104 protein-coding genes and 1 pseudogene (1 of these 105 running past the window's edge) are annotated in these 115076 nt (G+C 59.1%); 62 read left to right on the top strand and 43 right to left on the bottom strand.

Annotated features, from left to right (window positions below; translation table 11 throughout):
* A protein-coding gene (locus ACTIE1_RS09050; protein WP_439561539.1) for an HAD-IIA family hydrolase crosses the window boundary here: on the bottom strand, window positions 1-618 show its 5' portion. It extends 267 nt beyond the left edge of the window; 618 of the gene's 885 nt are visible here — the first part of the coding sequence; the start codon lies at window positions 616-618; its stop codon lies off the left edge, out of view.
* A gap of 250 nt (window positions 619-868) precedes the next feature.
* Here ACTIE1_RS09050 and ACTIE1_RS09045 point away from each other — a divergent pair, with 250 nt between their 5' ends.
* The 8 genes from ACTIE1_RS09045 (at window position 869) to ACTIE1_RS09010 (ending at window position 9751) form a co-directional block, all read left to right on the top strand.
* Window positions 869-1651, top strand: a complete 783-nt coding sequence (locus tag ACTIE1_RS09045; protein WP_439561538.1) for a DeoR/GlpR family DNA-binding transcription regulator — start codon at window positions 869-871, stop codon at window positions 1649-1651.
* On the top strand, window positions 1648-2679 hold the full coding sequence (locus ACTIE1_RS09040) for an ABC transporter ATP-binding protein (protein ID WP_439561537.1): 1032 nt from the start codon (window positions 1648-1650) through the stop codon (window positions 2677-2679). The genes ACTIE1_RS09045 and ACTIE1_RS09040 overlap by 4 nt, the downstream gene beginning before the upstream one ends.
* Window positions 2680-2739: 60 nt before the next feature.
* On the top strand, window positions 2740-4005 hold the full coding sequence (locus ACTIE1_RS09035; protein ID WP_439561536.1) for an ABC transporter substrate-binding protein: 1266 nt from the start codon (window positions 2740-2742) through the stop codon (window positions 4003-4005).
* A gap of 89 nt (window positions 4006-4094) precedes the next feature.
* Entirely contained in the window at window positions 4095-4988 is an 894-nt protein-coding gene (locus tag ACTIE1_RS09030; protein WP_439561535.1) for a carbohydrate ABC transporter permease, read from the top strand.
* Window positions 4989-5026: 38 nt separating this feature from the next.
* Window positions 5027-5857 (top strand): carbohydrate ABC transporter permease, encoded by an 831-nt coding sequence (locus tag ACTIE1_RS09025; RefSeq protein WP_439561564.1) that lies wholly within the window; start codon window positions 5027-5029, stop codon window positions 5855-5857.
* A 3-nt stretch (window positions 5858-5860) separates the two neighbouring features.
* Complete coding sequence (locus ACTIE1_RS09020) at window positions 5861-6658, top strand: phosphodiesterase (protein WP_439561534.1); 798 nt, start codon at window positions 5861-5863, stop codon at window positions 6656-6658.
* Between the two features lie 45 nt (window positions 6659-6703).
* Complete coding sequence (locus ACTIE1_RS09015; RefSeq protein ID WP_439561533.1) at window positions 6704-8362, top strand: Na/Pi cotransporter family protein; 1659 nt, start codon at window positions 6704-6706, stop codon at window positions 8360-8362.
* Between the two features lie 111 nt (window positions 8363-8473).
* The gene (locus ACTIE1_RS09010; RefSeq protein ID WP_439561532.1) at window positions 8474-9751 is read left to right on the top strand and encodes an NAD(P)/FAD-dependent oxidoreductase; all 1278 of its coding nucleotides are present in this window, start codon (window positions 8474-8476) and stop codon (window positions 9749-9751) included.
* A 153-nt stretch (window positions 9752-9904) separates the two neighbouring features.
* Here ACTIE1_RS09010 and ACTIE1_RS09005 read toward each other — a convergent pair whose 3' ends face one another.
* Complete coding sequence (locus ACTIE1_RS09005; RefSeq protein WP_439561531.1) at window positions 9905-10783, bottom strand: LysR family transcriptional regulator; 879 nt, start codon at window positions 10781-10783, stop codon at window positions 9905-9907.
* A gap of 173 nt (window positions 10784-10956) precedes the next feature.
* On the opposite strand from ACTIE1_RS09005, the gene amaB reads away from it, so the two are divergent.
* Together amaB and ACTIE1_RS08995 are read left to right on the top strand one after the other, a co-directional pair.
* Window positions 10957-12471 (top strand): L-piperidine-6-carboxylate dehydrogenase, encoded by a 1515-nt coding sequence (amaB, locus tag ACTIE1_RS09000; protein WP_439561530.1) that lies wholly within the window; start codon window positions 10957-10959, stop codon window positions 12469-12471.
* 263 nt (window positions 12472-12734) lie between these two features.
* A complete protein-coding gene (locus ACTIE1_RS08995) occupies window positions 12735-14342 on the top strand; it encodes a BCCT family transporter (RefSeq protein ID WP_439561529.1) in 1608 nt (535 codons plus the stop codon).
* Between the two features lie 38 nt (window positions 14343-14380).
* Here ACTIE1_RS08995 and ACTIE1_RS08990 read toward each other — a convergent pair whose 3' ends face one another.
* A complete protein-coding gene (locus tag ACTIE1_RS08990) occupies window positions 14381-15259 on the bottom strand; it encodes an NAD(P)-dependent oxidoreductase (protein ID WP_439561528.1) in 879 nt (292 codons plus the stop codon).
* Window positions 15256-16239 carry a D-erythronate dehydrogenase gene (gene denD / locus ACTIE1_RS08985; protein WP_439561527.1) on the bottom strand — a complete coding sequence of 328 codons (984 nt, stop codon included), beginning with the start codon at window positions 16237-16239 and terminating at the stop codon, window positions 15256-15258. The genes ACTIE1_RS08990 and denD overlap by 4 nt, the downstream gene beginning before the upstream one ends.
* Window positions 16240-16356: 117 nt before the next feature.
* Between denD and ACTIE1_RS08980 the strand changes: the two genes are divergently transcribed.
* From ACTIE1_RS08980 to ACTIE1_RS08970, 3 genes are read left to right on the top strand one after another with little or no spacing between them, the layout of a single operon-like run.
* Complete coding sequence (locus tag ACTIE1_RS08980; protein ID WP_439561526.1) at window positions 16357-17793, top strand: FAD-binding oxidoreductase; 1437 nt, start codon at window positions 16357-16359, stop codon at window positions 17791-17793.
* Complete coding sequence (locus tag ACTIE1_RS08975) at window positions 17790-18506, top strand: FadR/GntR family transcriptional regulator (protein ID WP_439561525.1); 717 nt, start codon at window positions 17790-17792, stop codon at window positions 18504-18506. Before ACTIE1_RS08980 ends, ACTIE1_RS08975 begins: the two co-directional genes overlap by 4 nt.
* Window positions 18507-18552: 46 nt before the next feature.
* Complete coding sequence (locus ACTIE1_RS08970) at window positions 18553-19758, top strand: mandelate racemase/muconate lactonizing enzyme family protein (RefSeq protein WP_439561524.1); 1206 nt, start codon at window positions 18553-18555, stop codon at window positions 19756-19758.
* A gap of 77 nt (window positions 19759-19835) precedes the next feature.
* On the opposite strand, the gene ACTIE1_RS08965 is transcribed toward ACTIE1_RS08970, so the two are convergent.
* A complete protein-coding gene (locus ACTIE1_RS08965) occupies window positions 19836-21698 on the bottom strand; it encodes a polysaccharide biosynthesis protein (RefSeq protein ID WP_439563343.1) in 1863 nt (620 codons plus the stop codon).
* A 538-nt stretch (window positions 21699-22236) separates the two neighbouring features.
* On the opposite strand from ACTIE1_RS08965, the gene ACTIE1_RS08960 reads away from it, so the two are divergent.
* Window positions 22237-23727, top strand: a complete 1491-nt coding sequence (locus tag ACTIE1_RS08960) for an O-antigen ligase family protein (protein ID WP_439561563.1) — start codon at window positions 22237-22239, stop codon at window positions 23725-23727.
* 48 nt (window positions 23728-23775) lie between these two features.
* Window positions 23776-24288, top strand: coding sequence for a transcription termination/antitermination protein NusG (gene nusG, locus ACTIE1_RS08955; protein ID WP_439561522.1), 513 nt, complete (start codon window positions 23776-23778; stop codon window positions 24286-24288).
* A 168-nt stretch (window positions 24289-24456) separates the two neighbouring features.
* Here nusG and ACTIE1_RS08950 read toward each other — a convergent pair whose 3' ends face one another.
* Window positions 24457-25533, bottom strand: coding sequence for a polysaccharide biosynthesis/export family protein (locus tag ACTIE1_RS08950; protein ID WP_439561521.1), 1077 nt, complete (start codon window positions 25531-25533; stop codon window positions 24457-24459).
* A 522-nt stretch (window positions 25534-26055) separates the two neighbouring features.
* Between ACTIE1_RS08950 and ACTIE1_RS08945 the strand changes: the two genes are divergently transcribed.
* The 4 genes from ACTIE1_RS08945 (at window position 26056) to ACTIE1_RS08930 (ending at window position 30863) form a co-directional block, all read left to right on the top strand.
* Window positions 26056-26826: a metallophosphoesterase family protein gene (locus tag ACTIE1_RS08945; protein WP_439561520.1), complete on the top strand. Its 771-nt coding sequence runs from the start codon at window positions 26056-26058 to the stop codon at window positions 26824-26826.
* A gap of 143 nt (window positions 26827-26969) precedes the next feature.
* Window positions 26970-27941: a hypothetical protein gene (locus ACTIE1_RS08940; protein WP_439561519.1), complete on the top strand. Its 972-nt coding sequence runs from the start codon at window positions 26970-26972 to the stop codon at window positions 27939-27941.
* Between the two features lie 113 nt (window positions 27942-28054).
* The gene (locus ACTIE1_RS08935) at window positions 28055-30373 is read left to right on the top strand and encodes an AAA family ATPase (RefSeq protein ID WP_439561518.1); all 2319 of its coding nucleotides are present in this window, start codon (window positions 28055-28057) and stop codon (window positions 30371-30373) included.
* Entirely contained in the window at window positions 30366-30863 is a 498-nt protein-coding gene (locus tag ACTIE1_RS08930; protein ID WP_439561517.1) for a hypothetical protein, read from the top strand. Before ACTIE1_RS08935 ends, ACTIE1_RS08930 begins: the two co-directional genes overlap by 8 nt.
* A gap of 19 nt (window positions 30864-30882) precedes the next feature.
* Here ACTIE1_RS08930 and ACTIE1_RS08925 read toward each other — a convergent pair whose 3' ends face one another.
* Window positions 30883-31485 (bottom strand): transglutaminase-like cysteine peptidase, encoded by a 603-nt coding sequence (locus ACTIE1_RS08925; protein WP_439561516.1) that lies wholly within the window; start codon window positions 31483-31485, stop codon window positions 30883-30885.
* Window positions 31486-31918: 433 nt separating this feature from the next.
* Here ACTIE1_RS08925 and ACTIE1_RS08920 point away from each other — a divergent pair, with 433 nt between their 5' ends.
* Window positions 31919-33952 carry an SMI1/KNR4 family protein gene (locus ACTIE1_RS08920; protein ID WP_439561515.1) on the top strand — a complete coding sequence of 678 codons (2034 nt, stop codon included), beginning with the start codon at window positions 31919-31921 and terminating at the stop codon, window positions 33950-33952.
* 12 nt (window positions 33953-33964) lie between these two features.
* Here the strand turns inward: ACTIE1_RS08920 and ACTIE1_RS08915 are convergent, their stop codons facing one another.
* Window positions 33965-34432: a MarR family winged helix-turn-helix transcriptional regulator gene (locus ACTIE1_RS08915; protein ID WP_439561514.1), complete on the bottom strand. Its 468-nt coding sequence runs from the start codon at window positions 34430-34432 to the stop codon at window positions 33965-33967.
* A 400-nt stretch (window positions 34433-34832) separates the two neighbouring features.
* Here ACTIE1_RS08915 and ACTIE1_RS08910 point away from each other — a divergent pair, with 400 nt between their 5' ends.
* Both ACTIE1_RS08910 and ACTIE1_RS08905 read left to right on the top strand, forming a co-directional pair.
* Window positions 34833-35762 carry an ATP-binding cassette domain-containing protein gene (locus tag ACTIE1_RS08910; RefSeq protein ID WP_439561562.1) on the top strand — a complete coding sequence of 310 codons (930 nt, stop codon included), beginning with the start codon at window positions 34833-34835 and terminating at the stop codon, window positions 35760-35762.
* A 113-nt stretch (window positions 35763-35875) separates the two neighbouring features.
* Window positions 35876-36619, top strand: a complete 744-nt coding sequence (locus ACTIE1_RS08905) for an ABC transporter permease (RefSeq protein ID WP_439561561.1) — start codon at window positions 35876-35878, stop codon at window positions 36617-36619.
* A gap of 122 nt (window positions 36620-36741) precedes the next feature.
* Here ACTIE1_RS08905 and ACTIE1_RS08900 read toward each other — a convergent pair whose 3' ends face one another.
* From ACTIE1_RS08900 to ACTIE1_RS08885, 4 genes are all read right to left on the bottom strand, one after another.
* The gene (locus tag ACTIE1_RS08900) at window positions 36742-37455 is read right to left on the bottom strand and encodes a DUF1428 domain-containing protein (RefSeq protein ID WP_439561513.1); all 714 of its coding nucleotides are present in this window, start codon (window positions 37453-37455) and stop codon (window positions 36742-36744) included.
* A 37-nt stretch (window positions 37456-37492) separates the two neighbouring features.
* Window positions 37493-38149, bottom strand: a complete 657-nt coding sequence (locus tag ACTIE1_RS08895) for a glutathione S-transferase family protein (protein WP_439561512.1) — start codon at window positions 38147-38149, stop codon at window positions 37493-37495.
* A gap of 413 nt (window positions 38150-38562) precedes the next feature.
* Window positions 38563-39738 carry a CaiB/BaiF CoA transferase family protein gene (locus ACTIE1_RS08890; protein WP_439561511.1) on the bottom strand — a complete coding sequence of 392 codons (1176 nt, stop codon included), beginning with the start codon at window positions 39736-39738 and terminating at the stop codon, window positions 38563-38565.
* Between the two features lie 72 nt (window positions 39739-39810).
* Window positions 39811-40338, bottom strand: a complete 528-nt coding sequence (locus tag ACTIE1_RS08885) for a MarR family winged helix-turn-helix transcriptional regulator (protein WP_439561510.1) — start codon at window positions 40336-40338, stop codon at window positions 39811-39813.
* Window positions 40339-40464: 126 nt separating this feature from the next.
* Between ACTIE1_RS08885 and ACTIE1_RS08880 the strand changes: the two genes are divergently transcribed.
* The 8 genes from ACTIE1_RS08880 to ACTIE1_RS08845 all read left to right on the top strand — a co-directional run bounded on the left by ACTIE1_RS08880 (window position 40465) and on the right by ACTIE1_RS08845 (window position 49385).
* Window positions 40465-41574 (top strand): 2-hydroxyacyl-CoA dehydratase, encoded by a 1110-nt coding sequence (locus ACTIE1_RS08880; RefSeq protein ID WP_439561509.1) that lies wholly within the window; start codon window positions 40465-40467, stop codon window positions 41572-41574.
* Window positions 41571-42827 carry a 2-hydroxyacyl-CoA dehydratase gene (locus ACTIE1_RS08875; RefSeq protein WP_439561508.1) on the top strand — a complete coding sequence of 419 codons (1257 nt, stop codon included), beginning with the start codon at window positions 41571-41573 and terminating at the stop codon, window positions 42825-42827. Before ACTIE1_RS08880 ends, ACTIE1_RS08875 begins: the two co-directional genes overlap by 4 nt.
* Window positions 42828-42902: 75 nt before the next feature.
* Window positions 42903-44066 (top strand): CaiB/BaiF CoA transferase family protein, encoded by a 1164-nt coding sequence (locus ACTIE1_RS08870; RefSeq protein ID WP_439561507.1) that lies wholly within the window; start codon window positions 42903-42905, stop codon window positions 44064-44066.
* Window positions 44063-45160 (top strand): CoA transferase, encoded by a 1098-nt coding sequence (locus ACTIE1_RS08865; RefSeq protein WP_439563342.1) that lies wholly within the window; start codon window positions 44063-44065, stop codon window positions 45158-45160. Before ACTIE1_RS08870 ends, ACTIE1_RS08865 begins: the two co-directional genes overlap by 4 nt.
* On the top strand, window positions 45157-46341 hold the full coding sequence (locus ACTIE1_RS08860; RefSeq protein WP_439561505.1) for a CaiB/BaiF CoA transferase family protein: 1185 nt from the start codon (window positions 45157-45159) through the stop codon (window positions 46339-46341). The genes ACTIE1_RS08865 and ACTIE1_RS08860 overlap by 4 nt, the downstream gene beginning before the upstream one ends.
* A 26-nt stretch (window positions 46342-46367) precedes the next feature.
* Complete coding sequence (locus tag ACTIE1_RS08855; protein ID WP_439561504.1) at window positions 46368-47375, top strand: TRAP transporter substrate-binding protein; 1008 nt, start codon at window positions 46368-46370, stop codon at window positions 47373-47375.
* Window positions 47376-47571: 196 nt separating this feature from the next.
* Window positions 47572-48093, top strand: coding sequence for a TRAP transporter small permease (locus tag ACTIE1_RS08850; RefSeq protein WP_439561503.1), 522 nt, complete (start codon window positions 47572-47574; stop codon window positions 48091-48093).
* Window positions 48090-49385, top strand: coding sequence for a TRAP transporter large permease (locus ACTIE1_RS08845; protein ID WP_439561502.1), 1296 nt, complete (start codon window positions 48090-48092; stop codon window positions 49383-49385). Before ACTIE1_RS08850 ends, ACTIE1_RS08845 begins: the two co-directional genes overlap by 4 nt.
* A 29-nt stretch (window positions 49386-49414) precedes the next feature.
* On the opposite strand, the gene ACTIE1_RS08840 is transcribed toward ACTIE1_RS08845, so the two are convergent.
* Complete coding sequence (locus ACTIE1_RS08840) at window positions 49415-50164, bottom strand: DNA-binding response regulator (protein ID WP_439561501.1); 750 nt, start codon at window positions 50162-50164, stop codon at window positions 49415-49417.
* Window positions 50161-51366 carry a GAF domain-containing sensor histidine kinase gene (locus tag ACTIE1_RS08835; protein WP_439561500.1) on the bottom strand — a complete coding sequence of 402 codons (1206 nt, stop codon included), beginning with the start codon at window positions 51364-51366 and terminating at the stop codon, window positions 50161-50163. The genes ACTIE1_RS08840 and ACTIE1_RS08835 overlap by 4 nt, the downstream gene beginning before the upstream one ends.
* Window positions 51367-51591: 225 nt before the next feature.
* Here ACTIE1_RS08835 and ACTIE1_RS08830 point away from each other — a divergent pair, with 225 nt between their 5' ends.
* From ACTIE1_RS08830 to hydA, 12 genes are all read left to right on the top strand, one after another.
* Window positions 51592-52605, top strand: a complete 1014-nt coding sequence (locus ACTIE1_RS08830) for an ABC transporter substrate-binding protein (protein WP_439561499.1) — start codon at window positions 51592-51594, stop codon at window positions 52603-52605.
* 6 nt (window positions 52606-52611) lie between these two features.
* Entirely contained in the window at window positions 52612-54042 is a 1431-nt protein-coding gene (locus tag ACTIE1_RS08825; RefSeq protein WP_439561498.1) for a sugar ABC transporter ATP-binding protein, read from the top strand.
* 2 nt (window positions 54043-54044) lie between these two features.
* A complete protein-coding gene (locus ACTIE1_RS08820) occupies window positions 54045-54992 on the top strand; it encodes an ABC transporter permease (protein ID WP_439561497.1) in 948 nt (315 codons plus the stop codon).
* A complete protein-coding gene (locus ACTIE1_RS08815; protein WP_439561496.1) occupies window positions 54989-55927 on the top strand; it encodes an ABC transporter permease in 939 nt (312 codons plus the stop codon). Before ACTIE1_RS08820 ends, ACTIE1_RS08815 begins: the two co-directional genes overlap by 4 nt.
* Entirely contained in the window at window positions 55924-56856 is a 933-nt protein-coding gene (locus ACTIE1_RS08810) for an SMP-30/gluconolactonase/LRE family protein (protein ID WP_439561495.1), read from the top strand. Before ACTIE1_RS08815 ends, ACTIE1_RS08810 begins: the two co-directional genes overlap by 4 nt.
* 427 nt (window positions 56857-57283) lie before the next feature.
* Window positions 57284-58513 carry a cysteine desulfurase-like protein gene (locus ACTIE1_RS08805; RefSeq protein ID WP_439561494.1) on the top strand — a complete coding sequence of 410 codons (1230 nt, stop codon included), beginning with the start codon at window positions 57284-57286 and terminating at the stop codon, window positions 58511-58513.
* Between the two features lie 74 nt (window positions 58514-58587).
* A complete protein-coding gene (locus tag ACTIE1_RS08800; RefSeq protein WP_439561493.1) occupies window positions 58588-59601 on the top strand; it encodes an amino acid ABC transporter substrate-binding protein in 1014 nt (337 codons plus the stop codon).
* A gap of 122 nt (window positions 59602-59723) precedes the next feature.
* Window positions 59724-60929 carry an amino acid ABC transporter permease gene (locus ACTIE1_RS08795; RefSeq protein ID WP_439561492.1) on the top strand — a complete coding sequence of 402 codons (1206 nt, stop codon included), beginning with the start codon at window positions 59724-59726 and terminating at the stop codon, window positions 60927-60929.
* On the top strand, window positions 60919-62067 hold the full coding sequence (locus ACTIE1_RS08790; protein WP_439561491.1) for an amino acid ABC transporter permease: 1149 nt from the start codon (window positions 60919-60921) through the stop codon (window positions 62065-62067). Before ACTIE1_RS08795 ends, ACTIE1_RS08790 begins: the two co-directional genes overlap by 11 nt.
* 57 nt (window positions 62068-62124) lie before the next feature.
* Complete coding sequence (locus ACTIE1_RS08785) at window positions 62125-62868, top strand: amino acid ABC transporter ATP-binding protein (protein WP_439561490.1); 744 nt, start codon at window positions 62125-62127, stop codon at window positions 62866-62868.
* Window positions 62869-62901: 33 nt separating this feature from the next.
* Complete coding sequence (locus tag ACTIE1_RS08780; protein WP_439561489.1) at window positions 62902-63783, top strand: MurR/RpiR family transcriptional regulator; 882 nt, start codon at window positions 62902-62904, stop codon at window positions 63781-63783.
* A gap of 41 nt (window positions 63784-63824) precedes the next feature.
* Entirely contained in the window at window positions 63825-65210 is a 1386-nt protein-coding gene (hydA, locus tag ACTIE1_RS08775) for a dihydropyrimidinase (protein WP_439561488.1), read from the top strand.
* Between the two features lie 268 nt (window positions 65211-65478).
* Here hydA and ACTIE1_RS08770 read toward each other — a convergent pair whose 3' ends face one another.
* The 6 genes from ACTIE1_RS08770 to ACTIE1_RS08745 form a co-directional block, all read right to left on the bottom strand.
* Window positions 65479-67059: an ABC-F family ATP-binding cassette domain-containing protein gene (locus tag ACTIE1_RS08770; RefSeq protein ID WP_439561487.1), complete on the bottom strand. Its 1581-nt coding sequence runs from the start codon at window positions 67057-67059 to the stop codon at window positions 65479-65481.
* A 298-nt stretch (window positions 67060-67357) separates the two neighbouring features.
* Entirely contained in the window at window positions 67358-68380 is a 1023-nt protein-coding gene (locus ACTIE1_RS08765) for a TonB family protein (RefSeq protein ID WP_439563341.1), read from the bottom strand.
* Window positions 68381-68430: 50 nt separating this feature from the next.
* Window positions 68431-68817 (bottom strand): ExbD/TolR family protein, encoded by a 387-nt coding sequence (locus ACTIE1_RS08760; protein ID WP_439561485.1) that lies wholly within the window; start codon window positions 68815-68817, stop codon window positions 68431-68433.
* Window positions 68814-69200 carry a biopolymer transporter ExbD gene (locus ACTIE1_RS08755; RefSeq protein WP_439563340.1) on the bottom strand — a complete coding sequence of 129 codons (387 nt, stop codon included), beginning with the start codon at window positions 69198-69200 and terminating at the stop codon, window positions 68814-68816. The genes ACTIE1_RS08760 and ACTIE1_RS08755 overlap by 4 nt, the downstream gene beginning before the upstream one ends.
* On the bottom strand, window positions 69193-69870 hold the full coding sequence (locus tag ACTIE1_RS08750; protein WP_439561483.1) for a MotA/TolQ/ExbB proton channel family protein: 678 nt from the start codon (window positions 69868-69870) through the stop codon (window positions 69193-69195). The genes ACTIE1_RS08755 and ACTIE1_RS08750 overlap by 8 nt, the downstream gene beginning before the upstream one ends.
* Window positions 69867-70259: a hypothetical protein gene (locus tag ACTIE1_RS08745; protein ID WP_439561482.1), complete on the bottom strand. Its 393-nt coding sequence runs from the start codon at window positions 70257-70259 to the stop codon at window positions 69867-69869. The genes ACTIE1_RS08750 and ACTIE1_RS08745 overlap by 4 nt, the downstream gene beginning before the upstream one ends.
* Window positions 70260-70771: 512 nt before the next feature.
* Between ACTIE1_RS08745 and ACTIE1_RS08740 the strand changes: the two genes are divergently transcribed.
* From ACTIE1_RS08740 to ACTIE1_RS08725, 4 genes are read left to right on the top strand one after another with little or no spacing between them, the layout of a single operon-like run.
* The gene (locus ACTIE1_RS08740) at window positions 70772-72034 is read left to right on the top strand and encodes an ABC transporter substrate-binding protein (protein ID WP_439561481.1); all 1263 of its coding nucleotides are present in this window, start codon (window positions 70772-70774) and stop codon (window positions 72032-72034) included.
* A gap of 57 nt (window positions 72035-72091) precedes the next feature.
* Window positions 72092-73075, top strand: coding sequence for a carbohydrate ABC transporter permease (locus ACTIE1_RS08735; RefSeq protein WP_439561480.1), 984 nt, complete (start codon window positions 72092-72094; stop codon window positions 73073-73075).
* Window positions 73075-74118: a carbohydrate ABC transporter permease gene (locus ACTIE1_RS08730; RefSeq protein WP_439561479.1), complete on the top strand. Its 1044-nt coding sequence runs from the start codon at window positions 73075-73077 to the stop codon at window positions 74116-74118. Before ACTIE1_RS08735 ends, ACTIE1_RS08730 begins: the two co-directional genes overlap by 1 nt.
* Before the next feature lie 48 nt (window positions 74119-74166).
* On the top strand, window positions 74167-75273 hold the full coding sequence (locus ACTIE1_RS08725) for an ABC transporter ATP-binding protein (protein ID WP_439563339.1): 1107 nt from the start codon (window positions 74167-74169) through the stop codon (window positions 75271-75273).
* A gap of 49 nt (window positions 75274-75322) precedes the next feature.
* Here ACTIE1_RS08725 and ACTIE1_RS08720 read toward each other — a convergent pair whose 3' ends face one another.
* The 3 genes from ACTIE1_RS08720 to ACTIE1_RS08710 are packed head-to-tail and all read right to left on the bottom strand — an operon-like array spanning window position 75323 to window position 77894.
* Entirely contained in the window at window positions 75323-75841 is a 519-nt protein-coding gene (locus tag ACTIE1_RS08720; protein ID WP_439563338.1) for a flavin reductase family protein, read from the bottom strand.
* Complete coding sequence (locus tag ACTIE1_RS08715; protein WP_439563345.1) at window positions 75841-76734, bottom strand: aldo/keto reductase; 894 nt, start codon at window positions 76732-76734, stop codon at window positions 75841-75843. Before ACTIE1_RS08715 ends, ACTIE1_RS08720 begins: the two co-directional genes overlap by 1 nt.
* A gap of 2 nt (window positions 76735-76736) precedes the next feature.
* A complete protein-coding gene (locus ACTIE1_RS08710; protein ID WP_439561477.1) occupies window positions 76737-77894 on the bottom strand; it encodes an LLM class flavin-dependent oxidoreductase in 1158 nt (385 codons plus the stop codon).
* 101 nt (window positions 77895-77995) lie between these two features.
* Here ACTIE1_RS08710 and ACTIE1_RS08705 point away from each other — a divergent pair, with 101 nt between their 5' ends.
* Together ACTIE1_RS08705 and ACTIE1_RS08700 are read left to right on the top strand one after the other, a co-directional pair.
* A complete protein-coding gene (locus ACTIE1_RS08705; RefSeq protein ID WP_439561476.1) occupies window positions 77996-78697 on the top strand; it encodes a GntR family transcriptional regulator in 702 nt (233 codons plus the stop codon).
* A gap of 4 nt (window positions 78698-78701) precedes the next feature.
* Window positions 78702-79820, top strand: a complete 1119-nt coding sequence (locus ACTIE1_RS08700; protein ID WP_439561475.1) for a Gfo/Idh/MocA family protein — start codon at window positions 78702-78704, stop codon at window positions 79818-79820.
* Between the two features lie 21 nt (window positions 79821-79841).
* Here ACTIE1_RS08700 and ACTIE1_RS08695 read toward each other — a convergent pair whose 3' ends face one another.
* The 12 genes from ACTIE1_RS08695 to ACTIE1_RS08640 form a co-directional block, all read right to left on the bottom strand.
* The gene (locus ACTIE1_RS08695) at window positions 79842-80846 is read right to left on the bottom strand and encodes a D-2-hydroxyacid dehydrogenase (RefSeq protein WP_439561474.1); all 1005 of its coding nucleotides are present in this window, start codon (window positions 80844-80846) and stop codon (window positions 79842-79844) included.
* 75 nt (window positions 80847-80921) lie between these two features.
* Window positions 80922-81923 carry an ABC transporter ATP-binding protein gene (locus tag ACTIE1_RS08690; protein WP_439561473.1) on the bottom strand — a complete coding sequence of 334 codons (1002 nt, stop codon included), beginning with the start codon at window positions 81921-81923 and terminating at the stop codon, window positions 80922-80924.
* Window positions 81920-82924: an ABC transporter ATP-binding protein gene (locus tag ACTIE1_RS08685; protein ID WP_439561472.1), complete on the bottom strand. Its 1005-nt coding sequence runs from the start codon at window positions 82922-82924 to the stop codon at window positions 81920-81922. Before ACTIE1_RS08685 ends, ACTIE1_RS08690 begins: the two co-directional genes overlap by 4 nt.
* A complete protein-coding gene (locus ACTIE1_RS08680; protein WP_439561471.1) occupies window positions 82924-83796 on the bottom strand; it encodes an ABC transporter permease in 873 nt (290 codons plus the stop codon). Before ACTIE1_RS08680 ends, ACTIE1_RS08685 begins: the two co-directional genes overlap by 1 nt.
* Window positions 83796-84731 carry an ABC transporter permease gene (locus tag ACTIE1_RS08675; RefSeq protein ID WP_439561470.1) on the bottom strand — a complete coding sequence of 312 codons (936 nt, stop codon included), beginning with the start codon at window positions 84729-84731 and terminating at the stop codon, window positions 83796-83798. The genes ACTIE1_RS08680 and ACTIE1_RS08675 overlap by 1 nt, the downstream gene beginning before the upstream one ends.
* Window positions 84732-84745: 14 nt before the next feature.
* Window positions 84746-86317, bottom strand: a complete 1572-nt coding sequence (locus tag ACTIE1_RS08670; RefSeq protein WP_439561469.1) for an ABC transporter substrate-binding protein — start codon at window positions 86315-86317, stop codon at window positions 84746-84748.
* Between the two features lie 52 nt (window positions 86318-86369).
* The gene (locus ACTIE1_RS08665; RefSeq protein ID WP_439563337.1) at window positions 86370-87482 is read right to left on the bottom strand and encodes a mandelate racemase/muconate lactonizing enzyme family protein; all 1113 of its coding nucleotides are present in this window, start codon (window positions 87480-87482) and stop codon (window positions 86370-86372) included.
* Window positions 87470-87979, bottom strand: coding sequence for an acyl-CoA thioesterase (locus tag ACTIE1_RS08660; RefSeq protein ID WP_439561467.1), 510 nt, complete (start codon window positions 87977-87979; stop codon window positions 87470-87472). Before ACTIE1_RS08660 ends, ACTIE1_RS08665 begins: the two co-directional genes overlap by 13 nt.
* A complete protein-coding gene (locus ACTIE1_RS08655; RefSeq protein ID WP_439561466.1) occupies window positions 87925-88272 on the bottom strand; it encodes a hypothetical protein in 348 nt (115 codons plus the stop codon). The genes ACTIE1_RS08660 and ACTIE1_RS08655 overlap by 55 nt, the downstream gene beginning before the upstream one ends.
* 33 nt (window positions 88273-88305) lie before the next feature.
* Window positions 88306-89103 (bottom strand): MaoC family dehydratase, encoded by a 798-nt coding sequence (locus ACTIE1_RS08650; protein WP_439561465.1) that lies wholly within the window; start codon window positions 89101-89103, stop codon window positions 88306-88308.
* A gap of 1 nt (window position 89104) precedes the next feature.
* Window positions 89105-90361 (bottom strand): CaiB/BaiF CoA transferase family protein, encoded by a 1257-nt coding sequence (locus ACTIE1_RS08645; RefSeq protein WP_439561464.1) that lies wholly within the window; start codon window positions 90359-90361, stop codon window positions 89105-89107.
* A gap of 3 nt (window positions 90362-90364) precedes the next feature.
* The gene (locus ACTIE1_RS08640) at window positions 90365-91414 is read right to left on the bottom strand and encodes a CaiB/BaiF CoA transferase family protein (protein WP_439561463.1); all 1050 of its coding nucleotides are present in this window, start codon (window positions 91412-91414) and stop codon (window positions 90365-90367) included.
* A 140-nt stretch (window positions 91415-91554) separates the two neighbouring features.
* Here ACTIE1_RS08640 and ACTIE1_RS08635 point away from each other — a divergent pair.
* A pseudogene (locus ACTIE1_RS08635) lies at window positions 91555-91698 on the top strand (LacI family DNA-binding transcriptional regulator); the annotation flags it as partial.
* A 60-nt stretch (window positions 91699-91758) separates the two neighbouring features.
* Window positions 91759-92628 carry a substrate-binding domain-containing protein gene (locus ACTIE1_RS08630; protein WP_439561559.1) on the top strand — a complete coding sequence of 290 codons (870 nt, stop codon included), beginning with the start codon at window positions 91759-91761 and terminating at the stop codon, window positions 92626-92628.
* 81 nt (window positions 92629-92709) lie between these two features.
* Here ACTIE1_RS08630 and ACTIE1_RS08625 read toward each other — a convergent pair whose 3' ends face one another.
* From ACTIE1_RS08625 to ACTIE1_RS08590, 8 genes are all read right to left on the bottom strand, one after another.
* Window positions 92710-93585, bottom strand: coding sequence for a 2-oxo acid dehydrogenase subunit E2 (locus ACTIE1_RS08625; RefSeq protein WP_439561462.1), 876 nt, complete (start codon window positions 93583-93585; stop codon window positions 92710-92712).
* Window positions 93586-93595: 10 nt separating this feature from the next.
* The gene (locus tag ACTIE1_RS08620) at window positions 93596-95020 is read right to left on the bottom strand and encodes an NAD-dependent succinate-semialdehyde dehydrogenase (RefSeq protein WP_439561461.1); all 1425 of its coding nucleotides are present in this window, start codon (window positions 95018-95020) and stop codon (window positions 93596-93598) included.
* 14 nt (window positions 95021-95034) lie between these two features.
* On the bottom strand, window positions 95035-96321 hold the full coding sequence (locus ACTIE1_RS08615) for a biotin/lipoyl-containing protein (protein WP_439561460.1): 1287 nt from the start codon (window positions 96319-96321) through the stop codon (window positions 95035-95037).
* Complete coding sequence (locus tag ACTIE1_RS08610) at window positions 96311-97306, bottom strand: alpha-ketoacid dehydrogenase subunit beta (protein ID WP_439561459.1); 996 nt, start codon at window positions 97304-97306, stop codon at window positions 96311-96313. Before ACTIE1_RS08610 ends, ACTIE1_RS08615 begins: the two co-directional genes overlap by 11 nt.
* Before the next feature lie 12 nt (window positions 97307-97318).
* Window positions 97319-98296, bottom strand: coding sequence for a thiamine pyrophosphate-dependent dehydrogenase E1 component subunit alpha (locus ACTIE1_RS08605; RefSeq protein ID WP_439561458.1), 978 nt, complete (start codon window positions 98294-98296; stop codon window positions 97319-97321).
* A gap of 81 nt (window positions 98297-98377) precedes the next feature.
* The gene (locus tag ACTIE1_RS08600) at window positions 98378-99676 is read right to left on the bottom strand and encodes a M24 family metallopeptidase (protein ID WP_439561457.1); all 1299 of its coding nucleotides are present in this window, start codon (window positions 99674-99676) and stop codon (window positions 98378-98380) included.
* 76 nt (window positions 99677-99752) lie between these two features.
* Window positions 99753-100559, bottom strand: a complete 807-nt coding sequence (locus ACTIE1_RS08595) for an SDR family NAD(P)-dependent oxidoreductase (RefSeq protein WP_439561456.1) — start codon at window positions 100557-100559, stop codon at window positions 99753-99755.
* A 19-nt stretch (window positions 100560-100578) separates the two neighbouring features.
* The gene (locus ACTIE1_RS08590; protein ID WP_439561455.1) at window positions 100579-102330 is read right to left on the bottom strand and encodes an ABC transporter substrate-binding protein; all 1752 of its coding nucleotides are present in this window, start codon (window positions 102328-102330) and stop codon (window positions 100579-100581) included.
* Window positions 102331-102604: 274 nt separating this feature from the next.
* Between ACTIE1_RS08590 and ACTIE1_RS08585 the strand changes: the two genes are divergently transcribed.
* The 12 genes from ACTIE1_RS08585 to ACTIE1_RS08530 all read left to right on the top strand — a co-directional run.
* A complete protein-coding gene (locus tag ACTIE1_RS08585; RefSeq protein ID WP_439561454.1) occupies window positions 102605-103546 on the top strand; it encodes a sugar ABC transporter substrate-binding protein in 942 nt (313 codons plus the stop codon).
* 130 nt (window positions 103547-103676) lie between these two features.
* Window positions 103677-104651 (top strand): ABC transporter permease, encoded by a 975-nt coding sequence (locus tag ACTIE1_RS08580; protein WP_439561453.1) that lies wholly within the window; start codon window positions 103677-103679, stop codon window positions 104649-104651.
* An 8-nt stretch (window positions 104652-104659) separates the two neighbouring features.
* Complete coding sequence (locus ACTIE1_RS08575; protein WP_439561452.1) at window positions 104660-105649, top strand: ABC transporter permease; 990 nt, start codon at window positions 104660-104662, stop codon at window positions 105647-105649.
* On the top strand, window positions 105646-107160 hold the full coding sequence (locus tag ACTIE1_RS08570) for a sugar ABC transporter ATP-binding protein (RefSeq protein WP_439561451.1): 1515 nt from the start codon (window positions 105646-105648) through the stop codon (window positions 107158-107160). Before ACTIE1_RS08575 ends, ACTIE1_RS08570 begins: the two co-directional genes overlap by 4 nt.
* Window positions 107161-107506: 346 nt before the next feature.
* Window positions 107507-107722, top strand: a complete 216-nt coding sequence (locus tag ACTIE1_RS08565) for a Flp family type IVb pilin (protein ID WP_439561450.1) — start codon at window positions 107507-107509, stop codon at window positions 107720-107722.
* 119 nt (window positions 107723-107841) lie between these two features.
* The gene (locus ACTIE1_RS08560) at window positions 107842-109023 is read left to right on the top strand and encodes an AAA family ATPase (RefSeq protein ID WP_439561449.1); all 1182 of its coding nucleotides are present in this window, start codon (window positions 107842-107844) and stop codon (window positions 109021-109023) included.
* Window positions 109020-110546 (top strand): CpaF family protein, encoded by a 1527-nt coding sequence (locus tag ACTIE1_RS08555; RefSeq protein WP_439561448.1) that lies wholly within the window; start codon window positions 109020-109022, stop codon window positions 110544-110546. The genes ACTIE1_RS08560 and ACTIE1_RS08555 overlap by 4 nt, the downstream gene beginning before the upstream one ends.
* A gap of 9 nt (window positions 110547-110555) precedes the next feature.
* Window positions 110556-111506, top strand: coding sequence for a type II secretion system F family protein (locus ACTIE1_RS08550; RefSeq protein WP_439563336.1), 951 nt, complete (start codon window positions 110556-110558; stop codon window positions 111504-111506).
* Window positions 111499-112461, top strand: coding sequence for a type II secretion system F family protein (locus ACTIE1_RS08545; RefSeq protein ID WP_439561446.1), 963 nt, complete (start codon window positions 111499-111501; stop codon window positions 112459-112461). The genes ACTIE1_RS08550 and ACTIE1_RS08545 overlap by 8 nt, the downstream gene beginning before the upstream one ends.
* A 3-nt stretch (window positions 112462-112464) precedes the next feature.
* Window positions 112465-112905, top strand: a complete 441-nt coding sequence (locus ACTIE1_RS08540) for a TadE/TadG family type IV pilus assembly protein (RefSeq protein ID WP_439561445.1) — start codon at window positions 112465-112467, stop codon at window positions 112903-112905.
* Window positions 112906-112948: 43 nt separating this feature from the next.
* The gene (locus tag ACTIE1_RS08535; protein WP_439561444.1) at window positions 112949-114682 is read left to right on the top strand and encodes a pilus assembly protein TadG-related protein; all 1734 of its coding nucleotides are present in this window, start codon (window positions 112949-112951) and stop codon (window positions 114680-114682) included.
* A 76-nt stretch (window positions 114683-114758) separates the two neighbouring features.
* On the top strand, window positions 114759-115076 hold a 318-nt coding region (locus tag ACTIE1_RS08530; RefSeq protein ID WP_439563335.1), incomplete at its 3' end, for an SAF domain-containing protein.

The following is a 115076-nucleotide window of genomic DNA, read 5'->3' as shown; positions in this document are numbered from 1 at the left end:
AAGATGCGCATAATGTCCCGGCTCCAGCGAAAACCCCCCTTCGCGCGGGGCCACCAGATCGGCATTCGCAACGATGACCGGACGCGGGTTCCGGCGCAGGCTGTGTGTCAGGATGTCCTGATGCGTGTCTGTCCACACCGCCGAGGACAGAAACAGAAAACTGTCCACCCGATCATAATCAAGCGGGCTCTTGTCCAGCCTGCAAACCCTGGCATCAATATCGGCAAGGTCGTCATGCGGGGCGGTGATGCAGCCCCAAAGCCCAGCCCCAAGGCCGGAAATTGCCGCGTCACGACTTGTGACAATCTCGTTCGGGGTGACGTTCATGCCCAATTTGGCAAATTTTTCAACGGCGGCCGGATGGCTGTAACTGGCGGCATTCGACAGAATGCGAATTTCCTTGCCTGCTGCGCGCAACTGGTCCAGCCGCTGCGCCGCGCCTGCAATAGGGGTTTCGCCAATATTCAGAACGCCATAAGCGTCAAAGACGAAGGCATCGGCATCCTGCGCAATGTCCATCAGCGAGTCCAGCTTGCCGGTGGCGGTGCCAAATCGGGCTTGCGGCATGCGATGGCGGATTGTCTCATAACGGTTAAAAATGCCTGATACATCATTCATGCGCGCGACGTGCCTTCTTGGTTCGCTGGTTCCTGCTGTCATAGCGGTTCTGCATCAAGATGAAAAGAAAAAGCAACAAAAAGACAAAATGGGTTGTTCTTCTGCTGCGTTATTCGGCTTGGCGGTCGTAAAATCTTTATGAAACACCCTTTTCCGGACGTGTTTTCGGAAAATTGCGCATTTCGGCATCAAATTTTGTTGCTTTGTTGTTTTGCATATGTATTGTTTGCAACAAAGCAACAGGGTTATCATGGCGTCAAAGAAAATCAGACGGTGCGACCTTATCCAGCAGGTTGTTCAGGAACGCGGCGGCATCAGCGTGGGTGCGCTGGCGGACATGCTGGGCGTTTCCATGCAGACCATCCGCCGCGATCTGGACACGTTATGCGACGATGGCACCATGCGCCGCGTCCACGGGCGCATTGAGCTGGCCGAGGACCGGCTGAACACGCCGTTTGACCAGCGCGCGGGCACCAATCTTGTGGGCAAGCGCGCCATTGCCGAGGTGGCCGCAGGAATGATCCCTGATGGCGCAACGCTGTTTCTGTCTATCGGGTCAACCGCGCTGAGTGTGGCGCGCGCCTTGCATCGTCGCCGCGAATTGACCGTCATTACGAACAACCTGAGCGCGGCCATGACCCTGAGCGAGGAAGTCTCGAACAGGATCATCCTGCCGGGGGGGGAATTGCGGCTGCCCGACCGTGATTTCATCGGTGAAGAAGTGGTGTCTTTCTTTGGTCGTTACCGCGCTGAATATGCGGTGTTCGGTACCGCCGGTGTCGATATTGATGGCGGCCTGTCGGAATTTCATCAGGCCGAGGTGCGCGCATCGGAACGGATGCGCCAGAATGCGCAAACATCGGTTCTGGTGATCGACCGCAGCAAATTCGGGCGCCATGCCCCGTCCATTGGCTGCGCCATCACAGAAGTGGACCATGTGATCTGTGACCGCCCGCCCGCCGCACCCTTCGCACCGCTGATCGAGGCTCTGGGGGACCGGATTGTGTTTTCAGAAGAAAGAGAGATGGAATGACTGACCCTTTCGTTCATGTCGAAAGCGTTGAAAAGCGCTGGAACGGCCAGCTTGGGGTCGAGGATATTTCACTGTCCATTCCGCGCGGGTCCTTTGTGGCGTTGCTGGGTCCGTCTGGGTGCGGCAAGTCGACCACGCTGCGCCTGCTGGCGGGGCTGGAAGTGCCTGACAGTGGCAGAATTATCATCGGCGGGCGCGACGTAACCGCCAGCCCTGCCGCCGAGCGTGGCTTGTCGATGGTTTTCCAGTCCTACGCGCTGTTTCCGCATCTGGACGTGGCGGAAAATGTGCTGTTCGGCCTGAAAGTGCGCCGTGTGCCCCGTGCCGAGCAGCGCAAGAAGCTGGCCGAGGCACTGGAAATGACCGGCCTGACCGGATTGGAAAAGCGCAAACCCGGCCAGATTTCGGGCGGCCAGCGCCAGCGGGTTGCGCTGGCGCGCGCCATTGTTGCGGGCCATCCGCTGTGCCTGATGGATGAACCCCTGTCCAATCTGGACGCGAAACTGCGCCATTCCGTGCGGCGTGACATCAAGAAGTTGCAGCGCGATCTGGGGATGACGGTGATCTATGTCACCCATGACCAGACCGAAGCCATGAGCATGGCCGATATGGTCGTGCTGATGAAGGAAGGCCGGATCGAGCAGGCGGGCAAACCGGTCGAGCTGTATGAAACCCCCGCCAGTACCTTCGTCGCGGGCTTTGTCGGCAGCCCGCCCATGGCCTTCATAGATGCAGAAATTATGCCTGCCGGACTGGCCAGTGCCGGACTGGATGCGGTGTATGGCGTCCGGCCCGAACATCTGGACCTGACACAGGCAGGCGAGGGCCTGTTGCAGGCGGTGATCACCCATTGCGAGTATATGGGGTCCGAGACGTTCCTGAGCTTCGATGTCCCCGGCACAAGCGGATTGACAGTGCGCCTGCCGGGCGAAGTGCGCAGATCGGTCGGGGAGGCGGCCGGCCTGACGTTTGATCTGGCGAACCTTCACGCGTTTGACAAGAACACGGGCTACAGACTGCCGCGTTAGCCCCATTTCGCTGCCACGCCTTGTGGCGGTGATACATTCAACCCAAAGGGAGGAACTACCATGACACGCCATACCCTGACTGCCACGCTGCTGGCCGGTGCGACAGCACTGACTGCGCTGCCTGCCAGCGCACAAACCGAACTGACCATGTATTACCCCATTGCTGTCGGCGGTGCGCTGACGCAGGTGGTCGACGGGCTGATTGCCGAATTCCACGAGGCCCACCCGGAAATACGCGTCAATTCCATCTATGCAGGCAATTATGATGACACCCGCGTGCGGGTTCTGTCGGCGATTTCATCGGGCGACTCGGCCCCGTTGTCGGTGCTGTTTTCCATCGATGCGCTGGATCTGATTGAACAGGAAATGATCATTCCTTTCGATGATGTTCTGGAAACCGATGAAGAACGCGCATGGCTGGACAGCTTCTATCCGGGCCTGATGGCAAACGGCCAGATCGACGGGCAGACATGGGGCGTACCGTTCCAGCGCTCGACCATCGTGGCCTATTACAACAAGGACATGTTCAGCGCAGCGGGCCTTGATCCGGAAGCGCCGCCCGCCAACTGGGACGAGTTGGTCAGCATGGGACTGGCGCTGCGCGAAACCGGCCCTTACGGCATCATGATCCCGTCCACCGGCTATCCTTACTGGATGTTTCAGGCGCTGGCCACGCAGAACGGGATGGAGTTGATGAACGGTGACGGCACCGAGACATATTTCGACGACCCCGCCGTGGTGGAGGCGCTGGAATACTGGGTTTCACTGTCGGCAGAGCATGACATCATGCCATCGGGGACAGTCGAATGGGGCACATTGCGTCAGGCGTTCCTGGAGGGGCAGACCGCGATGATGTGGCACACCACCGGCAACCTGACCGCTGTGCGCGATGAGGCCAGCTTCGATTTCGGCGTTGCCATGCTGCCCGAGAAGGTGCGTCCCGGTTCCCCCACAGGGGGCGGCAACTTCTATCTGTTTGAAGGGGCCAGCGATGACGAATATCGCGCTGCCCTGACGCTGATCCGGTTCCTGACCGATCCGGAGCGCGCCGCGCAATGGTCGATTGCCACAGGCTATGTGGGTGTCAGCCCTGCGGCCTATGAAACGGATGTGCTGCGCGCCTATGCCGAAGATTTCCCGCCCGCGATTGTCGCACGCGACCAGCTGGAGTATTCGGTGGCGGAACTGTCCACCTATGAAGGGGCGCGGGTGCGTGATGCGCTGAACACGGCAATCCAGTCCGCACTGACAGGTTCTGCCGCGCCTGCGGATGCACTGGCACAGGCGCAAGCCATCGCCGACCGGCTTCTGACCCCTTACCGCTAATCCTCCCCTGATGGGGGGCGCAAGTTGCGCCCCCCGTCGCTTTGTCCTGCCAGCGCCCAGCGGGTGCGGTTTTCGTCCGGAGTCATAGCATGAATGATCTTGCAAGATACGAGCGCCGCCGCCGCATCATGTATGGCTGGATGCTGCTGTCGCCTGCGCTGATCCTGCTGTCTTTGTTTGCGTTCATCCCGTCCGCGATGACCTTCTGGTCAAGCCTGTTTTCGCGGGGCACACGGCGCAACCCGTCGGAATTTGTGGGCGCGGGCAATTACGACCTGCTGTTTGCCGACCCCACCTTTTCCAAAGTTGTCGTCAACAACCTGATCTATGCGGGGGTGACAATTCCTGTGTCGATCATCATCGCGCTGGCCATGGCGCTTTGGGCCAATTCCAAGATTCCCGCACGCGGTTTTGTGCGCACCGCCTTTTTCACGCCCACAATCCTGCCGATGATCGCGGCGGCGAATATCTGGCTGTTCTTCTATACGCCGGGCCTTGGGGTGCTGGACCAGATTGGCGCGTTGTTCGGGTTCGGGTCCGTCAACTGGCTGGGGCGTCCGGAAACCGCACTTTGGGCGGTGATCATCGTGACCATCTGGAAAGAGGCCGGTTTCTTCATGATCTTCTATCTGGCGGCGCTGCAAACAATTCCGCCGGACCTGAAGGAAGCTGCCGATATCGAAGGGGCCAGCCGCTGGACCTATACCCGCCGGATTGTGCTGCCACTGCTGATGCCCACCACCATTTTCGTGGCCGTCAATGCCCTGATCAATTCCGTGAAACTGATTGATCATTTGTTCATATTGACCAAGGGCGGGCCGTCGGATGCGTCGAAACTGGTGCTGTACTACATCTGGGAACTGGCATTCTCCTATTTTGACAGGCCGCAGGCGGCTGCGCTGACGGTCATGGTGCTGGCCGTGCTGGGTATTACCGCAGCGATCAAGTTCATCATTCTGGACCGCAGGACACATTACCAATGAGCGATGCAGTTAAATCCGGTCAGACACCCCTATATGTCATGGCCCCCAAGCGCAGCTTCCGGCCCCGCCTGACTTTGGCGCTGGACACGTTCGGGGCGTGGACCCTTGCCATCGTGTGGATTGCACCGCTGCTGTTTGCCGTGTGGGCGGCGTTCCACTCCACATCGGATGCGGTGAATTTCAACCTTGCGGGTGCATGGACGCTGGACAATTTCCGCACTGCCTGGAACGGGGCGCCGTGGTTGCGGTATTTCTTTAATACGTTCCTGCTGGTGACTGTTGTGCTTGCCGGGCAGTTGGTGGTGACCACGCTGGCAGGCTATGCGTTTGCGCAGTTCCAGTTTCCGGGGCGGGATGTGCTGTTCATCATCGTTTTATTGCAGCTTTTCATCCTGCCAGAGGTGCTGATCGTCGAGAATTACGCCATGGTGTCGCGGCTGGGCATGTTTGACACTGTGTTCGGGATCGGCACGCCCTATTGGGCCAGTGCGTTCGGGATTTTCCTGATGCGGCAGGCGTTCAAAAGTGTGCCCAAGGAACTGGACGAGGCCGCGCGCATTGAAGGGTGCAGCTGGTTTGGTGTGTTGTGGCGCGTCTATGTGCCATCGGCCAAGCCCACCTATCTGGCCTATGCGCTGGTGTCGGTGTCCACGCATTGGAACAATTTTCTGTGGCCCCTTATTGTCACCAATTCCGAGACGACACGTCCGCTGACCGTCGGGCTGTCACTGTTTGGTGCGCCCGAAAGCGGGGTGAATATCTCGGTCATCTCGGCCGCGACCATCATGTCGATTGCGCCGCTGTTGATTGCGTTTTTGCTGTTCCAGCGCCAGTTTGTGCAGGCCTTCCTGCGCGCGGGGATCAAGTAGATCATGGCGCGTTTTCTGCAACTGACCGACCTGCATGTCATGGCGCCGGGATCATTGTGTTCCGGTGTGCTGGATACCGGCGCGATCTTGCACGCGGGCGTGGACCGGATACTTGCACAGATGCCCGCCATTGGCCCGCTGGACGGGGTTCTGGTGACAGGTGACATCAGCGACGATGGCAGCGCGGAAAGCTATGAACTGGCGCGGCATGAACTGGCGCGGTTTGGTTTGCCTGTCTATGCCGTGCCGGGCAACCATGACAGCCGTGGCGCGTTTCGCGCAGCATTCGGGGGGCAGGTCGGGATGCCCGCGTCCGGGCTGGTGGATTGGGTCGTGGACCTGCCCGATACCCGCCTGATCGGGCTTGATACGCTGGTCGAAGGGCAGGGCGCGGGGCGGTTGCTGCCGGACAGTCTGGAATTCTTGAACCACGCCTTGCAAGGCGCGGGCGGTCGGGCGCTGGTTGTGGCGCTGCACCACCCGCCCTTGCGCACCGGCATCCGGTTCATGGACAATATCGGGCTGGAAAATACCAACGATCTGGCCGCCGCCATTCCCGCGAATTGCCAGCCGGTCACGTTTGTGTCGGGGCATGTGCATGGGGTTTACCTTGGCCGGATTGGCGCGCACCGCGTTGTGACCGCGCCGTCCTTGTGCAGCGCATTCGCCCTTGATAGACGCACTGACGCGCGTGTGGGGTTCCTGACCGGCCCCACTGGATACGCCCTTTTGGACACCGGACCTGACGACAGCTGGACAGCACAGCCGCTGTTCATGGGGGACGGCCCGTTTGACTTCTAGTGCCTTGCCTATCAAGGTAAGGACTTCTTTTTCCAGCGGGATATCATGGAAACCTCGCCCATTCTTTTTATTCTGAACATGGCCGGCGCGGCAGCGCTGCTGATCTGGGCTGTGCGGTTGGTGCGCACGGGGTTTGAACGCGCCTTTGGCGGACAATTGCGCCTGTGGTTGCGCAGATCCACGTCAAACCGCTTCGCCGCGGCGGCCAGCGGGGCGGGGGCGGCGGTGCTGCTGCAAAGCTCCACCGCGGTGGCCATGCTGATGGCCGGTTTCGTGTCTGCGGGCGCGATTGGCAGTTTGGCAGGGATGGCCATTGTGCTGGGGGCCGATCTGGGCTCGGCGGTGGTTGCGCTGATCCTGAATTCGCGGCTGGTGGGCGTTACGCCCATTCTGTTACTGGGCGGTGTCCTGATATTCCTGCGCAGTTCACGCAGACGGTTGCGCCAGATCGGGCGCATCATGATCGGGCTGGCGCTGGTGTTCCTGTCGCTGGACCTGATCCGCGAGGCCAGCCTGCCGCTGGTCGACAGCGCAGGTGCGCGGGGCGTCATGCTGTATCTGGCCAATGATCCCATAAGCGCCTTTTTGCTGGCGGCGGCCTTCGCGTGGCTGGTGCATTCCAGCGTTGCCGCAGTGCTGTTATTTGCGACATTGGCCGCGCAAGGGGCACTGCCACCAGTTGCGGCCTTTGCCATGGTTCTGGGGGCCAATCTTGGCGGGGCCATGATTGCGTTCTTGCTGACGCTGAAATCGGATGTGGCGGTGCGCAGGGTCATCTGGGCCAATCTTGTGCTGCGCGGCGGGGGCGCGGTTCTGGTGCTTTGGGCCATCGTCGCGGGGCAGATACCCGTTCACCTGCTGGGCGCGGATGCGGGGGCGCAGGCGCTGCATTTGCACCTGTTGTTCAATGCCGTGCTGCTGGCAGTGTGCCTGCCGCTGGTCGGGCCGATTACACGCATGACAGCGCTGCTGGTTCAGGAAGCGCCGAACCCCAATGCGGCTGAACTGCACAGCAGTTCGCTTGATCCGGCAGTGCAGGACCAGCCCGCCCGCGCATATGCCTGCGCCGTGCGCGAACTGGTGGATATGGGCAGCCGGATAGAAACCATGATGCGGCAGGTTCTGCCCTTGTTCGAGAATTTTGACGATGTGTCTGCGCAGAAGCTGCAAGATGCCCTTGATCGTGTGGAACGCCGGTCACTGGAGGTGCGCATGTATCTTGCAAAAGTGCGCAACCGCGAGGGCGAAGAGGATATTGGCACCCGTGCGTTTGAATTATCCGCGACAGCCATCAATCTGGAAGCGGGCGCGGATATGATTGCACGCAAGGCGGTCGAGCTTGCACGCAGGAAGTCGCTGGAAAGCCTGAACTTCTCGGAGGATGGCTGGCGCGAGCTGGCAGATTTTCACGATATTGTCCTGCGCAACGTGCAGCAAGGTATCGCTGTTCTGATGTCCGAGGATGTGGGCCTTGCCCGCGAACTGGTCGAGGAGAAGGAAAAGGTCCGCAATATCGCCCGCGACCTGCAATCGCGCCATCTGGAACGCCTGCGTCAGGGATTGACCGAATCCATTGAAACCAGCGCGATCCATCTGGAACTTCTGCGCGCGTTCAAATCGCTGAACACATCCTTTGCGATGATCGGGTATCCCTTGCTTAGCAAACGCGGCGAGTTGCTGGACAGTCGCCTGACCGGCGCATAGCCCTGTATTCCGTCCAGGAATGATGTCAGACCCACTCAGCGCTGGAATTGTCGCAGGTTCCGCCACAGTATCGGTATGTTTGACACGCAGACCAGAGGGGAAGGCCCAGTCATGCAAGGCGACCCGCGCAGTCATGGACTATGGGACGCAACAGCACCCCCCGCGCCCGCAACGCAGCCCCTGACTGGCGCGGCGCAGGCGGATGTCGTTGTTGTGGGCGGCGGCTATACGGGGCTGTCAACAGCGCTGCATCTTGCCGGGCAGGGCAGTGATGTTGTTGTTCTGGAAGCGGTGGATATCGGGTTTGGGGCATCAGGGCGCAATGTCGGGCTGGTCAATGCGGGCATGTGGGTGATGCCTGATGCGCTGGTCGCGACCTTGGGCGCAGACCGGGGCGAGCGTTTGATCGCGTTTCTTGGCGACGCGCCGTCACTGGTATGGGACATTATCGCGCGCTACGACATCGCATGCGAAGCCACGCAGGCAGGCACATTGCATGCAGCCCCAGACCGCGCAGGGGTGACGGAACTGACCCGGCGCCACGCGCAGTGGGTGCGGCGGGGGGCACCCGTGGAATTGCTGGACCGCCCCGCCACTGCCGCGCGGCTGGGCACAACGCGGTATCAGGCGGCCTTGCTGGACAAACGTGCAGGGACACTTCAGCCGCTGGCGTATGTGCGCGGGCTGGCGGCAGCTGCAATCGGGCAGGGCGCGCGTATTTTTACCGGCGCGCCCGCGATTGGCATGCGCGCCGATGGCGGCGGCTGGCAGGTCACAACACCGCAGGGCGCGGTCACGGCGCAAAAGGTGGTCTTTGCAACCGATGCCTATACGCGCCACCTTATGCCGCAGATCCGGACACAGCAGGTGTTCCTGCCGTATTTCAATCTGGCCACCTCGCCACTGCCCGATGCGCTGGCCCAATCCGTGCTGCCGCAGCGCCAAGGGGCATGGGACACACGGCAAGTGCTGACATCGTTCCGGATGGATCAGCAGAACCGGCTGGTCTTCGGGTCTGTGGGCGCGCTGCGCTATGGTGGTGCGCAGGTTCATCGGGCGTGGGCGCGGCGGGCCATGGCGCGGATATTCCCGCAACTGGGCGCGGTGGATTTCCAGTATGAATGGCACGGCACCATCGGAATGACCAATGACCACCTGCCCCGATTTCACGAACTGGCGGACGGTGTGGTGTGTGTTTGCGGCTATAACGGGCGGGGCATTGCGCCGGGCACGGCATTCGGGCGCGCGCTTGCCATGTGGTTGCTGGGCGGGAATGAAGACTTGCCCTTGCCGCCCACCCAGCCGCAAGATACGCCCCTGCGCCACCTGAAAGGGGCGTTCTATGAATTTGGTGCGCAGGCCTTCCATATGGCCGATGCGCGCCTGTAGATTCGTCGCGCGATGCTGCGAATCCGCCTTGGGGCGGTGTCGGATCAGGAGAAAACACCCCGTTATGCGGGGGGCTGGCAGTTCCGGCTGACAGGTTATTGTTTCTGCATGTTTTTATGCGCAAAACCGGTTCCCACTTTTGCGCAACACGCCCTAGCGAACCTGCCCGTTGATCCAGTCACGAAAGGCCAGTGGAACAGGGTCCGACGCGCTGGCATCGGGTATCACCACCCAATAGGCCGTATCTGTTTGCAGCGACCCGCCCGTCAAGGCGCGCAGATCGCCCGCCTGCAATTCACGCTCGATCAGGTAGCTGGGCAACAAGGCTGCCCCGATCCCTGCCAGAGCAGCCTCTATCAACAGCGAAATCTGGTCAAAACGGTGCCCCTGAAAACCGCGCGCCACCGGCTGGCCCTGCGCGCCCAGCCATTCCGGCCACAGCATTGGACGGGTTTCAAGATGCAGCAATGTCAGGTTATCGGGCAATGTGTTGCCCGTCACGACAGCGGGCGCGGCGACAGCCAGCATTGTTTCGGCGCACAGATAGGTGCAGCTTGCCCCCGGCCATACGGGCTTGCCGTAATGAATGGCCAGATCAATGCCCGCTTCTGTCAGGTCAAACGCACCCTGACGCGCCGTTACACTGACCTGCAACCCCGGATGTGCCGCCAGAAAATCCGGCAGGCGCGGTATCAGCCAGCGGCTGCCGAAGGTGGGCAAGGTCACAATGCTCAGATGTCCGGTGACGTCGCGCCCGCTGGCGGCGCGCAGGGACAGATGCTCCAGCCCCGCCAGCAGGCGCTCGATTTCGGGGCGCAGTCGCTGGCCTGCGGTCGACAAGACGATGCGCTGGCGCACGCGTTCAAACAGCGCGATACCCAGCTGGGTTTCCAGATCCTTGATCTGCCGGCTGACAGCGCTTTGCGTCAGGTTCAATTCCAGTGCGGCGCGCGTAAAGCTGCCATGCCGCGCCGCCGCTTCAAATGCTTGCAGCGCCGCAAGGTCGGGCAGCTGGCTGCGGCTTAACTTCATTCCCGTCTCGCATCAAGTCAGGTGCAAACTGCACGTTTCATACGCAACTTGATGTTCTATAGATATGATGCAAGGATCTGGCAAGCTGATGATATTATGCGGCGACCACAGACGCTGCGGGATGTGATCCGCTGCGCCCCTGCGCCGCCTGCTTTGAGCGAAAAGGACATGACATGATCGATATTTCACAAACCACCAAAGAGATTTTGGCCCGTTTCGGCGTCGACCCCGCCGCGTATACCGGCGGCACATTGGCCAGCTTTTCGCCAGTTACGGGCGAACAGATTGCCCTGTTGCCGCAGCAGGACGCAGATGGCGTCACGGCCGCGATTGACCGCGCAGCCGCCGCATTCCGTGACTGGCGCAATTTCCCGGCCCCGCGCCGCGGCGAGTTGGTGCGCCTGTTTGGCGAGGAATTGCGCGCCGCGAAGGATGATCTGGGCCGCCTTGTTTCCATCGAGGCAGGCAAAAGCCCGTCCGAAGGGGCAGGCGAGGTTCAGGAAATGATCGACATTTGTGATTTTGCCGTGGGCCTGTCGCGCCAGTTATATGGGCTGACCATTGCCACCGAACGCCCCGGCCACCGGATGATGGAAACATGGCACCCGCTGGGCGTAGTGGGCGTGATTTCGGCGTTCAATTTTCCGGTCGCCGTGTGGTCATGGAATACGGCACTGGCGTTGGTTTGCGGCAATCCGGTCGTGTGGAAACCATCGGAAAAATCGCCGCTGACCGCCTTGGCCAGTCAGGCCGTTCTGGACCGCGCGATCGCGCGCTTTGGCGATGCGCCTGCGGGGCTTGCGCAGGTTGTCATCGGCGGGCGCGACACGGGCGAGGCTTTGGTGGATGACCCGCGCGTGGCGCTGGTGTCGGCCACAGGGTCAACCCGTATGGGGCGGCAGGTGGGGCCGCGTGTGGCTGCGCGGTTCGGGCGTTCCATTCTGGAACTGGGCGGCAACAATGCGGGCATTGTCTGCCCGTCTGCGGATATGGACATGGCGCTGCGCGCCATTGCGTTCGGGGCCATGGGCACAGCGGGCCAGCGCTGCACATCCATGCGGCGGCTGTTCGTGCATGACAGTGTTTATGACGCGCTGGTGCCGGGGCTGGTCAAGGCATATGAATCCGTCACCATCGGCAACCCGTTAACCACGCAGGCGCTGGTTGGCCCGTTGGTGGACCGCGCCGCATTCGACGCGATGGCCGCCGCGCTGGATGCGGCGCGCGCGGCGGGTGGCACGGTTCATGGCGGTGAACGGGTTTCCGACGTTGCCCCTGACAGCGCCTATTATGTGCGCCCTGCACTGGTCGAAATGCCCGCGCAGACCGGCCCTGTGCTGGATGAAACATTCGCGCCCATCCTGTATGTCATGCGCTATACCGATCTTGAGGATGCGATTGCGCAGCAAAACGCCGTGGGCGCGGGCCTGTCATCGTCAATCTTCACGACCGATCTGAGAGAGGCGGAAACCTTCCTGTCGGCGGCGGGGTCGGATTGTGGCATTGCCAATGTCAATATCGGCACATCGGGTGCGGAAATTGGCGGTGCCTTCGGCGGCGAGAAGGAAACCGGCGGCGGGCGCGAAAGCGGGTCAGACGCATGGAAAGGCTATATGCGCCGTGCAACCAACACGATCAACTATTCGCGCGAACTGCCACTGGCGCAAGGCGTTGTCTTCGATATCTGATCGTTCGTGCCGGTGTTTTTTGTTGCCCTGCCGCGTTGCCGACGCGGCGGGGTTTTTGCGGTCAGTTTTGCGCCTGTCGCGTGCGGGCCGTCTAATAGCTTGAAAAGATTTTTCCTTGCATGAAGCAGGCAGACCTGCAACGCTTGTCTATCAGACCCATGCACCGCGCGTCACGCGCAGCATTCCCGCCGGCAAACCCTGTGCCGCGTGGGCCAATTTGACACCGCCGCCCCATGGCCGGCACGGATCAGAAAGGAACTTTCATGGAGAGGCTTGCTCATCAATTAGGGTTGCGCACGAATGTCACAATCTTCTTCTGGTCCGCCGGATTGATGATTGTATTCCTGCTGGCGCTGGTGATCGCACCAGAAGCGATTGGCGATTTCTTCGCTGATGCGCGTTCTTGGGTCGTCACCAATCTGGGTTGGTTTTTTATTCTGGGGGTCAATGTCTGGCTGATCTTTCTGATCTGGATTGCCTTCAGCCGCTTCGGCAATATCCGGCTTGGTCCGGCAGACAGCAAGCCTGACTATTCAAACCTGTCATGGTTCACGATGCTGTTTGCAGGCGGTATCGGGACGGTGCTGATGTTCTGGGGCGTGGCGGAACCGATCCTGCATTTCGCATCCCCGCCCTATGCCGAGACCGAACCCCATTCTGTTGAGGCAGCGCGCGAGGCGATGGGCTTTTCGCTGTATCATCTGGGCTTGCATACCTGGACGATCTTCACCCTTCCGGGGCTGGCATTTGCCTATTTCATCTATCGCTATGATCTGCCGGTCAGGGTCAGTTCGGTGTTCTATCCGTTCCTGAAAGACGGAATTTACGGCCCTGTCGGCAAGGCCATCGACATCGCCGCCATTCTGGGCACGCTGTTTGGTGTGGCCGTTTCCATCGGGCTTGGCACAAGCCAGATCAACGCCGGTCTGTCAGAATTGATGGGCGTGCCCGACAGCGTATTCAGCAAGGTTCTTATCATTGTTGTGCTGACGGCAGTTGCCACCACATCTATCGTGGTGGGGCTGGATAAGGGCGTCAAGGTTCTGTCGAATATCAATATCGGCATGGCCACAGGGTTGATGTTGTTCGTGCTGGTCACCGGATCAACAGTGTTCCTGCTGCGCGGCATTATTGAGACAGCGGGCATTTATGCGACCAATATTTTCCCGATGGCCTTCTGGAATGACATGATGGCCAGCTATACCAATGACGACGGTTGGGGCTGGCAAGGGGGCTGGACGGTCTTTTACTGGGCATGGACGGTTACATGGTCCCCGTTCATCGGCATTTTTGTGGCGCGTATTTCCAAAGGGCGCACCATTCGGGAATTCGTGCTGGGTGTGCTGCTTGCGCCGTCCCTGTTCACACTGGTCTGGTTCGCAATCTTCGGCTGGTCCGCGATGGAGATTGACGGCATCGGCGAGGTCGCGCGCGAAGCTTTGGGCGCAAATGCCGGCCAGATTGCCGAAGCTGTGGGCCGTGGCCCCGAATTCGCGATGTTCGCGTTTTTCGAGAATTACCCCGCCACCCAGTTGATTCAGGGTCTGGCGGTGGTGATCGTGGCAATCTTCTTCGCCACATCATCGGATTCGGCGTCTTTGGTCGTCGATATGCTGTGCACCGGTGACACGGAACCCGGCCCTGTGCGCCAAAGGGTGTTCTGGGGTGTGTCGGAAGGCGCGGTTGCCGCAATGCTGATCGTGCTGGCAGGCGAGGCGGGTCTGGTGGCCCTGCAACAGGTGATTACCGTGGTCGGGCTGCCGATCTTCATCCTTGTGTTTGCAATGATGTTTGCCTTGCTAAAGGCGCTTCTGGCCGAAAACATTTCCGGGGTGAAGGTGGGCAGGCCGCCGGATATCAAGAACACCTAGATGGGTTTGTGAACCAGAATATGAACGGCCCCCGCATGTCATGTGCGGGGGTTCATGGATTCCAGATGCAGCAACAGGGCGCTGTGGTCGGCCTCGCCGCCGCCACTTGCCACGAAATCTGCAAACGCCCGCTGCACCGCTTCGGTCTGGGGCAGGGTCAGTCCCTGCGCCTGCGCCAATGCGGCCACGGCGCGCAAATCCTTCAGATGCAACCGCGCAGGCCCACCGGGGGTGAAGTCGCGCGCGACCATGCGCCCGCCATGCAAGTCCAGTATGCGGCTTTCGGCAAAGCCGCCGCGAATGGCCTGCCGGAACTTCGCGCGATCCGCGCCGCCTGCCTCGACCAGAACCATGGCTTCGGCGACGGCGGCAATGGTGATGGCGACAATCTGTTGGTTGGCCAGTTTGCACACCTGCCCTGCGCCTGACGGGCCGACATGTGTGACCCGCCCCAAGGGCGCGAACACGGGCGCAAGCCGGTCAATGACGTCCCCCGCACCGCCCGCCATCAGCGCCAATGTGCCCGCCTCTGCACCGGCCACGCCCCCTGACACCGGACAATCCACATGCGGGGTGCCTTGCGCGGCCAGCCGCGCGGCATGATCGCGCGCCTGATCCGGCGCGATGGAGGATGTGTCCACCACAACAGCCCCCGCCGCCAGATGTGCCGCTGTGCCGCGTGCAAACAGCACATCTTCCACCGCTGGCCCGTCCGACAGCATGGTGAACACTACCCCTGCACCCGCCACGGCCAGCGCGGGGGTATCGGCCAGTTCTGCGCCATCTGCGACAAGGGCCTGCGCCTTGGCGCTGTCGCGGTTCCAGACCCGCACAGCGAATCCCGCGCCCAGCAGGCGCCGCACCATGGGCGCGCCCATCAGCCCCGTTCCCAGAAATGCGATTTGTTGGCGGGTCATAGTTGGCCCCCGAGTTCATCCTCGATATGGGTGCGGATAATCTCGTCAAAGGTTTTCTCGGCGGTGAAACCCAAGGACTGCGCGCGTGTGGCGTCAAACCCGGTGGCCCAGCCTTCGCACATGCGGGTGATCATTTCATCGGGTTCATGCCTGATAAGCGCCACAGCCTTGTCGCCCGCAACACGGCGCAGGGCTTCAATCTGCTCGGCGACGGTGGCACTCAGGCCGGGCATTGACAGGTTGCGTCTGGCGCCAAGGGCCGACAGGTCCATCGTGGCACCATGCAGCATGAACCCCACTGCTGCGCGCGGCGATGCATGCCAGTGGCGGATTGTATCGGGGACGGGCAGAATGGCGGGCTGTCCGATCAGCGGTTCGCGCAGGATGCTGGAAAAGAAACCGGATGCGGCCTTGTTGGGGGCACCGGGGCGAATGCAGATCGTGGGCAACCGGATGCCGATGGCGTCCATAAACCCGCGCCGCGTGTAATCCGCCAGCAGCAATTCGCAAATTGCCTTTTGCGTGCCATAGCTGGTCAGGGGCGTGCAGTGAAAATCATCCGGAATGGGGTGCGGCAGGGGCGCGCCCACCACCGCGATTGACGATGCAAACACCACGCGCGGCATATACCCGTCCGCCATATGCGCCAGCCGTATGGCATCGAACAACCCGCGCGTGGCGTCAAGATTGATGCGGTAGCCCTTGTCGAAATCCTGCTCTGCCTCGCCCGAGACTATGGCGGCCAGATGGAACACGACATCCGGGCTTGTGGCGATCAGCTGCGCGGGGGTGTCGGGGTGTTCCAGATCGGCCGCGATGCAGGCCACCTGTCCGCCGAAATTTGCGGGGGCTGTCGGGGCCACAACATCGGCAAGGGTCAGGCGTGATACCGCCTGCCCGCCCAATGCGCCATCTGCCACCAGCCGTTCTGTCAGCTTGCGCCCGACCATTCCGGCGGCACCCGTTATCAGAATGTGCATGTTCTTGTCCTTCGTCATATGCGCGGTTTGGTGCGCTTGCCTTCATCTTAATTTGTCTGATAACCTGACATATATAGAATGCAAAGAACAAATTGCCCATTGCCGGAAGCACTCCATATGACAAACACGCCTGACACATCCTTGTTGCAGGGGTTGCAAGACACCCTTGGCGCAGAACTCGCTGCGGATCTGGTTTTATCCGGCCCTGACATGGCCCCCTATTGCCGCGACTGGCATGGCGATGTGCAATCGGACGCGCTGGCCGTGCTGCGCCCGCGCGACACGGCACAGGTGTCGGCGTGCATGCGTGCAGCCGCTGCCATGGGATTGGGCGTTGTGCCGCAAGGGGGGCGCACGGGGCTGGTGTTGGGCGCTGTGCCCGATACGCCCGCGCGGCAGGTGGTGCTTAGTCTGGAACGGATGAACCGCATCCGCCGCATCGATGCCGATGATTTCACCGCCGAGGTGGAGGCCGGCGTTGTGCTGCAAGCCGTGAAGGACAATCTGGCCCAAGCGGGGCTGTTTTTCCCGCTGGCGCTGGGTGCGCAGGGCAGTTGCCAGATTGGCGGCAACCTGTCCACCAATGCGGGCGGGCTGAATGTGCTGCGTTATGGCATGACGCGCGATCTGGTGTTGGGTCTGGAAGTGGTGCTGCCGGACGGGCGCGTGCTGGATTTGCGGTCACGCTTGCGCAAGGACAATCGCGGTATTGACCTGAAACAGCTTTTCATCGGGGCCGAGGGCACGCTGGGTGTGATCACGGCGGCCACGCTGAAACTTGGCCCGCTGCCCGAACAAACCGCAACCGCGCTGCTGGCGCTGGACCGGCTGGAAGATGCGATGGCCCTGTTCCGGCTGGCCCGCCGCCAGTGCTGCGACCTGATGTCGGCGTTTGAATTCATGCCGCCGCTGGCGTTCACACTGGCGCAAGAGGCCATGCCGGATTTGACCATACCCATGGCCACAGATGCCCCCGCCTATGTGTTGATGGAACTGTCCGGGTCCGGGCTGGTCGATGTGGCCACCCTGATGGAGCGGTTTTTGGAACTGGCGTTTTCCGAAGGGCTGGTGCGCGACGGGGTGATCGCGCAATCCCAGATGCAGGCGCAGGGCCTGTGGCTGATCCGCGAGGGGATGAATGAAGGGCAGGCGCGGCGCGGGCGGCATTTGCGCACCGATGTGTCGGTGCCCTTGTCGCGCCTGCCGGAATTTGTGCAAGCTGCCGAAGCGGCGGTCACAGCCGCGCTGCCGGGGGCCGTGTGCGTGTCCTACGGGCATGTGGGCGATGGCAATGTGCATCTGAACGTGCTGCCCGCCCCCGAAGGCGATGCAGACCACCAGATCGAGGCTGCGAAGAAGCTGATCTATCAGGTGTTGGCACGCTTTGACGGGTCCATCAGTGCCGAACATGGCATCGGACGCCTGAAGCGCGCGGATTTTCAGGACGCCCTGCCGGACACGCAGCGCGATGTGCTGGTGGCGATCCGGCGTGCGATCGATCCCGCGCAGGTGATGAACCCGAATTGTCAGTTGGCGCTGGGGGCGGGGGAATGAGTGCGGCAATGTCCGGTTTCGCGCGCAACACGCAGCTTTCCACGCGCATTGCAGCCCACCTTCTGGCGCAGATCGAAGCGGATGGTCTGACAACCGGCGCGCGCCTGCCGACCGAAGCGCAACTGGCGCGTGATTTCGGCGTCAGCCGCGCGGTTATCCGCGAAGCGATTGCGCAGTTGCGCAACGAAGGGCTGGTGGAAACCCGTCAGGGCGCTGGCGCGTTTGTGGCCGATATGGCTGCACGCCCGATCCGTCTGGACGCCCCGCAAGATATGGACAGCCGCGCGTTCCAGCACCTGTTCCAGTTGCGCGCCCCCCTGGAGGTGGAGGCCGCAGCCCTGGCCGCGCGTCATCGCAGTGCCGCCGATCTGGTGCGGATCAGGGCCGCATTGGCACGGTTTGACGAACCGGAAGACAGCGCTGACAGTTCGGTTGCGGCAGATCTGGAATTTCACCGCGCGCTGGCGCAGGCAACGGGAAATCCGTATTTCGTGCAGTTTCTGACGGCCATTTCAGACCGGATTGCCCATGTCATATTGGCCGCACGCGCGGAAATTCCGCTGGATGCGCTGCATGCCCAGACCAGACGCGAACATGCCGCAATTTCCGACGCGGTTGCGGCAGGTGATGCGCGGGCCGCACGCGCCGCAATGCGCACCCATCTGGAAGGTGGCGCGCAGCGCGTGGGCTTGCGGTTGGAGATGTTTGACTGACGCCCATCCCTGACAGTTTGCACATATCAACACGAAAAGGTGCTGCATGAAGATTACCGCCATTGAAACCATTCGCATCGCCGAACGCCCCAACCTGTTGTGGCTGGAAGTGCACACCGACGAGGGGATCACCGGACTGGGCGAGACGTTTTTTGGCGCGGCCACGGTTGAAGCGCACGTGCATGAATGGATCGCGCCGCGCGTTCTGGGGCGTGACCCGTTGCAGATTGACGCCTTGGCGGCTGATCTGGTGGGCTATCTGGGGTTCCGGTCTGCGGGCGCGGAAATGCGCGGCAATTCCGCGTTCGACATTGCGCTGTGGGATGTTTTCGGCAAGGCCACGGGCCAGCCGGTTGCGCAGTTGCTGGGCGGGTTCACGCGCCCGTCCATACGCACCTATAACACCTGCGCGGGGCTGGATTATATCAAGAAGGCTGACGGCCAGCAGGTGGGCAACTGGGGGCAGGGCAAGAAGCCCCATGCCTATGACGACCTTGATGCATTCCTGCACCGCGCAGACGAGCTTGCCCTGTCATTGCTGGAAGACGGGATCACGGCCATGAAAATCTGGCCCTTTGATATTGCCGCCGAAAAGTCGCGTGGTCAGTATATCGCGCCCGATGATCTGCAAACCGCCCTGCGCCCGTTTGAGAAAATTCGCGATGCCGTGGGCGACAAGATGGACATCATGGTTGAATTCCATTCCATGTGGCAGCTTTTGCCCGCCATGCAGATTGCCCGCGCACTGGCCCCGTTCAACACATTCTGGCACGAAGACCCGATCCGTATGGACAGCCTTGGCAGTCTGGCGCGCTATGCGCAGGCATCCGTCGCGCCGATCTGCGCATCTGAGACACTGGCCACGCGCTGGGGGTTTCGGGATCTGCTGGAAACCGGCGTTGCGGGCGTTGTGATGCTGGACCTAAGCTGGTGCGGCGGCCTGTCCGAGGCCCGCAAGATCGCGTCCATGGCCGAAGCATGGCACCTGCCTGTCGCGCCGCATGATTGCACCGGGCCTGTGGTGCTGACGGCATCCACCCATCTGTCGCTGAATGCCCCGAATGCACTGGTGCAAGAAAGTGTGCGCGCGTTCTACCGCACATGGTACCGTGATCTGGTCACTGCCCTGCCAGAGGTTAATGACGGCCAGATAACCGTGCCCCCCGGACCGGGGCTAGGGCTTGCCCTGAACCCTGAATTGGACAGGGCGTTTGACACCAGTCGCAAGGTTACCCGCCTGAACGACCTTTGATCATGCACGCATCTGCGGATGTGTCGCCCTGCCATGCAGGCGGCGCTGCACAAATTTCCGCGCCGGATTGATCATGCCTATTCAGCCGCAAACACGGTTTTCCCAGTATGCCGTGGCGCAGGGGGCGTGCGGCGTCCGGCAACCCATATCAGATCATGCAAGTCATCGCCTGTGGGCTGGAAGGACAGCGGCGCGTCAAGGAAAATCTGGCGGATTGCCGCAATATCGGACGCATCACAGGCGCGTTGCAGGCGGTCCAGCAAGGCCGACAATTCCTGCCGGGGCGATGACACTTCTGTCGCTGTCATGATCTGGGGATGTGCTGTGCCTTGCGGGTTATCCCCGATCAGCAATTCTTCATAGAGTTTCTCGCCCGTGTTCAGCCCGACAATCTTGATGGCGATATCGCCTGTTTGTGTGGCGGCAGGGGCGGTGTGATCGATGATATAGGGCTTCAGGCCATGCAGCCGGATCATGCTTTGCGCTAGGTCCAGAATCTTGACCGGTTCGCCCATATCCAGCACAAAGACATCGCCCCCTTTGGCCATCGCCCCGGCCTGAATGACCAGCTTTGACGCTTCCGGAATCGTCATGAAATAGCGCGTGATATCGAGATGGGTGACCGTAACGGGGCCGCCCGCATCGATCTGGGCACGGAACCGCGGAATAACGGACCCCGATGACCCCAGAACATTGCCGAACCGCACCATGGAAAAGACAGTGTCTGTGCCTGCCATTGCCAGTGACTGGCACACCAGTTCGGCCATACGTTTCGACGCCCCCATGAAGTTCGTCGGGCGCACCGCCTTGTCGGTCGAAACAAGAATGAAACTTTCGACGCCATGTTCCGCCGCCGCGTGTGCAATGGTTTGTGTCCCGAACACGTTGTTGCGGATACCTTCGGTTACATTCTCCTCGACAAGGACGACATGTTTATAGGCGGCGGCGTGGTAGACTGTCTGCACATGAAATGTGCGCATGACCGCGCGTATACGCGCCGCATCCCGAACCGAGCCAAGAACGGGTTCAATGCGGACAGGGCGGTTGCCACGCTCCAGACTCTCGCGCAATTCCATTGAAATCGAATACAGGGCGAATTCCGACACCTCGAACAGCACCAGCGCTGCGGGGTCATGCTTGATGATCTGGCGGCATAATTCACTGCCGATGGAACCGCCTGCACCGGATACAAGCACAACCTTGCCGGTTATGTTCCTGCTCATCAGGTTATCCTGTTCGGGCACCGGATCACGCCCCAGCAGATCTTCCGGCTTGACGCTGCGCAGGTCAGTGACTGTCGCGCGCCCCGAAACGATATCCGCCATGCCCGGCATTGTCTTGATGGAAATGCCCAAATGCTGGATCTGTCTTATAATCTCTCGGCGACGGGTGCGGTTTGCACTGGTAATTGCCAGCAGGATAGACTTGATCTGCATGTCCTGAACAAGCTGGGCGGCAGTTTGCGATGAATGGACCCGCAACCCCGCAACCAGCGTATTATGCAGTGCCGGATCATCGTCGATGAAGGCGACGGGGTTGTATTCGCAACCATGCTGCAACGCTGTCTGAAGTTGTCGTCCGGCATGGCCGGCCCCGTAGATGGCTATGGGCTGCGCGTCTTGTTGTGCCGGCCGTCGCAGAATATTGCGCATGGCAAAGCGCACCCCCCCGATCGCAAGCAAAAGCGCCAGCGCATAAATTCCGGGAACCGAGCGCGGGATCGGTCCTGAAACCACAGAGGATGACACGAACAGCAGCACTGCCGAGAAAACCACCCCGATTGCGATGGCGCGCAGGGCTTTTGACGAAATAAACCTGACGATTGATCGATATAGCCCCAGTTTGATAAATGCCAGAATCGTCAGGGGAATAACCGGCAGTATTGTCAGCCAGATTTCGGGTTTGGTCACGAATGACAGGCTTTCAAGCCTGACGAACATCGCACCGGCAAAGCAGGTAATTATGATTAAACTGTCCGCAGCCATTTGTATGGCGCGTTTCAGCGGTCGGTTAAAACTGAGCGCATGCGCAAGTAATCTTGCCATTTGGGAACAAGCTCAAAAATATATTAAAAATGCGTATTAAAAAGTATTAAAAAAAATTACTCGTACCAACAGGTCATTGTTAGCATGTCGTGGGCGCGCTTAATAGCCTGTTAGCCATATAATGGTCCGAAAATTTCCTTTAGCGGGGGCGCATGATGCATTTTGTCCGCTGTGCAGGTGCATGGGCGTCCTTGGGCCGCCTGTTTGCCATGTTTGCGTATAGCAGTGCGAATCATTGTCCTGACTGGTGGTGCGCAAGACTGCGATCTGATGGGCAGCGCCAGATTGTTGGATGGGCGGTCGGCGGGCGACAAATTCATTGCGTAACGCACTTAAATGATCGCAACCTGCGTCGAACGCAGCTATAATGATGCCATTATACTGCGGCTATTGTACCGATGTTTTTTTGCTGACTGGACGATTTATATTGAACGTGATTTCGGGTGCCCGAACGGGCCAAGACATAGGGCATTCCCGCCAGAACGTGTTCCGCAGGTTCGTTTTGCTGTTGCTGGGGGCCAGTCTGGGGCTTGGGCTGTTGATGAACGGGTCCACGGCAGACCCCTATCGGCAGATTTCATTTCTGGCGCTCTCGGTTCCGGTTTTTCTGACGGTTTTCGTGCAAGTGACGCAGTATCGCGCACGGATGTTGCTGCGCTGGGTCATGACAGTGATCTGCGTTTTGCTGTTTTGGGGTGGAATGCAGGTTGTACCGGTGCCCTTTAGCGGGTTGGCCCATCCTGTTTGGGACGATGTAACAGATATGGGGCTGCATACCCGACGGTATATTTCCGTAGCCCCCGCCCAGACGCTTGCATCCCTGCCGTCGCTTGTGTTGCCGTTTCTTGTTTTCGCGGCGGCGCTAAGTCTGTGCAAAACCAAGGAGGACACGATCTTCGCATGGGGCATGCTGGCCGTGATCGGTGTGGCGCTTGCGGCAGTGTCCGCAGCGCTGCATCTGCTGTTTCCACAAGCGCAGTTCTTTTCGGATTACGTTGTTCAGCACGGGCGCAGGTTCACCGGAATATTCGTTAATGCCAATATGACGGCGGCGTTCTTCGCGTTGGTGGCATTTGTGCTGGCGGGGTATATGCTGTCTGCGTCAGGCACGAAAAACCGGCGCGCGGTGCAACGTGACGTGCTGCCCGGTATGGCTGTCAGCTTGCGCGATGTGGTTTTGTGCAGTGTGCTGTTCCTGATTGTGATCGGCATTATTGTCACGCGGTCCAGGGCGGGAACGATGCTGGGCTTTGGGGTGCTGAGCGTTTGTCTGGCGGGCTACATTCTGCTGCGCCCCGTGCCGGACAAAGCCCGTTCGGGCAGTGTGCCCCGGTGGTTAAGGGCGCTGATGGCCGCTGTTCTGGGGCTGGTCATGCTGCTGTTTTTCGGTGAACCGATGGTTGCACGCATGGGGGACACGTCGCAAGATCTGCGCTGGTGCGCCATGCAGTCCACATGGAAAATATTCCTTGATCGACCCGTTACCGGTTCAGGGTTCGGCACGTTTGCCCAGACATTCCCGCAACACCGTGATGGTGCCTGTCTGGGCACAGCCGGTGTCTGGCAGCGTGCGCATAACTCCTATCTGGAATTCCTTGCGGGTTTCGGGGTGGTGGCATTAGCAGTGCTTGCCGCCGCTTTCGGTGTTTTGCTGTATGTGCTGGTCGGCGGGGTTATGCGCAGAAAATCCCTGAAGGCGATTCCGGTCTTTGGTCTGGGTGCCTTGGGTTACATGGCCGGACATTCCTATTTTGACTTCCCGCTTCAGATACCGGGCATAGCGGCCTATTTTGCCGCCCTTCTGGGCGTGGCTTGCGCTGCATCCCTGCTGGACCGGCAATCCGTTGGCAGGCACCGGCCAATTATTCAGCACGATCCGTATTCTACGAACGATTTCAACAAGAACTTCAAATCCAACCCATAGCTGCACTCGGGTACGAGTGGACATTTTGATTTTAGATTTCGAGGTATCATGAGCCATCATGACCATTCCAGCACGTGGTTTCTGGCGCAGGTGAAGCCAAACGGCCACGCACTCGCAACCCGTAATCTTGCACGGCAGGGATTCGGGACCTTCCTTCCACTACAGGAACAGACCCGACGTATACGGGGCAAGTTCGTCAAGCAGACGCGCCCGCTTTTCCCAGGTTATCTTTTTGTGGCGCTGGATATGGCGCTGGGGAAATGGAACGCTGTGAATTCGACCTATGGTGTTTCGCGGCTGGTGTGTTTCGGCAAGGAGCCTGCGCCCGTGCCCCGAAACCTGATCGGTGAATTGATGCGCCGCTGCGATGCGGAAGGAAGGCTGGTGTCGCCCGACATGTTCAAAGCCGGCGACACGGTGTCCGTAACACAAGGCCCGTTTGCCGATTTCGTCGCCAAAGTCGAGGGGGAAACGCCCGACCGCCGCATCTGGGTGCTGATGGAGTTGATGGGCGCCCAAACCCGTGTTGCACTACCCGCAGCGCAGTTGCGCGCCATCTAGGGTACGGTCTTCCTAATCGAAGAAGGCGTTCCACTGCGGCCTTGGTGGACATTCAAGGCGCAGCGCCACTTCGCGACACAGCCATGCGTGAGCGTTTCAAGAAAACGAAAGCCCCCCGACAAAACCTATCGGGGGGCGCAGGCAATCTGAAAAGATGCCAAATGGTGTTTAATACGCTTCGATATTGTTGCGAACCTGCAAGGGTTGGCCGGTAACCGTCGTCACGTTGTTGAAGAATTTCTGCCATTCGACGGCTGCGGCATTTGTTACGAACAGTACATCACCGTCGCGCATTGAAAAGTCATTCGCCAGGAAAAAGATGTCTGGTGAACGGTAGTTCGCGCGGTAGATGGTGGGCACCTCGTCGCCGGATATATGAAGGCCGGTCAGATCGGCCCCCATCCGTTCCAGTGCGTCGCGGTGTTCGGTGCGGTATACCAGAACCTGTCGTGGATCGGCCTGATTGTCAGTCAGGCTGGACGCGCGTGCAACCGCGTCATTCAGCGATACACTGTCGGAACCGAAAGGAAATGCCCCGACCTGTCCGGTTGCGCCGAAGACATAGAACGTTTTGTCTTCCTCTGCGACATCCAGCACGTCACCGGGTGCAAGAAAGATATTCTCGCTCGCGTTGGTGGTAATGTTGCGATAGGCAACTTTCACGCTGGAATTGCCGCGCGTCAGCGTCACAAACGAACTTGACGCCCCGCCACTGATACCGCCTGCCGCAGCAAGCATTTCAAGAACACGCACGCCGCCTTCGCGCAGCGGGAACACACCGGGTGTTCTGACCGCCCCATCTACGGAAACCCGGGAAAAGTTCTGTTCCACAATCTCGACAGCGACTTCCGGTTCAATCGCGCGATCTGCAAGGCGGTCACGGATCACGCGTTCAACCTGTGCGGGGGTCTGGCCAGCGGCTTGCACAGCACCGGCATAGGGAACCGTGATGCGCCCGCTTTGGTCCACGCGCTGCGCGGGAAGCTGCACGAAATTGCCCGGACGTGCGCCAGCTTCTTCGGGCAGGAACAACCCGCCAGACTGGCTTTCAAATACAGTAATCCGCACGACATCGCCCGGCCCAAGCCGAATGGATGGTGCCTGCGAACGTGCCGCCCCGAAAGTCCGGAACGAACTGTCCGGATCGGAACTGACCAACGGCAAAACGGCACGCGTTACATCAACGACAACATAATCATAGCCCACTGTCGCGCCTTCGTTCCTGACCGATGCGGCGGCGTTCATATGGATGGCATTTTCGCGCGGTCCTGAACCCGGAAGCATTGCGCATGCCGACAATGCAAGTGATAAAATCGCAGTGATTGCGACCCTGAAAAGAGTCTTCATAATTCTGCCCCTGAATCTATTTATCTATATTTTTGCGACTGTAATGTAGCGTCAGTGAATCGAATTTCTTGCGGAAGTCCTTAACAGTTGCCTACCAAAGTTGGTATTGAAATCGACTGATCCGCGCCCGAGACATGTTTATTTTGTTCCCGAACGTTGCCCTTGCGACACGCTGGAGGCGCAATAACCAGCACTAGGGCGCGCGGCGCGATACTCATTCTACCTGCCATGTCGTCATGTCAGGCCACAGGGCTGGAGGGGGGCAGTGTTGGTCTCGTGTGTTGCACATGCGATGTTTGCCCTGTGTCGTCGTTTCATGTTAACGGGTGCAATCCGGTTTCGCAGATGACCTGTGCGCGGCATTGGATGGCATTGATTTTACAAACTATTTTCATTCATGCACCTGCTGGTTTCCGTTAAATGCCCTTGTTGTCATACTTGCAAAAAACATTTACCAAGGTATCGCGCAACGATATCGCGCCGCAGCAGGGGTTCGTCGTCATAGGTGATATCCACGGCTGTTCCGACCTGCTGGGGGCGATCGTCGAGTTGATCGCACAAGATGCGGGCGCTTCCATGCCACTGGTTTTTCTGGGCGACTATGTGGACCGTGGTGATAGCAGCGCCGAGGTTCTGGGCTTGTTGCTGGCACTGCAAGACGGCGTGTGGCCCGCCGACGTCACCTGCCTGAAGGGCAATCATGAAGTCATGATGCTCGACTTTCTTGCGGACCCCGAACAATACGGGGAGTTCTGGTTGACGAATGGCGGGATGCATACTCTGGCCAGTTTCAAGATCAGCCCGCCTGCGCCGTCGGCTTCGGCTGGCGACATGCGCGCGGCGCGTGACAAGCTGAACGCCGCCTTGGGCCAGGAGCGGTGTGACTGGTTGCGCAGCCTGCCTGAAAGTTATCAGAACGGGAATGTGCTGGCTGTTCATGCCGGTGCGGACCCGCGCCGCCCTGTTGGCGAACAAACTGCCGACCATCTGGTTTGGGGGCATCCGGAGTTTATGAAAGTGCCCCGCCGTGATGGTATTTGGGTCGCTCATGGACACAGCATCGTGGAACAGGCCCGTGCGCAGCAGGGGCGCATCAGTGTCGATACCGGGGCTTATGCAACAGGGGTGCTGTCAGCCGCGGTTATTGATGAAAATGGCTGCCGTTTCCTGACCGTCAAACGAAAACGATAGCGAACGGCTGGTCCGTTCACGCGCGCCACCCGTTCCATGTGGACAAACTAGCCGCGTTGGTTTAGCATCCATGACAGATTTCAAGGTATTTTATTTCTGGCGGAAGGTTTTCATACTGACCGGCATTTCAGGAGATTGATTTGATGGTGAAGTTCTATGCGCCAGTATTACGCGTTTTGGCTTTTGCAGGTGCTGTTGTCGCGACCAACGCCGGTATAACAGGTGCAGATGCGCAAACACCCACCACGCTGAGTGTTGCCGACCTGATCGAATCCGCACAGAATGAACGACCACAAGATGTTGTTGGCCTGCCCGGTTCCCAGTTGGTGGAAATTCTGGCAGCCGCAACCGAAGCAGACCGCGCAGCGCTTCTGGCCGCGTTGCCAACAGGTGATGTTGCGTCTTTGCTGGCCGTTATGGTTCTGTCCGGCGCAGAGGCTGGCCTTGTCGCTGATGTGCTGGCATCCGCAGTGTCGCTTGATCCGGATGCGGCGCAATCGCTTACGTCGGTCGTGATTGTAAACTCATCGCCGGATGCGTTGCCTGCATTGGCCGCCGCTATGGTCGCGGAAATACAGCAGGCCGCCACAGACGGGCAAGCTGCTGATGCAGGCGCGATTGAGGCGCTTGTGCAAGCGACACTGGCCCTTGATCGCGGGGGCGACACTGTCGCTGCCATCGTGGCGCTTGGTCAGGACGCCACCGGTGATGCGGGCAACCCCGTGGCAAGGGCACTTGCTACAATCGCGGATTCGCCGTCAACCGGTGCGGTGCTGCGCAGCAGGATCGTGGCACAGGTTGCTATCGCTGGCGGGGCTGTTTCCAGCGCATTCGATCAGCAACGTGCAGTATCCGACGTTGGGGATGTCGTGCCCGGACCGCAAACCGATCTTGCAGGGGCAGGGCCTGATGATGCGCCAGTGGTGCCGCCAGCTATTGGCGGGGGGGACGCAACGTCCTCGCAAACGTCGGGATCACAGTCCGGACAACGGGCACCAGGCATTCAGACAGCCTCTTCGCCATCTGGCGGAAGTGGCCTTTCGTCAGGTGGCGGCGGGGCCTCTGGTGGGGGGACATCAACTGGTACGCCAAGCGGGCCGGTCAGCCCGAATTGATATCGGGGCCCCGAAATGACAGCATATGCGCGCCGATGCCCCGGTTTGTCGGGGCATCTTGGTGTTTGCGCCAAAGGCCAGCACCCTAATTCCCCCAACCCGAGGTTATGCCGATGAACCGTCATTCCAGCGATGCCTTTGCACCGCAGGACAACCTGACCCCGACGCAAAGCGATGAGATTGACCTGGGTAAACTTCTGGGGCTGTTCCTGCGCAATTTCCGTATGGTGGCAATAGCGACTTTTCTGGGTGTGGTTCTTGGAATTGGCTTTCTATCGACGACGACGCGCCTGTATACGTCCCAAGTGGACATCAATATCAGTGGTGCCGCAGACAGTGACACGTTTCACGACTTTTCCGGTGTTGCAGGCCCGCGCGCAACGGAAGTCCAGATTGAGACCGAGTTGCAGGTCCTAATGTCCGAAACTGTCGCCGAACGTGTGGTCAGGGCTTTGGACCTGCATCAAAACACGATATTTCTGACCCCTCCGCATAGCGGCCCGGGACGGGCAATAGGTTTCATCAGAATGCAGTTGGGCGGGGCTGTCGGGGCCGTCAGGTCATGGTTGTCACAGGATCTTCCGGATCTGGCGATGTTGGAAATTACCCCCGAAGCAGAGGAAATCGAGCATGCTGTGGCACTGCTGCGCCGCAACATGTCGGTCTCCTCGATACGGGGCAGCCGTGTTTTGCAAATTCGCTACACATCGGCCTCTGCCAGCCTGTCCGCGCGCATTGCGAATGCAATCGCACAAGCCTATATCGAGGACCAGCTTGAAGCGACAGACGCCGCATCGCAACGCGCCATAGACTGGCTGCATGACCGGACGCAGGATTTGCGCCGCCAGTCTGAACAACTTTTTGCAATTGTTGAGGATTTTCGCGCAGAGAACAATCTGCTTGGGGTTGATATTGACCGTCTGGCTGATGCCGAATTTGAACGCCTGACGCGCAATCTGGTTGATGCACGCGCAAACCTTGTCGAATTGGAGGCCCTAAGCCGCCGTCTGGACGAGATTGTCGCCACCGAAGATACCACAGCCGTCGTGCGGGAAACGGCGACCCAGGGCATTACATCGGGTTTGCGGTCGCGCTACCTGGAGGTGTTGCGCGCCTATAACAATCTGACCGCGACACTGGGTGAAGACCACGCCCAGGCGATCCGCCGCCAGCGCGAGTTGCAGGAGATCGAAGCGCTGATGTTCGAAGAAATTCGCCGCAGTTCCGATTTGACGCGCAATGATGTTATTGCAGCGCGGGAACGGGTCCGCGGGCTGGAAGCCGCTCAGGCGGCCGCGTCGGAACGTGTCGGCGCCGACCACAGCGTCATCGCCGAGCTGCGCGAGTTGGAGCAGGATGCAGGCACTGTGCGGGATCTGTATTCAAGCTATCTTCAACGCTATCAGGAAGCGCTTCAGCGCCAGCAAATCCCGACATCTTTTGCGCGTGTTCTGAACCGTGCGCAGCCCGCCGCCATGCCCAGTTCGCCGCGTTCTGCACTTGTCTTGGGGTTAAGTGCCGTTCTTGGGTTTCTGTTTGCTGTCTTTCTTATTGTCTTCCGAGAGTGGCGTGATGACAAGGTCCGCTCGGAGGAGCATATTCGCAGCGGGCTTGGTTTGGAATACATGGGCGGGCTGACAATACTGAAAGGCCGGTCCGAAACCGTGCCTGCGCGTTTGCAAGAACAGCTGCCCCCGAACAAGCGACTTGTTCGCCTGCCCGATATCATGACCTTCTCGGTTGACCAGCCGGTCTCGAATTTTGCCGAAACCCTGCGCACTGGCAAAATGAGTATTACACTGCGGCATGGTCAGGTGCAGCGCGCACCGCGTATCGGGATTGTGTCCTGCTTTCCCGCCGAAGGCAAAACGACGACAGCGGCGAATTTCGCCAATTTGCTGGCGCAGCAAGGTGCCCGTGTCGTCCTTATCGACGGGGACATGCGAAACCCAGGCCTAACGCGCGCGCTGGGCAGGGAATTTGATACGGGTTTGGTGAATGTCCTGCTGGGCGAAGTGGACTGGCGCGAGACTGTCCACCTTGTTCAGGAAACGGGCCTGCATGTTATTCCCAACAGCAAGATGCGTGCGGCCCATACGGCTGAACTGATGGGCAGCAACAATATGGCCGCGCTGCTGGATCAACTGGATCAGGATTATGACTACATCTTCATTGACCTTCCCCCGATTGGTCCCGTGGTTGATGCGCGCGCGATACTGGACAAGCTGGACGGGGTGTTTTTCATCATAAAATGGGGGGGCACTGCGCTGGATGTGGCGCAGATGATCCTGCGGATGGACCAGCGGCTGCGTGATAAATGCTATGGTGCGTTCATGAACATGTTCGACCCGAAGAAAGCCCAGTCCTACGGCGTCTACCAGCACTACAGCTATTACCGGTCTTACTACAAAAGCTACTATCGCGATGGTTAGGCTGGTTCTGGTTATGGGCCTGTTGATGACAGCGTCCGTGACGTGGTTGCAACTGGCGCAGCATGTGGCGTGGAAGGGGCTTGGCACGCTGTCGGCCAAGGTTGCATCAGGACGTTTCGTGCCCGATGACCTTGACGTAATTGCGCCGTTTCTTCTGCGCAATACCCCGCAGCGCTGTGCTGTTTTGCGTACGGGGGTGCCTGTTACGCTGAACCTGTATGCGGGGGATCTGATGGCGCATGCGCTTGATACAAGCACATTCCACCCGTCAGATGATCCCGCGCTGACGTCACAGCGCAAGCAGACGCAACGCCTTTTGCATGATGCGATTGCCTGTGCGCCAATGGACGGTGATTTGTGGCTAAAGCTGGCGATGGTTGCGCGGGCGCTTGATGAACCCGCCCCAGCCATAACGCGTTACCTTGCCATGTCACAGAAATTCGCGCCCTATGAAGGCTGGATTATGGACCGGCGCGCGCAGTTGTTCTGACACGAAATCTGGATAGCGATTAGCCTAACAGGCCGGCAATTATAATATCATGCCATGCCTTCGGGTCGTGTTTGTCCTGAATTATCAGGAATTCATAGGGTGTTTCATGCCAGCGCAGCACGCGCGATGTTAAATTGTCCAGAACGAAATCTGACCCGTTTATATTTACCAGCAACACAGCATGAACCGTGCCCCGTGGCGTGCGCGTTATGGCCAGACGCAGTGCATGGGTTGGCCAGCCAAGGGCAATCAGTTCCTTTCGCTTCTGAAGTGCGAAATCTTCGCAGTCGCCCTGCGGGACGTTTATATCCCAACTGTCAAACCCGCCGTCCTCGACCGGGGTTATTGTCCTGTTTACAGACCAGTTCACCTTTATGGCGGCGTTCAGATCGTCTTGGGGGCTTCGGTTAAGGGGGCGCCTGTCAGTGTAGATGTCGCATTGACCGACATAGATTTCGCAGAACCTGACATGTGCAGGGACCGGACGGCGCGGCACAAAGTCGAAACTTTGGTCAATGCTGGCGCGCTGTTGTGGAACCTGCCCTGCGATTGCCGAGGTGATTGTCATCATCGCTGACAACGCCCCCATGCACAGAATGTAGTGCCATGCAGACATCCCCATTCGTGAAATCCGTGCCCGCCATCCGTGACAAAAAATTCCACCGGATTCCCGAACATAGTTAATTGACCGCATTTTCATGCGTGCACCCCACACTGTAATCACCCAATGCAAGGATCACTTGAAAGCCAACGTTCTCAGGGGCTTAAATCTGACGATTTTCTGGCTTTTACCTAGAAGTTTAGCTATGCGGCGGGGCTTGCATGGCGCAAAAGCACGGGCTGTCCGGCAAGGCCGACGCGATAGAGTGCGCACCAGTTATGCGCGGGCAGGGTCGAAAAAACTTGCGCGCAGGCCGAAGGCAGGCGACCTTGCCGTTGTGCTGAGGGTTGGCTGGCATATGTCGGTTAGCCGGATGGTCGGTCGTGATAGATGATTAGCAGGCGCTGCTGCCGTGTTCGTTGCGCCGGTATTGGAATGTAGTGATAACACTCGCATGACAGATATTCGTTGGAAGCAATGGCAATCAGACTGGCGCAGGATGGAAGCGATTGCCCAAAGGCGCGGATGGCAGTTGGTGCCGCTCGCTGTCTCGCCTCCTGCATCCGAGGCCGCTGTCAACGCAATTGAAACCCGCCATGGAATGACAGTGCCGCCACAGCTTCGCGATGCGCTGACGCGCTATTCCGCGCGTGTTACTTTAGGCTGGCATATTCCGCCACATCTTCGCCCGCTGGAGCGCGAGAACTTTCCCACCATGAGTTTCAACAGAAATGCGATATGGGATATCGATCACATCATTGATTTCGCGATTCCGAACTATCTTGGCTGGAAAGCGCGTCTGGCGGATCAGGACCTTTGTGAAGCCCCGAATAGTCCTGATATGTGGGAACACCAGTTTCCCGTTTACAGTCTGGTGAATGGCGACATGATTACCATCGATATGTCAGCGCCCGAGGCGGCAAATCCTGTGCGCTATTTCAGTCACGAACTGGAAATGCTGCATGGCCTGGCACTCGCGCCGGATTTCAACACGTTCATAACCGAGATGTCGAAACTGGGGGTTGCCGGAACGGAATGGGCATCATGGATGCCGTTCGGCCACCTGAACAAGGCGCGCAACACATACGAGTTGCGGGCGGACAGCGCAGGCGGGCAGGCATGGCGCAACTGGTTGGCAAAGGACCCCGCCGCCCCCGTGTCAGATGTTCCGCCACCTACGATCGTGGCGGAAACACCGGCTGACCGCGCATTGCTGGACGGGGCACGCGCCAATGACATGAAGGCCGTTGAACGGGCGCTGAACTCCGGTGCCAGACCCGACGTCGTTCCGGACAAAGACTGGCACTTGCACAGTGGAAACTGGAACGAGGAGTTTTCGACCGCCCTGACCTATGCCGTGCGCCACAACAACCTTCCGCTTGCGCAGCTATTGCTTGGTGCCGGGGCGACCTTGAACGCGCGCCGCCTTGTGCTTGCTGATGCGGTGCAGATCAGCGCACTGGACACAGTGCAATGGCTGATCGCGCAGGGGGCGCGCGTCAACGGTTGGAAGGATGACCGCCATTGGCCGATTCATCTGCTGGTCACACAACGCAGCAAGCTGACGGCACCGACAAAAAGTGAACTGGAAACGCGCCTGCGCGATGAAAACAAATGCTGGTCCGAAGCGGATGACAATTCGGACCATCAGCGGGTTATGCGGGACATTCTGGAGAAGCGCGTTCAGGATCAACTTCTGGCGTGGATCGACCGGCCCACCTACCTTTCGATGCTTGATGCGGTGTTGCATGCTGGTGCGCAACCGGATGCGCGTTGGGATAACGGGCTTACGATGCTGATGTGGGCAGACGCAGACGATGGCGAGGTGCTGTTGCGCGCGGGTGCGGATGTCAACGCGTGGGATGCGACCGGGAACAGCGCTTTGCATATGGCCAGAAGTCCGGCCAAGCAGCGTTTGCTTGTGGCGCATGGGGCTGATGTAAACGCGTTGCAGACATCGTCGATGGGCGTCGGGGGCGACGACTGGATGAAGACCCCGCTTCAATCTGCACTGCTTCTGTCAAGGCTCGACGGACTAGAGCGCGCGCGCGCACTTCTGGAACTGAATGCGGATCCCCATAAGCGCGACGCCCAAGGTTGCAGTAGTCTTTGCTATTGCATCACAATCGAAAGTTTCAGACTGATCGCCGCTTGCGGCCTCGACCCGCAGGAACGCATTCCTGATGGTGGCACCCTGCTGCATAATCTGTTCAGGCAAACCAGCGTTCGTGCGGGCTGGCCTGCCGAAGTTGAATTCCTTGATTTCCTGCTAGGCCAGGGGCTGCCGATCAACGCAGTGGATGACGCGGGACAGACGATGTTGCATGTCGCCGTTAAACGCACACAGGCGGTCGAGGATGTTGCGCTGCTTTTGGAGCGCGGCGCTGATACATCGGTTCGCGACCGTCAGGGCCAGCGCGCTATCGATCTGGTGCCGCGATCACGCAAGGAATTGCGCCGGCTTCTTGGGGGGGCGGCGCGTCGCTGACATGCTGTGGTTTCATTCGCCCTGTCTGGTATCCGCCATGGCCTGCGCCGTTTCATCAAGGGCCGTGTGCAGGGCCGCAGCAGTGTCAGGCCCAAGTGCGGCCACAACCTCGTTATGTGCTTGTTTCCAGTAGGGCAGCGCGTTGGAAAGCCTGATCGTGCCAGCCTCTGTCAGTTGCGCTACGCGCACGCGCCGGTCTGCTTCGCTGCGGGTGATGGTAACAAGCCCCGCTTTTTCCAGCGCGCGCAGATTGCGGGTAAGGGTGGATATCTCCAACGCCAGCACCTCGGACAGCCGCGCCATGGGCTGCGCGCCATCCGGCCCAAGGGCGATTGCGCTCATCAGGGTGACTTGCGTGGCCTGCAATCCGGTGGGGCGCAAGGCTGCATCGTAGGCGCGCGTGATTGCCCGCGCTGTCCGCCGGGCGCGAAAGCACAGGCAGTCCGTGGCCATGATCTGCGCTGCGTGAAGGTGGTTCATGTTCTGCCCATCGTTTCGGTCACAGATCCTTATCCACATCGTTTCTGACACAAACTTGTATATGCAAGATAGTTCTGCTAAACAAGTCTGGGAAAAATCCAGACAGGCTGTGACCGCGCGTGCTTAACAAGACTTTCCCGAACTTCGCGTCCACGTTCAGCAATACTAAACCTTCCTGTGGTTGCAAGGGCATAGCCCATGATTGCGGACAATGGTCGGTTGCGGTTGTGCTGTCCAGGCGCGTATGTCGCGCACTGCAAGTCGGGGTGGCCAGCAGGAACGCCGCGGGTTACATGCTGTGGCGAAACATACATTTTGAATATACCGGACCCAGACAGTGACCAACGACACCACAAACCTTGCGATTCATGCGCGCGGGCTTGTCCGCCGCTTTGGCGATATGACCGCCGTGGCGGGAATTGATCTTGATGTGCGGCGTGGCATGATCTTTGCCGTGCTGGGGCCGAATGGCGCGGGCAAGACCACGCTTTTGCGAATGCTGGCCACCCTGACCGCGCCTGATGCGGGCAGCGCAACTGTGATGGGACATGACATCATCACGGCACCGCAAAAGGTGCGCGCCTCCATTGCCATGACGGGCCAGTTCGCCTCGCTGGACGAAGATCTGACAGGGCGCGACAATATGGTAATGCTGGCGCGACTTTGGGGGTTTCGTGGCAGTGCCGCGCGGGAACGTGCCGACCAGTTACTGGCCGCGTTCGAATTGTCTGCCGCTGCGCGCAAGCAGGTCAAGAATTATTCGGGCGGCATGCGGCGCAGGCTGGACATTGCCGCGTCCCTTATCGTGACACCGGGGGTGTTGTTTCTGGATGAACCGACCACGGGGCTGGACCCGTCCGCGCGGCAGGGCGTGTGGCAGTTGATCCGGCAGCTGGCTGATTCTGGCGTGACAATTCTGCTGACCACCCAGTATCTGGAAGAAGCCGACCAACTGGCGGAACGGATTGCGGTCATTGACCACGGCCGTAAGATTGCCGAAGGCACCAGCCGCGAATTGAAGGCCGCGCCAGGGTCGGGTGTGCTGCATGTGTCATTGGTGGACCAGGCCCAGTTGGATGCCGCTGCTGACTTGCTGGCCGCGCGTCTGGGGGCCGTGGTGCAGCGCAGCCCCGAAGGTGCTGAATTGTCCATTCTGGCGGGCACGGCCGCAGACGCCAATGCCGCGCTTGCCGCCCTTATATCTGAGGGGTTCACCGTGGCCGATTTCCGCATGGGCGCGCCCAGTCTGGACGAGGTGTTCTTCGCGCTGACCGGCAAGACCGATACAGCCGCCACCACACAAAGCCCGCTTGAGAAGGCAGCGCCATGACCGATATCACTGCACCCCCCGCCGATACCTTGCAAAACGGCCGTGCCCCTGCTGGCGGAGCGCCCGGTATTGCGGCGCTGCGCCACGCCGCCCCACCTGCGCCACCGGGGCCAATGTCAAACGCGCTGGTGTTTGGCTGGCGCGCGATCCTGAAATTCCGGCATGTGCCCGAACAGTTGTTCGATCTGGTCATGACGCCGATCATGTTCACCTTGCTGTTCACTTTTGTGTTCGGGGGCGCGCTGGCGGGGTCGCCGGGGGATTACCTGCAATTCTTTCTGCCGGGTATCCTTGTGCAGACGGTCGTGTTCAATTCGGTCTATTCCGGAATGGGGTTGTCCACGGATTTCCAGAAAGGGTTGTTCGACCGTTTCCGCACCTTGCCAATCTGGTCGCTGGCCCCTTTTGCAGGGCTGATGGTGGGTGATATGCTGCGCCACCTGATTGCGGGCGGCATCATTCTGGGGATCGGGCTGATCCTTGGCTACCGGCCCGAAGCGGGGCTGGTTGGCACTGTGCTGGCATTTGCAATGCTGCTGACAATCGGGTTTGGCATGGGCTGGGTGTTTATTGTTCTGGGGCTGTTGGTGCGCACACCGATGACGGTGATGACGCTTGGCTTTACGATCCTGTTCCCGATCACCTTCGCGTCGAATATCATGGTTGACCCTGCCACCATGCCCGACTGGCTGCGTAGTTTCGTCGAGGTTAACCCGGTGTCATTGATGGCGACCGCGTTGCGCGGGCTTATGTCGGGCACAGCAACCCTGACCCAGATCGGGCTGGCGCTGATTGCGCCTGTGGTGCTGACACTGACGCTGGCGCCGCTGGTCCTGTGGCTTTACCGGCGCAGATGATGCGCCGCGTCATGGTGCTGACGCAGCGCGTCACCGCCAGCAGGCAATTCAGCGTTACAATGATCTTGGGCTTCTTGGGCGAAACGTGACGAACAGGCCGACCTGTCTGCATATTTTCTGGTTCAAACCTCGACCAGTGGGGCAAACCCGCCAAAGATCATGCGTTTGCCATCGAACGGCATTTGCATGCCTGCAAAGCGTGTGTCCTGCATCATGCGCCTTGACCCTTCGTCGCGGGTGGCCTTGTCGGGCCATTGCGTCCATGAAAACATCACATCCTCATCGGGTTTGGCTTGTACGGCGCGGTGGAAATCGGTGGTTGTGCCGGCGGGCACATCGACGCCCCAGTTTTCCATGATCCATGTCGCGCCAAACTCCATGAAGATCGGGTCTATTTGTCTGGCAAAGCTGTGAAATGCCTCGCGCCCGTTTTTGGGTATTGCACAGATGAACCCGTCGAAATACCCGCCCGGCTGGCGCGTCCCCAATTCCAGAACCGGTTCAAACCCGCCATAGATCACGCGCTTGCCGTCAAATGGCATGGGGTTGGTGTCCATGTTCAGGCGCGGGTCATTGATCGCGTCCTTCATGGCTGCGTCGTGGATCGCCTTTGACGGCCATTGATACCACGCGAACACAACGGTTTCATCTGCCTGCGCCTTCACCGCCATAGGGAAGGATGTCAATTCACCATCAGGCACGTCATCACCCCAGCATTCTGCCCCGTGCAGCAGGCCGTAAGCGCAAAACCCGTCCATCGCCTTTTCGGCATGGGTCCGAAACCTGTCCTGATTGGCGGTGGGGACAGCGGCGACAAAGCCTTGGATATAACTCATCTCTCTCTCCTTTTGTATGTGGGCTGTTCGCGTTGTCTCAGTCTGCTGCCGCGAAATGGGCCATCTGGTCGGTATATGCTTTGACGAAGGCAGGGCGCGCGGTGGCGCGCGCGACATAGGCGCGGCAGGCGGGTGCATCGGCCAGCCCGTCAAATCGGTCCACAAGGCGCAGAACGTCCGCCATTGCAATATCCGCGATTGAAAAGGCCCCCGCCAGCCAGTCGCGCGTGACCAGAACCTGCTCGGTATAGCGCACGCGCGCTTGTAAGAACGCATCCAGATGCGCCCGCCCCGCTGTCTGTTCGGTGTCGCCCGCGAACTGGTAAATCGACCATGGCAGGCTGGCGGCCTCGACCGAATTCAACGCGGCAAAAAGCCATGTAATGACGTTCTGGCGCGCGTGCGGTCCGGTTGGCATAAGCGCGGCATTGCGTTCGCCCAGATACAGCAGGATCGCCCCTGATTCAAAGATGGTCTGGTCGTCATCAGTAAGCCACGGAACTTGTGCATAGGGGTGCTGTGCCATCTGGTGTGCGTCAAGGTCGCGGAATGGCACGCTTGGCGTAAACGGCACGCTGGCCACGCGGTAGGGCACTCCCGCTTCCTCCAGCGCCCAGCGCACGCGCAGGTCACGCACATAGCCGCGCGGCAGGTCAGGCACCCAGTCAAATGTCGTCAGTGTCATGTCGGGCATTGGCATGTCCTTGGTCATCATGCGTCAAAGGCCGCACAAGGCGCTGACACCGGAAGGGCCCGCCGGATCAGCCAAGCCAAACGCCAACGGCAGTGCGGCCGCCCCTGCCAACGCTTGCCTGCGCGTTATCAAATGGGGGGTGCACATCAACATCTCCTATAGGGAATCGGTGTGCTGATCTGTGTAGCAAAATAAAATTGTATATACAAGTTTATGTAGGGAATGGATGGCGCAGGCGGATCATGCGTCATGCATGCACCTGCAAAACCACGTCGCTGGCGCGCGGGAGAAGGGGACGCGGCGCCGGTTTTAGTGCATGTTGCTGAAAAGTGGGAACCGGTTTTGAGCTTCTCGAACATGCAAAGCCAATAAGTTAGAGCATGTCGCGTGAATACGAATGAACGCGACATGCTCTAAGGGGTGAAGCCGTCCATGCCCAGTTCGGTCAGGATTTCCCCTGAATGCTGGCCCAACTCAGGTGGTGCGGCGTGCAGACCGGGGCCACCATGGGCAAACAGAAATCCCGCATTCAAAATGGTTGCTGACGGCACATGCGGGTTCGGCGTTGGCACTTCCAGCGTAAGATTGCGATCCTTCAACTGGTCCAGCGCCAGCGCATCGGACACATTCCGGACGATCCCTGCGGGCACCCCTGCGGCGGAAAGCAGGACTTCGCATTCAGTTGCGCTGAGGGTTGCGAAAGCTGCGGATAATTCGGCCTGCAATGCCGTATCATTGGCAATGCGCAGATCGGAAGTCCTGAAGCGCGGGTCGGCGATCAGATGCTCAATGCCAAGTGCTTCGCAAAGCCGTTCAAACTGGTTTTGCTGAACGGCGCCAATCGTGATCGGGTGATCACGGGTAGGGAATGTATCGGCTGTCGGCGAGAGGGAGAAGCCCCTGTTTCCCGTCCGGACAGGCTCCGTGCCCGAAATAAGCATTGGATAGATGACAGAGGCCATCATGACAAGCGAGGCATCAAGCATTGCCACATCTACATATTGCCCCGTTTTTTGCGGGTCACGTTCGCGCTGCAACAAGGCAGACTGGACGGCAAAGGCCGTCATAAGCGCGCTATAGGTGTCCACCACCGGAAACCCGATGCGCATGGGCGGGTCTTCCGCTTGCCCTGACAAGGTCATAAGGCCCGAAACACTCTGGATGATCTGGTCAATCGCGGGATGGTCGCGCATCGGGCCTTTTTGCCCGTATCCGGAGACGGAGCAGTAAATCAAGGACGGGTTATCTTGCATGACGCGCGTGTGTCCCAGACCAAGACGGTCAATGACACCAGGGCGGAAATTCTCGATCATCACATCACTTGTTGCGATCAGTCTTCGCGCGGCCTCTTGGCCGAAATCCGTTTTCAGGTCCAGAACAAGGGATTTCTTGCCTGCGTTCACGCCGATGAACGCCTCGGCCATACCGCGCAGTTCCTGCCGCTGGGTATAGTTGCGCAACACATCACCCTGTGGTGGTTCGACCTTGATGACTTCAGCGCCCATCAGTCGTAAGAAATGCGTCGCAAGTGGTCCCGCAATCACATGCGAAAAATCGGCAATACGCATTCCGGCAAGCGGCTGCACCATGGTGATCCTCCCTCGTAATGGTTCATTTTATGAACTTGTTGAGACAGGAGGTCAAGCTGCTTGCTGCAAGGATTACATCTCGTCCGAGTTATCCCTTGGGGGCGCCGTTGCCTCGCGCGCTGCGGAACGCATTGCCAGATGGTCATGAAGATTGTTCAGAAGCTGGAACAGCATGGCCGTTTCCGCCTCGCTGAATGGCCCGAGCATGGACTGGTGCTGCGCATCCATCCGTTGCAGAAGCTGGTCGTGCCATTCAATACCGGATGGCGTAAGCGACAATGCGTTATAGCGCCGGTCACTGGACACTTTGCGCCGTTGGACAAGGCCGCGCTTTTCAAGATTCTTGATAAGACTTGTGACGGCCGACTTCTTCAGAACGATGTGCTGGGCCAGTTCATTCTGAGAGATTCCATGATTTTCGCGTATCAGGCTTAGGGTCGCAATCTCGCCATGTTCCGTGTTCATGTCGCCGAAATGCTCGGTGTTCTCGGCGCGGATAAAGGAACGGATGGTGCGCGAAAGAAACGGCAAATTCGCCCGCAAATGCCCAAGATTGATTGTGCCGGTGCGCGTCTGCTGGGCCGCTTGATGTTCGCTCATAAGATCCTCTCTCGGATTTGTGCCCAGCCTATATTGCGGGCCGTGTTGCTGTCAAAGCCGGAAAAGGGGATTGACACATGCATCATATACAGTTCATCTTGTGAACTATATACGGAGGGGTGAACTGTGACGCCACAATCTGCAGCCGAAATACTGGATAGCGCATATGCCGCGCGCGCGACAGGGGCGTTTGCGGATGTGGTCGGTATATTCGGCGAAGGGTTTCCCGAACCATTGCTGCGGGCCGCAGGGTTGGCCCCTATCTGTCTGCACATCAATCCCGCGACAGATGACGTTGATGCGGGGCAGGCGGTATCGGATTGTATCGAACCTTTCGTCGATCACGCTGTGCGCCGTTTCCTGCACCGTTTCGCTACGGGGGGGTATCAGGGTGTCAGGGCAATAATCTTCTGCCGTGATGACACTGCCGCATTGGTGGCATACCAATACGCGCAGGAGTTCCGGCGCCTTGGGCTGGCCCCCCAAATGCCGCGTCTGATTTTGTGGAACCTTGTCCATGCACCCCACGCGCATGACTTCAACAGGCAACAACTGGGCAAGCTGTGGCAGGGTCTGGATATCGTCCCCCCAAGCGAAAGCGCGTTGGCGTCAACATGGGCGGATGAATGCGCCCGTAGGGATGCCCTGGCCGCGCTTGACAGTGACATGCGCCAAGGCGCGGCCTGCGCCAGCACCGCGTTCATGTGGCGTATTGCCGGGCGCGGAATGGACGGGCGCCAGCATGCTGAGTTGCTAAACACCGCGCGTCCCATCGCCCCGCGTCCCGCCAATGCGGCTGTGCGTTTGGGGGTCATCGGGTCGATGATTGAAGATGCCGCATTCTATCGCACGATCGAGGGGCATGGCGCGATTGTCTGTGACTTGCAGCCCACGGTCGCCGCGTGGCCCGTCCCGTTACCGCAGCAACCGACGGCGGACGCATTCTTGCGCGCGGCCGCATCGGACGTGGCTTGCCCCAGAATTGTGCCGCCGAATGCCCATGCCGATGCCATTTTGCGCCGCCTTGAAGGCGCGCAATGCGATGCCGTGATCTGCCAGCTTCATGCGCATGATGATGTGATCGGTTGGGACGTGCCAAGAATTGCGGATCATCTGCGCGACCTTGATATTGCCTTTATCAATCTGGGCTTCGTCGATCCGTTACCCGACAAACCAGACCTTGACACGATAGGCGCGGCGCTTGGTGCCGCATTGAAAGAGCGGGGCCTTGCATGACCTACACGCCCTTGAACGCGACAAAAGCCGCCATGTCCTATCAGCGCGACTGGGTTAGCCAGCTTCGTGACGATATCACCGGTGGCAAGAAATTTGCCTTCGTGAATGCCGATACACCACATGAGTTATTCCATGCGATGGATATGCCCATTGTGACGAACCAGTGGTGGTCCGCAGTTATCGCGGCGAAACAACTGTCAGAGCATTATCTGGATCGCGCGACCGAAATGGGGTTTCATGCCCATCTGCCGCGCTATTCCAGCCTGCCCCTGATCGCGGAACTGGACGGCGACCCGTCGCGCCAGCCTTGGGGCGGTTTGCCTGCGCCGTCCATCCTGTGCGCACGGCAAAGTTCGGACGAGCATCAGAAAGTGTTTTCCCTTTGGTCACAGGCCACCGGCGCGCCCTTGCATTTGTTCAGCGCGCCGGGCGTCCCTGATCCGGAGCCGCGCTGGTGGGACCTTGCGCGCGACCAGTGGGAGGATCTGTATCATACGGACAGGCTGGACCTGATGGTTCAGGAAATGAACACTTTGATCGCAAAACTGGAAGATATGACCGGCCGGCAGTTCGACCATGACCAGTTCGCGCAATACATGCAGGCGATCAATCAGCAAGAAGCCATATTTGAGGATGTGGACCGTATGATCGCGCAAGCGCCGCGCGCGCCACTGCGGATATCCGAACAGATTCCGAATGTGATGGTGCCGCAATGGCACCGCGGGTCCGACTGGGCCTTGCAACACGCTAGCGCCTTCAGGGACGAGGTTGCGACGCGAATATCCGATGGGCAGGCCGTTTGCGAAAATGAACGCATCCGGATGATGTGGATCGGTGCAGGGCTGTGGTTCGACACAGATTTCTATACCGCGTTTGAAGACAGCCACGGCGCGGTTTTCGTGTGGTCCATGTATCTGCCGTTTGCTGCGGACGGATACATCCGGACGATAGGGCAGGACCCGCTGCGTGCCCTGGCGGCGCGAATATCGCTTATGAACGAACAGTTGCACCAGCCGCCTTGGGTAAACGAATGGCTGGTCGAGCAGGCGCGGCGCTACCGTGTTGATGTGGCCCTTATGCTGGTGCCGCGCCATGACAGGTTTTCAGGTTACGGATCGCGCTTTGCCCGTCGCGCCCTAGAGCAGGCTGGCATCAAGGTGATTGAAATCTGGTCCGACATGGTGGACCGCCGCGACTGGAACCGCGAGCAGATGCAGGCGCACGTTGCTGAAGCATTGGATGGAATAAGTTGAACAGACAATCATTAGTTCATACAGTGAACCATTGATTGTGCGGATTTGGGGGGAATTATGCGCGCTCTGGAAGGTGTGAAGATAGCAGACTTCAGTTGGGTCGGGGCGGGACCGCGCGCGACCAAGGATCTGGCCGATAATGGCGCGACGGTCATCAAGATAGAATCCGCGCGCAGGCTGGATCTGGGCCGGCGTTCCCCCCCTTTTGCCGGTAGCCCGAAAGACCACGATGGCTCTGCTTTCTTTGCGCAGTCGAACACATCGAAAAAAAGCGTCACATTGAACCTGTCCGACCCGCGCGGCGTTGATCTGGCGCGCAGGCTGGTTGCATGGGCAGATGTTGTGGTCGAGAATTTCGGCCCCGGATATATGGAACGTATCGGTCTGGGGTTTGATGAACTGCGCCGGATCAAGCCTGATATCATTCTGGCCAGCGTGTCAGTCGCAGGGCGCAGCGGGCCAATGGCGGGGTTTCGAGGATACGGCAATTCCGCTGCAGCGCATTCCGGTCATGCCGCGCTGTCGGGGTGGCCCGACCGTCCCCCGCATATGCCACCGCTTGCCTATGGCGATGTCGTGGCCCCGATGTTCGCAACCGTGGCAATTCTTGCCGCCCTTGAATACCGCACCCGAACGAAACAGGGCCAGCATCTGGACATTTCGCAGATTGAACCGATGGTGCATGTTATTGCCGATTTGTTTGCAGACCCGGACGCGACAAAAACCGGAAATTCGGACCCGTTGATTGCGCCGCACGGGGTTTTCCCCTGCAAGGACAAGGATGAATGGATCGCCATTGCTGCGGAAACAGATGCGCAGTGGCGCAGTCTTGCCAACGTCCTGCAACTGCCATCTGACCCACGGCTGGAAACCGCGCAAGAACGGATCGCGCAGCAGGACAGGCTGGACCGCACCATTGCAGAGGCCACGGCTTCATGGGACCGTGATGCGCTGCTGTCGGCGCTTGCCGCTGCCGGTGTGCCAGCGGCTGCGGTTCAGAACGGCCGCGATGTGTTTGAAGACCCCGAATTGCGTGCCGCAGGCCATTTTGTTCCTGTCCGGCATCCTGTTTTGGGCGAAAGCATGATGCCCGCCCCCCCGATGACGTTTTCGCAAACCCCGCCCGTTGTCAGCGCGGCACCGTGTCTGGGGGCCGATAATGAACATGTGCTGTCAGGCATATTGGGACTTTCTGCCGCGCAGTTGGGTGAATTGACATCCTTGGGGGTCATAGCATGAGCCAGTTGCAAGGACTTCGTGTGTTGGAGCTGGCTGACGGGTTGGTTGATCTGGGTGGCCGGATGCTGGCGGAACTTGGCGCGACGGTCGTCAGCCTGTCGCGAGGCGCGCCGCGCACGGCTGCACAGGAAATTGCGTGGAGGCATGGCAAACACCGTGCCAGCTGGCCGGATGACATTTCGGATCTGGCACCCCTTTTGCAGGATGCCGATATTCTGCTGGAGGATCGCAGGCGCGGTGCCATTATTCCCGATGCCATGCTGCTAGGCCATGACCGCCTGATCCATGTTGTCGCCAGCCCCTATAGCGCAAGCGGGCCGCGCAGCGGGCATGCGGCGACCGACCTGACGCTGATGGCGCAAAGCGGCTTGATGCACATTACCGGCGATCCGGACCGCCCGCCGTTGCGACTGCCGGGCGAGCAGGCCTATGCGCTGACAGGAATACAGGTTGCCACCGGCGCCTTGATGGCCCTTCATGCACGTCACCGCACGGGGCGCGGGCAGCGGGTTGATGTCAGCGCCTTGCAGGCCACGACATTGGCGAATTACCGCGAAGCCATCATGTATGAATGGACCGGACGCATAGGCGGGCGCACCGGTAACCGTCTGGTGCGCGGCAAATCGGGCGTGCGGCAGGTCTGGCCCTGTGCAGATGGCTATGTGACATGGTCCATGATCGACAATCCGAACATGATGCGCGCTGTTGTCAAGGTTCTGGAACAGCACGATGCCGCGGGCGAACTGGCGCAGGTGGATTGGGCGGGTATCCTTGTCGCGGATATGCCCCAGGATGTGATCGACAGATGGGAAACCATTATCGAGGGGTTTTTCGCGCGCCACACCAAGGCGCAGCTTGGGGAATGGTCGCTGACGCTGGGGTGGGGGCTTTCGGTTATCCATGATCTGGATGAGGTGCGGGACAGTGACCATCTGGCCGCGCGTGGCTTGTTTGTGCCAATCGCAAGTGACGCTGGCACAGTAGCGCTGCCTGCGCCATTGTTCGGGCACGGGGCTGGCGGGCCGGTTCCCGCCCGTATGTTCCGCGCCGAACAGGCGCTGGATGAATTTGCCGGCTGGGGGGCATTGGAATGACTGCCTTGCATGGCCTGAAGGTTCTGGATTTCTCCCGCCTGTTGCCCGGCCCCTATTGCACCTGGCTGCTGGCCGATATGGGGGCCGAGGTTACACGGGTCGAAAACCCGCGCGAACTGGACAAACAGGCCAAGGTTTTCGGCTGGGACAAACTGGATGCACCCCAGCGTGCCGAAATGCGCCAGAATGACATCCTGTCACGCAACAAGGCATCGCTGAAACTGGATATCGGAAATGCCGACGCGCAGGCGCTTATCAAGCGGCTGGTGCAGGACGCGGATATCATGGTCGAAGATTACCGGCCCGGTGTCATGGCCAGTCTGGGGCTGGACTATGACACGCTGGCGCAGATCAATCCGCGCCTGATCTATTGCAGTGTAACGCTGTGCGGGCACACCGGACCATGCCGCGACAAGCCCGGACATGACCCTGTTGCGCTGGCCATGTCGGGGGCATTGTCACGGATCGGGGAAAACCCTGACGCCCCTTCATTCGCGGGGGTGCCGGTTGCAGATATCGTGACGGGGACGCATGCCGCATTCGGTATTCTGGCGGCTGTGATTGCACGTCAGGCAGATGGCAACGGACAGCATGTCGATATCGCCATGAGTGATTGTTCCATGTCGTTGCTGGTCAATGTCCTGTCGCGCCATCCGGATACGGCGACCATACCGCCGCGCGGCATGCGGCGCGCGGATATGGGGTTGTGGCGCACCAAGGATGACAAATTCATTGTCACGACAGACATGGAACCACGCTATTGGCGACGCTTTTGCGATGCTGTCGGCAAGCCCGAATTCGCGACCTTGCAACATGATATCGCGTCATGGCCCGCAATCCGCGCAGAGTTGCAGGATATTTTCCTGACGCGCACCCGCGCGCAGTGGATCACGCTGTTTGATGATGCGCAAACACAGTTCAGCCCCGTGCATGACGTTGGCGATGCACTTGACGACAGCCATAATCTGGCGCGCGGTATGGTGGTGTCGGCGCGTTCCGACACAGGGCGCATGCTGCGCCAGATCGGAACGCCCGTCAAACTGACCAAGACGCCTGCAAAAATCAGAAATCTTGCCCCGATGCCCGGACAGGACAGGGACAGCATATTGCTGGCCGCTGGCCTGAATGCTCAGGATATCAACGCCTTGGCAGAAGCCGGTGCCTTCGGGGGTGAATTTTAAGCTAACCATCAAATCGGGAGGAAACGATGGCACATTTGACGAAAACAGGCCTAACCGCTGGTCTTGTTACACTTTTGGGGCTGGGTATGGCCACAGCGCAGGAATTCCGGCTGAGCTATGCCTCGCCCTACGGGCCGACCCATCCATATGGCGAGGCGGATCAGGCATGGATTGACAGGATTCATGAACAGACAGACGGGCGCGTCGAAATCACGCCCTTCTGGGGGCGGTCGCTGATTACCAGCCGCGAAGGCATTGACGAACTGGCCGCAGGTGTCGCGGATATGGCCTATATCGCGCCGATCTACGCAAGTTCGGGATATGAATTGTCGCGTCTGACACCATCATTTTTCTATGGCTATGAGGACGCGCTGGATGTGCTGGACGTGTATCTGGAGTTGTGGAACGAGTTTCCGCAATTCGAGGAAGAACTGGACGGCGTGAAGGTTCTGGGCTTCAATGTCGGCACGCCCATGCACCTGATGCTGCGGGACCGTCCTTTTGAGCAGATCAGCGACTTGCAAGGGCTGCGTATCCGGTCCGCGGTTGACTATGTGGGCGCACTGGCCAGTTTCGGTGCAGAAGGTGTCACCATGCCCATGACAGACACCTATCCCGGGTTGGAACGCGGGGTTCTGGACGGTGTGATTGCCCCATACGAGGCGCTGCGCTCGCTTAGTTTTGCTGAAGTCATCAACTATTATTCCGAACTGCCTCATAGCCGTGGCGCCTATCCTTCGCGGGCAATGAATGGCAATGTCTGGGCCACCCTGCCAGAGGATATTCAACAGGTATTCGAGGACAATATCCTGTGGCTGACCACGACGACCTATGAACTTGCCGAAGGGTCGGAAGAAGCCGGTCGCGCATATGGCGAGGAAATGGGGGTCGTGTTCAACGCAGTCGATGAAAGCGTCATTGCCGAGTATTCAGAAGCCTTTGCAGAACCCGCGCGTGCGACCGCGCAACGACTGGATGGCATGGGCCTGCCCGGCAGCGAGGTTCTTGAACGCGTGCGTGCCGGTCGGGACTGATCGCGTAGGCGGATGTGAACGGGGCATGTGTTGCCCCGTTCCACTTGCCCGTTCCGCGTGGCGATGCGCTGCAAGACCAAGGCGTTTTGGTGTCTTGTTGCGCCAAAGAACGCCTTGATGTCTTGTTTCGGGGCAATGTCGAACCGGAAAAGCCTGTCGGCTTTTTCTGAAACTGCTTTAGCCGGGGTGAAAATTCATGCGTCATGGCCAGCGCCTTTTGGAACTACTTAGCCGAATATCGGGCTTGATCGCCGTCGGCGGCATTCTGGCCCTGATGGTGTTGACTGTCGTGACTGTGGTCTTTCGTGCCATTGGCATTGCGTTCCCCGGAACCTATGCGCTGGCAGAGTTGTTGCTGATCCCTGCCATCAGCTTTGCGCTGGCCTATGCGACCATGCAGAACGAGCATATGCGCGTCACCTTGTTTGTTGACGTGTTGCACCACCGGCGTTTTCGTCTGTCGCTGAAGGGCATCATGCTGGCGCTGGGCGCATTGTTCTGGATGGCGGTTGCCCTTGCCACCATACGCGAAGCCATCAGACGCGGCGCGCAGGGGGAGTTGTCCCCGATTATCAACATCCCTGTCGCGCCATTCAGATGGATGATGGCAACCGCCATGGTCCTGATCTGTGTGACACTGCTTTTCAAGGTGATTCAGTTGTTCCTTGGGCATGATGACAGCATCAACACACCAGAGAAGCTGGAAAACAAACTATGAGCACTGTCGCTATCGGTTTTATCGGGCTCGCCATCGTCTTTGCCTTCATCGCGGCGGGCATGCCGATCGGTTTTGCAATGGGGTTGGTGGGTTTTGCGGGATTTGCCGCAATCATCAGTTTCGACGCCGCTGTGGTGCGGATCGGCGTCACGACCTATGGCATTGTGACCAATCATGCGATCGGGACAATTCCGCTGTTCCTGTTTATGGCGCATCTTATGTTTGCGTCAGGAATTGGCAGGGATATCTATGATTTCGCGGCGAAATGGATGGGCCGCAGGCGTGGCGGGCTGGCCATGGCGACCATCGGGGCGTCGGCGGGGTTCGCGTCGGTAAGCGCGTCCAGTCTGGCGACAACCGCCACGATGGGGCTGGTCGCAATGCCAGAGATGCGCAAACACAAATACGATCTGTCACTTGCCTCCGGCAGCGTGGTTGCGGGCGGCACGATCGGCGCACTGATACCGCCATCGGGTATGTTCATCATTTACGGCATTCTTACCGAAACCTCTATCGGGGCGATGTTTGCAGCGGGTATTATACCCGGTATTCTGCTGGCGCTTTTCTATATCATCACGATTGCAATAATTTGCCGCATCAATCCGGACGCCGGACCGCGCGGCCCCAAATACACACTGCGCGAGAAACTCGCCAGTTTCAAAACCACCGGCGAAGTGATCGCCCTGTTCGGTCTGGTCATGGGGGGGATCATCTTCGGGTGGTTCACGCCGACAGAAGCAGGCGCAATCGGGGCCTTCGGGGCCATTGTCATCACAGCCGCCCGCCGCCGCCTGACATGGGAAACGGCCCGCACAGCCATCTATGCGACGGTCAAAACCACGGGCATGATCTTCGGAATCCTGTTCGGGGCGCTGGTGTTCAACAGCTTTATCACTGTTACCAGAATTCCCCTGCATATTGTGGATTTTGTCAGCAATAGCGGCTTTGCGCCGATGACAATTCTGCTGTTGATCCTTGCGGTCTATCTGGTGCTTGGCATGGTTTTGGACGCATCTGCCATGATGACCCTGACCGTGCCGCTGTTTTTCCCGCTTGTGACCGGCCTTGGGTTCGATGCCATCTTGTTCGGTGTCCTTGTTGTGCGCATGACCGAGATTGCGTTGATCACGCCGCCGGTCGGCATGAATGTCTATATCCTGTCAGGGGTCGCGCGGGACGTGCCATTGAACAAGATCTTCAAGGGCGCATATCCTTTCGTGGGCGCGGATATCTTGCATGTGGCACTCTTGCTTGCGTTTCCAATTCTGGTTCTTTGGTTGCCAAGCCTGTGACGGGCTAACGCCGTAGACATTGTGTTCGTTCACCGCGCCGGCACCCTTCGGACCGTGCGCCGTGCGCGCCAGCGGTCAAAATCGCGCTGCGATGTTTCCAGCAGTTCGGCATTCAGGATTCGCATGGCTATTGCACGGTTAAGTGCGCGCACCCGCTTGTTGAACACCGTACCACCTGTTGTATCATCAACGTCATCATCCAGCACACCAAGCTTCTCGTACAGTGACAACAGCCGGTTTTGCACGGTGCGCAACGACATACCCCGCCGTTCGGCAATGCTGCGGTCTTGCAGACCAAGCGCAAGATCCAGAAGCACGGCATATTCGCTGTCATCCAGTGCATTGCGCGGCAATGTGATGCGGCGCTGGAAGCGGTGGATTTCGCGGTCCACCATGATTTGCCCCTCAATCAGAACCGCGCGCAGTGCAAGTTTCAGCCGTTCGCGTGTCGCGGTTTTCAGGACATATCCATAGGCGCTGTCTTCGGGGACGATCTGGCTGATACCGCGCAAATACGCCTCGTCCGAATAGTTGGACCAGAACAGGATGCGGGTATCGGGCCGTTCCGACCAGATGGTGCGCGCGGCCTCGATGCCGTTTTGCTGGTCCATCTGCAAATCCATCACCACCGCTTCGATCCGTCCCGCGCGGGCTTCTGTGGTTCCTGCAAGCCCGTCCACAGCGTGAAGTGTCTCGGTAACTTCGGGCAGTGCCTCGGCCAGGGTGTCCTGAAGATAGGACGCGTGGAACTGGTCATCCTCGACAATCAGAACCTTCATGTGCGGCCCTCCTTTCCGGTTGTGCGCAGCGTCACCACGACACATGTGCCCGCATTTTCCAGTATTTCCAGATCGGCATCGATCAGGCGGGCACGGGTGCGCATATGCGACAGGCCCGACTGCCTGCCAGCAGTCGTGGCCGAAAACCCGCAGCCGTTGTCCTGCACGGTCAGGCGCAGACGTCCGGCGGGGTCGCGGTCGATCACGACGTCAATGCGCGTGGCACCGGAATGGCGCGCCGTGTTGTTGATCGCCTCTTGTGTGATACGAAACAATGCGGTGCGCGTGGTTGTGTCCAGCCGGTCGGGGGTGTTGTCCGTGCGGTCATCCACATCAACCAACACGGGCGCATGACCTGTGGCCCGTTCCAGGTGGACCCTGACCGCATGGGCAAAGCCGAATAGCTCCAGCAATGTGGGCACAGCCGTGTCGATGATCCGGCGCAGATCATCAATACAGTGCCCAAGGCGTTCAGCCAGCACCTGCCGGTCCGGCGTCGTGGTGTCTGTCGTCAGATCGCGCAGCAAGCGCGTCAGGTCGGCCAGCGTCTGGTCATGCAGGTCCATTCCTATGCGCTGGCGTTCGCGTTCCAGTTCCTGCGTCAGGTCCAGCGCGCCTTGCCGCAGCCCTTCTTCGCGCGCCTGTGCCTCGGCCCGTGCGCGCGCCACCTGCTGCGCCTTCTCGGACGCGTGCAGGGCGTGGAAATAAGGGGCCAGCATATCCGCCAGATGGCGCGCCCGCGTCACGGTTGCCGCATCATAAAGACCGCGCGCATTATGCGAGATATTTAGCGTGCCAATCACCCTGCCCATGATTTTCAAGGGCACATTTACCCGCGACCGAAGGTCATGGCGAAAAATCGGCTCGCAGCGGGCACCGGCAAACGTATAGCGCGGGTCTTGGGTCGCATCCTCGGTCAGCATCGCGTCACATCTTGCGCTCAGTAGGTCGCGAACCGGCGAATTCTGCACGCGGGTGCGCTTGCGAGACCAGCTTGTGGTGATGCCAACCTCATAGCTGACTGTCCAGCCGGGCGAGTCGTTGAGGCAGATATCTGCATGCGTGAACGGGATCAGTGACGCAATTTCATCTGCGACCGCAGCCAGCGCCGACGGGATCTCGGTTTCGCCTGCCAGATGGCCCGAGATACGCGCAAAGACATCATGTCCGGCCGGTGCCTGCGGGGCTGATGCGGTGGACACAGGCTTCCTCCCTGACGTGGTTGCGCGTATCCGCAAGCATATAGCCCTGTAATGCAGAAAGGAATAACCGAATCCGCACCTGACATGCGGGAACCCGCAACAGATATGCGGCTTCCTGTCTTTACAGATCTGACCGGCCTCCATAGCATTTTCCCACGCTCGGTATATCCGGGCCACGACAGGGAGGAGCATGTCGGCAATTCGCTGCATGCGAAGGGAGGAAACATGAGGAATACCACACTTCTGGGTGCGGCAACATTTGCCATGATGGCAAGTATTGCGCCGGTGCATGCCGATACCAGTGACAAGCGCATCGCGCTGTCCAACAACTATGCTGGCAATTCCTGGCGTCAGGCAATGCTGGAATCCTGGTCCGAAATCGCAGGTGCTGCGGCGCAGGACGGTGTTGTGGCGGCAGCTGATGCGTTCACCACATCTGAAAATCAGGCCACTGAACAAGCGGCACAGATCCAGAATCTGATTTTGCAGGGCTATGACGCCATTGTGCTGAATGCAGCATCGCCGACTGCGCTGAATGGCGCGGTGGCCGAAGCCTGCAATGCAGGACTTGTCGTCGTCAGCTTTGATGGCATTGTCACGGAACCCTGCGCGTGGCGCATCGCGGTTGATTTTCAACAAATGGGCCGCGAACAGGTTGACTATCTTGCCAGCCGACTGCCTGATGGCGGGAACCTGCTGGAAATACGCGGTCTTGCCGGTGTGTTCGTCGATGACGAGATTTCGGCAGGCATTCATGACGGTGTCGCGCAACACAGCCAGTTTGACATCGTCGGTGCGGTTCATGGTGATTGGGCGCAAGAAGTCGCGCAGCGTGCCGTTTCCGGCATTCTGCCATCACTGCCCGAGATTGCCGGTGTCGTAACACAGGGTGGCGATGGCTACGGCGCTGCGCAGGCCATCCGCGCGGCAGGCCGTGATATGCCCATCATCGTGCTGGGCAACCGTCAGGACGAAATGCAGTGGTGGGCGGACCAGCGCGATGCCAATGGCTATGAAACGCTGTCGCTGTCAATCGCACCGGGCGTGGCCACGCTGGCATTCTGGGTGGCACAACAGATCCTTGACGGGCAGGACGTGCCCAAGGACCTGACCGTGCCGTTCCTGAAGGTCACGCAAGACACGCTTGATGAAACGCTGGCGCAAACGCCTGCGGGATCGGTGGCCAATGTCACCTACTCGCTTGACGATGCGCGCGCCGTGATCGCCGAGGCGGACTGACACGACATGTCCGCAGAAGCGCAAGATAATGCGCCGATTGTTGCCCTGACCGATGCAGCCAAGTCGTTTGGCGCGGTCAGGGCGCTTGACGGTGTCAGCCTGTCGATCAGGCCGGGGGAATGCCTTGGGCTTGTGGGGCATAACGGGGCGGGGAAATCCACGCTTGTCAATGTTGTGAATGGCGGGCTGTCCCCCACAGCGGGGCGCGTTGATTTTCCCGCATCCGGTGCAGATACCGCGCTTGTTGCGGGTGTGCGGTCGGTGTTTCAGGAATTGTCGCTTTGTCCCAACCTGACGGTTGCGGAAAACCTGCGTATTTCCCATTCGGGCTTGCGCGGGCCGGGCTGGCGGCGTGCGGCCCGCGCCGAAATTGCGCGCACACTTGATGCGGTCTTTCCCGGTCATGGAATTGACACCGAAACACCTGTCGAGGAATTGGGCATTGCCGAACGCCAGATGGTTGAGATCGCCATCGGGTTCGCCCCGCGCGGGCAGGATGTGCGGCTGGTCATCCTTGATGAACCGACATCATCACTGGACGCGGCGATTGCAGACCAGTTGGTAGCCTATGTCCGTCAGTTCTGTGAGCAGGGCGGAGCGGTCATTTTCATTTCGCATATGATGGGCGAGGTGTTTGCCGTTGCATCGCGCATTCTGGTCATGCGCGATGGCAAGGTCGTGGCCGACCGCCCAGTTGCTGATTTCACGCGGCAGGGGCTGGTGGATGCTATGGGCCATGTCGCGGATGACACTGCCACCACCGCTGTCGCGCGCGATTTCGGGCCTGAAGTCGTGCGCACCGATGACGGACTGGCGGCGCGCAAAGGCGAAATCGTGGGTCTTTCAGGGTTGGCAGGTCACGGGCAGGCGCAGGCGCTTGCGCATCTGTATCTGGGCGCCACGTCGGCATGGCGTGCGCGTCGTGACCCGCAAATGGTGTTTGTCGCCGGTGATCGCACCCATGATGGCATTTTGCCCCTGTGGTCGATCCTGCGCAACATATCTATTGGCGTCCTGCAGCAGTTTACACGGCGCGGGCTGGTTGACCAACGCGCCGAAACTGTCCTTGCCAAGGACTGGAAGCAACGCATCGGCATCCGCACCGGCGATCTGGCCAACAACATACTGTCCCTGTCTGGGGGCAATCAGCAGAAGGTGCTGTTTGCGCGTGCATTGGCATCGACTGCGCCGGTGGTGGTGATGGACGACCCCATGCGCGGGGTCGATGTCGGGACAAAGCAGGGCGTTTACGCAATGATCCGAACCGAGGCCGCAAAGGGACGCACCTTTTTGTGGTATTCGACCGAAACCGACGAGGTTTGCCAGTGCGACCGTGTTTTCGTGTTCCGCAACGGCCGGATTTCGGCAGAACTGACCGGTGATGCGATCACCGAGGAAGGCATCCTGCGCGCGTCTTTTGAAATGCAGGACGCATGAGCATGCGCAGGTTATTTTCTAAGTATCGTATTTTGCTGCCTGTGCTGTCGCTGGCACTGCTGCTGGCGGCGACATTCTACATGCAGCCCCGCACCATGAGTTATTTCGGGGTGAATCTGTTGTTCAATCTGGCCGTGCCCATCGCGCTGGCTACGATTGCACAGATGTGCATCATGATGGTCGAGGACATTGACCTTTCGGTGGGGGCTTTTGTCAGTCTGGCCGCTTGCGTTACGGCGACACTGTTGAATGACCAGCCCGCGCTGGGCGTGGCGGTGCTGGCCGGTCTGGTCGCCGCATATGCGGTGATGGGCGCGGTGATCCACCGGCTGGAACTGCCTGCAATCGTGGTGACATTGGGCATGTCTTTTGTCTGGGGCGGGCTTGCATTGTTCATCCTGCCCACACCGGGCGGGGCCAGCCCGGGCTGGTTACGCGGGTTGATGACATCAACCCCGCCCATGGTGCCGATGGCCGTTGTGGCGTCTGTGGTGATCGCGACAGTGGCGCATTTGCTGATAATCCGGTCCGGCATTGGCACTGTGCTGCGCGGTGTGGGGGGAAATGCGCGGTCTGTCGCGCGCGCGGGCTGGCCGGTGATCCGGCTGAAGGCGCTGGCCTATGGTCTGGCGGGATTGTTCGGCGTTCTGGCGGGTATGGCGCTGGTCGGGCTGACAACTTCGGCCGATGCCAATATCGCGCTGCGCTACACGCTTCTGTCCATTGCAGGCGTCATCCTTGGCGGGGGTGAATTTACCGGCGGCAAGATCAGTCCGGTGGGCGCTGTTATCGGCGCGTTGACGCTGACGCTGGCGGCGTCGTTCCTTAGCTTTTTGCGCCTGTCACCCGACTGGCAGATTGGCGCGCAGGGCGCAATTCTGATCCTTGTGCTGATGGCACGGCTTCTGTTCACGCGACGCAACGCACGCGACGGGTCGGGGGGCATATGAACACGCTTATTTCACGCCCATGGATATGGTCATGGCTTGCCGCCGCTGGCGCATTCCTGCTGACAATGCTGCTGACAGAAGGGCGCGGCGCGGGCGAGCTTGCCTATGCCGCGCTGTCATTCGGGGCCTTTGCTGCCATTGTCGGGCTGGGCCAGATGATGGTGATCACGCTGGGGCCGGGCAATGTCGATCTGTCGATCCCAGCCGTGATGACTTTGTCGGGCACGCTGGCGCTGAAGGCGATGGGGTCAGTCCCCGGCACTGAACTGTGGGGCTTGGGGGTTGCAGTCGCAGTCGGGCTGGGGGCGGGAGGCGCCAATTTCGCGCTGATCTATTTGCTGCGTTTGCCGCCCATTATTGCGACGCTGGCCGCTTCGCTTGTATATCAATCGGTCGCGATCTGGTCCAACCGCGGGCTGCGGATCCGCCCGCCCGAAGCGCTTGCTGATTTCGCCACAGGGCGTGCGTTTGGCGTGCCGAATGTTGCGCTGGTGGGGTTGGTGCTGGCACTGGTGGTCTGGGTGGTGCTGGAACGCAGCATCTGGGGGCGGTGGCTGCTGGCATCGGGGCAGAACATGCGCGCGGCACGGCTGGCGGGTGTTCCGGTCCAGATGGTGCGCGCCGTCACCTATCTTGCAGTTTCCGTTCTGGCTGCGGTGGCGGGGTATCTGCTTGCCAGCTTTTCAGGCGGGGCTTCGCTGAATATGGGTCAGGAATATTTGCTGATGTCGATCGCGGTGGTGGTCATTGGCGGCACATCCATCGCGGGGGGCAATTCCAATGTGCCGGGGGTCTGGGGCGGTGCGCTGTTCATGTTTCTTGTTGTGTCGATGCTGAATTCCTATGGCTTCGGCGCGGGCGTGCGGCTTGTTCTGACCGGCGCGATCATCATCGGAATTGTCATTGTTGCCAGCACCCGGAGGGCGCGCGCATGATCTCGACACCGCCGCATCTGGAAATCCATGACGCTGCCTTCGCGTCGCTTGTTCACCCCATGTCACAGCTGGAACGGGTTGCTACAGGGTTCACTTGGGTAGAAGGGCCGGTATGGTTCGGGGATCATGGCTGCCTGCTGTTTTCCGACATCCCGTCCCAACGCATTATGCGTTGGTCGCCCGACGGGGTAACACTGTTCCGGCAGGGGGCCGGCTTCAACAATGGCAATACGCGCGACAGGCAGGGGCGTCTGGTCGGTTGCCGCCACGGACCACGCGATGTCGCCCGCACTGAACATGATGGCAGCCTGACCGTGCTGGCATGCACCTATCAGGGGCGGCGGCTGAATTCGCCCAATGATGTGGTTGTCAGTTCGGACGGCGCAGTGTGGTTCACAGACCCCACCTATGGCATCGATTCCAATTTCGAGGGGCGGCGCAGCGATTCCGAACAGGATGCGCGGCATGTGTTCCGAATTGATCCCGAAACCGGTATCACATTGCCGGTCGTATCCGATTTCGTGCAACCGAACGGGTTGTGCTTTTCGCCCGACGAGACCCGCCTTTATATTGCCGAAAGCGGATCTAGCCATGACGACAGCGTGCCTTCTGTAATTCGCCAGTTTGATGTTGCAGGCGGCACGCTGACCGATGCAGGCGTATTTGCCCATATTGACCACGGCCTGCCGGATGGCATCCGGACAGACGAGGCGGGAAACCTCTGGTCATCGGCGGCAGACGGTGTGCATTGTTTTGCGCCCGACGGTCGCCTGTTGGGCAAGATACTGGTGCCTGAAGTGGTGGCAAACCTGTGTTTTGGCGGGACTGATGGTCACCGGCTGTTCATCACTGCAACCACATCAGTCTATTGCATCTTCGTGGACATAAAGGGCGCAGAGCCGTGGACGCGGGGCGCAGGACCGGTGTGACAATCGCGGCGGGGCATTTGTTCCCCTTGCGGCTGGAAACAATGCGACACCAGATTACGGGATGACGGCATCAGTATTGTTGCGCACCACCAATAACGACGATATCGCCCGCCGGTCCGAACCTGCTGGCGCAGGTCCGGATTGAAAATGACCCGCAAGATGCAGGGCTTCATCCATAGCGGTGTGCCATCTGCCTTTCCATGTCTGTCAGCGATGCGCCACGCTGCTTAGCGGGCCCACCCCGCGCCAACCCGAACGGGTTATCTGCCTTCACCCACAAAAGAGCTGCGAATAATGCGCCGATGGTGAAATTCCGTGCATATCGGCTGGTATGACGACAAGTGTTAAATGAAATATTTCATTTTTATTTTGCCTTTGAAAAATATTTCATTTTGTATCGGGTCAAGGAATCAGAAAGGATGACGCTATGCCATCAATCAATATGGGCTTCGTGCGCAAGTGCTTTCCGGGGTTACAGCACGGCACTGTCTTTTTGGACAATGCAGGCGGCTCTCAGGTGGCGAAGCAGTCGGTGGACCATATTGTCGCGTTCCTTTCGGGTGAGAGTGTCCAGCTTGGCGCCAGCTACGCTGCCTCGCAAAAGGCGGGCGCTGTGGTTGCGGATGGCCGCGCTGCCATTGCCACTCTCATGAATGCTGCGCGCCCCGAAGAAATCGTCATGGGTGCAACCGCAACCCAGTTGCTGGATCAGCTGGCGCGCAGTCTTGTGCAGGGCTGGCAGGCTGGTGATGAAGTGGTCGTCACGAATTTCGACCATGAGGCAAATATTGGTCCTTGGCGCAAGCTGGAAGCCCACGGCATTAAAATCCGTGAATGGAAAATGCCGCGCGGCGTTGATCTGCCTGATCTGGACGATCTACGCGCCCTGCTGAATGACCGGACACGGATTGTTGCAGTCACACATGCCTCCAATATCTTCGGCACCATAATGCCGGTGCGTGAAATTGCCGATCTGGTGCATCAGGCGGGCGCGAAAATCTGCGTTGATGGCGTGGCCTATGCCCCGCATCGCGCGATTGACGTGCAAGCCCTTGACGCAGATTACTACGTCTTTTCGGTCTACAAGGTATATGGCCCGCACCATGCCGCACTTTTCGGCCGCTATGATTTGCTGCGAAATGAGGCGCGCAACATAAATCACTTCTTCTATGGCGAGGACAAGGTTCCCAACAAGCTGGAACCGGGCAACGCGAATTATGAACTCGCCGCGGGGTGCCGCGGTGTTGTCGAGTATCTTGAAGCCTTCGCCGCCGCGCATGGCGTGAACGCCACCGGCCGTGCCGCTGTCGAGGCGGCGTTCGATATCATGGCCGATCATGAAGCCGTGCTGTCAGAGCGGCTGCTTGCCTATCTGCGATCACGCGATGATGTCACGATCCTTGGACAGGCGGTGGCCGACAGGGCCGCGCGCGTGCCTACGATTTCCTTTATTGTGAATGGTCGCAGCTCCGAGGCGCTGGTGCGTCAGGTGGACCCGTCCGGTATTGGCATCCGGTTCGGGGATTTCCATTCCAAACGTCTGGTCGAAAGCCTGAACCTGTCCAGTGGTGACGGGGTGATCCGCGCATCAGCGGTGCATTACAACACGGTCGGGGAAATCGACCGTTTGATCGACCAACTTGAACGTCAGCGCTGATCGGGCGCTTGCGGACGACAGGTCAGAGCGGGCTTGTCGGCACTCCTCTCCTCCAGCTCAACAGGGAAATAACCATGAAAACATCCTTCTTGCTTTCAACCTCTGCATTGGTTCTTGCAGCAGGCGTCGCGCAGGCCAGCACGCTTCAGGACGTGCGCGACCGTGGCGCGGTGGTCTGCGGTGTGACGCAGGGCGTTCCCGGCTTCTCGAACCCCGATGATGCGGGCAACTGGACCGGATTTGACGTCGATATCTGCCGCGCGGTTGCTGCCGCTGTTCTGGATGATGCGGACGCGGTTCGTTTCGTGCCGCTGTCCAACACCGAACGCTTCACCGCGCTGCAATCGGGCGAGGTCGATATCTTGTCGCGCACAACCACACGCACACTGAACCGCGACACTGCGCTGGGCCTGAACTTCGCGCCGGTTGTGTTCTATGACGGGCAGGGCTTCATGGTCCGCGAAAGCCTTGGCGTTGCATCCGCGCTTGATCTGGACGGCGCAAGCGTCTGCGTCTCGGCAGGGTCAACCACCGAATTGAACCTTGCCGACTACTTCAGCGCCAATGACATGAGCTATTCGCCCGTGCGTTTTGACCGCGCCGACGAGGTTCTGGCTGCCTATGACGCCGGACGCTGCGATGTGTACACGTCCGACCTGTCGGGCCTTGCTGCGCGCAGGCTGGTCATGGAAAACCCTGCAGAGCATGTCATGCTGCCCGAAACCATCTCGAAAGAGCCGCTGGCCCCTGTGGTGCGCCATGGTGATGATCAGTGGTTCGATATCGTGACATGGACTGTCTATGCCCTGATTGGTGCCGAAGAAATGGGCGTCACATCTGACAATATGGATGAAATGGCCGAAAACGGTGGTCCCGACATCCGCCGCCTGTTGGGGGTGGGCGACGAGAATATGGGCGCATGGATGGACCTGGAAAATGATTGGTCCGCAAAAGCCATCGCCGCTGTCGGGAACTACGGTGAATTGTGGGAACGCCATCTGGGCATGAACACCCCGCTGGAGTTGGAGCGCGGCCTGAACGAGCTGTATACCAATGGTGGCATTCAATACGCGATGCCCATCAAGTAAGTCCCCAACCCGCACATGACGAAGACCCTATGCCGGAAGATACCCCGGCATAGGTGTCCCGCAACCTGTGTCCTTTAGGGGCGCAGACCCTGCCTTTGGAACCAGTCTGGAAGATGCAGTATATGGCCGATACCACTACACAAAGCGTTGGGCATCTGCCCTCTGGCCCACCTCGCGCGCCCTTTCTTACGCGCGCGCGCATACGGTCATTGGCCGTGCAGCTATTGTTCCTGACGGCCCTTGTCTGGATTGTCTATTTCCTGTTCTCGAACACGATGGCGAACCTGTCGCGGCAAGGGATCGCATCCGGTTTCGGATTTCTGGGCAACCGTGCAGGGTTTGACGTCTCGCTTAGCTATATACCCTTCTCCTCGAACTCGACTTATTTGCAAGGGTTCTGGGTTGCGGTGATCAACACGCTTGTCTTGTCGGCGCTGGGCATTGTGCTGGCAACGTTTCTGGGCTTTGGTCTGGGGCTGGCGCGGGTGTCGCGCAACTGGCTGGTGGCGCGCCTTGCAACTGTCTATATCGAGATTTTCCGCAACATTCCCCTGCTGTTGCAGCTGTTCTTCTGGTATTTCGCAATCCTGCGCCCGCTTCCGGGGCCACGCGACAGCGTAGAGTTTGGCGGCATTGCGTTTTTGAACAATCGCGGGCTGATCATGCCGGAACCCGTTTTCGGGACCAGCGGAAGCGCCATTCTGGCGGCCTTGGGGGTTGGTTTGATCCTTGGCGTCATCCAGACGCGGCGCATGCGCAAATTGCGCGATGCCACCGGCGATGCAGGGCCGGTCTGGCCGTGGTGGTTGGGCGGGCTGATTGGCCTGCCGTTGCTGGCATGGGCCGTAAGCGGCGCACAGTTTGAATTGATTGTGCCGGAACTGCGCGGTTTCAACTTTCAGGGCGGCATGGTCATCCTGCCTGAAATGCTGGCTGCGCTGCTGGGCCTTGCCTTCTATATTTCTGCCGCAGTGGGCGAGATTGTGCGCGCGGGCATTCAGGGGGTCGCAAAGGGCCAGTATGAAGCGGCCGTCGCAATGGGCCATAGCCGCTGGGAAATGATGCGGCTGATAATCCTGCCACAGGCCATGCGGATCATCATTCCGCCACTGGCGACGCAATACCTGTCGCTGGCCAAGAACACCTCGCTCGCGGCTGCGATCGCGTTTCCGGAAATCATCTCGATCGTGGCGGGCACCACGCTGACCCAGACAGGGCAGGCCGTTGAGACGATCCTGCTGGCCATGGGCTTCTATATCACTGTCAGCCTGTTCATTGCGGCTGTCATGAACTTCCTTAACTACAGGGTCTTGCGCAATGACAGATAAGTTGCTGACCGCGAATGCGGCTATCCGCGAACAGACCGGCATCCTGCCGCCCGCCGAAGCGCGCTTGCCGCCGAAGGTGCATACCGGCCCCGTAGACTGGATTCACCGCAATCTGTTCCCTGACTGGCGACAGGGGCTGTTGACGATTGCGGTGCTGTATCTGCTGTATCTGTCCATGCCGGGGTTGTATAACTGGGCCATTGGCAATGCGACATGGGTGGGCGACCGTGCCGACTGCGTGGCCAATGGCGGAGCGTGCTGGGCATTCGTCAACGCGCGCTGGGGCCAGTTCATGTATGGGTTCTATCCCGTTTCCGAACGCTGGCGCGTTGATCTGACCTTCGTGCTTCTGATCGCATCGGTTTTGCCGCTGCTGTTTCCCGCCACCCCCGGAAAACGCTGGATTCTGGGTTTCGCGCTTCTGGTCTATCCGGTGATTGCGTTTTTCCTGCTGTATGGTGGCATTCTGGGCCTGCCGGTGGTGGAAACCGCACGCTGGGGCGGGTTCATGCTGACCTTGGTTGTGGCGATTTCCGGCATGGTGGGCAGTTTGCCGCTGGGCATATTGCTGGCGTTGGGTCGCCGGTCGAAGATGACAAGCATCCGGTTGTTCTGCACCACCTTCATCGAGTTGTTTCGCGCCGTGCCGCTGATTACCGTTTTGTTCATGGCATCGGTCATGTTGCCGCTTTTCATGCCGCAGGGCTTTACACTCGACAAGTTGCTGCGCGCCCTGCTGGGGGTTGCCCTGTTCAACGGCGCATTGATGGCCGAGGTTATTCGCGGGGGCCTGCAGGCCATTCCGCGCGGCCAGTACGAGGCAGCGACAGCGTCCGGCATGGGCTATTGGCGCATGATGATTTTCGTGATCCTGCCGCAAGCCCTGCGCATTGTTATCCCCGGTATCGTCAACACCTATGTCGCAATCATCAAGGACACCACGCTTGTGCTGATCATCGGGTTATTCGACCTGTTGGGCATTGTTCAGGCAGGGATCGCGGATTCAAACTGGCTGTCGGCCTCGGTCACGAAAACCGGCTATGTTTTTGCGGGCATGGGCTTTTGGGTGCTGTGTTTCGGCCTGTCACGATACAGCATGTATCTTGAGCGACGATTGAACACAGGCCACAACACATAGGATCAAGACAAAATGCAACAAAACCGGACCAGTCCTTCAATCGCGGGCAGTACAGATATGAATACAGATGATGTGATCCGCTTCGTGGACGTCAACAAATGGTTTGGCACGTTTCATGTGCTGAAAAACATCAATTTGTCAGTAAAAAGCGGCGAGAAGATCGTCATTTGCGGGCCTTCAGGGTCGGGGAAGTCCACGGTGATCCGTTGTGTGAACCAGTTGGAAACCCACCAGATGGGCCGCATTCTGGTCAACGGGCGCGAAGTGCATGACGACATGAAAGGGCTGGAACAGGTGCGTGCCGAAATCGGTATGGTGTTCCAGAGTTTCAATCTTTATCCGCATTTGACCGTCGTGGAAAACCTGACACTTGCGCAGATCTGGGTCCATAAACGCCCCCGCAAGGAAGCCGAAGAACGGGCGCATCATTTTCTGAAACGTGTCCATATTGAAGAACAGGCGCAGAAGTTCCCTGGCCAGTTGTCGGGCGGCCAGCAGCAGCGCGTTGCGATTGCACGGTCACTATGTGCCAATCCTAAAATCATGCTGTTTGATGAACCGACATCGGCACTGGACCCCGAAATGATCAAGGAAGTGCTGGATGTCATGGTCGAACTGGCCGAGGAGGGCATGACCATGGTGTGCGTCACCCATGAGATGGCATTTGCCCGCAAGGTTGCAAACCGCGTCATCTTCATGGATCAAGGACAGATTGTAGAAGAAGCCAAACCGGAAGAATTTTTTGATGCGCCAAAGTCCGATCGCGCCCGCCTTTTCCTGTCGCAAGTGCTTCAGCACTAGTCGCCCGGCACCCCTATGGAGCAATCACCGGCCATGACCCGCGCATCAGCATTGCCCCCGCCGCATGATCTGGAGCAGTTTCGCACCCTTCTGCTGGAGGAGCGTCACCGCTTCACCCGAAAAATGCTGGAGGCGGGTGGCTACGCTGTTAGTAACCCGCATGATGTGGCGCTTAGTCCGGTGTCGCAACTTGCTGTGAAATCGGGCATTGCCGCGACAAGTTTTGTGCGTCTTGCGAAGGCCATGGGGTTCAACGGGTTCAGCGATATGCAGAAGGTGTTTCGCGCGCCCTTGCAGCGCGCGGCCCCCGCCACACTGGAAGAACGCATTCGCCATTCGCGTGGCGAACAGGTCGTGCCCGATCCCGATGATCTGATTGCGCTGACGAAATCCTTCAGTCTTGCGAATATGGCGTCGCTGGATCATCTGGTCGAACGCGTGGACAACCTGCCGCTGGCTGAAACTGTGGACAGCATTCTTGCTGCGCGTGTGGTCTATGTGATCGGCGTTGACAGGTCCTTTGCGGCTGCATCCTACCTGTCCTATGCGTTGAACCGTGCGGGGGTGCAGTCGGTCCAGATTCTGGGGCTGGGCAGCGCGCTGGAAGATCACGCCGCGGTCATGGCACCCGATGATCTGTTGATTGCAATCAGTTTTCCACCCTATGCGGATGATACTGTCAGCGTTACGCGGTCGGTGCGGCAGCGTGGAAACCCGATCATTGCAATTACCGACAGCCCCGTCAGCCCGATCACCGAACGATGCGCGCATCTGCTGACCATCGAGGACGCCGAATTCCACGGGTTCCGGTCGGTGTCCGCGCTGATGACGGTGGTGCAGGCCCTGATGATGGGGATTGCCTATCGCAAGCGGCATCTGGAAGGGGGCATTGATCTGGACCAGATCAATGCCTGATCGGTGAAGCTGTTGCCAGTTTGCCGCTGAAAGGAATAGACATGAGCCTTGATCTTATTGTCCGTGGCGGCACAGTTGTGACGGCCTCGGATACGTTCAAATGCGACATTGGTGTTGCAGACGGGCGCATCGTCCAGCTGGCTGCCGTGATCACCGACGACGCTGCCGCAGTATATGACGCGCGGGGACTGCTGGTCATGCCCGGCGGCATAGATAGCCATGTGCATCTTGCGCAACCCTCTGGCGAGGGGGTGGAAATGGCGGATGATTTTGCATCGGGCACGCGATCCGCGCTGTTCGGGGGCAATACGACTGTTATGCCATTCTGCCTTCAGGAAAAGGGGCAGTCCCTGCGCCAGGCCGTTGATGCCTATCACGCCAAGGCGCGCAACAACTGTCTGACAGATGTCAGTTTCCACCTGATCATCACGGACCCGACGCCAGCCGTGCTGGGGCAGGAATTGCCCGCGCTGATTGCGGCGGGCTACAAATCGGTCAAGGTGTTCATGACCTATGAAGCCATGCGCCTGAATGATGCCGAAATCCTTGCCACTATGGATGCAGCGCGCAGGGCGGGCGCGGTCATGCTGGTCCATGCCGAGAATGAGGACGTCATCCGCTACTTGTCAGATGCCCATGTGCAGGCCGGGAATGTTCACGCCAAGGCACATGCCAGCACACGCCCCATCGCCGCAGAGCGCGAAGCCACGCACCGCGCCCTGACCTTGGCCGAGGTGGTGGACGTGCCCGTTGTGATCGTGCACATCTCTAACGGGCCGACGATTGACGAGGTGACGCGCGCGCGCGCCCGTGGGCAGCGCGTGATTGCCGAAACCTGTCCACAATACCTTTTGCTGACGAAAGATGACTTGTCCGCTGATGGATGGGAAGGCGCGAAATATGTATGCTCGCCCCCGCCGCGTGACCGGGACCAGCAAGACGCCTGCTGGCGCGGGCTTGAAACCGGCGTGTTCGATTTGTTTTCATCCGACCATTGCCCGTTCAGGTTTGATGATACCGCAGGCAAGAAACGGCCCGGCGGCACGTTTGTTCATATACCGAATGGCATTCCGGGGGTTGAGACGCGTATGCCAATTCTGTTTTCCGAAGGTGTCAAGAAAGGGCGAATTGATCTGAACCGCTTTGTCGCGCTGACCTCGACCAACCATGCGAAGGCTTATGGCCTTTATCCGCAGAAGGGGACGATCGCTATTGGCAGTGATGCGGATCTTACGATTTGGAACCCCGATGTGTCGCGGACCATCCGCCACCGTGATTTGCACGATAACTGCGACTATACCCCCTATGAAGGACTAGAGGTTGCTGGCTGGCCGGTTGCCGTCTACTTGCGGGGGCGGTTGATGATGAAGGATGATATATTGCTGGGCAGCGGTTCGGATGGTGAGTATCTCCTCCGACCCGGTTGACACAGCAGATCGGCGCGCGCCTGTATGGGACGATAAGACCGCAATGGCGGGTATGTGTGGCTGCCGGCTGCCTTGGGTGCAGCCATGGATCGCATGCCCCCCTGCCTGATACGCTTGCGCGCGGAAGCGGCAACGCTCCTTTGTTTTCCAGCATATCCGGTTCACCGTCAGTTCCGGCAATCTGGTGACGTGTCATTGCATTCGGAAACGTGACACGCGCCGCCCTGTCAGATTCAGTTGACGGACGGCCATGCGAATTTTGCGGTCTTTACTTTAGTTGAACAACCCGATCAGGTTGGAACGATTGAAGGAAGGCTTGATCGTGGCTGACGGCCAACACCGCCCCGTCATAAGTGGCCAGCGCCGCCTCAAGGGCTTCGATACCGTCCAGATCAAGGTGATTTGTCGGCTCGTCCAAAATCAACAACATTGGTGGCGGGGTGCCGCCAAGGGCGCAGGCCAGACCGCCGCGCAAGCGCTCCCCCCCGCTTAGCGCACCAGTGCGGCGCAAGGCATCGTCGGCGCGGAATCCGAACCGCGCCAACGCCGCGTGGGCTGTGTGGGTATTCGCGGCAGGGTTCAACTTCAGGAAGTTCTGGCGCAGGGTCAGATCGTCACAAAGCAAACCGACATGCTGGTCCAGCATCGCGAATGCGACAGACAGGTTTACCACGCCGCAGTGCGGGGGGATCTGGCCGGTGATCAGCTTAAGAAGTGTGGTTTTTCCGCTGCCGTTTAGCCCAGCTATGACAATCCGTTCGGGGCCGGTCACAACAAGTGACAGATCGCGGATCACCGGATCGTCCGGCGTATACCCGCCCGTCACATGATCCAACCGCAGCACGATCTTGCCGGATGGTAACCCTGTGGGCGTGATCGCCATACAAAGGGGGTCCAGCACCTCGATGTTTTTGCGGGCGGCGGCAAGCTCTTCATTGGCGGCGTTGCGCCGGATTTCGCGCAGGTGGGCACCCGCGCCGCCCGATGCCTCGGCGCGTTCCTTGGCCGCATCCAACAGCATTTTCGGCTGATCGCCCTTCATGCGTGCCTTGCGTCCGGCGCTGTCCTTACGCGCCTTACGTTCGGCCGCCTGTTGGGCGCGGCGAGCAGCCTCGGTGCGGGCCTTTTCAGCATTGTTCAGGTCGCGCAAGGCTGCGTCCAGTGCGATTTCCTTCTGCTGCCGATAGGCTGCGTAATTCCCGCCATACCGCACTGCACCAAGCGACGACAGCTCGATGATCGTGTCCATCTCGGCCAGAAGCTGTCGATCATGGCTTGCAATGATCGCCCCGCCTTTCCATGTTCGCAGCAGGTTGATCACGACGCGGCGCCCGCCTTGATCAAGGTTGTTTGTCGGCTCGTCCAGCAACAGGAAATCAGGTTTTTCCAATATCAATGCTGCAAGGGCCGCCCTGTTGCGCTGTCCGCCTGACAGCGTGGCAAGCGGGGTCTGTGGTTCGGCTGACAAGCCAAATCTGGCAAGCGCGGCCTCGATCCTTGCGGGTAGCGTCCAGTCGACATCGGGCAGGTCATCAACAGTGACCTCGCCCGCCCCGGCGCGGTCCAGAAGCGCCAGCGAGGCCCGCGCACCAAAAAGATCGGCTACGGTCTTGTCAGGGTGCTCGATCACGTCCTGACGCATCATGGCAATGGACCCTGTCACGCTAAGGTGGCCGGACGCCGGACGCAGACGGCCTGCGATGATACGCAAAAGCGTGCTTTTCCCGACACCATTGCGCCCGACGATGCCGGTGCGTTCGGGGCTGAAGGTCAGGTCAAGATCGGATAGAAGCGGTGTACCGTCAGGTGTGACCCATGACAGGCCGGACAGGGAAACAGATGCAGGCATTGGGCAGGACTTCTCGCAGCGGAACCAAAAGGGTGAGGGCGGCGAATTTCTTGTCCATTTCGGGTGCATCTCCCATGCAAAGATAACTGTAAACTAGGCAAGGTCGCGGGCTTTTGCAAGGACGGCCAGCTTTTGATCTGTTGGCCTGCCGCGTCACATGCCCGAACGGGCAGGCTGAACTTCAAGCGCAGGCGCGCCATCGTTTGGCGAACCGGCAATGCTGAACAGTGATTGGCCAGACGGACAGATGTGGGGTGGATGAATCCTTTTGCGCATGTGGAACCCCGGCCCGTGCACACTACCGCCCGACGAATTCGAAACTGAACTGTCGCTGCGCACCGGCAGGCGGCGGGGGGAAGGGGGCTGCGCGGCGGATATGGTCAAGGGCGGTCTGATCAAGCGCAGCATTGCCCGAACTGCGCACGACCGAGGCCGAGGCCAAGCCGCCATTCGCCCCGACGCTGAACGCAACCAGTACCCGCCCGCGTGCGGGGCTGCGGGCCAGCCTTGTGCGCTGGATGCGGGCCATCACCTCTCCGGGGTAGTTTGACGCGGCGGCATTGCCCTTTGAACTGGACTGTGCGCGCGACTGGTCCTGACTGGCGGCCTGTCCAGTGCTGCCCTGCTGGCTGCCGCGTGTGGCGTTCTGTGCGGCGTTCCCTTGCGGTGCGCTGGCCTGCCTTGTTGGCTGCGCGGGGGGCGTGCGATCCGGGCGCGGGGGCGGCTTGCGGCTGGACACGGGGGCCTGATCCGTGGGGCTGGTGTCCGGTTGCAAGATGTCGGCCGTTATCTGTGCGGGTGTCGGTGTATCCCTGACGGGCCGGGACGGTTCCAGTGTTGACGCGGGGGTATGGCGCGTATCCTGCATGGCGGTCATTTGTGCAGGTGGCGGCGCAGTTGCAGACAGGTCTTGCGGGCTGGTCATCTGTGCGGGGTCGGGCAATGACGGCAGCAATGCGGCGCTGGGATCGGGGGCGGTTGGCAGCGCTATGGCAGCAGATGCCTGTGCGGGCGTGACCTTCTGTGTGGGCGGGGTCTGTGGCGCCACGGGCTGCACGGGGTTTTCCGGTGCAAGTGTGTCAAGGGTTTCGGCCTCAAGCGGCGCAGCCGCAGAAGGAGAGGCAACACCCTCGGCGAAATCCGCGAAACTTGTGCCAAGCGCCGCAGGCGCATCCTCTCCTCCGCCCGCAATCAGCGCCACATCGCGCGGCGAAAGCGCGGCCATCGCGCCCAAGTGCAACACGACGGATGCACCCGCCGCCAGAAGAACAGTTTTCAACCTTGGCCCAAGATCCAGCCGCCGCAGATCGTGCGGGCGCACAAGCGGGCAACCATTGCGCTGTGGGCATGCGAGCAGAAGCGCCGTTGCAGTCATTCCAGCCCCCGTTCAGTCACGATAACAAGTTCTGCCACACCCGCCGCGCGCAAGCCCTGCGCCAGCGCCACCAATGCGCCCGCCGGTGCGGCGCGGTCGGGCAGCAAACGCACACGTTCTGCCGCGCTGAATTCCGCAAGCGCCGCGTCTTGCGACAACGCCGCCCCTGCATGCCGCAAGCTGCCATCAGCCAGCATGATCAACGCGTCAGAGGGTGGCTCGGTCGTGATGTCTGTCAGGCTGACCAGCGCGACATCGGCATCGGGTCGGGGGGCCAGACTGCCTGCGATCAGAAAGAAGATCAGCATCAGGAACACGATATTGATCAGCGCAATGGTTGGTTCTGCACGGGTGCGGGGGGGCTGGGCAAGCGCGCGTTTCATGGCATGGCCCCCAATACGGCCAAATTCCAGCCGGACAGCCCCTGCAACAGGTGCAGCACGTCGGCAAATGCCTGCGCGCTGACACCTTCGCCCAATGCAAGCAACACCAGACCTTCCCCTCTCGTGGCGAGTTCTTGTCGCAACGCATCGTGTGTGATTTCGGCGGCGTCCAGCCGTAGACTGTTTTCGTGAAGCTGAAGGAATGCAGGCGGTGTTTCCGGTGCAGTGGCAGCGCCCCCCATGGCCAGATCCAGCGGCAACTCGCCCTGACGGGCGAAGGTGGAACTTAGCATGAAGAACAGAAGCAGCAGAAAAATCACATCGATAAGCGATGTCATCGACAAGCGTCTGCGATGTGCTGTAAGGCCCAGCCGGTCACGCATGGCGCGGCTTTTCAGGCGGGGTGCTGTCCAGCGGGCACCCTGCCGGTGCAAGCCCCCGACACAGCGCCACATCAACGATCTGCATGGCCAGCCGCGCCTCGCGGGCGACGCGGGCTTCGAACCATGTCAGCACCAGCGCGGCAGGCATTGCCACACCAAGCCCCACTGCGGTGGTCAGAAGTGCCACCCAGATCCCGCCCGCCAGCGCTGACGGGTCCACATTGGCACCAGCCTGTTGCAGGGCCTGAAATGCTGTGATCATGCCCAACACCGTGCCGAACAGGCCCAGCAGCGGGGCGACTTGTGCAATGGAATCAAGTAGCCGGAAACCCGTTTGCAGCCGCGCGATCGCTTCTTCTGCAAGCCCTGTCAGCCGTGAACGCAATCCTTCATTCTGATCCTCGGGATCGGTGCTCAGGGCCAGTACGGCCAATGGTGCAAGATGGCTGCGTGCGCGCGCAGCGTCGCGCAGGGCCGCCTGATATGCGCCGCGGTCGAACTTGTCGAGTGCGTCCAGAAGCGGACCATGCGCCCCAAGGCCAGCGCGCTGGAATTGCCACAGCTTCACCAGCACCAGCGCAAAGGCCAGAACCGACATTGCCAGCAATATCGCCACAACAGGCCCGCCAAGTGCCAGAAATTCCGCGACCGGTTCAAGAAGATCGGTCATTTCAACGCCTCGATATCGGTGGCGCTGCTGACGTCTAGCGCGGCAGTGCAGGCGCTGGCCGCCAATGGGGTGCATGGTCCCATCGCGTTGAACAGCACACGCCCCACCTGATCGCATTCAAGCCCAGACAAGTTGAAACTGCGCACGCGCATTCCCTGCGCAGGCAAGGACTGAAAATCCAGAAGGCTTAGGCGCATTACGCGCGAGTCCTGACTCAACAACACGATTTCGGCCTGAAGCTGTTCGAATTCGGTGTCCAGCCCGTTTTCCAGAACAAAGACCAACTGGCATTGATCCGCGCCGGAATTGGCCTGATCGAGCCTGATGGAAAGCGATTCGGCCGCCACGGGCGACAGTCCAAGGCCCATAATTAATGCCAGCATACGCATGAAGCTGCCTTTCATATTCATGTTCTAGGGAAAGGCTGGCGCGAAGGCTGGCTGCGCAGGATGTCTGCGTGTTTGGGCGTTACCATTGCCTTAGTGAATTTGTCAAGATTGCAGGCGGCGCCGCATCTTGGGGCGTTCTGTGCAGGTGCCATTGCGTGGAAAACAGTCAGGTCATGTGGGCAAGTTGATGCCGTGACGGAACGTCCGGTTCAAATTGATACCCTATTGATTTATTATTTATCCAGTGCTAGCCTTTTTAAGGATCGCGTTCGCGCGGCGCAGGGAGGACCATTCCAGATGACAACAAGGCCGGTCCGCAGGGCGGGACCCGTCGCGGCACAGGGGCGCGTGCGCTGCGGCGTGCTGCGCGCATGTTTCCGGCCGTTTGGACATTTGCAGCGGATGCATTCTTGCGTCCGTGACTGTGCCGCGTCGCCGCGACAGGGTTGATTTAGGAAGCTGCACCGCAGGCAAACTGGCTTGCGGATAAAATTACCAATGGGAGGACCAGAATGAAAAAGAAAATTGCGATATCAGCCTTTGCCCTGCTGGCAGCAGGCGGGGCGCATGCGCAGGAACTGCGTTTCATGTGCTATCAGGACGGGAATGAATGTGACGTATGGGCCGAGGCCTTCCAGACCTTCGAGGCCGAAAATCCGGGCATTACAGTTGTCGTGGATGTCGTCCCCTATCAGGCGATTCTGGAATCCTTGCCGGTGCAGCTGGAAGTGGGCGAAGGCCCTGATCTGGCGCGCGTCACCGATTACGGCGGCCTGGCGCGGTTCATGCTGGATGCGCGCCCCTTCGTTGACGATGCCGACATGATCGAAGCGCGCTACGGCCAGTCGCTGGCTTGGGCGCGGGTGGGCGACAATGCATCTGACGGCATTTACAACATTGTTGACCAGCTGACGGCAACCGGCGGTTTTGCCAACCAGACATTGTTCGAGCAGGCAGGCGTTGACATGCCGGAACCGGGTGCAAGCTGGGCCGAATGGGCCGAAGCGTCGGTCGCGGTCCAGCAGGCCACGGGTGTCGATTTCGCAATGGCACTTGACCGCACTGGGCACCGCTTTGCCGCGCCCGCCATTTCCTACGGCGCGGCGCTGTTTGACGACACCGGCGAGGCGCTGGTCATTGATGACGGGTTCCGCGCGTTTGCCGAACAGTTCGTTGACTGGCATGAAGACGGCACCATGGCGCGCGACGTATGGGCTGGCGCAGGGGGCGGCACCTATCAGGATGCGGCGGCCGAGTTCATCAACGCCAATCTTGTCATGTATTATTCCGGCAGCTGGCAGATTGGCCGCTTTGGCCGTGACATCGGCGACGCGTTCGACTGGGTCGCCACGGGCGGCGTTTGCGGGCCAGAAGCCTGCACCGGCATGCCGGGTGGCGCGGGTGTCGTGGGCTTCAACCATACCCAGCACCCCGAAGCTGTGGGCAAGCTGATCGGTTTCGTGGCGCGCGATGACGTGCAGGCACAGGTTCTGGCACAGACACGCAACCTGCCCGCCAATGCCGAATTGCAGGCCAACGGGATCGATTATCAGGACGTGACGCCAGAAGTGGCTGCCGCACTGACGGCCTTCGCGGCATCCGTGCCCACGTTTTCCGACACGGCCTATGCGCTTCAGGGGTATCAGTTCAATCGTGCGGTTTTCACCAGTATCCCCGCACGTTTGACCCAGGCGATCGTGGGTGAATTGTCGCTGGATGAGGCACTTGACCGACTGCATCAGGATGTTGCTGACGCCATCGCCGAGGCACGCTAGAATCTGACTGCCCGGCCCTGAAGGGCCGGGCACCCCTGAAGGACAGGATCAGACAAGATGACAGCAATCTTCCGCACCCTTTACGAGGGGGCATTCAACCTTTTTGAAAAGCCGATGCGGATGCTTCAGTACAGCCTTGGCGCACATCGCATGGCGTGGGTTTTCCTTCTGCCCAATCTGCTGATCTTCGGGTTGTTCACCTATCTGCCGATCCTTTTGAATATCTGGTATTCCACCACTGGCGGCGACCGCATCTTGCTGGGTGACCGCGACTGGGTAGGTGGTGACAATTTTGCGACCCTGTTTGATTGCGGGTCATATCTGGACCCGAATTCGTGCCGCCGCGATCTGTTCTGGCGTGCGGTGCATAATACGGGCTGGTTCGTGGTGCTTCAGGTGGGGTTCATGATCCTGCTGTCCCTGATCGCGGCGCTGATCTTGAACCGCAATATCCCGCTGAAGGGGTTCTTTCGCGCGGTTTTCTTCTATCCCGTGCTGCTGTCGCCCGTTGTGGTCGCGCTGATCTGGAAATGGATATTGCAACGCAATGGCGTGCTGAACGCGGGTATGGACTGGGCAGGGATGGGCACGGTCAACTGGTTGCTGGACCCGTCATGGGCGTTTTTCTGGATCGTCTTCGTGTCAATCTGGGCGAATATGGGGTTTTATGTGCTGATCCTGCTTGCTGGGCTACAGGCCATTCCCGGCGATGTCTATGAAGCCGCCGAAATGGACGGAACCCCCGCATGGCGGCAGCTGTTGCGGATCACGCTGCCATTGTTGACGCCCACGCTGCTTGTGGTGATGGTCCTGAGCCTGATCCGCGCAGTGCAGGCATTTGATGAAATTTATGTGCTTACGGGTGGCGGTCCGGGATCGGCGACGACCCTGCTGATCCAATACATCTATGACGTGGGCTTTGCGACGCGCCCCCGCCAGTTCGGACTGGCGGCGGCCGCGTCGCTGGTGATGGCCGGTGTGTTGCTGGTGCTGACGCTGCTGCAACTGGCCGCGACACGCAAACGCGCCGAGGAGGGGTGATGCTGCGTTTTCTGACACAGCGCCGCGGGCGCGACCGGCTGGACATGACCGACTGGATTGCCTTCGGCTTCCTCGGGTTGGGCGTGTTCCTGATGCTTGGTCCCGTCCTGTGGCTGACGCTGTCCAGCTTCAAGACAGAAGCTGCCTTGCAGGAATACCCCCCAAAACTGCTGCCCCTTGCCCCGCAGTTTGTCGAGGTTGAGGGTTTCGAGACTGCCTTGCAGCGCTTCCAGGTCGTTTCGGGCGAGCATGCGGGGCGCGAACTGGCGCAGGTGCGGCGTGTCGGGCTGAACGCGCAGATGGTTGACCCTGCCAATCCGGATGAACGCCTGAACGTCCATATCAATGACCGCGAACCCGTCCGCGCGGTGCAGGTGGAAACCGACAACTACACCGGACTGTTCACGCGCTTCAATTTCTTGCGGTATTTCTGGAATTCGACCTTTATTACGGTCGTGGCAACCGTGCTGACAGTGCTGTTCAATTCAATGGCGGCATTCGCACTGGCGAAATACCGGTTCACAGGGCGCAGCACTGTCTTCTTGCTGATCATCGCAACCCTGATGATCCCGCCGACGGTGACACTGGTGCCGTTGTTTCTGGTGGTCAGCCAGATGGGGTTGATCAATTCCCCCTGGGCGGTGATCTGGCCTGCCATTGCGACGCCCACGGGCGTTTTCCTGCTGCGCCAGTATATGCTGACGATCCCCGATGATCTGCTGGACGCTGCACGCATGGACAATGCCAGCGAATGGCGCGTGTACTGGAAGATTGTGCTGCCCCTCTCGGCGCCGGCGCTGGCGGTTCTTATCATCTTCTCGGTCATGTGGCGCTGGAACGAATTTCTATGGCCGCTGATTGTGCTGAACCGGTCCGAGGTGTTCACCCTGCAACTGGCCTTGAATTCGTTTCAGGGTGAGTTGCAGACCGCCTGGTCCAGCCTTCTGGCGATGACGGTGCTGACGCTTTTGCCGATTACACTTGTCTTTGCGTTCCTGCAAAAGTTCATCACGCAGGGAATTGCGCAATCGGGGGTGAAATGAACAAGGGCAGGGGATTGAGTATTTTTTGCAAGATGAAGGATCAGGGCAATGGCTGAGGTCGAACTGCGCGGCATCGTCAAGGATTATGGCGCGGTGCGGGTTGTCCATGGTGTGGACCTGACCATCGAGGATGGCACTTTCTGCGTTTTTGTCGGCCCGTCGGGGTGCGGGAAGTCCACCCTGTTGCGGATGATTGCCGGACTGGAGGACATATCGGGCGGCGACCTGATGATCGGGGGGGTGCGCGTTAATGACCAGCGTGCCGCCGAACGCGGCCTTGCGATGGTATTTCAGACCTATGCGCTGTATCCGCATATGTCGGTGCGGCAGAATCTGGCTTTCGGGTTGGAAAACATTCGCATGCCAAAAGCCGAAATTGCCGCGCGGGTTGCCGAGGCGGCCCGCATGTTGCAGCTTGAACCCTATCTGGACCGCAGGCCGCGCGCATTGTCGGGCGGGCAACGCCAGCGCGTTGCCATCGGGCGGGCGGTCGTGCGTGAACCCAAGGTGTTTCTGTTTGACGAGCCGCTGTCAAATCTGGATGCCGAACTGCGCGTCAGTATGCGTGGCGAGATTGCGGGGTTGCACCGCCGCATCGGCAATACGATGATCTATGTCACCCATGATCAGGTAGAGGCGATGACGATGGCTGACAAGATCGTCGTCCTGAGGGATGGCCGGATCGAGCAGGCTGGTGCCCCGATCGAGTTGTATAACAGACCCGCAAACACCTTCGTTGCGGGGTTCATCGGATCGCCGCGCATGAATTTCCTGCCCTGCACCGTCACCGCGCGCGAGGGGGCGGGGATCACGCTGAACGATGCGCAGGGGCGTGTTTTGCACGCGGCCGTTGACGGGCGCACTGTCGCGGATGGCGAGGAGGTGCAGCTGGGTATCCGCCCCGAGCATTTGCACCCTGATCCCGAAGGCTACCCTGTCACTGTCGAGAATGTCGAGCAACTGGGCGGCGAAAGCTACTTGTATGCGCGCACCGAGACAGGAATCGCGCTGACAGCGCATTTGACCGGCCAGACCACCCTTGCGCGGGGCAGTCGCACACATCTGGCGATACGGCCCGATTTCGCGCATGTCTTCCGGAAGGATACGACAGCCTTGCCGCGCCTGCGACTGGGCGAACTTGAACATGGGACATAATGATCGCAAGCAGGGCGCGCGCGCTGACGCCTTGCCCCCCTCTTGCAGGTTAGTCAAGCGGGCTGAATTGCCCGTATTGCCCCTGATGGAAGATTAGCGCCTGACCGCCGTTTACCGCTGCACGCAACACCCGCCCCACGATGATCTGATGATCGCCGCCGTCATGGGTGGCATGCTGGCGGCAGTCGAACCTTGCGACGGCGTTATCCAGCAATGGCACGCCTTCGGGATTGCGCTGGTACGACAATCCGGAAAACCCCGCCCCGCTGCGGGTGAACCGCGCCAGCATATCCCGGGCCGAATGCGGCAGCACATGGATAGCATAATGCATAGCTGCGGAATAATGCGCAAACCGGCTGGATGATTTCGCGGGCGACCAAAGCACGAGCGCAGGATCAAGGGACACTGCAGCGAAACTGTTGGCGGCAAACCCCATCGGCCCGTCAGCGCTGTCGATCGTGACAACGGTTACCCCCGTGGCGAAGCACCCCAAAGCGTTGCGAAAGGCACGCGATGTATCGGGGCCGGGGATAAATTCCGAAGGATGCATTTGTCCGCCATCGGCCATCATGCGACCTCTCGGCCCAAGGCCAGCGTATAGAGTTCATACCATGTTTGCCGGTCCATCGGCACGCGCAGCGCGTCGGAAATCCGCGCGATCCGGTCAAGGCTGTTCGTCCCCATGACAGGCATGATGCCCACTGGGTGGTGCAACAACCAAGCTATGGCAACGGCACTCCAATCCGTGCCAGCATCGGTGCCCAGCGTGTCCAGTTTTTCGCGCATTCCCGCAGGGGCGGCATGTGCCAGTTGTCCGCCCGCCAGCGGGGACCACGCCATGGGCGCAATCCGGTGCTGGTGCAGATAGGCCATATCGCCGTTTACGAAGGCGTCATGTGCCATCAGGCTGAGTTCGATCTGGTTTGTCACCAAACGCGCGGTCATACGCGATTGCAGCAGATCCATGTCCCAAGGCCGGAAATTGGACACCCCCACCGCCCGCACCTTGCCGGACGCAATCAACCCGTCCAGCGCCGCGCCAGTCTCGTCCGGGTCGATAAGCGGGTCTGGCCGGTGGATCAGCAGCAGGTCGATCCGGTCGGTGGCCATGTCGCGCAGGCTTGCCTCGACCGAGGCCGTGATATGGGCCGCACTTGTGTCGTAATGCTTCACGCGCGCATCAGCATACCGCCCGACAGGGGCAACGATATCGCATTTTGTCACGATTTCTATCTGGTCGCGCAGCGCGGGCGCGTCTTTTAGTGCAGCACCAAGGATCGCCTCGGCGGTGTAGCCGCCATAGATGTCGGCCTGATCCATGGTTGTGATCCCTTGGGCAAGGCAGGAATCGATCTTGGCCTGAACATGGGCGGGGCTGGTGTCGGGATCATCGCCCAGACGCCACATGCCATAGACAAGGCGTGAAAGCGACAGATCGGGTGCAAGTGTGGTGCGTTTCATCATCAGCGGCGGGGTCCGTTTCCAAGGGGGGTTGCAGGGGTTTCGGCAGGCACGCGCCCATAGACATGGGGCAGGGATACCGTGTTCAGCTGCGGCATGACCTTGGCGCCGAAAATCTCGGCCTCGTCATGGTGGGGATAGCCGGACAGGATGAACGCGCGGATACCCATTTTGCGGTAGTCTTCCAGTTTGGTAAGCACCTGATCGACCGACCCGACCAGTGCGGCCCCGCAGCCCGACCGCGCACGGCCCACCCCTGTCCACAGGTTGGGTTCGACATAGCCGAATTTGTCCGCAAGTTCGCGTGCGCGGGCCTGATGTGACACGCCAAGGCTGATGCTGTCATGCGCGCGATCACGGATCAGTTTGCCGTATTCATCATCCAGTTTGCTGGCGATGTGATCGGCATATTCGCGCGCCTCGGCTTCGGTGTCGCGCACGATCATATGCACGCGCAACCCGTAATCCAGTGTGCGGCCATGGGCCTGCGCGCGGGCATGGACATCGCGCATACGTTTTTCCAGCATCTCGCGCGGTTCCGGCCACATCAGATAGACGTCGCATTGCGCGCCGCACAGTTCCAGTGCGTCAGGGCTGTAGCCGCCAAAATACAGAAGCGGTCCGCCATTTTGCTGATAGGGGCGCGCGGGGTCGGCGGACAGTTTGCTGATCTGGTAAATATCGCCGGAATATTCGATTTCGTCACGGGTCCATGCCTGCCGCAGGATTTCCACAACCTCGTGACTACGTTTATAGCGATATGCACTTTCCGCCACCTCGCCGGGGAAATCGGAGGAGATGACATTCAGTGTCAGCCGCCCCTGAAGCATGTGGTCCAGCGTTGCCACGGTACGCGCCAGCATGACGGGTTGCATTTCGCCGCAGCGGATTGCGGCCAGAAAATTGATCTTTTCGGTGATTGGGGCACAACCCGCGACAAAAGACAGCGTATCCTGCCCCACCTGATAGCTGGACGGGCACAGAATGTTGCGGAACCCGTTGCGTTCGGCTGTTTGGACCAGACTTGAGCAATGCTCCCAGCTGGACCGCAACCGCCCGTCCGGCACGCCAAGAAATTCATAATCATCCGAGCACAGCGCCGCAAACCAGCTGACCTCGGCCCCGTCCAGATCAACCGACGTTACAGGCACGACGCTCATGTAATTCTCCATCCCTTATGTATATTTAGGTCTTGCGTAGCACCTCGAAAGGGGTAAATCAATAGGGTATCAATTTCATCTTGCGATGATCAGGGGGCACTATGTCAGACACCGGCTCATTGCCGCTACATATGCAGATTACCGAGTTGCTGATCCGCGATATCGCCGCTGGCAGACTGGTCGACGGCGAACGCCTGCCCCCCGAGCGCGAGATGGCGCAGGCGCATGGCATCGCAATAGGAACATTGCGCAAGGCGCTTGCCGCGCTTCAGAACAAGGGCTTGCTGGAGCGCGTGCAAGGGTCTGGAAATTACATTCGCGCCCAAACCGATCCCGCATCGGTTTATGCGTTTTTACGACTGGAACTGGCAGAAGGGGGCGGGTTGCCCACAGCGCGCGTGCTGTCGGTTGACCGCTTGCCGAAAGATCCCGCCCTGCCCGAATTCGGGCAATCCGCAGACGGGCATCGCATACGGCGGTTGCGGTTTTTGTCCGGCACCATCGCCGCAGTCGAGGAAATTTGGCTGGATGGGGGATATGCGCCCAGCCTTTCGGTGCAGGAATTGTCCGAGTCGCTGTATTATTTCTATCGGACATGCCTGAACCTGCGCATTGCGCGCGCCGAGGATCGCGTGGGGATGGGGCCGCTTCCGGACTGGGCGCCTGCCGAATTCCCGCACAGGCCCGGCACACCGCTGCCACTTATCACGCGCATCAGTCACAGCCATGACGGCCAATCTGCAGAAGCGTCATGGACTTGGTATGACCCCCGGCGCGTGCGCTACACTGTCAGGCTAAAGTAAGGAAATGACCTTGAAAAAGTTAAACTATGGTATCATCGGCTGCGGTATGATGGGGCAGGAACACCTGCGCAATCTGGCGCTGGTCAACGGCGCGGAAGTGGCCGCCATTTTCGAGCCTGACGCCGGTATGCGCGCGCAGGCCAGCCAGCTTGCCCCACACGCAAAGATGGTTGCGTCACTGGCCGATCTGCTGGCCGTTCCGGACCTTGATGCCCTGCTGATTGCCAGCCCCAACGACCTGCATGTGCGCCAGATCAGTGAAATTGCGGCAACCCGCCCGCTGCCCCTGCTGGTCGAGAAGCCGGTTTTCACCGATCCCGCAGACTGGGACACGCTTGCGGCACTTGATTACGCAGCGCCGCTTTGGGTTGCGATGGAATACCGGTATATGCCGCCGGTTGCCGCGTTGCTGGAACAGGCCCAAAGCGTGACCGGCGGGATCAAAATGCTGAGCATCCGTGAACATCGCTTCCCGTTTCTGGAAAAAGTAGGCGACTGGAACCGCTTTAACGCCAGAACCGGCGGAACCCTGGTCGAGAAATGCTGTCACTTCTTCGACCTGATGCGCCTGATCTTGCAAGATAACCCTGTGCGCATCATGGCGTCGGGCGGGCAGGACGTAAACCATGTGAATGAGCGCTATGACGGGGCTGCACCGGATATCTGGGACAATGCCTATGTGATTGTCGATTTTGCAGGCGGTGCGCGTGCCATGCTGGAATTGTGCATGTTTGCCGAAGGCGCGCGATATCAGGAAGAAATCACTGCTGTTGGGCCAGATGCGCGCATTGAATGCCTTGTGCCGGGGCCGGGGCGGTTCTGGCCTGACCATCTGGGCGCGCCGCCCGTGCCGCAGCTTATTGTAAGCCCGCGTTCTCCCAAGGGGCCAAAACAGATTGATGTTCCCGTAGACCCCGCGCTTTTGCAGGCCGGTGATCACAACGGCTCGACATTCTACCAGCATGACCGCTTCGCAAATGTCGTGCGCGGACATGGCGCAGTCGAAGTGGGCTTGTCGGACGGAATTTGGGCCGTGCAAATGGGGCTTGCGGCGCAGCGGTCCGCGCAGACCGGACAGGCGGTCACATTGGATGCACAGGGGCGCATCATCGTTCAGGGTTGATCTGGTTGCGGGGCGCGTGTTTCAACGTCCCGCGGCAGTCCAGATATCGGCCCGCGTAAGCTGGTTCAGCATTGGTTGCCCCAGCCGGTACCGGCGCAGGTTCTCAATGATAATTCCGACTGAGCGTTCACGCCGATCCGCCACGGGTGGCGAGGAATGCGGGGTTATCATCACATTTGCCGCATCCCAAAGCGGATGTCCGGCTGGCAAGGGCTCAGGCACTGTCACGTCAAGGCCCGCGCCGGCAATCCTGTGGTCATTCAGCGCAGACATCAGCGCATCCTGATCAATCACCTCCCCTCGGGACAGGTTGACGATAAAGGCGCCGGGTTTCATCAGGGAAATCGTTTGCGGGTTAATAAGGTTCCGCGTGGTGTCTGACAGGTTCACCAACAGTATCAGGTAGTCTGCCGGTTCAATGACAGTCGCGATATCATCGCCGTTCTCGGCACAATAGACGCGGTCTACCCCATCAGGCGCGGGGGCATTGCGGCGCCGGTAGCCCACAACATGCATACCGAACGCCTTGGCACGCGGGGCCAGCTCGCGGCCGGTATGCCCAAGCCCGATAATACCCATTGTTTTGCCATATAGCGCACTAAGGCCGGACAGTTCCGGCCCGCCAAGCCAGCGATGCTGCTTTTGCGCATCGATAATCGCAGGAAGTCTTGCGGCATGCGCAAGGCAAAACAACATTGCATGTTCGGCCAGTGCGGGCGCAGACCTGCCTGCGGACCCTGTGACAATCAGGCCGCGGTCAAATACGTCCTTGCGTGCGGAATTGTTCAGGCCCGCATGATCGCAATGAACCCATTTGACATGGGGGGCGTCAAGAATGTCGTCATCAATCTTATCACCTGCAACAACAACGATTTCGGCCTGTGCGAGTACCTCTGCGCGTTGTTGCGCATTGCCCCGGTCGAAGATCTGGCACTGGTCCGGTGCCCCCGCAGCAAGCAATTTGCGCCATAACGGGTCTGCAAGGGGCAGATCAGATGCGAAGGCGATAAGGCGTCTGTGGCGCATTGTTCCGGACTATCCTGTTTCGTGCCTGTTTCGTGGCGTGAAATTCCCGTTATGGGGCCGTGACGTGCCGTGTGGTTATGTTGGGGTTTGCATGATGGGAAACGGCCTTGCGAAATGGCACGCAACCTGATGGCCGTCTGGCAATGTCTGCAATGGGGGTTCGTGCTGCGCGCAAATGTCGGCCGCTATGGGGCAGCGTGTGCGAAACCGGCATCCGCTTGGCACCTTGCGCGGACTTGGCACATCCCCTTGCAAGACGATCCGCTGCCGGTCCTTTTTCAGTTTGGCTTCGGGGGCCGCCGAGAGAAGGGCTTCTGTGTAGGGGTGATGCGGCGCGCCGTAGATCGTGGACTTTTCGCCGATCTCGACGATCTGGCCCAGATACATGACCGCCACACGATGCGCCATGTGGCGGACGACAGCAAGATCATGGGCAATGAAAAGGAAGGAAAAGCCCTTCTCCTTCTGCAAGTCCTGCATAAGGTTGATAACCTGCGCCTGAACCGAAACGTCCAGCGCTGAAACCGGTTCATCCGCGACAACAAAACTCGGGTTCACCGAGATCGCCCGCGCGATACATATCCGTTGCCTTTGGCCGCCCGAAAACTGTCTTGGCAAGCGGTCCATGATGGATGGCGACAGCCCCACCTGTGTCAGAAGTTCGGCAACCCTTTCACGGGTTTGCTGTCTGGACCCTGCCATGCCGAACACTTCAAGGGGCTCTGCGATGATCTGGGCAATGGTCCGTCTTGGGCTAAGGGAACCGTAAGGGTCCTGAAACACCATCTGCGCCCGTTTGCGAAAATGCCTGAATTCTGATCGTGACAGGCTGGAAACCTCGGTTCCCTCCAGAAAAATCTTGCCCGAGGAGGGTTCGATCAGCCTAAGCAGCAGCCGACCCAAGGTCGATTTGCCACATCCGGATTCACCGACCACAGCAAGGGTTTCGCCCGGCCTGACCTCCAGGCTGACATTGTCGACGGCCTGCACGCCCCCGCTGGAGCGTCCCAGGAACAAGCTGGACCGGTCTGCAAACATCTTGCCCAGGTTTTCGGCGCGTAGAACTGGCTGGGTCATGTCGTCACCCCGCTTTCTGAAACAGCTTCTGCGTCACTTGACGTGACCCAACACGCGGCCTTGTGCGTTGAGGAATGCGCATGCAGTTGCGGCATTTCATTGTGGCAGATATCCTTTCGCAAATCGCAGCGATCATAGAACGGGCACCCGCGCTTGACGGACCCCGGTGAAGGAACAGATCCCGGAATCTGATACAGCCGTTCGCGCGTGTCGCTTAAGGATGGAACCGCTGAAAGCAAGCCGCGCGTATAGGGGTGTTTGGGATTTTCAAAAAGCGACGCGATATCGGCGTCTTCGACGACATGGCCAGCATACATTACAACAACGCGGTCGCAAACATCTGCCACAACCCCCAGATCATGCGAGATCAGCAAGACTGCCATTCCAACGCGTTCGCGCAATTGGCGCAACAGGTCCAGAACCTGCGCCTGAATTGTGACATCCAGTGCGGTTGTCGGTTCATCCGCGATCAACAGTTTCGGGTCGCATGCCAGCGACATGGCAATCATGACCCGTTGGCGCATCCCGCCCGAGAATTCATGTGGATACTGCTTTAGGCGGGCTTCCGGTTCGGGAATGCCAACCAGTTTCAGCAATTCCAGAATGCGGTTCTTGCGTTGGGACTCATTCTGTTCCGAATGCAGCATGATCGCTTCGGACAGTTGCGCACCGATCGTCATGACAGGGTTCAGGGAACTCATGGGTTCCTGAAAGATCATCGCGATTTCCTTGCCCCTGATCGCGGGCATCTCGGATCGTGGCAGGTCAAGCAGGTTGCGCCCCTCGAAGACTATTTCGCCAGAGGTGATGCGCCCCGGCGGTTCCGACAGCAGCCTGAGGACTGACAGGGAGGTGATCGACTTCCCCGATCCGGATTCCCCGACAAGGCCGACCGCTTCGCCATGGGCAATGGACAGGTTGACATTGTGCAAAACCTTGATTGCGTGACCGGCAGGACCGAATTCGACACACAGGTCTTTGATTTCAAGAAGTTTACTCATCAGTTGATCTCTGGGTCCAGGGCGTCACGCATGGTGTCGCCAATTATGCTGATTGCCATCACGACAATCGTTATTGCCAAGCCCGCTGTCAAAATCGGCCAAGAGGTTGCGAACATGTTGGAAAGCCCTTCGCGGATAATATTGCCCCAGCTTGCGGCTGGCGGTTGGGTGCCGATGCCCAGAAAGCTTAGTGTCGCTTCCAGTCGAATGGCTGACGCTGTCCAAAGGGTCAGCAAGACCACGATTGGCGCTGCAATATTGGGAACAATATGCCGGACAATAATCATGGGGGTCCGTACGCCTGCTGCGATGGCCGCTTCCACATAGGGTTCTTCCTTGACGGAAAGCGTTGTTGCCCGCGCAACCCGTGCAAACCCCGGCGTGAACGCCACTGTCAGCACGATGACAACATTCCAGAACCCGCCCCCAAGCGCCGCAGCAATCAGGATCGCCAGCAAAAGTTCGGGAAAGGCCATCAGCATGTCGATGATGCGCGTTACAATACGGTCGATAATGCCGCCGAAATAGCCCGCAAGGACACCGAGCGTGCCACCGATCAACGCTGCGAAAACAGGGGACAGAAACCCGATGATCAAGGAATTGCGCGAGCCATAGATCAACCTTGACAAGACATCGCGCCCGAACTGGTCGGTCCCAAGCCAGTACACCGACGACGGCTGCGCATTTACGGACAGGAAACTTTGTGCGCGCGGGTCATGCGGTGCAATCCATGGCGCGAAAATGGCGATCACGGCAAACAGGATGATAACAGTGACCGCAATGGCACCGGCTGGTGTAAGAAACACCGACTTGACGATTGTTCCGGCAAATTTCGGTTCCTGTGGAACCCTGACTTGATCAACTGCAGACATTATTTCACCCGGATCCGAGGGTCGATGATTGCATAGACAATTTCCATCAACAGATTTACGACCACCACAATCGATGCAAAGATGATGATACCTGCCTGAATGACGGGGTAGTCGCGTTCGGAAATCGCATCGATCAGCAAGCGTCCCAGCCCCGGCCGGTTAAACACCAGTTCAACCGCGACAGACCCGGAAAGCGTGCTGAGAACCGAAAGGCCCAGCCCCGTAGACAAGGGCATAAGCGCGTTGCGCAACCCGTGCCGGTAGATGACGCGCGGCTCGCGCGCCCCTTTGGCCCGCGCTGTGCGGACAAAATCCTTGCCAAGCACCTCAAGCAGGGATGTGCGGGCCAAACGGCCGATAAAGGCAATTTTCAACAGCGCAAGTGTCGTGGCGGGCAAGACAATGTGATGCATACGCGCCGCGAACCCGTCCCCTGCACCTGTGATCGGGAAAAGCCCCAAGTTCAACGCAAAGATGATCAGCAGCAAGGCACCAAGGTAGAAATCGGGGATTGCGTAGCCGATCAGCGAGAAGGTGCGAAACCCGACATCGGGGGCCTTGTTGCGATTGATTGCCGCCCAGACACCCAGCGGAATGCCACCGGCAATGCCGATCAGCATGGCCACAATAGTCAACTCGATTGTATAGGGCAGGTTATACCTGATCAGGTCCATGACCGGCACACCCTTGGTGAAGGAGTTGCCGAAATTCAGCGTTACCATGTCTTTCAGGAACTTCAGGAACTGAAGCCAAAGCGGATCATTCAGGCCGAATTGTTCGCGAAACCGCGCAATCGATTCCGGGCGCGCATAATCGCCCAGAACCGCGATTGCCGGATCGCCGGGTAAGATACGCAAGGCGATGAATACCAACGTAAAAACAAGGAATATCGTTGGTATCGAGTCTAGTAGTCTGACGAATATATATCTCGCCATGCGTATCTCCTTGATTAGGACTTCGTCGCGCGGTGGAATCTCCAGCGTGCGTAGCCGCCGTTAACCTCGTAGCCAAGATCAACACGCGAACTGCGAACGGCTGTGAAACCAAGTGTCATGACACCATAAACCGGCAGGTCTTCCTGAACCTGCAACTCGATCTCGCGGCCAATGCTGACATACTCGTCAAAACTGGTGGCAAGTTGCATTTGTTCCAGCTTGTCGTCCACCCCCGGCATTGCCACGCCGTAATGCGAATAGTTTCCGCCGCCTGTGCCATCCGCTTTTACGGCGGCACCACTGGAAAGGTAGCGCATCATGTAGTCCAGCGGGACAGGCGGGTAGCTTGCCGCATGAAGTGCCAGACTGTTCTGATCCTCGCGGTTGGCCCCGTGATAGGCCGAGTGGTCCATCACATTGAGTTCCATATCAATGCCTGCCGGTCGCATCAGTTCCTGCACGATAAGCATTGTGGAACGATAATCTTCCCGCTGACTGACATTTGCAGAGAACCTGATACCGTTGGGATGGCCCGCCTCTGACAGCAACTCTCTTGCGCGGTCGGGGTTGTAATCGTAGCGCAACTCCTCTGGCAGCTGCTCGCGGGAGAAGCCCGTTGGATAGTGGGGGGGCGACAATGAAATCGTCGGGAAACCCATAGGCGTCAGTGCGTTTGCAACTGCATCGGTGTCGATGGCCGTCGCGATTGCCTTTCTGACCAACGGGTCATCAAATGGCGCTTGTGTCAGATTGATGTGAAGCGTCATGAAAGAGCCGGGGTTGGTCATATCCACCAGCAAGGAAGAGTCGCGCTGCATGACCTGATCGATCCAGCCGGGGGCGCGCACGGCTTCGATGATGTCCAGTTCGCCAGCGATAAGCGCCAGTGTCCGGGCGGTGGTGTCCGCCATATAGACAACCTCGACGTCGCGAACATTGGCTGCGCCATCCCAGTAATCTTCATGTCGTGTCAGGCGGCTGCCACTGGATGTGTCGAATGAGACAAGCTCATATGGTCCGGTGCCGATAGAATCGCGGTTGAAGTCGCTGCCCTTCTCCTCCTCGGCCCGTTTGGACACAATAGAGGCACCGTTCTGGAAGATCGTAGACCCAAGGAAAAGCGGGTCCGGCCCGCGCAGCGTGAATGTGACTTCGTACTGCCCCGTTGCCTCGACCTCCTGGATGTTGCCGAAGACGGCTGTGTTCACGCCGTCAAAACGGGCACGGTTGAAGCTGTGGACCACATCCTCAGCGGTCATTTCACCGTAGCCTTTGTGAAACTGGACCCCCTCGCGGATCTGGAAAACCCAAGTCAAGCCATCCGAGGATGCCTCCCAGCTTGTGGCCAGTGTGGGGACGAATTCATCGTCGCTGGCGGCAAAAAGGCCGTCGCGTGGCCGCACGAGCTGTTCAAACATTTGCTCGGTCGCCCAGTTGTCGGCACCCTGTGTCGTCTGGTTCGGGTCAATCGAGCGCGGCCCCCCTGCGGCGACACCCAGACGTATGACATCACTTGATGTCTGCGCCCGGATGATGCCCGGCATAAGCAACGTGCCCGCGACACTCGCGGTGCCTGTTTTTAGCATTGTTCGTCTTGATATCCGCATAATTACTCCTCCCAAGTTTGCGGTTAGCCTCCTAGATCAGCATGCGCTGTAGCGCCTGATGATCGACGTCCAAACCCAACCCCGGCTTGTCAGAAAGCAAGAAAGCGCCGTTGTCCGGGCAAGGTGGATTGATAAAGCCTGCGTTCATGCGTCCGCTTGGATCGGCATATTCTGCCGGTCGTGTCGCGTGCAGTTGGGTGGCCAGAACATGCAGGTTTGCAAGATGGCCAATCACCGGCTGTGTTTGATGGGGCACAAATTCCACGCCGTGTGCATGGCACAAGGCAAGGCACCTCATCAGGCCGGTGATCCCGCCCATCTTGATCAGGTCCGGCTGCACCATTCTGACGCCTGCGCGGATCAGGTCCAGGACCGCTTGCGTTGTATAGGCCTGCTCGCCTGCGGAAACGGTGATATCCAGCTTACGGGCCACTTCGCCCATACCGTGTATGTCGTAATGCTGGACGGGTTCTTCAAACCAGACATATCCAAGGTCTTCCAGCGCGCGGCCAACGCGGATGGCACCCCCGACACTGTAAAGATTGTTGGCATCGAAGGCCAAGGGAAAGTCATCACCCACAAGCTGCCGCACGGCGCGCGCCTTTGCGATGTCGCCCTTGATGTCCGCGTCCTGAACCGTGCGGTCCCCGTCCCAGCGGATCTTTATTGCTGCGGGTTGTTCCGTTTCGAAACGCTGCGCAACTACCCGCACGGTTTCGTCTACGCTGCGACCGTAATTTCCGCCGATTGACGCATAAAACGGAATGCGGGTGCGCCATGCGCCGCCCAGAAGTTTGTAGACCGGCAGTCCAAGCGCCTTGCCGCGAATATCCCAAAGCGCGATATCCAGTGCGGCCAAGGCGCTTGTTACCACACCTTCCGGCCCCAGTTTGACACATTTGTGCAGCAACCGGTCGTAGATTACGGCGCTATCATGCGCATCGGCGCCAATGATGTCAGGCGCAAGGTCGCGGTCGATCACCCCAAGGGACGCTTCGCCGCCCAGCATCGGGGATGCCTCGCCAAAGCCTGTAATCCCGTCTTCAGTCGTGATCTTGACAAACGCACTTCTGCGACCGGGGGCATCCCCCTTTTCCCACTGCACACGCAATGTCTCGACGCTTTTGATATTCAGCTTTTGCATGTGTTTTCCACTTCAAGCGTCAGGTTCAGGAATTGTGTCCTGAACCGGTCCGGAACAGGAACGGGGCGGCGGGTATTCTTGTTGACGAATACATGGGTGAAGGCGCCATCAACGGCACTTTGCGACTGGTCGTTACAGAACACACCAAGCTTGTAGCGCACGGAACTGGTGCCGACATGCGATATACCCAAGCCAATTTCAACCTTGTCAGAGAAAAGCACTTCAGAATTGAATTGCGCACAACTCTCGACGACAAGGACAGCTATATCGTTATTGCGCGGTCCCACATCGTCAATGGAATTCAAATAGGTCAATGCTGCTGTATCAAACCATGCATAAAACTCTGCGTTATTCACATGCCCGAATACATCAATATCATTCCAGCGCGGTGTTAGCGGGACAAACTTCGAGAAGGTGGATTTTGAAGCAGGACGCGATCGAATCATTTTTTTATCCCATGAAGGATTTTCCGGGCTTTCCAGGTTGAGTTTAAACATCGAACCATCCCCCTTTCACGTCGTGCCAGTCCATGATGCACATTTTGCATCCGGATGCAATAATTGCCTGCATCCACGCGATCATTCGGGTCCCTGCGGCCGATATGAATGCCACCGGCAGCGCGCCATGCGCGGATCCGTCCGCCAAACATGGCATCAGCCATCGCCGCTTCGTTGATATGGGCGTCATAGAAGTCGCCGCTTCGGCCCGCGAACAAGTAAATGTCCGATTCGCTGATCGTCTGGGTGAAGCGATCACTGTCACCGGTCTGGCAATGCGGGGCCTGCGTCATCTCGCATTCTCCTTGAACTGGGGCGGCGGCATCCTACGCACTTGCGACAAGATTGGTCCGGAGGTGGCGCGCAACAATCACTGATCTATCAGCGACCAGAAACTCCTCGCTTTCGAAGAATATCTTGCCATTGCGTTCAAATACTTTGGTGATCTGCGCAGATGTGCTGACGATGCTGCCGGCCTTCAACATCGCGAAGTTCTGTGTTTCGACGGACGTGAACACAGGGGCAAGCGGGAACTTGTAGCTACTCAGCACATCAAACATCGTAAGCCGGACCATACAACCCGGATGCGCAATCGCGTTGTCTACAAAGACAGGAAGCGCATTTCCCATGGCCCTGCGCGATATGTTCAGCGCGTTGTCGTCTATCACCCGTTCCGTGGTAAAAAATTGCAGTCCGGGGACCAGATCGGCAACGGACAGGGCGGGTTTTGTTGCTGGCGGCGCGTTGAATTTCATATCGGCCAGTGTCGGGGCAGGGGTCCCGTGTGCCGCTGACATTGTGCCAAGCACGACAATTTCACCATCTTCATTTCTAACGGTAACGTCGACGGTGCCATCTGCGGAAGGTCGGGCTGCAAGTGTCAGGGTGTCGCCATCGTATACGGGTCTGCGGAAACGAACCTGAATCCCGCCCTGCGACATCCAGTCCGACCCCCAAAGGTCCAAGGCCAGTCGTGTGGCATAGTCATAAACGAATGCACCGGGGATCAGCGCCGCTTTATATCCCTGCGCCTTCGCAACGCTGTCTTCGTGCACGCTGCCGCGATAGCCGGGATTGTCATCAAGTATGGCCTTGATCGTCACCTCTGAAACAGGGTTACTCATTTCAGGCGTCCTTGTCCGGGGCATCTGCTATTGTTCGGGATTTTTGCAGATGCGCATATTCTGTTTCCGCGTATCCCAGCAAATCCTTCAGGATATATGCATTATCAGCCCCGAATGCGGGCGCGGCAGTGCGATATGACCCCGGAGTTCCGCAAAGATGAAAGGGCAACCCGGGATGTGCATGACGGCCCGCCACCGGATGATCAAGTTCGGCAAAAAAGCCCCTGTGCGCCAGATAGTCCGACCCGAACACGTCCTTGGGCGAATTGACCGGCGCTGCGGTAACCCCTGCCGCCTGTAGCCGGGCTGCAAGCTGGTGTTTGCAATGGGTGCGTGTCCAGTCGGCAATAAGCGCATCCAGCACATCTTCGTTGGCTTTTCGCGCCTGCAGGCTGGCAAAGCGGTCATCTGATGCCAGATCGGGATGTGACATCTCTGCGCATAATGCGGCCCACTGCTGTTCGTCCTCGGCTGCGATCACAATCCATTCATCCGGGCCATCGGCTGGATAGGCATTGTGGGGCGCGGCATGGGCGACACGGTTCCCGTCAGGCTCGATATCTGTTTTCCAGACTTTCGTCGAAAGGATTTCGCCACCAATGAACTGCATTGCGGCTTCGACCTGCGACATTTCGATATGTTGCCCCTGCCCTGTCTGTTGCCGATGAAACAGCGCCGTAGCAACAGCCGCCGCCGCGTTGAACCCCCCGATCGGGTCCAGATAGGATGGTCCCGTAATGGTCGGTTTGCCGCCCTTGTAGCTGATCGCCGCTGACATTCCTGCCGCCATCTCCATGGTTGGTCCCAGCGCAGCATAAGAAGAATGCGGCCCCTTCAGGCCGAAAGCAGGCATTTCAATAACAATGAGTTCGGGTTTTTCGGCTGAGAGCGTGTCGAAATCAAGGCCAAGCCGCTGCAGCATTCCGGGCCGGAAGTTACATATCAACACATCACTTTTCAGGATCAGTTGTTTAACAGCCTCCAGCCCGCCCGGTGCCTTCAGGTCAATTCCCAGCGAGCGCTTGTTCACATTCTGGGAATTGAACAGGAAAACCCTGTCCCAGCGCCGCTCCCCCGCATCAAAATCCGGAAAATTGACCGCCGAGGGGTGCCCTTTGTTTGCCCGCCAGGTGTTCGTGCGCGTCGGCGACTCGATATGGATCACCTCTGCGCCAAAATATGCCAGAACGCGGCCCGACATCGGGCCTGCCCATGCCGTTGTCAGTTCAACGACGCGTATATTGTCGAATGGAAGCATGGCTTAAGGGCCTTCCGCATCAATTAAATCAGCTGGTGTCCTTGGTGTTCCCGACATGCGGAATGGCGGGCCAAGGACAGGCAGTTCCTGCCCTGCGTGCATTTCCCAGTAGCCGCGCGCAATAAGGTGTGGGCTGTCAAGCAACTCGCTCGGACGATATGCGCAGGCCGAAATGACCTGTGCGCGCTGCAATCGCGCCACAATATCCTCTGCGTCGCAGTCCTGCACCTGTTGTTGGATGATCTCGAACAGCGCTGACCAGTTCTGCCCCCGATCATCGGTATGCGCAAACCGTGCGTCTTCTATCAGGTGTTCAAGGCCAAGAACCTTGCACATCGCGCTGAAGCGATGCGGATAAATCCAGATGCAAACCCAAGTGCCCCTGCATTTTACCTGACCAGCCGGGATATCCTGATCCCCCCTGCGCCGGTCGGTCCCGTTATAGGCGTATTGCAGCGCATAGGGCATGCACATAGCCGCCGTTGTTTCAGCGATATCGATGCGTGCCGACTGGCCGGTGCCAGTGCGGTTTCGTGCATATAGCGCTGTCGTCGCGCTGATGAACCCGGCAACACCGGCGGCATAGGATGCACGATTGCCGACACCATAAAGTGGCTCGCGCCCGGCCTCGCCATTGTTGGACATCATGCCGGACAGGGCCTGATATACCATTTCGTTTCCGCGCCATTTCGACAGCGGACCGTCAGCCCCGAAGGGTGATATTTCAACACATACAAGCCGTTCAATCCCAAGGGCTTCTATCGCGGGTGTCATGCCTTGGGCGACAACAATCACATCCGCGTCACGGGCAAGTTCGCCAAGCGCATCGGCAGAATGCGGAAAGGCGACAGTCTTCTTGCCTTTGTTGATATGCATGTGGGTCAAGGAACGACCCTGCTGATCAAAAGGGCCGATGCGCTGGACTGCGGACCCGTCGTCCGGTTCGGCCAACAGAACCTCTGCGCCGAAGTCGGCCAATAGCCTTGTGCAGTACTGTCCGGCGATCGACCCGCTAAGGTCAACAACACGAATCTGGTCAAAAGCTGCGTTCATTCCCGTCCTCCTGCTGGTAGGTTAGGAAAGACTGCATCCGGATGCAAGAATAAATTAAAGTGTTTTTTCTACTGAACTGTTGACATGCGGGCACTGGGGTTGTCTTGAAACAATGTGGGTTTAAAACGAGTGCGAAGAAAATGGACCGAAAACCATTAACGTCCAGACAGTTGGCGAAACTGCTTGGCGTAAGCCAATCGACAATATCCAGAACTTTTTCTCGCGAGTCGAGCGTTTCGCCCAAGACGCGTGAAAAGGTTCTGAAGGCCGCAGATCAGTTGGGATACCGGCCAAACGCAATCGCTAGAATTCTGTCAAAACATGAATCAGATATTGTCGGTGTCGTGACGGCGGATATTCTTAGTCCGTTCTACCTTGATCTGCTAAACCAGCTATCCGTCAAGATGCAGAAGAACGGGCTTCATCCGCTGCTGTTCAACTTGCCAGCCGGTGCGGATGGCGCGGACCAGCTTGATGTGTTGCGCCAGTATAATGTCCGCAATGTTATCGTCATATCAGGCCGGATTGCCAGTTCGGCTGTCGCAAGATGGGCCGAGGACGGGCGTTCGGTTATCTTGATCAATCGCAAGATGGACGCGAATGTCGGCAGCGTGCGTTCGGATAATACCGCCAGTTCCAAGCTGGTTGCGGACCATTTCAATGATCTTGGTATGAAGCGTGTCGCGTTCATTGGCGGGCCGACCGGAACGCCGACCAGCATGGAACGCGAAGCGGCGTTCACGCAGCGCGTGGCAGAACTGGGCATGACCTTGTGTGCCGTCGGCGGCGGGCAGGAGTATTCACATGAAGCAGGTGTCGAAGCGGTCAGAAGCGTCATAGGCAAAGAACCCGAAGCGATTTTTTTTGCAAATGACCGCCTTGCCATTGGCGGAATGTTTGCCCTGCGCGGCGAGCTGTCTTTGCGTGTGCCCGACGATATTTCGATCGTCGGGTTCGACGACATTGATATGGCCGCCTGGACCGGAATTGAGCTGACAACCGTTCGTCAGGATGTCACCGCAATCACGGATGCCGCCATGGCGTTGCTGGAGGCAGCGATACTGGGGCAGCCCGGTGCTACAGACTCCATAGAGATCCCTTGCGCATTGATTGAACGGAAAACCACCGGCCCTCGACGCAATTCTGCGGGTGAAGGGGGCGCTGGGGCCATAAACGGTGCAGATGCCGCTTCGCCGGTTCCGTCGACCAAGTGATCTGTTTGCTGTGCGCGGAATGCCCGCGCGGGCAGGGGCGGTCTGTGGCGCGCGTTGCCAGCAGTTTTCGGAATGCGCTGCTTAAACCATCATTCTGCGCGGGTCTTTGATCATCTGTGTCATGTGGCTCATGAACTTTGCGGCGTCTGCGCCGTTGATGACGCGGTGGTCATAGGACAGGTCCAGCGGGACCATGGGCACGGGGCGGGGGGTGTCGCCATCCCATTGGGTGACGATCTGGGTGCGGGTAATGCCAAGGATGGCCAGTTCGGGCGGGTTGACGATGGGGGTGAAGGCGGTTCCGCCGATCCCGCCCAGATTGCTGATGGTCATGGACGCGCCGCCCATCTCGTCGGGTTTGATCTTGCGTGCCTGCGCGCGCGCGGCCAGATCGGCCAGATCGGCGGCAATGCCCCACAGCCCTTTGGTGTCGGCGTTGCGGATGACCGGCACCATCAACCCGTGGGGGGTGTCAACGGCGATACCGATATGGACATACTCCTTCAGCGTCAGGGTCTTGCCATCTGCCGACAATGACGCGTTGAACCGTGGAAAGGCCCGCAGGCAACGCGCCAGTGCCATGACATGGAAGGCCAGCGCCGTCAGTTTCACGCCCCGCGCTTGCGCCTCGGCCCGCCACGCCTTGCGCAGTCGCTCAATGGCCGAGACATCTGCGTGGTCGTGATGCGTGACTTGCGGGATCAGCGCATTGGCCGCCCCCAGATTGCGCGCGGCCACTTGCGCAAAGCGGCCCATCGGCTCGGTGGTGACCGGCCCGTATGCGGAATGATCCACATCCCAGTAGCTTGTGTCGCCCGCTGGCGCGGGGGTGGCGGATGCGCCAAGGTCTTCCGGTCCCATGGTCTTGCGTCCCAACTCGCGGGCACGCGCGTCGATATCGACACCTTGTTCCAGTGCCATGCGCCGTGTGCTGGGGCTTGCGATAATGTCTGACATGTCTGCCCCCTTACCAACTGGCCGAAATATATTGCGTTTCCATGAATTCCAGCATCCCTTCATGCCCGCCTTCGCGCCCAAGCCCCGATTGCTTGGTCCCGCCGAAGGGGGCTGCGGGGTCGCTGACCAGACCACGGTTCAGGCCCACCATGCCGTAATCCAGCCGCTCGCAGACCTGCAAGCCGCGCTTCATGTCACCCGAGAACACATAGGCCACCAGCCCGTATTCGGTATCATTGGCGCGGGTGATGACGTCGTCCTGATCGGTGAATGTCTGGAGTGCTGCGACAGGGCCGAAGATTTCATCATGCACGCAATCGGCGTTTTCCGGCACATTCGACAGCACCGTGGGCGGGTAGAAGTAGCCGCGCCCGTCGGGCACCACGCCGCCGCATTCCAGCTTCGCGCCTTTTGCGATGGCATCAGCCACGAATTCGGCCACCTTGTCGCGGGTGGCGGCATTGACCAGCGGGCCGACATCTACATTCGGGTCTGTGCCATCGCCCACCTTTAGGGCGGACATGGCCGCACTCAGGCGGCGAGTAAATTCCGGCGCGATCTTCTCATGCACATAAATACGGTTTGCAGCGGTGCAGGCCTCGCCCAGATTGCGCATCTTGGCCAGCATCGTGCCCTCGATCGCCACGTCCATATCGGCATCATCAAACACGATCACCGGCGCATTGCCACCCAGTTCCATCGCGGGTTTCAGCACCTGATCGGCAGCCCCTTTCAGAAGCGTGCGGCCCACACCGGTGGAGCCCGTGAAGCTGACCACCCGCACGCGGGGATCATGCAGCATATGGTCCACCAATGCGCCGGTTTTCTTGGATGGCAGCACATTGACCAGCCCCGGTGGCACGCCCGCTTCCTCCAGCAGCGGCATCAGCGCCAGCATGGTCAGCGGTGTTTCCGACGCGGGCTTGATGATCACCCCGCAGCCCGCCGCCAGCGCGGGCGCAATCTTGCGCGTGCCCATCGCCGCCGGATAATTCCACGGCGTGATCAGCACGGCCAGCCCCGCGGGCCTGTGCTGCACGATGATGCGCGCGCCACTGCTGGGCGCGTGCGTGATCATCCCGTCCGCGCGCACGGCCTCTTCGGCAAACCAGCGGAAGAACTCGGCGGCATAGGTCGCCTCGCCCATCGCATCCGCACGCGCCTTGCCGTTTTCCAGCGTGATCAGATGCGCGAAATGGTCCAGCCGTGCGGTCATCAATTCCCACGCTTTGCGCAGCACTTCAGACCGCGCGCGCGGCGTGCGCGCCGCCCACTCGGCCATCGCGGCCTCTGCGGCATCCATCGCGGCATCGGCATCGGCAATACCGGCAGACGCGACAGACGCCAGCACCTGTTCATTGGCGGGGTTTATCACGTCGAAGCGCGTGGGCGTCTTGTGCCATGCGCCGTTGATATAAAGATCGGTATAGTCCATGGCTACCTCGAAGCTTAAAGCAGGTGGCGCAGCGGGTCCTGCATGCGGCCTGCGAATTCGGAAAGAAGGGCAATCGCGCCATCCGGGGCTAACTGGTCGGGGCTGCATTCCAGCACCAGTGCCAGCCCCGCCCCTGCCTGCATCAATGTCAGAACCGGTACATCTTCTGCCCCTATGGTGACCGTGCGCAGATGGGTAGCGCGCAGATCGCGCAGGCGCAGATCGGGGGCTGCATCACACTCGGTGACCGCGGACAGGTGGCGGTGATCGGGCACAGCGAAGGCACGCTGTTGGCCAAACCGCTCAATAGCGACTGTGACAGCTCCGCCCAAACTGGCCCCGGCCAGTCCTGCAAGCAATGCGTCTGCATCTGTCATGCCCTGCGCCTCGGCGGCCCATAGCGCGAAGGGGACAAAGCCGTCCTGCGCACATTCCGCGTCCAGCCGTATGGCCTGAACGGCCATGCCCGTCTGTGAGGCGGGGGCTTCAGCCGGCAAGCCCTCCAGAACCTCCAGATCACGCATATGATAGGGTTGCGGATGGCCCGCCTGCACCAGCCGCGCCAGATCCAGCCCCTTTTCCAGTGCCACGCGCCGCAGCTTGGGCGAGGCCAGAATCCGGTCGCCAGCAGGTTGCGGCGCGGGCGCGTGTGGTGCGGCAGGCTTCGATGCAGCAGGGGGGGCTGCTTTCGCCGGTTCCGGTTCCTTCCCGGCCTTCGGCGGGGGCGCGGCTGCCGCCATCCCGCGCGCAACGGTGTTGTCGGGCCTGTTGGCCGCGATCACGGCGACGGCCTGCCCCACCGGCACCGCATCCCCGGCCTGCGCCAGAGTTGCGGCCAGATAGCCGGCAATGCCTGCGGGCACTTCCATCGTGGCCTTGTCGGTCTCCACCTCGAACAGCAGATCATCTGCGCCGACCTCTGCCCCCAACTCCACCAGCCAGCCGACCAGCACACCGCTGTCTTGCGCCATGCCAAGTTGCGGCATGGTGACCTCACGGCCCTCGGGCAGGTTGTCTTGCGCAGGGCTGTCATTCGGGGCGGGGCTGTCACCGGCCGCATCGGCACTATCGGATATGCGCGCAATCACCTGCCCGACAGGCACGTCCTCGCCTTCAGCCGCCGTCACATGGGTCAGGAACCCGCTGGCCTGCGCCTCAACTTCCATCGTGGCCTTGTCGGTTTCCACCTCGAACAGGGCATCGCCCTTGGTCACGGCATCCCCCGGCGCTTTCAGCCATTGCGTCAGGCGTCCGGCATCCTGTGCCATGCCCAGTTGGGGCATTGTCACGTCATGCGGCATGGATCAATTCCCCCGCGCAGAGCCTGCGCGCGTTGGCCGCCACCTGTTCGGGCGTCGGTACGGTCAGATCCTCCAGCGCGGGACTGAAGGGCACCGGCACATCCATCGCGCCCATGCGCAGCACGGGGGCGTCCAGATGGTAAAAGGCCTTTTCATTGAGCCGCGAGGCAATCTCGGCCGTCACCCCGTAGCTTTGGTGCCCTTCATCAATGACAATCGCGCGGCTCGTTTTCTTCACACTTTCCAGCAGCGTCGTCTCATCCAGCGGCACAATCGTGCGCGGGTCGATCACCTCGGCGCTGATCCCCTCTCGCGCCAGTATCTCGGCGGCTTTCTCGGCCACCTGCACCATGGACGATGTGCCGATCAGGGTAATGTCACGCCCCTCGCGCTTCACATTGGCCACACCGAAGGGGATCAGATATTCCTCCTCCGGTACAGGGGCCTTGTCCTGATACATCAGCTTGTCCTCAAAAATCACCACAGGGTTGTTGTCGCGGATGGCGGTTTTCATCAGCCCCTTGGCCTCATAGGCCGAAGACGGCATCGCCACTTTCAGCCCCGGAATATGCGCCACCAGCGCTTGCAAGGACTGGCTGTGCTGCGCGGCCGACCGCCGTGTGGCCCCCATATTGGTGCGCAACACCATCGGAACAGTCAGCTTGCCGCCCGACATGTAGTGTTGCTTGGCCGCCTGATTGCACAGCTGGTCCATGACCAGATAGATGAAATCGCCGAACATCAAATCCACAATGGGCCGCGCGCCGGTCATCGCCGCGCCCACCGCCAGCCCGACAAAGCCCGGCTCGGAAATCGGCGTGTCGATCACGCGGTCTGTGCCGAATTCCTCGACCAGACCGGACAGCACCTTGAACGGTGTGCCGGCCTCGGCCACATCCTCGCCCATCAGAAACACCGATCCGTCGCGGCGCATTTCTTCGGCAATGGCTTCATTCACAGCCTGCGATAGCGTTATCTCGCGCATTGTCTTTCCTCCTCAGGCCGCAAAAACATGCATGTCTACTTCGGACGCATCCGGATAGGCCGCGTCCAGCGCATAGGCGACCGCCTCTGCGGCATCCTTCTCGATCTCAGCATTCAGCGCATCGAGATCCGCCTCTGTCGCAATCCCCTCGCTGACCAGATGGGCGCGAAACCGGATGATCGGGTCACGGTTTTCCTTCCAGTCCTTTTCTTCTTCCTTGGAACGGTAGTATTCGCGGTTAATGTCGCCGACATGGTGGCCGTGGTAGCGATAGGTCATCAATTCCATGAAGAACGGCCCCTCGCCCTTGCGCGCGCGCGCCACCAGTTTGCGCGTCAACTCATTGACCGCCAGCACATCCTGCCCGTCCACCTGATGCGCCTCGATCCCGAAGGCTTCCGCCCGCGCGGTGATGGACCCTGCGGCGATTTCCTCGGTTTTGGTGTATTCCGAATAGCCATTGTTCTCGCAGGCATAGATGACCGGCAAGCTCCACAGGGCGGCCATGTTCATCACCTCATACATCAGCCCCTGCGCGGTCGCCCCGTCGCCGAAGAAGCACACGGTCACATCATCCGCACCTTGCAATTTCGCCCGCAGCGCAGACCCTGTCGCAATCCCCATCGACCCGCCGACGATGGCATTCGCGCCAAGATTTCCATGGCTTTGATCGGCAATATGCATCGACCCGCCCTTGCCCCGGCAATATCCTTCCGCCTTGCCCAGCAATTCGCAGAACATCTGTTTGAATTCTGCGCCCTTGGCCACGCAATGGCCATGCCCGCGATGGGTCGATGTGATGCGGTCATCATCCGTCAGCGCCTCGCAGATACCCACGGCAACCGCCTCCTCGCCTGAATACATATGCGTCAGACCGGGCATCTTGGCGGACAGATACAACTGGTTGGCGTTGTCCTCGAACGTCCGTATCCGAACCATCTGGCGATACATCCGCAGGTAATCTTCGGTATTCGACCTGGCATTGGCCATGGGGGCTCCTTTCAGGGCCGAACGCCCCATTTCATCTTGCAAAAAATACTCCCGCCGGAGGCCACGCCCCGGCAGGGGCGTTCAGTAGCGGTTGGCAATCGGCAGGTCTTCGGCGGGGAACAGGCTGATCACTTCGCAACCCGTCTCGGTCACGACCACTTCTTCCTCGATCCGTGCCGCGGAGTAGCCGTCTGTGGCGGGGCAATAGGTCTCCAGTGCAAAAACCATGCCCGTCTTGATTTCCATCGGGTGGTCCAGGCTGATCGCGCGGCTGATGATCGGGCGTTCATGCAGCGCCAGCCCCAGCCCGTGGCCGAATTGCAGGCCAAAGGCCGATTGTTCGTCCGGAAATCCGAATTCTTCGGCCTTGGGCCAGACCTCGGCCACTTTGTCCGTGGACACACCCGGTTTGATCATGGAAATCGACGCATCAATCCATTCGCGCGCCTTCACATAGGCATCATTCTGCGCAGGTGTCGCGCGGCCAATGTTGAAGGTGCGATAGTAGCAGGTGCGATAGCCCTGATAGCTTTGCAGAATATCAAAGAAGGCCTGATCACCGGGGCGGAAGTAACGGTCGGTGAAATTATGCGGGTGCGGGTTGCAGCGCTCGCCTGAAATCGCGTTGATCGCTTCGACATCATCGCTGCCCATTTCATACAGCATCTTGTTCGACATCGCGACGATATCATTCTCGCGGATACCGGGTTTCAGTTCCTCATAGATCATGTGATAGACACCATCGACCATGGCGGCAGCTTGGGTCAGCAACTGGATTTCATCCCAGTTCTTGATCTCGCGTGCCGCCAGCATGATCTGCTGGCCGTCAACCACATTCAGCCCCTCTTCTTTCAGGGCATGGAACATGGCCGTTTCCGCGTAATCCACGCCCACCGGCATGTCGCCCATGCCTGCATCACGGATCAGGCCGGCGATTTCACGCGCATATTTCCGCATCAGCCCGAATTCCGGCGGGATCGTGCCGCGCATGCCCACCACACCGGCACGGCAATGATCAGGCACCAGCCAGTCGCTGAATTTCTTGTGGTGCATCGCCGCCGAGCCGAAATCCCACACATAGGGCGCGTCATCGCCCGTCAGCAGGCAGAAACGACACATCTTGTCGCGTTCCCATTCGCCGATCTTGGTGGCGCTGACATAGCGGATGTTGTTCACATCGAACAGCAACAGCGTGCCAGCATTCGACGCCTGCAACGCCTGACGTGTGCGCGCCAAGCGGTAGCGGCGCAGGCGGTCATGGTCGATGCGGCGTTCAAAATCAACCGAGGTGTGGCCCCAGGCAGGCAATCGCCCTTCCCAGCGCCAGTTGGGTTCAAGGTCTTGGGGCGTCAGCAAATTGGGCATCAAGGCTCGGGACATAAGGCTACTCCGTCCGGTGCATGCTGCCATGCACCGATTGTCTGAAGGTTGAATTGGGAAATGCGGTGTGTTTGCGTTACTGGATGCACCAGCCGCCATCGATATGGATCATCTGACCCGTCATATAGTCGCTGTCGGAACTGCACAGAAACGCGGCTGTGCCCTTAACATCATCAGGGTAGGACACACGCTTGATTTGCAGTGCGTCGCGTACAATGTCGTCATAGGCCTGACCTTCACGGTCCTTGAACCCGATCTCGACCAAATCCTTGTCCAGCTGTTCCCAAAGGGGCGTGACCACCACGCCGGGCGCATATCCGTTGACTGTAATTCCGTGTTCTGCCAGCCCGATCGCGCCGCAATGCGTCAGCGCAAGGCAGCCATATTTCGACGTGCAATAGACCGTCACATCCACAAGCGGCTTGCGCGACGCGATGGAGCCGACATTGATCAGCTTGTAGGGGTAGTCCTGCTTGCCCTGTGCGATCATCTGGCGGGCGGTTTCCTGCATGCCTAGCCACATGGCCTTGGTGTTGACATTCATGATCATGTCCCAGTTGTCCTCATCTATATCCATGAAGAAGCGGGGCTTGTTCAGGCCAGCATTGAACAGGCCCACATTGATCATGCCGAATGCGTCTACAGTGGCTGCGACGGCGGCGGCATTGTCCTGGCGTTTGGTGACATCCATGCGCACCGCAATGGCGCGGCCATTGCCTTTGGCGTTTATCTCGTCTGCCAGGGATTGCGCCGCGTCCAGATCCAGATCGCCAAGGCAGACATTCGCACCTTGTGCGGCAAAATGCTCGGCGTTGCAGGCGCCCATGCCGCGTGCTGCCCCTGTGATCAGAATATTCTTGCCTTTCAGGCGGGTGGTATCCATGGCGTCCTCCTCGGCGCAGCTAGATTTCAAAAGCGGTTTCAGCCCGTGACTGGGCGCGTTTCAATGCGTCGCGCGGTGATGTGACCCCGCGCAGCATGTCGTGCATTTCCTGACCGCAGATCTCGATAATCTCAGAGATTTGCGGAATCGGCGGGCGTGGCCAGTATTGCAACTCGTCACGCAGGGACATCGCGTCCACGGCCTCGAAAATGGGCGAGATGCGGCGCACCTCCGGGTCTGCGCCCACCGAATAGCGCGGCGCGGTACGGCTGCCGTTCAGCACATACAGTTTCTGCGCTGCCGGTGATGTGAAGGCGATCAGCGCCTCTGCAGCAGCGGCGCGCCGTTCTGGTGCCAGATTGGCAGGAATGCCCAGGACATACCCGCCAACGGGCGCTACCGGATTTCCTTTCGGGCCTGCGGGATGCGGCAGATACCCTGTGTTCCCGTTGGCGGGCGACACCGGGTCGCGTTCAAAATATGGCGCCAGCAATGTATAGCCATAAGCCATTGCAATCTTGCCTGATGCATAGGGCCGTACGCGTTCATACCATGACATCGACAGAATATCGGGGGGCGAATACTCCATAAGTTTCAGCAGGTATTCGCAGGCATCAAGTGCAAGCGGCGTGTCGATCGTCGGACGCAGATTCTTGCGTGCTGCCGTATCGGCACCAAAGCCGCCAGCGATTGCGTGCAGGTTGACAATGGGTTGCCCGAAATCGGCACAGGTCATCAGAAACTGGTGACCCAGCGCCGTGCCGCGCGCTGCATTCCACGCGATACCATAGCGCCCGCGCTGGGGGTCGTGAAAGTGGCGTGCCGCCTCGATCAGCTTGTCAGTGGTGTCAGGCGGCGGAAGGCCTGCATCGGCAAACAGGTCCTTGCGGTAAAACAGCAATTCCGGTGTTGTCTGGCTGGGCACGCCATACGGGCGTCCACCCCAATGCGCTGCCATCCAGCCAGCGGTGTGAAAATCGGGCGGGTCCAGGCGGTCCGTTTCAAGGCACTCGTCCAGTGCCATCAGGACACCCTTCCGGGCAAATTCACCGATCCACGGCAGGTCGACCGCGATGATGTCATACTTGCTGAAACGGCGTTCCGCATTGCGCAATGCCTCAACGCGCAACCTGTCTATCGAGAAGGCGCGCTGGCTGATATTGGTGCCGATAATCTGTTCAAACTGGCGTTTCAGGGTGTCCATGACCATAAAGGTCGGATCGCCATGCACCAGAACACGCAGCCCGCCGCCTAATTGAAGTGGCGCAGGCAATACCTGCGGGGGCGCGATTGACTGACTGGCGGGAAGGTAGGATGCGCCGAAATAATACTCTTTGTCGCTGACCGGCGCGCTGCCCGCAGCTTCGGCGCCCAATCGCATGATGCGGTCGGCGAACTGGCGCCAGTTCGCCATCAGGCGGTCTGTTGGATGAAGCGAGAACGACCGGCCGGAACGGGTTCTTGCCCGTTGTTCGATCAAGCCGCTCTCCAGCATATCCTGCAACTTGCGTCTGGCTGTGGCGTAAGGCACCTCCGAGGTGGAGATCAGCATCGTTGCCGTTACTATTTTTCCGCTAAGATGCGCGCGCAGCAGGGCGACCACCATGTTCAGATACGGGTTCGGTTCGGCAATTTCCAATGCGGTATCCAGTTCGGCGGTTACGGCCTCCAGAAACGCCAGTGCAGCGGGCAGCGCCGAGGATTCGACAGCACCAGCCGGTCCGGTGTGCCTTGCCACCCTTGAGAAATCTTCTTTTTGAATATTTCCCATCCGCACGTCACTATTCTTTCTCTGGTTATGGGGCGTCGTCATGCCCTTGCGCGATTCAGCCACTGAGCTAACTCCTTCAGGATGTCCAAAACTGACAGATCATCATATGGACGAAATGTTCAAAATGAACAAAAATATGTCCAAATCGACTATATCTGCGGTGTTGCGTGGGGCGAAAGACGGCAAGACTTCAGGGGTTACTACGCATGCTGGACGCGCTGAGGAAAACCGCGGAACGCAGGGATGTAAGGAACAAACCTATGGGAGGACTACCATGAACAACACCAGAAGAATTCTGCTTGCCAGTTGTGGCGCCTTCGCGATGGCGGGGGCCGCTTCTGCTGATACTGTCCGCATCGGAATCACCCAGAACAATGTCGGAATCGACAGCTACCAGACAACATACGAGCAAGCCTTCATCGAGGCGGCAGAAGCCAATCCGGATGTCGAGGTGATCGTTCTGGATGCGGGCGGCGATGTTGCGCGCCAGATCAGCCAGATGCAGGACCTTATCCAGCAAAATGTTGATGCGATCATCATCTGGCCAACCGATGGTCAGGCATTGGTGCCCGCCGTGCGCAACGCGCATAACGAAGGAATCCCCGTTGTTGTGACGAATTCCAACATCGCAGAAGCCGGTATGGAATTCATCGCGGCATTCTCCGGTCCGAACAACATCCAGCAGGGCATATATTCCGCTGAAATGATGTGTGACGCTTTGGATGGCGAAGGTCAGATCGTGCAGATTACGGGCATGCCGGGCTATACCACAGCGATTGAACGCCAGCAGGGTTTTGACGAGCGGCTGGCCGAACTGTGCCCCGGCGTTACGCAGCTGGATATACAGCCGGGCGACTGGAACCGCGAACGCGCGCAGCGCACAATGGAAACCTTCCTGACGCGTTTTGACAACATCGATGGCGTGTATTCAGGTGACGACAATATGGGTGTTGGCGCGTTGAATGCCGCGCTTGCAGCGAACCGCGCCGAAGGTATCGCATTCATCGGTGCGACCAATTTTGCGGTCGGATATGATGCGATGGCGCGCGGCGAATACTGGGGGTCGGTGTATCAATCCCCCGTGGATGATGCGCGTGCCGCGCTTCAGACGGCGCTGGACGTGCTGGCGGGCGAAGATGTTCCGAAGCTGAACTACTTCGATACCCCCAAGATTACGCAAGACAACATGCACGAATTCGACCGTCCCGTATTCTGATATGATACAATAGAACAAAAGGGCGCGTGCGTGCGGTGATCGTTCGCGCGCGCCGATCCGGGCAACGGGTCTATCCTGTCGCCAGACGCGCTGGGGAGAGCGCGAATTCAGACTTTCCGGGAGGAAACAGATGCTGATGACCCGCCTCAAGGCAGGGGGCCCTGCGATTGCAAAGCAGGGAATCCTGGTGGCCTTTATCGTGTTCATGATCGCGTTTTCGTTGATGTCCGACAGGTTTCTGTCGGTTGATAATTTTATGTCGGTTTTCCGGCAATCCGCGATTATCGGGGTCATGGCCCTTGGGGTTACGATTGTGGTGATTGGTGGAAATCTGGACCTGTCCGTGGGGTCAATGTTGTCATTCGCGACAGTGCTGGTCGTCGATCTGCATGACAAGATCGGGCCGGAACTGGCCATTCCTGTCATGGTGATGGCAACCTTGTGCCTTGGGGCCATAAACGGATTTCTGATTGGCATATTGCGGTTGAATTCACTGATTGTGACGCTGGGCATGCTGTCGGCCATTCAGGGGCTGGTGCTTATCTATAGCGGTGGCCAGAATGTTGATATTGTTGACCAGCGTGGCACATGGTTCGCCATATTCGGGCGCGGGGCGGTATTTGGCATTGCGACGCCCATCATCATTTTCGGGGTGTTGGCGCTGGTGTTCCATGTGATCATGACCACCATGCCGTTCGGGCGGCGCGTTCACGCGGTTGGCGGCAATCCCACGGCCTCGGTCTTTTCCGGAATACCGCGTTCGCGTGTTGTGTTCATGACCTATCTGATCTCGGCGCTTTGTGTCGCGATTGCCGCGATTATTCTGGGCAGCCGTGTGATGGGGTCACAGAACAATGTCGGGCAGGGCTACGAGTTGCAGGTTCTGGCCGCAGTCATTCTGGGGGGGACATCGCTTCTGGGCGGGTCCGGCAGCATTTTGCGCACGGTTCTGGGTGTGTTGATGCTGGCCTTCATACAGAATGGACTGATCCTGATGGGACAGCCCTATTACACACAGTGGCTGGTAACCTGGGCGGTCATCATTGTTGCGGTCTGGCTGGACGTAGCTGCCAAACGCGGCCGTCTGTTTTCCCCTATAGCATGAGGTCCGCAATGGCATATCTTTATGAAAACCCGCTGCTGCGCTGGCTGATGCGCAACCCGATCTGGGGCTTTGTGCTGATCGTTTTCATCTTCTTCAGTTTGTCGAGCGATCATTTCTTTGCCGCACGCAATCTGCAAAACATTCTGGTTCAAACCTCGACCATCGGGTTGATTGCCCTTGGCATGACATTGGTAATGATCAACGGCAATATCGACCTGTCGGTCGGGGCCACATTGGCGCTTGCGGCAGCCTTCGCGGTGGATGTTCAATCCTGGGCCATGTTTGCCACATGGGGGAACTGGCAGATCCTGCCTGCCGTATGTCTGGCATTGTTGGTCGGCATTCTGATGGGGGCGATAAACGGCTTCATTGTCTGGAAAACAGGGGTTGACGCATTCATCGTTACGCTGGGCGCGATGTTGGGCATTCGCGGGTTGGTGTTCGTCTACACGGGCGAGCAGTCCTTCTATGCCATGAATTTCGCCTATTCGGATTTCAGCGCGCTGTCGGTCGGCCCCTTGCCCGTTCTGGCGTTGATTTTCCTGCTTTGTGTCGCTGGCGTGCATTGGTTGCTGTCGCGCACGGTGCATGGCCGCAATACCTATGCAGTCGGCGGCAACCGCGAGGCGGCAGTGAATGCGGGTATTCGTGTCGGCCCGCATATGATGATCAATTTCATGATTATCGGCTTTTTGGCGGCGCTGTCGGGTGTGCTGCTGTCCACACAGATGGGGGCGGCCACGCCGAATCTGGGCCGTGACTATGAATTGTGGGTGATCACGGCGGTGGTTCTTGGCGGGACCAAACTGACAGGTGGCAAGGGGGATATCATCGGCACGCTGGGTGGTGTTCTGGCCATTGGCATTTTGCGCAACGGTATGAACCTGATGCAGGTGCCCGCCTTCTATGTCTATGTGATCCTTGGCAGCATCCTGATTGCGGTGTTGTTCCTGGATAAACGCTTCAACCGGACTGAAACTGGGGGGCTGCGCCTATGAGTGATAAACACCAACCAGCCTTGCGCCTGAAGGGCATCGTCAAAACATTCCCCGGTGTGCGCGCGTTGGATGGCGTGGATTTCGAGGTCATGCCGGGCGAGGTTCATGCCCTGCTGGGCGAGAATGGCGCGGGCAAATCCACCCTGATGAAGGTGTTGGCGGGCATGTATCAACCCGACGAAGGGCAGATACTGATTACCGGGAACCCTGTGCAAATGACCACACCCATTGAAGCCAAGGCGCAAGGGGTTGTCCTCATTCATCAGGAACTCAGTCTTGTGCCGGAAATGTCCGCCGCCGAGAATATCTATCTGGGCGAACTGCCGTTGAAATCCTTTGGGCGGGTGAACTGGGCGACACTGGAAAAGCGTTCAAACGCGATTCTGGGGCGGCTGAAATGTAACTTCAGGGCCGAAGTGACTGTTGCGAACCTGTCGATTGCCAACCAGCAGATGGTGGAAATTGCGCGCGCGCTGACCGTTGATGCGCGCGTGGTTGTCTTTGACGAACCGACTGCGTCACTGACCGATGCCGAGAAGGTTGTGTTGTTCGACATCATCAACGACCTGAAATCCCAAGGCGTGGGCATCGTCTATATCTCGCACCGCATGGACGAGATATTCACGCTGTCCGACCGCATCACGGTGCTGCGTGACGGGGCTTACCGCGGAACCCTGACCACAGCGGACACAGATGAAGACGAGGTCACCCGCCTGATGATCGGGCGCAGTCTGGATCGGTCGCGTAATGAGGCCGCGCCGAAATTCGGGAAAACCATGCTTGATGTGCGCAACCTGTCCTATCCCGGCCTGTTCGACGATGTCAGCTTCACTGTGCGCGCCGGCGAGGTTGTGGGGTTCTACGGGCTGGTGGGCGCTGGCCGGACCGAGGTTGCAGAAACCCTGTTCGGCCTGCGGACCGCCAGTTCGGGCGATGTGCTTGTCGATGGCGAGAAGGTCACCATCACCTCGCCACGCGATGCGATTGCGCTTGGTATTTCGCTGGTTCCTGAAAACCGCAAGGAACAGGGCCTTGTGTTGCAAATGAACTGTCGTGACAACATGACCTTGCCGCAAGTGCAGGACCTGACGGCGGGGCCGTTTGTGTCACAAACGGCCGAGCTGGCGATTTTCGATCAGTATCGTGATAGACTGGCGATCAAGACGCCAAGCTGGAAGCAGGCCGTCGGTGTGCTGTCGGGCGGCAACCAGCAGAAGATTGTCATCGGGAAATGGTTGTCGATGCAGCCGCGCGTCCTGATCGTGGACGAGCCGACACGCGGGATTGACGTAGGATCGAAATCCGAGATTCACCAGCTTTTGCGCGAACTGGCCGCGCAGGGCTATGCTGTTGTGGTCATCAGTTCCGAGATGCCAGAGGTGCTGCGCGTTTCCGACCGGATCATCGCCATGTATCACGGGCGTATCATGCGCGAATTCAATATTCAGGACGTGACCGAGGATTCGCTGGTTCAGGCGATATCCGGCATAAAGGCTGAAGAACCTGCCTGACCGTTCTTGAAATCGGCCCGCGCAGCCATTCTGCCTTGGACCCCCGAATAAAACCGGCGCCGCGCTGGGTTAATATAAACAGGCGCTTGCATATTTAAGTGCGAAACAGCGCTGTTGCGCGTGATTGCACAAACAGATTCGCATCAAGGCCGGTTCTGGCGCTGGGGTCGTATGCGTAGCACTTCTGAAAGAACGCATAGCACCATAGGGTTAAAGTAATAATTCCTTGGTCTTATGCATATTTCCGTCAATTCATTAGGTCTTGCACCAATGGGCCCACAAAGGCTTCCCTAACTTCATCGGCACAAAAGGCTGATCCCTATACACCGGAAGTTGGAGAGTTAAGATGACAAAATACATGGTGCAGCATTTTAAGAAATTCCTGAAACAGGAAGATGGCGCGACTGCGATTGAATATGGCCTGTTCGCGGCTTTGATCAGCGCGGTGATTGTTGGTTCAGTGGCAGCACTTGGAGTCACCGTAAATACTGGTTTCGAAGATGTCGACACCCGTTTGTCTGCTGCGCTCGATAATGCTGATGGTGATAGTAGCTCTGACTAACAATACGCTAGGCTATTTGACCTCAGATTCATAAACCTCTGCGGTTGGGAAAAAATCCCGACCGCGGAACTCAAATAAACCTCACCTCATCTTTCTTCCCCCAAAAGAAAGCACACATCATGGCCCCTTCGCAATCACCCCCGAGTTTTGCGGCATATGTCTTTTCCGATCAGGCGAAGGATACCGCGCAGGAAACGGCGCGCCTTGCGGGTTGGAATGCCGACAATATCCACGGCGGCGGGCTTGCGGGGGCGGCGCGGCTGGTGGCGGACCGGCCGCTTGCGCAGCACATGATTGCGGAAATCGGCAATGAAGGCCTGTCACAAGCCTGCGAGAGTGTGACCGAAATCGTGCGGTCCGGTACGCGGCTTGTTGTCGTGGGCCAGCATGACAGTATTTGCACCTACCGCGCGTTGCGGTCGGTGGGCGCGCTGGAATACCTGCCCTTTCCGGTGCGTGGCAGTGATGCGCTGGCCAGCCTGACGCAGAAAGTGGCAAACGTCGATCAGCCGGTCAAACGCGCCCTGACGATTGGCGTTGTCGGGTGCAGCGGCGGGGTCGGTGCCAGCAGTCTGGTGGAAAACCTTGCCTATATCGCCAATCTGGACCCGATTGCGCAGCGCGTAGGCCTGTTTGATTTCGACCTGTGGTTCGGGTCCATGGCGCATGACCTGAACCACGACCCCACCTCCGGCCTGCTAGAGGCACTGGCCGCCCCCAAGCGCGTTGACAGGACATTCGTCGACGCGTCGATGCTGGAAATAAAGGACGGGTTGTTCCTGTATTCGCATCAGGCGCGCGATGGGCAGGACGCAACCGATCTGGAAGCGGGCATTGGCCCGTTGCTGGATAAAATGTCACCAATGTTCGACATCATGCTGGTCGATCTGCCGCGCGCCTTGCTGCTGCGCCAACCCGATATTGCGCAATATCTGAACGCGCTTGTTCCCGTTATGACGCCTGGATATGCAGGCATAAATGCCTATTCGCGCATCGTGCAGGGGTGTTTGAACGAAAACCGCGCGTTGACGGTGGCGCCTGTATTGTCCGACCTGCGCGGTGGTGCGGCCTTGCGCAAGAAGCAGATTGCGCAGGCCATCGGGCAGGAATTTCAAGCCACACTGCCCTTGTGCGAACATGCCATGATCAAGGCGCAGCTTGCAGGGCAGCCGGTCGTTTGCGTCAAGCGGGGGGGCAAATACTCCGGCAATGTCCGGTCGCTGTGGCGCACCTTGTCCGCAGAACACCGCCCCCAACGGTCCGGTTTCTGGCGATCAGCGTTTCAGAAGGTTATCGCATGAATTACGGCGCCGCATCAGATGACAAGCTGTCTGCGGTGGCGTGGGTTCTGGACAAGGTCCAGTCGGACAACCGGTCAGGGCCGGTTTGCGTGCATCACCTGAATGAGGCGATCTCCAGCTTTGTCCAGCAAGCGCATGACCCTGTTCCCATCGCGGAACAACGGCAAATCCTGTCATCCGCCATGCGCCGCCTGTCAAATGACGGCCATATTGTCATGCATCCGGATGGCGCGGCGTCTGATGCGGGGCAGGGCGCGGGCAAGGCACACCACCTGCGGCAAAGCGCCGAAATCATGGACGAGGTGTCCGCAAATATAGATTTTGCAGCCTTCAGCGCCATGAGTGACGCCGACAAGACTGCCGAGATCAAGATGCTTGTGCGCAACAGCGTTCGGGACAGGCGCATGCAGATCAATGCGCAGGAACTGGAATCGCTGGCGCAGGCTGTCATCCATGAAATGATGGGTTACGGGCCGTTGCAGCCGCTGCTGGATGATGAAACGGTAACCGACATCATGGTCAACGGGGCCGACCGCATCTATCTGGAACGGAACGGCAAGATTGAAAAAGCCAATATTTCCTTTCGTGATGATACCCATATTCTGAATCTTGCGTCGCGCATCGTATCGGAAGTGGGGCGGCGCATTGACGAAAGCCAGCCGCTTGTCGATGCCCGACTAAAAGACGGCAGCCGCGTCAATATTGTCATCCCGCCGCTGGCGATTGACGGACCCGCCATAACAATCCGCAAATTTCCAGCGCAACCCATGCGCCTGCGAACCCTTGTCGAGAAGGGTGCCCTTACGCGCAAGATGGCCGCGTTTCTGGCGTTGGCCGCAGAAATGCGCCTGAATATACTTGTGTCCGGCGGCACCGGTTCTGGCAAGACAACGCTTTTGAACGCGATGTCAGAATGCATCCCGCGTGGCGAACGCATCGTCACGCTGGAAGATGCGGCAGAATTGCAGTTGCAACAAGGCCATGTGGTCCGGTTTGAAACGCGTCCCCCAAGTATCGAAGGGCGCGGCGAAATTACGATGCGCACCTTGCTGCGCAATGCCCTGCGCATGCGCCCTGATCGCATAATTATCGGTGAAATCCGGGGCGAGGAAGCCCTTGATTTGTTGCAGGCCATGAATACCGGCCATGACGGGTCCATGAGCACGCTGCACGCAAACTCCCCCAGAGAGGCGTTGACCCGGATCGAGGGGATATGTGCGCTGGCCAACTACAACCATTCGCCCGATGCCATTCGTAGGCAGCTTGCGGATGCGGTGCACCTGATCATTCAGGTTTCAAGAATGCGTGACGGAACGCGCCGCGTCACATCAGTTTCCGAAGTTACGGGACTGGATGGCGGCGTGATTACGCTGCAAGACATCTTCACATTCAGAATTGGCCACGAAAGTGGTCGAAGCACCATCTCGGGCGAATTCCACTGCACAGGATACCGGCCCATGGCCGCATCGCGCGCGGCCGAATTCGGGCTGTCAAAAGCACTTGACGATATTCTGAGGGGGTGACGGATGTTGATGACCCTATTGCTGTTTCTGGGTGTTTTGCTGACGCTTACGTCGTTTGGATTACTGGCAATCGTGTCACTGGACCGGCAGCGGCAGCGGCGGGTTGCGCGCATAAGCCGTGCCTTGGGCAATCCGGATATGACGGGTTTGTCTGGCAAGCAAGGCACGAAGCGGGGTGCGAAGCCGCGCAAGGCGGCACGGATCATGTTGTTTGGGGCGGGTCTGGACGGGGCGCTTGAAAAGGCGGGTATCGCCCTTCGTGGCAGCGATTTTCTGGGTGTACTTTTTGTCTGTGGTGCCGGAATCGCCACGTTCGCGTATTTCATGCTTGCGGTGCCGGCACTGTCCAGCGTTGTTTCGGGGCTTTTGGTTGCAGGGCTTGGCGGATGGTCGGTCCTGCGCATTTCTACGGCCAGACGCGCCAGCGCCTTTGCCGCACAAATGCCGTCAGCGCTGGATACATTCGCCCGTGCCCTCAGGGCGGGGCGCCCGGTGTCTGAAGCGCTTGATGTGGTCGTCCACAACACCGAAGCGCCGCTGAAACCGGAAATGGAAAAATGCCGTGATATGCTTGCCCTTGGCCATAGCCTGAACGACACGCTGCGCAGGTTGGCCGACCGTGTTGATGTGCCAGAGGTGCGCTTTTTCAGCGTTGCAACGCATCTTCAATCCGAGACAGGTGGCAACCTTGTCGAGACGATCGAACAACTTTCCGAACAACTGCGCGAGCGTTTGAAGTTGAAGAAAAAGATACGCGCCCTTTCGGCCGAGTCCCGCGCTTCGGCCATGATCCTTGGCGCATTGCCGTTTGCCATTGCGGCTGTGCTGTATGCTATCAATGCCGACTATTTGCTGCCGCTGGTGAATGATGCCCGTGGCCGCGCAATGGCAGCGCTGGGGTTAATCAGTCTGGTTGCGGGCGTTCTTGTGCTGTTCAGGATGGGGAAGCTTGATGTTTGATGCAGACATTTACCCCTTTGTTCTGGCGGCCGTCGCGCTGGGCGTCATCGTATTTGCAATAGGTGGGCTGGTTTCGGCAACATCGTCAGGCACGCAGCATCGCAAGCGCGTTGCGCGCGCGGTCGGGCGCGACAGCTTGCACAGAAGTCCAAGGGTCGTTCCGGTCATGGCCACAGGTTTGACAGGGGCCTTGCGCGGCGTCGCGGCCACGATCGGCGAACGCCTGACAATCATGAGTGGCGGCGAAGCGCGGCGCAGCGGCGAGTTTCTGGCATCGGCAGGTTTTGACGGGCGTGATGTGGTGGTCATTTACGCATTCGTTAAGACCATCGTGCCCAGTCTGTGCGTCATTGCCGGACTGATCTGGATCGCGATTTTCCCGTCGGCGGGCATCTCTCTTGTCCTTCAGGTGGCGTTGGTCGCAGGGTTCGGGCTGCTGTTGTCCAAAGGAACGGATATTCTGATCGGTCTGCGACGCAATCGCCGCCTTTCCGCGATCCGGAACGGACTGCCGGACATGCTGGAGTTGTTTGTCATCGCCTCCGAGGCGGGGCTTGGTGCGCAACCGTCACTGGAACGTGTCGCACGGGAATTGAATGCGCTGCACCGCGATCTGGCGGGCGAGTTGGGGCGCGTGCTGAATGAATTGAAGGTCAATAATGATCGTAAGAAAGTGTTTGATGATCTTGCGATACGCGTGCCGATTGTCGAAATCGGGCAGTTTACGCAAACAATTCTGCAAGCCGAACGTCACGGAACACCATTCAGCACCGCAATCCGGACGCTGGTGCGCGAACAGCGCGCCGACCGCCTGTTCCGCGTCGAGGAGAAGGCGGCGCGATTGCCTGTCCTGATGACGATCCCGCTGGTGTTCCTGATTATGCCAGCCGTTTTTGTTGTACTTGTCGGTCCCGCCATTATCAGCGTTCTTGACAACATTATCATGGGGATGTGACGCATGGTCCCGCAAGGCAGGTTTTTCAATTCACTTCGGGCATTTCGTGTCGGTGAAATTGGGGCAGTCGCGGTTGAATTTGCGCTGATCGCACCGCTGCTTATCGCGCTGGTGTTCGGGATAATCAGCTTCGGGTATCTGTTCGGTGTGTCGCATTCCGTCCAACAGCTTGCAGCCGAAGCGGCCCGCGTTTCGGTGCGGGAGATGCAATATCAGGAACGAAAGAAGCTTGCAGAGGAGTATGTCGACAATGCGAAGATGCGCTACCCGCTGCTGCGTCAGGATGCAATTACGCGCACAGCGGAAGGGACCAATGGGGCGCTTTCTGACGATATTCAGGTGACAGTCACCTATGCCGTTGAAGGGTCGTTGCTAGATCTGGCCAACAGCCTGTTCGGCCTTGGCATCACCACAATCGAGGGGAGGGCCTATCTTGCCTATTAACCCCCACCCCCTGCGCCGGTTCACCCGCAACGAGGATGGCGCCGTGGCCATTATCGTGGCGTTGATGTTGACTGTGCTGTTCGGTTTTGTGGCCTTTGGTGTGGATCTGGGCCAGATTTACCGCGACCAGAACCGCCTTCAGGCGCAGGCTGATCTGGCCGCCATGGGCGCGGTCGTGGGACTGGAGAGCGCCCACGACCGTGCAGGCACTATGCTGGATCGGAATGGGTCCACGCCGGATGCGTTGAAAGACCTTCGATTCGGGCGCTATATGCTGGACCCGAACATCCCGCATGAACAACGCTTCACCGAACTGCAATTCTTGGAAGAGGGCGCGAATGCGGTTCAGCTTGATGTCAGCAAAGCCACCCCCCTGACATTTTCGCGGGTGTTTCTGAACCGGGATTCAATCGACCTAAATGCCACGGCTACGGCAATGAGTCCAAATGGTGCCAGCTTCACCCTCGGATCAGGTTTGGCGCGGTTAAATGGGGGCATGATAAACCAGTTGACCGGCGCAGATATTACCCTGGCGGCAATGGATTATAATGCGCTGCTTGGTGGACAGGTTGCGATTTTGGGGTTTCTGGATGAGCTGGCCACCGAGATCGGGTTCGAGACGGGCAATTATGTTGACTTGCTGGACCTTGATGTCGGGTTGCCCGAAGTTCTTGCCAGTCTGGCCCGAACACAAACGGGGCAGGCGGCTGATATCCTGAATCAGCTTGCTGCCGCGGTAGGCCCAGATAATCTGGAATTGTCGCAACTTGTTTCTATCGTTGGAAAACGAGTCGGACTGACGATTGATGATTTTCTGAACAGAAACCCAAATGATCTCCAATTAACCGCACTGGATTTCCTTGATGCAACACTGGATTTCTTGGCGACAGAACAAGATTGGATTAACCTTAATCTTGGTGTGAATGTCGTAGGTCTTGTGGGCGTCGACGCAAAATTGCGCCTATTGGAACACGCACGCAGTTCCGGTCGAGTGTTCGTTGGCCAACCCAACGCGAAGCTGCACACGGCCCAGACCCGCCTTAGTACGAAACTGGAGTTGGACCCTGATCTATTGGGGTCGCTTGGTGTCGGGGTGGAGGCGCTTGAACTGCGTCTGCCGCTATACTTGGAATTGGCCAGCGCAGAAACTGAATTAATCCATGCAAACTGCCGACCGGAACGCTCGGATACAGTCGTTGCGGTGTTCCAGACAGGGCCGACAATGGATGGGGCAAACGGCCCACGGGTCACCGAGTTGTTCTTGGGACACTTCAACGAGGAAAGACTCTTGTCTGACCAGAAGCTCACTCCGTCGGATTTGGGATATGCCGATTTGCTGGATATTTCTGTGGAGGTGAGTGTCCCTTTGTTGCCATCCATAAAACTGGGTCTGCTTACGCTGCAGGCCAAGGGGCATGCTGTGGTTGGGGCCAGTGAAACGGATTTTGTGTTTTTCACCAATCAGAATGTTCTGGACGGAAACACGCGCGCCAGTCTCTCTACGAACGAGGCGTTATCAACCGCAATTTCCAGCTTGTTAGGTGGGAATGGCCTTTCGATACGCGTCAAGCCTCAGCACCAAAGCCTTATCGGAGCGTTGTTGGCACCGGTCGTCAACGCGGTGTTGGCACTTCTGCAGAATGGCTTGCTTTTGAGTGTCGCTGGGATTGTGGATACAGTATTGGACGCCACACTTGACGTCGCCGGCGTAAATGTTGGCAACGCAGATTTGGAACTTCTTAGTTCCGACTGCGGAACGCCGAGGCTTGTCCAATGACCGTTGCATCCCAACCCCACTCAGGTACCCCGCGTCCTGTGCGCGGGTCTGGCCGACCAAAGGAAGGAACCGGAATATGAGAGTGCTTCTTGCATTGGTTTTGCTGTTGGGAATTGGTTTGGCGGGTCTGGCGGCCAAGACGATCCATGACCGTATCGTCCAGTATCAGACATTGCTGGCCGAACAGCAGCAGCAAATCCTGCCGACAACAGAAATATTTGTTGTCACCCGCCAGCTGAATTACGGCGAACGTCTGCGGATGGAAGATGTGCGCGCAATCCGGTGGCCCGCAGGGAATGTGCCCGCAGGTGCATTCCGCAACCGTGACGACATTTTCCCGTCCGATGAAGACCAGCTGCGCACAGTGTTGCGCACAATGGAACGCGATGAGCCG

The organism is Roseinatronobacter sp. (assembly GCF_051859525.1).
In the GTDB taxonomy this organism is placed as follows: domain Bacteria; phylum Pseudomonadota; class Alphaproteobacteria; order Rhodobacterales; family Rhodobacteraceae; genus Roseinatronobacter.
Note: the sequence above shows the minus strand (reverse complement) of the source record. Positions and strands in the feature narration are given on the sequence as shown.

Excerpts from the sequence above, each read along its gene's own strand:
- ACTIE1_RS08820 (WP_439561497.1), top strand. The coding sequence starts at position 54,045 with ATGCGCAGGTTATTTTCTAAGTATCGTATTTTGCTGCCTGTGCTGTCG.
- ACTIE1_RS08575 (WP_439561452.1), top strand. The coding sequence starts at position 104,660 with ATGGCATATCTTTATGAAAACCCGCTGCTGCGCTGGCTGATGCGCAAC.
- ACTIE1_RS08585 (WP_439561454.1), top strand. The coding sequence starts at position 102,605 with ATGAACAACACCAGAAGAATTCTGCTTGCCAGTTGTGGCGCCTTCGCG.
- ACTIE1_RS08660 (WP_439561467.1), bottom strand. The coding sequence starts at position 87,979 with ATGTTTAAACTCAACCTGGAAAGCCCGGAAAATCCTTCATGGGATAAA.
- ACTIE1_RS08735 (WP_439561480.1), top strand. The coding sequence starts at position 72,092 with ATGACAGCAATCTTCCGCACCCTTTACGAGGGGGCATTCAACCTTTTT.
- ACTIE1_RS08555 (WP_439561448.1), top strand. The coding sequence starts at position 109,020 with ATGAATTACGGCGCCGCATCAGATGACAAGCTGTCTGCGGTGGCGTGG.
- ACTIE1_RS08715 (WP_439563345.1), bottom strand. The coding sequence starts at position 76,734 with ATGAAACGCACCACACTTGCACCCGATCTGTCGCTTTCACGCCTTGTC.
- ACTIE1_RS09015 (WP_439561533.1), top strand. The coding sequence starts at position 6,704 with ATGGAAACCTCGCCCATTCTTTTTATTCTGAACATGGCCGGCGCGGCA.
- ACTIE1_RS08890 (WP_439561511.1), bottom strand. The coding sequence starts at position 39,738 with ATGGTGCAGCCGCTTGCCGGAATGCGTATTGCCGATTTTTCGCATGTG.
- ACTIE1_RS08645 (WP_439561464.1), bottom strand. The coding sequence starts at position 90,361 with ATGCTTCCATTCGACAATATACGCGTCGTTGAACTGACAACGGCATGG.
- ACTIE1_RS08745 (WP_439561482.1), bottom strand. The coding sequence starts at position 70,259 with ATGCGTATGCTGGCATTAATTATGGGCCTTGGACTGTCGCCCGTGGCG.
- ACTIE1_RS08545 (WP_439561446.1), top strand. The coding sequence starts at position 111,499 with ATGTTTGATGCAGACATTTACCCCTTTGTTCTGGCGGCCGTCGCGCTG.
- ACTIE1_RS08800 (WP_439561493.1), top strand. The coding sequence starts at position 58,588 with ATGAAAACATCCTTCTTGCTTTCAACCTCTGCATTGGTTCTTGCAGCA.
- ACTIE1_RS08725 (WP_439563339.1), top strand. The coding sequence starts at position 74,167 with ATGGCTGAGGTCGAACTGCGCGGCATCGTCAAGGATTATGGCGCGGTG.
- ACTIE1_RS08805 (WP_439561494.1), top strand. The coding sequence starts at position 57,284 with ATGCCATCAATCAATATGGGCTTCGTGCGCAAGTGCTTTCCGGGGTTA.
- ACTIE1_RS08595 (WP_439561456.1), bottom strand. The coding sequence starts at position 100,559 with ATGGATACCACCCGCCTGAAAGGCAAGAATATTCTGATCACAGGGGCA.
- ACTIE1_RS08940 (WP_439561519.1), top strand. The coding sequence starts at position 26,970 with ATGGTGAAGTTCTATGCGCCAGTATTACGCGTTTTGGCTTTTGCAGGT.
- ACTIE1_RS08625 (WP_439561462.1), bottom strand. The coding sequence starts at position 93,585 with ATGTCAGACATTATCGCAAGCCCCAGCACACGGCGCATGGCACTGGAA.
- ACTIE1_RS08910 (WP_439561562.1), top strand. The coding sequence starts at position 34,833 with ATGACCGCCGTGGCGGGAATTGATCTTGATGTGCGGCGTGGCATGATC.
- ACTIE1_RS09045 (WP_439561538.1), top strand. The coding sequence starts at position 869 with ATGGCGTCAAAGAAAATCAGACGGTGCGACCTTATCCAGCAGGTTGTT.
- ACTIE1_RS09035 (WP_439561536.1), top strand. The coding sequence starts at position 2,740 with ATGACACGCCATACCCTGACTGCCACGCTGCTGGCCGGTGCGACAGCA.
- ACTIE1_RS08665 (WP_439563337.1), bottom strand. The coding sequence starts at position 87,482 with ATGCAAAAGCTGAATATCAAAAGCGTCGAGACATTGCGTGTGCAGTGG.
- ACTIE1_RS08620 (WP_439561461.1), bottom strand. The coding sequence starts at position 95,020 with ATGGACTATACCGATCTTTATATCAACGGCGCATGGCACAAGACGCCC.
- ACTIE1_RS08740 (WP_439561481.1), top strand. The coding sequence starts at position 70,772 with ATGAAAAAGAAAATTGCGATATCAGCCTTTGCCCTGCTGGCAGCAGGC.
- ACTIE1_RS08970 (WP_439561524.1), top strand. The coding sequence starts at position 18,553 with ATGAAGATTACCGCCATTGAAACCATTCGCATCGCCGAACGCCCCAAC.
- ACTIE1_RS08570 (WP_439561451.1), top strand. The coding sequence starts at position 105,646 with ATGAGTGATAAACACCAACCAGCCTTGCGCCTGAAGGGCATCGTCAAA.
- ACTIE1_RS08675 (WP_439561470.1), bottom strand. The coding sequence starts at position 84,731 with ATGGCGAGATATATATTCGTCAGACTACTAGACTCGATACCAACGATA.
- amaB (WP_439561530.1), top strand. The coding sequence starts at position 10,957 with ATGATCGATATTTCACAAACCACCAAAGAGATTTTGGCCCGTTTCGGC.
- ACTIE1_RS09040 (WP_439561537.1), top strand. The coding sequence starts at position 1,648 with ATGACTGACCCTTTCGTTCATGTCGAAAGCGTTGAAAAGCGCTGGAAC.
- ACTIE1_RS09030 (WP_439561535.1), top strand. The coding sequence starts at position 4,095 with ATGAATGATCTTGCAAGATACGAGCGCCGCCGCCGCATCATGTATGGC.
- ACTIE1_RS08850 (WP_439561503.1), top strand. The coding sequence starts at position 47,572 with ATGCGTCATGGCCAGCGCCTTTTGGAACTACTTAGCCGAATATCGGGC.
- ACTIE1_RS08550 (WP_439563336.1), top strand. The coding sequence starts at position 110,556 with ATGACCCTATTGCTGTTTCTGGGTGTTTTGCTGACGCTTACGTCGTTT.
- ACTIE1_RS08700 (WP_439561475.1), top strand. The coding sequence starts at position 78,702 with ATGACCTTGAAAAAGTTAAACTATGGTATCATCGGCTGCGGTATGATG.
- ACTIE1_RS08615 (WP_439561460.1), bottom strand. The coding sequence starts at position 96,321 with ATGCCGCATGACGTGACAATGCCCCAACTGGGCATGGCACAGGATGCC.
- ACTIE1_RS08680 (WP_439561471.1), bottom strand. The coding sequence starts at position 83,796 with ATGTCTGCAGTTGATCAAGTCAGGGTTCCACAGGAACCGAAATTTGCC.
- ACTIE1_RS08995 (WP_439561529.1), top strand. The coding sequence starts at position 12,735 with ATGGAGAGGCTTGCTCATCAATTAGGGTTGCGCACGAATGTCACAATC.
- ACTIE1_RS08705 (WP_439561476.1), top strand. The coding sequence starts at position 77,996 with ATGTCAGACACCGGCTCATTGCCGCTACATATGCAGATTACCGAGTTG.
- ACTIE1_RS08560 (WP_439561449.1), top strand. The coding sequence starts at position 107,842 with ATGGCCCCTTCGCAATCACCCCCGAGTTTTGCGGCATATGTCTTTTCC.
- ACTIE1_RS08875 (WP_439561508.1), top strand. The coding sequence starts at position 41,571 with ATGACCTACACGCCCTTGAACGCGACAAAAGCCGCCATGTCCTATCAG.
- ACTIE1_RS08720 (WP_439563338.1), bottom strand. The coding sequence starts at position 75,841 with ATGGCCGATGGCGGACAAATGCATCCTTCGGAATTTATCCCCGGCCCC.
- ACTIE1_RS09025 (WP_439561564.1), top strand. The coding sequence starts at position 5,027 with ATGGCCCCCAAGCGCAGCTTCCGGCCCCGCCTGACTTTGGCGCTGGAC.
- ACTIE1_RS08590 (WP_439561455.1), bottom strand. The coding sequence starts at position 102,330 with ATGGGAAATATTCAAAAAGAAGATTTCTCAAGGGTGGCAAGGCACACC.
- hydA (WP_439561488.1), top strand. The coding sequence starts at position 63,825 with ATGAGCCTTGATCTTATTGTCCGTGGCGGCACAGTTGTGACGGCCTCG.
- ACTIE1_RS08950 (WP_439561521.1), bottom strand. The coding sequence starts at position 25,533 with ATGAACGCCGCCGCATCGGTCAGGAACGAAGGCGCGACAGTGGGCTAT.
- ACTIE1_RS08695 (WP_439561474.1), bottom strand. The coding sequence starts at position 80,846 with ATGCGCCACAGACGCCTTATCGCCTTCGCATCTGATCTGCCCCTTGCA.
- ACTIE1_RS08920 (WP_439561515.1), top strand. The coding sequence starts at position 31,919 with ATGACAGATATTCGTTGGAAGCAATGGCAATCAGACTGGCGCAGGATG.
- ACTIE1_RS08710 (WP_439561477.1), bottom strand. The coding sequence starts at position 77,894 with ATGAGCGTCGTGCCTGTAACGTCGGTTGATCTGGACGGGGCCGAGGTC.
- ACTIE1_RS08690 (WP_439561473.1), bottom strand. The coding sequence starts at position 81,923 with ATGACCCAGCCAGTTCTACGCGCCGAAAACCTGGGCAAGATGTTTGCA.
- ACTIE1_RS08815 (WP_439561496.1), top strand. The coding sequence starts at position 54,989 with ATGAACACGCTTATTTCACGCCCATGGATATGGTCATGGCTTGCCGCC.
- ACTIE1_RS09020 (WP_439561534.1), top strand. The coding sequence starts at position 5,861 with ATGGCGCGTTTTCTGCAACTGACCGACCTGCATGTCATGGCGCCGGGA.
- ACTIE1_RS08895 (WP_439561512.1), bottom strand. The coding sequence starts at position 38,149 with ATGCCCGACATGACACTGACGACATTTGACTGGGTGCCTGACCTGCCG.
- ACTIE1_RS08865 (WP_439563342.1), top strand. The coding sequence starts at position 44,063 with ATGAGCCAGTTGCAAGGACTTCGTGTGTTGGAGCTGGCTGACGGGTTG.
- ACTIE1_RS08845 (WP_439561502.1), top strand. The coding sequence starts at position 48,090 with ATGAGCACTGTCGCTATCGGTTTTATCGGGCTCGCCATCGTCTTTGCC.
- ACTIE1_RS08905 (WP_439561561.1), top strand. The coding sequence starts at position 35,876 with ATGTCAAACGCGCTGGTGTTTGGCTGGCGCGCGATCCTGAAATTCCGG.
- ACTIE1_RS08755 (WP_439563340.1), bottom strand. The coding sequence starts at position 69,200 with ATGCGTGACCGGCTGGGCCTTACAGCACATCGCAGACGCTTGTCGATG.
- ACTIE1_RS08780 (WP_439561489.1), top strand. The coding sequence starts at position 62,902 with ATGACCCGCGCATCAGCATTGCCCCCGCCGCATGATCTGGAGCAGTTT.
- ACTIE1_RS08760 (WP_439561485.1), bottom strand. The coding sequence starts at position 68,817 with ATGAAACGCGCGCTTGCCCAGCCCCCCCGCACCCGTGCAGAACCAACC.
- nusG (WP_439561522.1), top strand. The coding sequence starts at position 23,776 with ATGAGCCATCATGACCATTCCAGCACGTGGTTTCTGGCGCAGGTGAAG.
- ACTIE1_RS08810 (WP_439561495.1), top strand. The coding sequence starts at position 55,924 with ATGATCTCGACACCGCCGCATCTGGAAATCCATGACGCTGCCTTCGCG.
- ACTIE1_RS08650 (WP_439561465.1), bottom strand. The coding sequence starts at position 89,103 with ATGAGTAACCCTGTTTCAGAGGTGACGATCAAGGCCATACTTGATGAC.
- ACTIE1_RS08885 (WP_439561510.1), bottom strand. The coding sequence starts at position 40,338 with ATGAGCGAACATCAAGCGGCCCAGCAGACGCGCACCGGCACAATCAAT.
- ACTIE1_RS08935 (WP_439561518.1), top strand. The coding sequence starts at position 28,055 with ATGAACCGTCATTCCAGCGATGCCTTTGCACCGCAGGACAACCTGACC.
- ACTIE1_RS08670 (WP_439561469.1), bottom strand. The coding sequence starts at position 86,317 with ATGCTAAAAACAGGCACCGCGAGTGTCGCGGGCACGTTGCTTATGCCG.
- ACTIE1_RS08980 (WP_439561526.1), top strand. The coding sequence starts at position 16,357 with ATGACAAACACGCCTGACACATCCTTGTTGCAGGGGTTGCAAGACACC.
- ACTIE1_RS08565 (WP_439561450.1), top strand. The coding sequence starts at position 107,507 with ATGACAAAATACATGGTGCAGCATTTTAAGAAATTCCTGAAACAGGAA.
- ACTIE1_RS09005 (WP_439561531.1), bottom strand. The coding sequence starts at position 10,783 with ATGAAGTTAAGCCGCAGCCAGCTGCCCGACCTTGCGGCGCTGCAAGCA.
- ACTIE1_RS08915 (WP_439561514.1), bottom strand. The coding sequence starts at position 34,432 with ATGAACCACCTTCACGCAGCGCAGATCATGGCCACGGACTGCCTGTGC.
- ACTIE1_RS08600 (WP_439561457.1), bottom strand. The coding sequence starts at position 99,676 with ATGTCCCGAGCCTTGATGCCCAATTTGCTGACGCCCCAAGACCTTGAA.
- ACTIE1_RS08855 (WP_439561504.1), top strand. The coding sequence starts at position 46,368 with ATGGCACATTTGACGAAAACAGGCCTAACCGCTGGTCTTGTTACACTT.
- denD (WP_439561527.1), bottom strand. The coding sequence starts at position 16,239 with ATGCACATTCTGATAACGGGTGCCGCCGGAATGGTCGGGCGCAAGCTG.
- ACTIE1_RS08730 (WP_439561479.1), top strand. The coding sequence starts at position 73,075 with ATGCTGCGTTTTCTGACACAGCGCCGCGGGCGCGACCGGCTGGACATG.
- ACTIE1_RS08860 (WP_439561505.1), top strand. The coding sequence starts at position 45,157 with ATGACTGCCTTGCATGGCCTGAAGGTTCTGGATTTCTCCCGCCTGTTG.
- ACTIE1_RS08640 (WP_439561463.1), bottom strand. The coding sequence starts at position 91,414 with ATGAACGCAGCTTTTGACCAGATTCGTGTTGTTGACCTTAGCGGGTCG.
- ACTIE1_RS08830 (WP_439561499.1), top strand. The coding sequence starts at position 51,592 with ATGAGGAATACCACACTTCTGGGTGCGGCAACATTTGCCATGATGGCA.
- ACTIE1_RS08965 (WP_439563343.1), bottom strand. The coding sequence starts at position 21,698 with ATGTTCGTCAGGCTTGAAAGCCTGTCATTCGTGACCAAACCCGAAATC.
- ACTIE1_RS09010 (WP_439561532.1), top strand. The coding sequence starts at position 8,474 with ATGCAAGGCGACCCGCGCAGTCATGGACTATGGGACGCAACAGCACCC.
- ACTIE1_RS08750 (WP_439561483.1), bottom strand. The coding sequence starts at position 69,870 with ATGACCGATCTTCTTGAACCGGTCGCGGAATTTCTGGCACTTGGCGGG.
- ACTIE1_RS08975 (WP_439561525.1), top strand. The coding sequence starts at position 17,790 with ATGAGTGCGGCAATGTCCGGTTTCGCGCGCAACACGCAGCTTTCCACG.
- ACTIE1_RS08825 (WP_439561498.1), top strand. The coding sequence starts at position 52,612 with ATGTCCGCAGAAGCGCAAGATAATGCGCCGATTGTTGCCCTGACCGAT.
- ACTIE1_RS08945 (WP_439561520.1), top strand. The coding sequence starts at position 26,056 with ATGCCCTTGTTGTCATACTTGCAAAAAACATTTACCAAGGTATCGCGC.
- ACTIE1_RS08930 (WP_439561517.1), top strand. The coding sequence starts at position 30,366 with ATGGTTAGGCTGGTTCTGGTTATGGGCCTGTTGATGACAGCGTCCGTG.
- ACTIE1_RS08795 (WP_439561492.1), top strand. The coding sequence starts at position 59,724 with ATGGCCGATACCACTACACAAAGCGTTGGGCATCTGCCCTCTGGCCCA.
- ACTIE1_RS08990 (WP_439561528.1), bottom strand. The coding sequence starts at position 15,259 with ATGACCCGCCAACAAATCGCATTTCTGGGAACGGGGCTGATGGGCGCG.
- ACTIE1_RS08610 (WP_439561459.1), bottom strand. The coding sequence starts at position 97,306 with ATGCGCGAGATAACGCTATCGCAGGCTGTGAATGAAGCCATTGCCGAA.
- ACTIE1_RS08655 (WP_439561466.1), bottom strand. The coding sequence starts at position 88,272 with ATGACGCAGGCCCCGCATTGCCAGACCGGTGACAGTGATCGCTTCACC.
- ACTIE1_RS08685 (WP_439561472.1), bottom strand. The coding sequence starts at position 82,924 with ATGAGTAAACTTCTTGAAATCAAAGACCTGTGTGTCGAATTCGGTCCT.
- ACTIE1_RS08540 (WP_439561445.1), top strand. The coding sequence starts at position 112,465 with ATGGTCCCGCAAGGCAGGTTTTTCAATTCACTTCGGGCATTTCGTGTC.
- ACTIE1_RS08900 (WP_439561513.1), bottom strand. The coding sequence starts at position 37,455 with ATGAGTTATATCCAAGGCTTTGTCGCCGCTGTCCCCACCGCCAATCAG.
- ACTIE1_RS08605 (WP_439561458.1), bottom strand. The coding sequence starts at position 98,296 with ATGGCCAATGCCAGGTCGAATACCGAAGATTACCTGCGGATGTATCGC.
- ACTIE1_RS08790 (WP_439561491.1), top strand. The coding sequence starts at position 60,919 with ATGACAGATAAGTTGCTGACCGCGAATGCGGCTATCCGCGAACAGACC.
- ACTIE1_RS08770 (WP_439561487.1), bottom strand. The coding sequence starts at position 67,059 with ATGCCTGCATCTGTTTCCCTGTCCGGCCTGTCATGGGTCACACCTGAC.
- ACTIE1_RS08840 (WP_439561501.1), bottom strand. The coding sequence starts at position 50,164 with ATGAAGGTTCTGATTGTCGAGGATGACCAGTTCCACGCGTCCTATCTT.
- ACTIE1_RS08785 (WP_439561490.1), top strand. The coding sequence starts at position 62,125 with ATGAATACAGATGATGTGATCCGCTTCGTGGACGTCAACAAATGGTTT.
- ACTIE1_RS08925 (WP_439561516.1), bottom strand. The coding sequence starts at position 31,485 with ATGGGGATGTCTGCATGGCACTACATTCTGTGCATGGGGGCGTTGTCA.
- ACTIE1_RS08580 (WP_439561453.1), top strand. The coding sequence starts at position 103,677 with ATGCTGATGACCCGCCTCAAGGCAGGGGGCCCTGCGATTGCAAAGCAG.